This window comes from Arthrobacter sp. zg-Y844 (assembly GCF_024385465.1).
In the GTDB taxonomy this organism is placed as follows: Bacteria; Actinomycetota; Actinomycetes; order Actinomycetales; family Micrococcaceae; genus Arthrobacter_B.
In genome coordinates this window covers 223,108-338,450 of record NZ_JANFLS010000002.1, presented here as the reverse complement: position 1 = coordinate 338,450, position 115,343 = coordinate 223,108, and the positions used below count along the sequence as shown (strand labels likewise).

106 protein-coding genes (2 of these 106 only partly in view) are annotated in these 115,343 nt (G+C 66.1%); 31 read left to right on the top strand and 75 right to left on the bottom strand.

From position 1 onward, the window contains the following. Window positions 1–31 carry the final stretch of an Lrp/AsnC family transcriptional regulator gene (locus tag NNX35_RS08385; RefSeq protein WP_227921514.1) on the top strand. The gene continues 251 nt to the left of window position 1, outside the view, so only the last 31 of its 282 coding nucleotides appear in the window; its start codon lies beyond the left edge, outside the window; it ends in the stop codon at window positions 29–31. A 28-nt stretch (window positions 32–59) separates the two neighbouring features. Here NNX35_RS08385 and trpD read toward each other — a convergent pair whose 3' ends face one another. Then, on the bottom strand, window positions 60–1,106 hold the full coding sequence (gene trpD / locus NNX35_RS08380; RefSeq protein ID WP_255766265.1) for an anthranilate phosphoribosyltransferase: 1,047 nt from the start codon (window positions 1,104–1,106) through the stop codon (window positions 60–62). A gap of 160 nt (window positions 1,107–1,266) precedes the next feature. On the opposite strand from trpD, the gene NNX35_RS08375 reads away from it, so the two are divergent. The 4 genes from NNX35_RS08375 (at window position 1,267) to NNX35_RS08360 (ending at window position 5,592) form a co-directional block, all read left to right on the top strand. After that, window positions 1,267–1,905: a heme-copper oxidase subunit III gene (locus NNX35_RS08375; protein ID WP_255766266.1), complete on the top strand. Its 639-nt coding sequence runs from the start codon at window positions 1,267–1,269 to the stop codon at window positions 1,903–1,905. A gap of 81 nt (window positions 1,906–1,986) precedes the next feature. Beyond that, window positions 1,987–2,787, top strand: a complete 801-nt coding sequence (locus NNX35_RS08370; RefSeq protein ID WP_255766267.1) for a c-type cytochrome — start codon at window positions 1,987–1,989, stop codon at window positions 2,785–2,787. 85 nt (window positions 2,788–2,872) lie between these two features. After that, the gene (locus tag NNX35_RS08365; RefSeq protein WP_255766268.1) at window positions 2,873–3,904 is read left to right on the top strand and encodes a ubiquinol-cytochrome c reductase iron-sulfur subunit; all 1,032 of its coding nucleotides are present in this window, start codon (window positions 2,873–2,875) and stop codon (window positions 3,902–3,904) included. 2 nt (window positions 3,905–3,906) lie between these two features. Then, complete coding sequence (locus NNX35_RS08360; RefSeq protein WP_255766269.1) at window positions 3,907–5,592, top strand: ubiquinol-cytochrome c reductase cytochrome b subunit; 1,686 nt, start codon at window positions 3,907–3,909, stop codon at window positions 5,590–5,592. Between the two features lie 99 nt (window positions 5,593–5,691). Here the strand turns inward: NNX35_RS08360 and NNX35_RS08355 are convergent, their stop codons facing one another. The 7 genes from NNX35_RS08355 to NNX35_RS08325 form a co-directional block, all read right to left on the bottom strand. Continuing rightward, on the bottom strand, window positions 5,692–6,249 hold the full coding sequence (locus NNX35_RS08355; protein ID WP_255862976.1) for a hypothetical protein: 558 nt from the start codon (window positions 6,247–6,249) through the stop codon (window positions 5,692–5,694). 61 nt (window positions 6,250–6,310) lie between these two features. After that, on the bottom strand, window positions 6,311–7,093 hold the full coding sequence (locus tag NNX35_RS08350) for a GntR family transcriptional regulator (protein WP_255766592.1): 783 nt from the start codon (window positions 7,091–7,093) through the stop codon (window positions 6,311–6,313). A gap of 227 nt (window positions 7,094–7,320) precedes the next feature. Then, on the bottom strand, window positions 7,321–7,722 hold the full coding sequence (locus NNX35_RS08345; RefSeq protein ID WP_255766271.1) for a cytochrome c oxidase subunit 4: 402 nt from the start codon (window positions 7,720–7,722) through the stop codon (window positions 7,321–7,323). Beyond that, a complete protein-coding gene (gene ctaD, locus NNX35_RS08340; RefSeq protein WP_229951841.1) occupies window positions 7,722–9,446 on the bottom strand; it encodes a cytochrome c oxidase subunit I in 1,725 nt (574 codons plus the stop codon). The genes NNX35_RS08345 and ctaD overlap by 1 nt, the downstream gene beginning before the upstream one ends. Window positions 9,447–9,454: 8 nt before the next feature. Next, entirely contained in the window at window positions 9,455–10,312 is an 858-nt protein-coding gene (gene coxB / locus NNX35_RS08335) for a cytochrome c oxidase subunit II (RefSeq protein WP_255766272.1), read from the bottom strand. Between the two features lie 182 nt (window positions 10,313–10,494). Further along, on the bottom strand, window positions 10,495–10,875 hold the full coding sequence (locus tag NNX35_RS08330) for an iron-sulfur cluster assembly accessory protein (RefSeq protein ID WP_227921490.1): 381 nt from the start codon (window positions 10,873–10,875) through the stop codon (window positions 10,495–10,497). 160 nt (window positions 10,876–11,035) lie between these two features. Then, entirely contained in the window at window positions 11,036–12,451 is a 1,416-nt protein-coding gene (locus tag NNX35_RS08325) for a dipeptidase (protein WP_255867480.1), read from the bottom strand. Window positions 12,452–12,489: 38 nt separating this feature from the next. On the opposite strand from NNX35_RS08325, the gene NNX35_RS08320 reads away from it, so the two are divergent. Further along, on the top strand, window positions 12,490–13,083 hold the full coding sequence (locus tag NNX35_RS08320; RefSeq protein ID WP_255867479.1) for a DUF3043 domain-containing protein: 594 nt from the start codon (window positions 12,490–12,492) through the stop codon (window positions 13,081–13,083). 63 nt (window positions 13,084–13,146) lie between these two features. Here NNX35_RS08320 and NNX35_RS08315 read toward each other — a convergent pair whose 3' ends face one another. Continuing rightward, on the bottom strand, window positions 13,147–14,217 hold the full coding sequence (locus tag NNX35_RS08315; RefSeq protein ID WP_255867478.1) for a quinone-dependent dihydroorotate dehydrogenase: 1,071 nt from the start codon (window positions 14,215–14,217) through the stop codon (window positions 13,147–13,149). A gap of 78 nt (window positions 14,218–14,295) precedes the next feature. On the opposite strand from NNX35_RS08315, the gene NNX35_RS08310 reads away from it, so the two are divergent. After that, a complete protein-coding gene (locus tag NNX35_RS08310; RefSeq protein ID WP_255867477.1) occupies window positions 14,296–15,294 on the top strand; it encodes an alpha/beta hydrolase in 999 nt (332 codons plus the stop codon). Here NNX35_RS08310 and NNX35_RS08305 read toward each other — a convergent pair. The 8 genes from NNX35_RS08305 to NNX35_RS08270 form a co-directional block, all read right to left on the bottom strand. Next, entirely contained in the window at window positions 15,278–16,162 is an 885-nt protein-coding gene (locus tag NNX35_RS08305; RefSeq protein ID WP_370646999.1) for an isoprenyl transferase, read from the bottom strand. The genes NNX35_RS08310 and NNX35_RS08305 overlap by 17 nt on opposite strands. A gap of 2 nt (window positions 16,163–16,164) precedes the next feature. Next, window positions 16,165–16,914: a DNA repair protein RecO gene (gene recO / locus NNX35_RS08300; RefSeq protein ID WP_227921472.1), complete on the bottom strand. Its 750-nt coding sequence runs from the start codon at window positions 16,912–16,914 to the stop codon at window positions 16,165–16,167. A 67-nt stretch (window positions 16,915–16,981) separates the two neighbouring features. Further along, entirely contained in the window at window positions 16,982–18,724 is a 1,743-nt protein-coding gene (gene leuA / locus NNX35_RS08295; RefSeq protein ID WP_255862971.1) for a 2-isopropylmalate synthase, read from the bottom strand. Window positions 18,725–18,900: 176 nt separating this feature from the next. Beyond that, on the bottom strand, window positions 18,901–20,415 hold the full coding sequence (locus NNX35_RS08290) for an LCP family protein (protein ID WP_255867476.1): 1,515 nt from the start codon (window positions 20,413–20,415) through the stop codon (window positions 18,901–18,903). Window positions 20,416–20,505: 90 nt separating this feature from the next. Further along, window positions 20,506–21,435: a GTPase Era gene (era, locus tag NNX35_RS08285; protein ID WP_255766279.1), complete on the bottom strand. Its 930-nt coding sequence runs from the start codon at window positions 21,433–21,435 to the stop codon at window positions 20,506–20,508. Next, on the bottom strand, window positions 21,428–22,732 hold the full coding sequence (locus tag NNX35_RS08280) for a hemolysin family protein (protein WP_370647029.1): 1,305 nt from the start codon (window positions 22,730–22,732) through the stop codon (window positions 21,428–21,430). The genes era and NNX35_RS08280 overlap by 8 nt, the downstream gene beginning before the upstream one ends. A gap of 20 nt (window positions 22,733–22,752) precedes the next feature. Further along, on the bottom strand, window positions 22,753–23,229 hold the full coding sequence (gene ybeY, locus NNX35_RS08275; RefSeq protein WP_255766281.1) for an rRNA maturation RNase YbeY: 477 nt from the start codon (window positions 23,227–23,229) through the stop codon (window positions 22,753–22,755). Beyond that, window positions 23,226–24,302 carry a PhoH family protein gene (locus NNX35_RS08270; protein ID WP_255862969.1) on the bottom strand — a complete coding sequence of 359 codons (1,077 nt, stop codon included), beginning with the start codon at window positions 24,300–24,302 and terminating at the stop codon, window positions 23,226–23,228. The genes ybeY and NNX35_RS08270 overlap by 4 nt, the downstream gene beginning before the upstream one ends. Window positions 24,303–24,660: 358 nt before the next feature. Here NNX35_RS08270 and NNX35_RS08265 point away from each other — a divergent pair, with 358 nt between their 5' ends. Then, on the top strand, window positions 24,661–25,632 hold the full coding sequence (locus tag NNX35_RS08265; RefSeq protein ID WP_255766283.1) for a GerMN domain-containing protein: 972 nt from the start codon (window positions 24,661–24,663) through the stop codon (window positions 25,630–25,632). Between the two features lie 13 nt (window positions 25,633–25,645). Here NNX35_RS08265 and NNX35_RS08260 read toward each other — a convergent pair whose 3' ends face one another. The 3 genes from NNX35_RS08260 to hrcA form a co-directional block, all read right to left on the bottom strand. Beyond that, window positions 25,646–26,413 (bottom strand): 16S rRNA (uracil(1498)-N(3))-methyltransferase, encoded by a 768-nt coding sequence (locus NNX35_RS08260; protein WP_255766284.1) that lies wholly within the window; start codon window positions 26,411–26,413, stop codon window positions 25,646–25,648. 1 nt (window position 26,414) lies between these two features. Beyond that, the gene (gene dnaJ / locus NNX35_RS08255) at window positions 26,415–27,554 is read right to left on the bottom strand and encodes a molecular chaperone DnaJ (RefSeq protein WP_229951825.1); all 1,140 of its coding nucleotides are present in this window, start codon (window positions 27,552–27,554) and stop codon (window positions 26,415–26,417) included. Window positions 27,555–27,659: 105 nt separating this feature from the next. Next, window positions 27,660–28,673 carry a heat-inducible transcriptional repressor HrcA gene (gene hrcA / locus NNX35_RS08250; protein ID WP_255867475.1) on the bottom strand — a complete coding sequence of 338 codons (1,014 nt, stop codon included), beginning with the start codon at window positions 28,671–28,673 and terminating at the stop codon, window positions 27,660–27,662. A gap of 220 nt (window positions 28,674–28,893) precedes the next feature. Between hrcA and NNX35_RS08245 the strand changes: the two genes are divergently transcribed. Continuing rightward, a complete protein-coding gene (locus NNX35_RS08245; protein WP_255867474.1) occupies window positions 28,894–29,742 on the top strand; it encodes a DUF3097 family protein in 849 nt (282 codons plus the stop codon). 117 nt (window positions 29,743–29,859) lie between these two features. Beyond that, entirely contained in the window at window positions 29,860–30,288 is a 429-nt protein-coding gene (locus NNX35_RS08240; RefSeq protein ID WP_255766287.1) for a DUF4870 domain-containing protein, read from the top strand. Between the two features lie 30 nt (window positions 30,289–30,318). Here NNX35_RS08240 and hemW read toward each other — a convergent pair whose 3' ends face one another. Further along, window positions 30,319–31,551, bottom strand: coding sequence for a radical SAM family heme chaperone HemW (gene hemW / locus NNX35_RS08235; RefSeq protein ID WP_255867473.1), 1,233 nt, complete (start codon window positions 31,549–31,551; stop codon window positions 30,319–30,321). Beyond that, window positions 31,548–33,401 (bottom strand): translation elongation factor 4, encoded by a 1,854-nt coding sequence (gene lepA / locus NNX35_RS08230; RefSeq protein WP_255766289.1) that lies wholly within the window; start codon window positions 33,399–33,401, stop codon window positions 31,548–31,550. Before lepA ends, hemW begins: the two co-directional genes overlap by 4 nt. A gap of 174 nt (window positions 33,402–33,575) precedes the next feature. Here lepA and NNX35_RS08225 point away from each other — a divergent pair, with 174 nt between their 5' ends. Both NNX35_RS08225 and rpsT read left to right on the top strand, forming a co-directional pair. Then, window positions 33,576–34,256, top strand: a complete 681-nt coding sequence (locus tag NNX35_RS08225; protein WP_255867472.1) for a type II toxin-antitoxin system PemK/MazF family toxin — start codon at window positions 33,576–33,578, stop codon at window positions 34,254–34,256. Window positions 34,257–34,430: 174 nt separating this feature from the next. After that, window positions 34,431–34,691, top strand: a complete 261-nt coding sequence (gene rpsT, locus NNX35_RS08220) for a 30S ribosomal protein S20 (protein ID WP_146361896.1) — start codon at window positions 34,431–34,433, stop codon at window positions 34,689–34,691. 217 nt (window positions 34,692–34,908) lie between these two features. Here the strand turns inward: rpsT and holA are convergent, their stop codons facing one another. From holA to leuS, 6 genes are all read right to left on the bottom strand, one after another. Beyond that, on the bottom strand, window positions 34,909–35,946 hold the full coding sequence (gene holA, locus NNX35_RS08215; protein ID WP_255862965.1) for a DNA polymerase III subunit delta: 1,038 nt from the start codon (window positions 35,944–35,946) through the stop codon (window positions 34,909–34,911). Between the two features lie 214 nt (window positions 35,947–36,160). Continuing rightward, window positions 36,161–38,536: a ComEC/Rec2 family competence protein gene (locus NNX35_RS08210; protein WP_255867471.1), complete on the bottom strand. Its 2,376-nt coding sequence runs from the start codon at window positions 38,534–38,536 to the stop codon at window positions 36,161–36,163. Between the two features lie 472 nt (window positions 38,537–39,008). Next, on the bottom strand, window positions 39,009–39,467 hold the full coding sequence (locus tag NNX35_RS16180; protein ID WP_255867470.1) for a helix-hairpin-helix domain-containing protein: 459 nt from the start codon (window positions 39,465–39,467) through the stop codon (window positions 39,009–39,011). Between the two features lie 628 nt (window positions 39,468–40,095). After that, entirely contained in the window at window positions 40,096–40,764 is a 669-nt protein-coding gene (locus NNX35_RS08200; protein ID WP_255766294.1) for a hypothetical protein, read from the bottom strand. Between the two features lie 63 nt (window positions 40,765–40,827). After that, window positions 40,828–41,964 (bottom strand): DegV family protein, encoded by a 1,137-nt coding sequence (locus NNX35_RS08195; protein WP_255867469.1) that lies wholly within the window; start codon window positions 41,962–41,964, stop codon window positions 40,828–40,830. 12 nt (window positions 41,965–41,976) lie between these two features. Then, window positions 41,977–44,478, bottom strand: a complete 2,502-nt coding sequence (gene leuS / locus NNX35_RS08190) for a leucine--tRNA ligase (protein ID WP_370647028.1) — start codon at window positions 44,476–44,478, stop codon at window positions 41,977–41,979. A 344-nt stretch (window positions 44,479–44,822) separates the two neighbouring features. Between leuS and NNX35_RS08185 the strand changes: the two genes are divergently transcribed. Continuing rightward, window positions 44,823–45,881, top strand: coding sequence for a sigma-70 family RNA polymerase sigma factor (locus NNX35_RS08185; RefSeq protein WP_255867467.1), 1,059 nt, complete (start codon window positions 44,823–44,825; stop codon window positions 45,879–45,881). On the opposite strand, the gene NNX35_RS08180 is transcribed toward NNX35_RS08185, so the two are convergent. From NNX35_RS08180 to NNX35_RS08160, 5 genes are all read right to left on the bottom strand, one after another. Continuing rightward, entirely contained in the window at window positions 45,872–46,843 is a 972-nt protein-coding gene (locus NNX35_RS08180; RefSeq protein ID WP_255867466.1) for an SDR family oxidoreductase, read from the bottom strand. The genes NNX35_RS08185 and NNX35_RS08180 overlap by 10 nt on opposite strands. Then, window positions 46,840–47,778 (bottom strand): bile acid:sodium symporter family protein, encoded by a 939-nt coding sequence (locus NNX35_RS08175; protein ID WP_255766299.1) that lies wholly within the window; start codon window positions 47,776–47,778, stop codon window positions 46,840–46,842. The genes NNX35_RS08180 and NNX35_RS08175 overlap by 4 nt, the downstream gene beginning before the upstream one ends. After that, entirely contained in the window at window positions 47,778–49,121 is a 1,344-nt protein-coding gene (locus NNX35_RS08170) for an NAD(P)-binding domain-containing protein (protein WP_255867464.1), read from the bottom strand. The genes NNX35_RS08175 and NNX35_RS08170 overlap by 1 nt, the downstream gene beginning before the upstream one ends. Window positions 49,122–49,268: 147 nt before the next feature. Beyond that, window positions 49,269–50,792 carry a glycerol kinase GlpK gene (gene glpK / locus NNX35_RS08165; RefSeq protein WP_255766301.1) on the bottom strand — a complete coding sequence of 508 codons (1,524 nt, stop codon included), beginning with the start codon at window positions 50,790–50,792 and terminating at the stop codon, window positions 49,269–49,271. Window positions 50,793–50,855: 63 nt separating this feature from the next. After that, window positions 50,856–51,599, bottom strand: a complete 744-nt coding sequence (locus NNX35_RS08160) for an MIP/aquaporin family protein (RefSeq protein ID WP_255766302.1) — start codon at window positions 51,597–51,599, stop codon at window positions 50,856–50,858. A 197-nt stretch (window positions 51,600–51,796) separates the two neighbouring features. Between NNX35_RS08160 and NNX35_RS08155 the strand changes: the two genes are divergently transcribed. Genes NNX35_RS08155 through NNX35_RS08145 form a run of 3 tightly spaced genes read left to right on the top strand, consistent with a single transcriptional unit; the run spans window position 51,797 to window position 54,657 of the window. After that, a complete protein-coding gene (locus tag NNX35_RS08155) occupies window positions 51,797–52,633 on the top strand; it encodes an aldo/keto reductase (protein WP_255867463.1) in 837 nt (278 codons plus the stop codon). Then, window positions 52,634–53,563, top strand: a complete 930-nt coding sequence (locus NNX35_RS08150) for an alpha/beta fold hydrolase (RefSeq protein WP_255867462.1) — start codon at window positions 52,634–52,636, stop codon at window positions 53,561–53,563. A 2-nt stretch (window positions 53,564–53,565) separates the two neighbouring features. Further along, window positions 53,566–54,657 (top strand): glycosyltransferase family 1 protein, encoded by a 1,092-nt coding sequence (locus NNX35_RS08145; RefSeq protein ID WP_255867805.1) that lies wholly within the window; start codon window positions 53,566–53,568, stop codon window positions 54,655–54,657. Between the two features lie 3 nt (window positions 54,658–54,660). Here NNX35_RS08145 and NNX35_RS08140 read toward each other — a convergent pair whose 3' ends face one another. Together NNX35_RS08140 and NNX35_RS08135 are read right to left on the bottom strand one after the other, a co-directional pair. Continuing rightward, window positions 54,661–55,674 carry an NADP-dependent oxidoreductase gene (locus NNX35_RS08140; RefSeq protein WP_255867461.1) on the bottom strand — a complete coding sequence of 338 codons (1,014 nt, stop codon included), beginning with the start codon at window positions 55,672–55,674 and terminating at the stop codon, window positions 54,661–54,663. Between the two features lie 36 nt (window positions 55,675–55,710). After that, a complete protein-coding gene (locus tag NNX35_RS08135) occupies window positions 55,711–56,145 on the bottom strand; it encodes a MarR family winged helix-turn-helix transcriptional regulator (protein WP_227921403.1) in 435 nt (144 codons plus the stop codon). 226 nt (window positions 56,146–56,371) lie between these two features. On the opposite strand from NNX35_RS08135, the gene NNX35_RS08130 reads away from it, so the two are divergent. From NNX35_RS08130 to NNX35_RS08115, 4 genes are all read left to right on the top strand, one after another. Next, complete coding sequence (locus NNX35_RS08130; RefSeq protein WP_255867460.1) at window positions 56,372–58,006, top strand: HNH endonuclease signature motif containing protein; 1,635 nt, start codon at window positions 56,372–56,374, stop codon at window positions 58,004–58,006. Between the two features lie 140 nt (window positions 58,007–58,146). Beyond that, complete coding sequence (locus NNX35_RS08125; protein ID WP_255867459.1) at window positions 58,147–58,884, top strand: MBL fold metallo-hydrolase; 738 nt, start codon at window positions 58,147–58,149, stop codon at window positions 58,882–58,884. 151 nt (window positions 58,885–59,035) lie between these two features. Beyond that, entirely contained in the window at window positions 59,036–59,530 is a 495-nt protein-coding gene (locus NNX35_RS08120; RefSeq protein ID WP_255867458.1) for an Hsp20/alpha crystallin family protein, read from the top strand. Window positions 59,531–59,760: 230 nt separating this feature from the next. After that, window positions 59,761–59,910 (top strand): hypothetical protein, encoded by a 150-nt coding sequence (locus NNX35_RS08115; protein ID WP_255766309.1) that lies wholly within the window; start codon window positions 59,761–59,763, stop codon window positions 59,908–59,910. A gap of 75 nt (window positions 59,911–59,985) precedes the next feature. Here NNX35_RS08115 and NNX35_RS08110 read toward each other — a convergent pair whose 3' ends face one another. From NNX35_RS08110 to pyrR, 13 genes are all read right to left on the bottom strand, one after another. After that, window positions 59,986–62,178: a primosomal protein N' gene (locus NNX35_RS08110; RefSeq protein ID WP_255867457.1), complete on the bottom strand. Its 2,193-nt coding sequence runs from the start codon at window positions 62,176–62,178 to the stop codon at window positions 59,986–59,988. 6 nt (window positions 62,179–62,184) lie between these two features. Next, window positions 62,185–63,414 (bottom strand): methionine adenosyltransferase, encoded by a 1,230-nt coding sequence (gene metK, locus NNX35_RS08105; RefSeq protein WP_255766311.1) that lies wholly within the window; start codon window positions 63,412–63,414, stop codon window positions 62,185–62,187. A gap of 56 nt (window positions 63,415–63,470) precedes the next feature. Continuing rightward, window positions 63,471–64,748 (bottom strand): bifunctional phosphopantothenoylcysteine decarboxylase/phosphopantothenate--cysteine ligase CoaBC, encoded by a 1,278-nt coding sequence (gene coaBC / locus NNX35_RS08100; RefSeq protein ID WP_255867456.1) that lies wholly within the window; start codon window positions 64,746–64,748, stop codon window positions 63,471–63,473. Window positions 64,749–64,780: 32 nt separating this feature from the next. Continuing rightward, window positions 64,781–65,044 (bottom strand): DNA-directed RNA polymerase subunit omega, encoded by a 264-nt coding sequence (gene rpoZ / locus NNX35_RS08095; RefSeq protein ID WP_227921386.1) that lies wholly within the window; start codon window positions 65,042–65,044, stop codon window positions 64,781–64,783. A gap of 26 nt (window positions 65,045–65,070) precedes the next feature. Continuing rightward, window positions 65,071–65,640, bottom strand: coding sequence for a guanylate kinase (gene gmk, locus NNX35_RS08090; protein WP_255766313.1), 570 nt, complete (start codon window positions 65,638–65,640; stop codon window positions 65,071–65,073). A gap of 41 nt (window positions 65,641–65,681) precedes the next feature. Further along, window positions 65,682–65,999, bottom strand: coding sequence for an integration host factor, actinobacterial type (gene mihF, locus NNX35_RS08085; RefSeq protein WP_227921382.1), 318 nt, complete (start codon window positions 65,997–65,999; stop codon window positions 65,682–65,684). Window positions 66,000–66,111: 112 nt separating this feature from the next. Continuing rightward, window positions 66,112–66,981 (bottom strand): orotidine-5'-phosphate decarboxylase, encoded by an 870-nt coding sequence (pyrF, locus tag NNX35_RS08080; RefSeq protein WP_255867455.1) that lies wholly within the window; start codon window positions 66,979–66,981, stop codon window positions 66,112–66,114. After that, window positions 66,974–70,267, bottom strand: coding sequence for a carbamoyl-phosphate synthase large subunit (gene carB, locus NNX35_RS08075; RefSeq protein WP_255867453.1), 3,294 nt, complete (start codon window positions 70,265–70,267; stop codon window positions 66,974–66,976). The genes pyrF and carB overlap by 8 nt, the downstream gene beginning before the upstream one ends. Next, window positions 70,267–71,403 (bottom strand): glutamine-hydrolyzing carbamoyl-phosphate synthase small subunit, encoded by a 1,137-nt coding sequence (gene carA / locus NNX35_RS08070; protein ID WP_255867804.1) that lies wholly within the window; start codon window positions 71,401–71,403, stop codon window positions 70,267–70,269. Before carA ends, carB begins: the two co-directional genes overlap by 1 nt. Window positions 71,404–71,441: 38 nt before the next feature. Further along, on the bottom strand, window positions 71,442–71,957 hold the full coding sequence (locus NNX35_RS08065) for a hypothetical protein (RefSeq protein ID WP_255766317.1): 516 nt from the start codon (window positions 71,955–71,957) through the stop codon (window positions 71,442–71,444). Next, a complete protein-coding gene (locus tag NNX35_RS08060; protein WP_255766318.1) occupies window positions 71,957–73,285 on the bottom strand; it encodes a dihydroorotase in 1,329 nt (442 codons plus the stop codon). Before NNX35_RS08060 ends, NNX35_RS08065 begins: the two co-directional genes overlap by 1 nt. Beyond that, window positions 73,282–74,277 (bottom strand): aspartate carbamoyltransferase catalytic subunit, encoded by a 996-nt coding sequence (locus NNX35_RS08055; protein ID WP_255766319.1) that lies wholly within the window; start codon window positions 74,275–74,277, stop codon window positions 73,282–73,284. Before NNX35_RS08055 ends, NNX35_RS08060 begins: the two co-directional genes overlap by 4 nt. After that, window positions 74,274–74,858, bottom strand: coding sequence for a bifunctional pyr operon transcriptional regulator/uracil phosphoribosyltransferase PyrR (gene pyrR, locus NNX35_RS08050; protein WP_255766320.1), 585 nt, complete (start codon window positions 74,856–74,858; stop codon window positions 74,274–74,276). The genes NNX35_RS08055 and pyrR overlap by 4 nt, the downstream gene beginning before the upstream one ends. A 146-nt stretch (window positions 74,859–75,004) precedes the next feature. Between pyrR and NNX35_RS08045 the strand changes: the two genes are divergently transcribed. Continuing rightward, a complete protein-coding gene (locus NNX35_RS08045) occupies window positions 75,005–76,222 on the top strand; it encodes a PrsW family intramembrane metalloprotease (RefSeq protein ID WP_255862945.1) in 1,218 nt (405 codons plus the stop codon). Window positions 76,223–76,288: 66 nt separating this feature from the next. Here NNX35_RS08045 and nusB read toward each other — a convergent pair whose 3' ends face one another. The 13 genes from nusB to NNX35_RS07980 all read right to left on the bottom strand — a co-directional run bounded on the left by nusB (window position 76,289) and on the right by NNX35_RS07980 (window position 88,833). Beyond that, window positions 76,289–76,699: a transcription antitermination factor NusB gene (nusB, locus tag NNX35_RS08040; RefSeq protein WP_227921364.1), complete on the bottom strand. Its 411-nt coding sequence runs from the start codon at window positions 76,697–76,699 to the stop codon at window positions 76,289–76,291. Further along, window positions 76,696–77,259 carry an elongation factor P gene (gene efp / locus NNX35_RS08035; protein WP_227911484.1) on the bottom strand — a complete coding sequence of 188 codons (564 nt, stop codon included), beginning with the start codon at window positions 77,257–77,259 and terminating at the stop codon, window positions 76,696–76,698. The genes nusB and efp overlap by 4 nt, the downstream gene beginning before the upstream one ends. A gap of 99 nt (window positions 77,260–77,358) precedes the next feature. Then, window positions 77,359–78,480 (bottom strand): 3-dehydroquinate synthase, encoded by a 1,122-nt coding sequence (gene aroB / locus NNX35_RS08030; RefSeq protein ID WP_255867452.1) that lies wholly within the window; start codon window positions 78,478–78,480, stop codon window positions 77,359–77,361. Next, entirely contained in the window at window positions 78,481–79,023 is a 543-nt protein-coding gene (locus NNX35_RS08025; RefSeq protein ID WP_255766323.1) for a shikimate kinase, read from the bottom strand. Then, window positions 79,013–80,221, bottom strand: coding sequence for a chorismate synthase (gene aroC, locus NNX35_RS08020; protein ID WP_255862943.1), 1,209 nt, complete (start codon window positions 80,219–80,221; stop codon window positions 79,013–79,015). Before aroC ends, NNX35_RS08025 begins: the two co-directional genes overlap by 11 nt. A 32-nt stretch (window positions 80,222–80,253) precedes the next feature. After that, window positions 80,254–81,123, bottom strand: coding sequence for a shikimate dehydrogenase (locus NNX35_RS08015; protein WP_255766326.1), 870 nt, complete (start codon window positions 81,121–81,123; stop codon window positions 80,254–80,256). Window positions 81,124–81,125: 2 nt separating this feature from the next. After that, the gene (gene mltG / locus NNX35_RS08010) at window positions 81,126–82,337 is read right to left on the bottom strand and encodes an endolytic transglycosylase MltG (protein WP_255766327.1); all 1,212 of its coding nucleotides are present in this window, start codon (window positions 82,335–82,337) and stop codon (window positions 81,126–81,128) included. Continuing rightward, window positions 82,334–82,951, bottom strand: coding sequence for a Holliday junction resolvase RuvX (gene ruvX, locus NNX35_RS08005; RefSeq protein ID WP_370646996.1), 618 nt, complete (start codon window positions 82,949–82,951; stop codon window positions 82,334–82,336). The genes mltG and ruvX overlap by 4 nt, the downstream gene beginning before the upstream one ends. Further along, on the bottom strand, window positions 82,908–85,601 hold the full coding sequence (gene alaS / locus NNX35_RS08000; protein ID WP_255862941.1) for an alanine--tRNA ligase: 2,694 nt from the start codon (window positions 85,599–85,601) through the stop codon (window positions 82,908–82,910). The genes ruvX and alaS overlap by 44 nt, the downstream gene beginning before the upstream one ends. Window positions 85,602–85,694: 93 nt before the next feature. Beyond that, the gene (locus tag NNX35_RS07995; protein ID WP_227921347.1) at window positions 85,695–85,949 is read right to left on the bottom strand and encodes a hypothetical protein; all 255 of its coding nucleotides are present in this window, start codon (window positions 85,947–85,949) and stop codon (window positions 85,695–85,697) included. Window positions 85,950–85,976: 27 nt separating this feature from the next. After that, complete coding sequence (locus NNX35_RS07990; RefSeq protein WP_227921340.1) at window positions 85,977–86,351, bottom strand: DUF948 domain-containing protein; 375 nt, start codon at window positions 86,349–86,351, stop codon at window positions 85,977–85,979. Window positions 86,352–86,581: 230 nt separating this feature from the next. Continuing rightward, window positions 86,582–87,208, bottom strand: coding sequence for a 30S ribosomal protein S4 (rpsD, locus tag NNX35_RS07985; RefSeq protein ID WP_104054795.1), 627 nt, complete (start codon window positions 87,206–87,208; stop codon window positions 86,582–86,584). A 209-nt stretch (window positions 87,209–87,417) separates the two neighbouring features. Beyond that, window positions 87,418–88,833 carry a replication-associated recombination protein A gene (locus NNX35_RS07980; RefSeq protein ID WP_255766330.1) on the bottom strand — a complete coding sequence of 472 codons (1,416 nt, stop codon included), beginning with the start codon at window positions 88,831–88,833 and terminating at the stop codon, window positions 87,418–87,420. Window positions 88,834–88,900: 67 nt separating this feature from the next. Between NNX35_RS07980 and NNX35_RS07975 the strand changes: the two genes are divergently transcribed. Continuing rightward, complete coding sequence (locus NNX35_RS07975; RefSeq protein WP_255867451.1) at window positions 88,901–89,488, top strand: Vms1/Ankzf1 family peptidyl-tRNA hydrolase; 588 nt, start codon at window positions 88,901–88,903, stop codon at window positions 89,486–89,488. A gap of 6 nt (window positions 89,489–89,494) precedes the next feature. On the opposite strand, the gene NNX35_RS07970 is transcribed toward NNX35_RS07975, so the two are convergent. The 3 genes from NNX35_RS07970 to aspS form a co-directional block, all read right to left on the bottom strand. Further along, window positions 89,495–90,532 (bottom strand): nitronate monooxygenase, encoded by a 1,038-nt coding sequence (locus NNX35_RS07970; RefSeq protein WP_255867450.1) that lies wholly within the window; start codon window positions 90,530–90,532, stop codon window positions 89,495–89,497. 8 nt (window positions 90,533–90,540) lie between these two features. Continuing rightward, a complete protein-coding gene (locus tag NNX35_RS07965) occupies window positions 90,541–91,377 on the bottom strand; it encodes a PhzF family phenazine biosynthesis protein (RefSeq protein WP_255766333.1) in 837 nt (278 codons plus the stop codon). 120 nt (window positions 91,378–91,497) lie between these two features. After that, window positions 91,498–93,291: an aspartate--tRNA ligase gene (gene aspS / locus NNX35_RS07960; RefSeq protein ID WP_255867449.1), complete on the bottom strand. Its 1,794-nt coding sequence runs from the start codon at window positions 93,289–93,291 to the stop codon at window positions 91,498–91,500. 125 nt (window positions 93,292–93,416) lie between these two features. Between aspS and NNX35_RS07955 the strand changes: the two genes are divergently transcribed. Continuing rightward, on the top strand, window positions 93,417–94,715 hold the full coding sequence (locus tag NNX35_RS07955) for an APC family permease (RefSeq protein WP_255867448.1): 1,299 nt from the start codon (window positions 93,417–93,419) through the stop codon (window positions 94,713–94,715). Between the two features lie 24 nt (window positions 94,716–94,739). Here the strand turns inward: NNX35_RS07955 and NNX35_RS07950 are convergent, their stop codons facing one another. Together NNX35_RS07950 and NNX35_RS07945 are read right to left on the bottom strand one after the other, a co-directional pair. Next, window positions 94,740–95,750, bottom strand: a complete 1,011-nt coding sequence (locus NNX35_RS07950; protein ID WP_255867447.1) for an adenosine deaminase — start codon at window positions 95,748–95,750, stop codon at window positions 94,740–94,742. 45 nt (window positions 95,751–95,795) lie between these two features. After that, window positions 95,796–96,440: a hypothetical protein gene (locus tag NNX35_RS07945; RefSeq protein WP_255862934.1), complete on the bottom strand. Its 645-nt coding sequence runs from the start codon at window positions 96,438–96,440 to the stop codon at window positions 95,796–95,798. 49 nt (window positions 96,441–96,489) lie between these two features. Here NNX35_RS07945 and NNX35_RS07940 point away from each other — a divergent pair, with 49 nt between their 5' ends. Beyond that, the gene (locus NNX35_RS07940; RefSeq protein WP_255867446.1) at window positions 96,490–97,812 is read left to right on the top strand and encodes a sensor histidine kinase; all 1,323 of its coding nucleotides are present in this window, start codon (window positions 96,490–96,492) and stop codon (window positions 97,810–97,812) included. Window positions 97,813–97,868: 56 nt separating this feature from the next. Then, on the top strand, window positions 97,869–98,492 hold the full coding sequence (locus NNX35_RS07935) for a response regulator (protein WP_370647027.1): 624 nt from the start codon (window positions 97,869–97,871) through the stop codon (window positions 98,490–98,492). Here NNX35_RS07935 and hisS read toward each other — a convergent pair. Further along, window positions 98,489–99,844, bottom strand: a complete 1,356-nt coding sequence (hisS, locus tag NNX35_RS07930; RefSeq protein WP_255867444.1) for a histidine--tRNA ligase — start codon at window positions 99,842–99,844, stop codon at window positions 98,489–98,491. The two genes, NNX35_RS07935 and hisS, sit on opposite strands and share 4 nt — an antisense overlap. A 182-nt stretch (window positions 99,845–100,026) precedes the next feature. Here hisS and NNX35_RS07925 point away from each other — a divergent pair, with 182 nt between their 5' ends. From NNX35_RS07925 to NNX35_RS07915, 3 genes are all read left to right on the top strand, one after another. After that, complete coding sequence (locus NNX35_RS07925) at window positions 100,027–100,785, top strand: peptidylprolyl isomerase (RefSeq protein ID WP_255867443.1); 759 nt, start codon at window positions 100,027–100,029, stop codon at window positions 100,783–100,785. A 53-nt stretch (window positions 100,786–100,838) separates the two neighbouring features. Continuing rightward, window positions 100,839–102,269, top strand: a complete 1,431-nt coding sequence (locus tag NNX35_RS07920) for a DUF349 domain-containing protein (RefSeq protein ID WP_255867442.1) — start codon at window positions 100,839–100,841, stop codon at window positions 102,267–102,269. A gap of 101 nt (window positions 102,270–102,370) precedes the next feature. Beyond that, window positions 102,371–102,991 carry a type IV toxin-antitoxin system AbiEi family antitoxin gene (locus NNX35_RS07915; protein ID WP_255862930.1) on the top strand — a complete coding sequence of 207 codons (621 nt, stop codon included), beginning with the start codon at window positions 102,371–102,373 and terminating at the stop codon, window positions 102,989–102,991. Between the two features lie 13 nt (window positions 102,992–103,004). Here the strand turns inward: NNX35_RS07915 and NNX35_RS07910 are convergent, their stop codons facing one another. The 8 genes from NNX35_RS07910 to NNX35_RS07875 form a co-directional block, all read right to left on the bottom strand. Next, a complete protein-coding gene (locus NNX35_RS07910; protein ID WP_227922739.1) occupies window positions 103,005–105,170 on the bottom strand; it encodes a bifunctional (p)ppGpp synthetase/guanosine-3',5'-bis(diphosphate) 3'-pyrophosphohydrolase in 2,166 nt (721 codons plus the stop codon). Window positions 105,171–105,618: 448 nt separating this feature from the next. Beyond that, entirely contained in the window at window positions 105,619–106,635 is a 1,017-nt protein-coding gene (gene secF, locus NNX35_RS07905) for a protein translocase subunit SecF (protein ID WP_255766344.1), read from the bottom strand. Next, window positions 106,635–108,362, bottom strand: a complete 1,728-nt coding sequence (gene secD / locus NNX35_RS07900; RefSeq protein ID WP_255766345.1) for a protein translocase subunit SecD — start codon at window positions 108,360–108,362, stop codon at window positions 106,635–106,637. Before secD ends, secF begins: the two co-directional genes overlap by 1 nt. Window positions 108,363–108,455: 93 nt before the next feature. Beyond that, window positions 108,456–108,875, bottom strand: a complete 420-nt coding sequence (yajC, locus tag NNX35_RS07895) for a preprotein translocase subunit YajC (protein ID WP_255766346.1) — start codon at window positions 108,873–108,875, stop codon at window positions 108,456–108,458. Between the two features lie 101 nt (window positions 108,876–108,976). Beyond that, a complete protein-coding gene (gene ruvB, locus NNX35_RS07890) occupies window positions 108,977–110,071 on the bottom strand; it encodes a Holliday junction branch migration DNA helicase RuvB (RefSeq protein WP_227921289.1) in 1,095 nt (364 codons plus the stop codon). 1 nt (window position 110,072) lies between these two features. Next, entirely contained in the window at window positions 110,073–110,699 is a 627-nt protein-coding gene (gene ruvA, locus NNX35_RS07885) for a Holliday junction branch migration protein RuvA (RefSeq protein WP_255766348.1), read from the bottom strand. 73 nt (window positions 110,700–110,772) lie between these two features. Then, complete coding sequence (gene ruvC, locus NNX35_RS07880) at window positions 110,773–111,372, bottom strand: crossover junction endodeoxyribonuclease RuvC (RefSeq protein ID WP_255766349.1); 600 nt, start codon at window positions 111,370–111,372, stop codon at window positions 110,773–110,775. 9 nt (window positions 111,373–111,381) lie between these two features. Beyond that, the gene (locus NNX35_RS07875; protein ID WP_227921280.1) at window positions 111,382–112,140 is read right to left on the bottom strand and encodes a YebC/PmpR family DNA-binding transcriptional regulator; all 759 of its coding nucleotides are present in this window, start codon (window positions 112,138–112,140) and stop codon (window positions 111,382–111,384) included. Window positions 112,141–112,418: 278 nt separating this feature from the next. Here NNX35_RS07875 and NNX35_RS07870 point away from each other — a divergent pair, with 278 nt between their 5' ends. From NNX35_RS07870 to NNX35_RS07860, 3 genes are all read left to right on the top strand, one after another. After that, window positions 112,419–113,690, top strand: coding sequence for a Mur ligase family protein (locus NNX35_RS07870; protein WP_255867441.1), 1,272 nt, complete (start codon window positions 112,419–112,421; stop codon window positions 113,688–113,690). Beyond that, window positions 113,687–114,433: a type 1 glutamine amidotransferase gene (locus tag NNX35_RS07865; RefSeq protein WP_255867440.1), complete on the top strand. Its 747-nt coding sequence runs from the start codon at window positions 113,687–113,689 to the stop codon at window positions 114,431–114,433. The genes NNX35_RS07870 and NNX35_RS07865 overlap by 4 nt, the downstream gene beginning before the upstream one ends. 98 nt (window positions 114,434–114,531) lie before the next feature. Beyond that, window positions 114,532–115,343, top strand: the 5' portion of a protein-coding gene (locus NNX35_RS07860) for a hypothetical protein (RefSeq protein WP_255867439.1). The gene runs 208 nt beyond the window's last position; the window shows 812 of its 1,020 coding nt (coding positions 1–812); the start codon lies at window positions 114,532–114,534; the stop codon falls past the right edge of the window.

The window sequence follows — 115,343 nt, the reverse complement described above, 5'->3', positions numbered from 1 at the left end:
CGCGGCGTTCTCGCTGGGCTTCGACAGCTAGCAAACCCCGGCGGCCTGACCGCCGGAGCTTACTGCGTAACGGCCACCCAGCGGTCCAGCGCTGCCTGGGCCGCGCCGCTGTCAATCGACTCGCAGGCACGGACCAGGCCGCGGGACAGCCGGTCGATCAGCGGGCCGTCCGCCTCGCTGTCCAGGGCCACCAGTGCCGCTGCCGCGTTCAGTACGACGGCGTCCCGCACCGGTCCCTTGTCCCCCGCCAGTACGCTGCGCACCACTGCCGCATTCGCGGCGGCGTCACCGCCCCGCAGATCCTCCAGCGTGGCCCGGCTGATCCCGAGATCCAAGGGATCCACTACGGACTCCTCTACGGCCCCGTTACGGACTTCCCAGACGGTAGAGACGCCGGTGGTGGTCATCTCGTCGAGCCCGTCGTCGCCGCGGAACACCAGGGCGCGCACACCGCGCCTTGCGAGCACGCCGGCCATCAGCGGTGCCAGCCGGGCGTCTGCGACACCAATGGCCGAGGCGCTGGGGTTGGACGGATTCGTCAGCGGCCCCATGAAGTTGAAGGCCGTGGCCACCCCCATCTCGCGGCGGGGCACGGCGGCGAAGCGCATGGACGGGTGGAAGACCTGGGCAAAGCAAAACGTGATGCCGGCTTCAACAGCAGCCTGCGCCACCCGCTCCACGGACAGATCCAGCCGGACCCCCAACGCTTCAATGACATCCGCGGATCCGGAGGCCGACGACGCAGCACGGTTTCCGTGCTTGACCACCTTCGCGCCCGCACCGGCGCACACGAGTGCAGCCATGGAGGAGATGTTCACGGTGTTGTGGCGGTCCCCGCCGGTGCCCACGATGTCGAGGGTCTCCCCCGGGATGTTAATGGGCCGGGCGCTGGCAACCATGGCCTCGACCAGCCCGGTGAGCTCATCGACGGTTTCGCCCTTGGCCCGCAGCGCCACGAGGAACCCCGCAATCTGCGAGTCCGTGGCGTTGCCCGCCATGATGGTGGCCATCGCCCATCGGGTCTGCTCGGTGGAGAGGTTTTCGCCTCCAATGAGGGCATTAATCAGGCTCGGCCAGGTGTCACCGGAACTCGGAATCGTAGTCACACACCCTAGGTTATCTACGTTTCGTAGAAAAAGCTGATTTCTTTCTGCGAGGCCTATTTCCGCGCCAATACAGGGATCCGGGGCGCCGTGGCCGACTTTGGACGCGCCGTCGGCCCTGATCTGTTGGAGAACTGGGCAGTTTTACCGCCATAATGTCTATGTGACAACAGCGACCCATGCCCCCAGTACCCCGGCTCACCCCACGCTGAACCGCCCCAATATGGTTTCCGTAGGAACCGTGGTGTGGCTCTCCAGCGAACTAATGTTCTTTGCTGCCCTCTTCGCCATGTATTTCACTCTCCGCTCGGTCTCGAGCGAACTGTGGGCCATGGAGACCGAGAAGCTGAACGTTCCGTTCGCTTTCGTGAACACGGTGATCCTTGTTTCCAGCTCCTTCACCTGCCAGTTCGGCGTCTTCGCCGCAGAACGACTCCAGGCACGCCGCACCGGAGGGCTCCTGAAGTTCTCCCGTTGGGGCATGACTGAGTGGTTCCTGCTGACCTTCGTACTCGGAGCCATCTTCGTCTCCGTACAGGCCTACGAATACGCCATGCTCGTCTCTGAAGGCGTCTCCCTCTCGTCGAACTCCTACGGTTCCGCGTTCTACCTCACCACCGGTTTCCACGGCCTGCACGTGACCGGCGGCCTGATCGCGTTCCTCTTCATCATCGGCCGTGCCTACGCCGCCAAGCGCTTCGGACACTTCGAAGCAACTTCGGCGATCGTAACCTCGTACTACTGGCACTTCGTTGATGTGGTCTGGATTGCCCTGTTCGTCATCATTTACTTCCTCAAGTAACACTGCTTGAGGATCGCACCCCACGAAATACTTCAAAGTGGCACAAGTTTCCCAAAGACCACATAAGTTAGGAACTACGAAGTGAAGGCACTATCGCAAAGGCGGCGTCATCCCCTCGCAGCAGTCGCGCTGCTGCTGCTGGGACTCCTCGTTACGGGTGGTCTCTATGCCGTAGCCAACGGAGCCAACCAGGCCCAGGCGGCTACCACCACGTACACTGCCGAAGACGTCAGCGAGGGCGAGAAGCTCTTCGTCGCCAACTGTGCAACGTGCCACGGCATTGAAGCCACGGGCACCGAAAACGGTCCTTCGCTGGTAGGCGTCGGCGCAGCATCGGTCGACTTCCAGGTCGGCACCGGCCGCATGCCGATGGCCATGCAGGGCCCGCAGGCCCAGCAGAAGCCGGTCCAGTTTGACGAAGACCAGACCGCTGACCTGGCTGCCTACGTTTCCAGCCTCGGTGCCGGACCTTCGGTTCCGGACTCGGAATACCTTGAGCCGGACACCACCGACGAAGAGGCAGCCGCCAACGGCGGTGAGCTCTTCCGCGTGAACTGCGCCATGTGCCACAACGCAGCAGCTGCCGGCGGTGCACTGACCCGGGGCAAGTTCGCTCCGAGCCTGGACGGGGTCAGCGAAAAGCACATCTACGAGGCCATGGTCACCGGCCCGCAGAACATGCCTGTCTTCAGCGACACCAACATCACTCCCGAGGACAAGCAGGACATCATCACGTTCCTCAAGGACATCGAATCCAGCGGCTCCCCCGGTGGAGCCCAGCTGGGCTCGCTCGGTCCGGTCTCCGAGGGTCTGTTCATCTGGACCGCTGGTCTGGGAATCATCATCGCTTTCACCATCTGGTTGACCTCCCGGTCTTCCTAACCACAGCCGCGCTCACCTCCACGGGTGACATCACAGTTACATATAGGTCTATAAATGCAGTTTTCAGAGAAGGATGAGGGGGATCATGGGCGACCATAGTCACGGCAGTCCGAACACCTCGGGCACCGTCGCTACGGCTGGCCAGGGAGATGAGGAGAAGTTCCAGAATCCGGGACTTCCCCCACACCGCCCTCGTCTAGCCGACACAAATCCCCGCGCCGAAAAGCGGGCAGAGCGGCAGGTGGCGAGCCTGTTCATCGTGTCGATCATCGGCACCATCGTATTTTTCATCGGGTACTTCAGCATCCACCTGGATGATGCCAGCATCGCTGAACTGCGGCTGCAGAACATCCTCCTGGGACTCGGCACCGCGTTCGCGATGCTTGGAATCGGCGTCGGCATTGTCCACTGGGCAAAGACGCTTATGCCGGACCACGAGATCACCGAAGACCGTCACGAGATCCGTCCTGAAGAGGACCGCGTGGTCGCGGAGAAGATGGTTGGGGACATCATCGAGGAAACGGGCATCAAGCGCCGTCCCCTGATCCGCAACACTCTCCTCGGCGCCATGGTCCTGGCACCGCTGCCGGCCATCGCCGTCTTCCGGGACCTCGGCCCGCTTCCGGGCAACACCCTTCGCCACACCATGTGGAAAGAGGGAACCCGCCTGGTGCGCGACCCCAGCGGCACGCCCATCAAGGCTTCGGATGTCACCCTGGGCTCTGCGTTCCACGTCATCCCGGACGGTCTGAACGATCTGCCCGAGCACAAGCTTGAGGAAAAGGCCAAGGCAGTTGTCCTGCTGATGCGCCTGAACCCCGAGGACCTGAATCCCTCCCCCGGACGCGAAGACTGGGCAGTGGACGGCATTGTCGCCTACTCCAAGATCTGCACGCACGTTGGATGCCCCGTTGCCCTTTACGAGCAGCAGACGCACCACCTGCTGTGCCCGTGCCACCAGTCGACCTTCGATGTCACGCAGGAATGCAAAGTCATCTTCGGACCGGCCGGGCACGCACTGCCGCAGCTGCCGATCGAGGTCGACAGCGAGGGCTACCTGGTCGCCCAGCGTGACTTCGAAGAACCTGTCGGACCGAGCTACTGGGAGCGTGGCTGATCATGAGTGTTCCCTCTGCCACGCCTTACGAGGCCAAGACCCGTCTGGGACGGGTCACCAACTTCGTTGACTCCCGCGTCAACGGTTCCGGCATAGTCAAGGGGCTCGGCCGCAAGGTCTTCCCCGACCACTGGTCGTTCATGTTCGGCGAAGTTGCGCTGTACTGCTTCGTCATCCTGCTGCTGACCGGAACGTTCCTGACGTTCTTCTTCGATCCGTCCATGGCGGAAACGCATTACGAAGGCAGCTACGTACCGCTGCGCGGCGTCGAAATGTCGGTGGCCTACGAGTCCTCCCTGAACATCTCCTTCGATGTCCGCGGCGGCCTCTTCATGCGCCAGGTACACCACTGGTCGGCCCTGCTCTTCGTAGCAGCCGTCTCGGTGCACATGCTCCGCGTGTTCTTCACCGGAGCCTTCCGCAAGCCCCGCGAACTCAACTGGGTGGTGGGCGGCGTCCTGCTGATCCTGTCCCTGGCTGCGGGCTTCACCGGCTACTCCCTCCCCGATGACCTGCTCTCCGGCAACGGCCTGCGCATCATCGACGGCGTCATCAAGTCGGTCCCGGTGGTAGGCACCTACATCAGCTTCTTCCTCTTCGGAGGTGAGTTCCCCGGAACCGCGATTATCGGCCGCCTCTACATGCTGCACATCCTCCTGGTTCCGGCGCTGATCCTGCTGATGATTGCCATCCACCTGTTCATGGTGGTTATCCACAAGCACACGCAGTTCCGCGGCCCCGGCCGGACCAACAACAACGTTGTCGGCTACCCGGTCGGCCCGGTCTACGCAGCGAAGGCCGGCGGCTTCTTCTTCATCGTCTTCGGCGTGATTGCGATCATCGCGGGCTTCTTCACCATCAACCCGATCTGGAACTACGGTCCCTACGATCCCTCCCCCGTGTCCGCCGGTACCCAGCCCGACTGGTACATCGGTTGGGTCGACGGCGCCCTGCGCCTGATGCCCGGATTCATCGGGGCGTTCCCGCTGGAATGGGTCATCCCGTTCCCTTGGGGCGATAACACCCTGTCGCTGAACGTGCTGCTCCCGGCCCTGGGCCCGGCAGGCCTCGTCTTCACCCTGCTCTTCGCATGGCCGTGGATCGAAGCCTGGCTGACCAAGGACAAGCGGGTCCACAACCTGCTGGACCGCCCGCGCAACGCGCCGTACCGCACCGCCGTCGGCGTTGCAGGCATCACGTTCTACTGCGTCATGTGGGCTGCTGCCAGCTCCGACCTCATCGCCACGCACTTCCACGTGTCGCTGAACGATGTGACGTACTGGCTTCGCGTCCTGTTCTTCGTCGGTCCGATCCTGGGCTTCATCATTGCCCGCCGCATCGCCCTGGCGCTGCAGCGCAAGGACCGCGAGATTGTCCTTCACGGTGTTGAGAGCGGACGTATCGTCCGTCTCCCGCACGGTGAGTACATCGAGGTGCATGAGCCGCTCGACGAGTACAAGCGCTACCGCCTGGTGGACTTTGACTCCTACAAGGCACTCCCGGCCCAGCCGGACGCCAACGGCAAGGTCTCCCGGAAGGAGAAGCGGCGCGCGAAACTGTCCCGCTTCTTCTTCGAGGACCGCGTTGCTCCGGTGACGCCGTCCGAGCTGGAGAACGCGCATCACCACGAATCGCCGTCCGAGGTTGCAGCCAAGGCTGACGACCAGGCATCGATCGAACAGCACTAACCGCAAGGCAGTGCAGAAGAGGGCCCGACCGGATCATCCGGTCGGGCCCTCTTCTTTTGTTTGTCCCTCGGCAATGCGCCGGCGGGCGGATAACGCGGGTTAGGCCAGTGTGAAGGGCCGCTTGGCCGGAAGCGGGTACCGCTGCTTCAGTGCGGAGAGGTCCGCTACGGGCGCCGATCCGATGGTGAGCTTGGTGAAGTCGAGCAGCGGATCCCGCAGCACTACCTTCAGGCCTGCAACTGCCTTGTTCACGTCCGGGACCAGGCAATAGATATTCAGCTTCCGCGGTGCGAATTCCGTGTGGTCCACCTCCCCCAGTCCCCGCCACAGGAAGTACGAGGAAATGGCCTGGGTGGCCTTGTGCTCGAGGTAGCGGTCCCGCTCGGTGCCTTCGGCGGTCTTGAGCGCGTACTGGACGATGACCCAGTGCTGGTCCGCCGGATCAATCTCCGCGTACCCCTCTTCCTCCGAGGTGACGGCAAAGGCGTGCAGCAGGCCCTCCGCGGCTTCCGGTGCCACCTCCTGGACCTTCGCCGAGCCTTCGTAGCCTACGGGTCCGGAGGAAAGCATCAACTGCCCTTCGTCCTCGTCATAGAGCGCCTCACGGAAATGGAGCACCCCCGCCTCGTCGCGCTTGTACATCCGAATAGTGACCATCGTGGTGTTCCTCTTCCTGCTGTGGGGTCTTGGCGGGGGCTGCGAGCCCCCTGGGCGGCGCTCAGGCGTGCGGGCGCCGGCGTGGGTGGTAAGAGCGTGGGGTGCGGACTCCGGGCCGCTGCAACGGCACCCAGAGCTTGTAACGGTCCGCCCGGTAGTAGGACACCGAATAGTCGACCATCGCCCGCGAGACATAGGCGTGGCGCTGGATCTTCAGTACCGGTGCTCCGAGCTCAACGTTGAGCAGGCGGGCGATGGAGGCCGAGGCGGCCGTTGCCTCAATGGTGTCCTCGCCCCACTCCATCACCAGGCCGTACCGTTCGCTCAGCACGTTGTAGAGCGACGTCGGCGGCTCTTCCTCGAGAATCCCCGGCACGTAGTGTGCGGGGATAAAGTTCTCATCGACGCTCATCGGTTCGCCGTCCGCCAGCAGCTGCCGCCGGAACCGCACGACGGGCTGGCCCGGTTCGATCTGGAGTTCACGCGCCACCAGCTGCGAGGCGCCGATCTGCTCGAAACTCAGGACGTGTGCGTCAGGAACCATGCCGCGGCGGTGCATTTCCTCGGAGTACGAGGTCAGCTGAACCTGCAGGTCCATCTTCGTCCGTGCCACGAAGGTCCCCAGCCCGACGACGCGCTCAAGCACGCCGTCCGCCACCAGGGCATCCACGGCCTGGCGGATGGTCATGCGGGCTACGGAGAAGTGTTCGGAGAGCTCACGCTCCGACGGGATGATTTCCCCTGCCCCGGCATGGGTTTCCACGAAGCGGCGGAGGATGCCTTGGAGCTGTAAGTGCTTGGCGACGCCCGTGCCGGGATCGATGCCCTCGGTAATCAGGCGCAGCCGGTGATTGCTCACCCGCGGTATCCCGAGCGAATGAACGGACCCGTAACGTGCATGTTTCTATTCCGCCCCTCCGGCTGGGAAATACTGCTGCCGTCTAAGGATACCGGCATCCCGCACCGCCCCTCCCCTGCCGCGCTCCTTGTCCTGCCGCGGCTGGCCAAGGCAAAAAGGAAGGACCCGCAGTCTCCTGCGGGTCCTTCCTTTTTTATGCTGTTATGCGGTCCCTAGTGGGCGTGGTTTCCGCGGCTGTATTCGAATACCCAGCCAACCAGTGCGACAACGGCCAGGCCGGCGCCGATGTAAAGGATCCACCAGCCTACCGCCATGCCCAGGAAGCCGATAGCGGCAGAGGCACCCAGCAGCAGCGGCCACCAGCTCCACGGGCTGAAGAAGCCCTGCTCGCCGGATCCTTCGTGGATCTCGGCGTCCAGGCGGTCCTCGGGCCGGGGGCCGACGCGCTTGCCGGTGAAGCCGATGTAGTAGGCGATCATGCCGGACATGCCGCCGGTGAGGAAGAGCGCCAGGTAACCGACGGGCTCCATCCAATCCACCATGTAGCCGTAGACAACACCGACGACGATGAAGAACGGCGTCATGTAAGCGAAGAGCTTAGTCTCAACCTTCATTAGACTTTTTCCTTCCGGTCGCCGGGGCCGAATACCTTGGCAGCGGCGGAATCGTCAGTGACGTGCTGCTGCAGCTCGGGGTGGTGCAGGTCCAGTGCCGGACGCTCGGAACGGATCCGGGGCAGCGAGGTGAAGTTGTGGCGCGGCGGCGGGCAGGAAGTTGCCCACTCGAGCGAGCCACCGAAGCCCCAGGGGTCATCCACTTCAACCTTCTTGCCGTGGCGCCAGGTGATGTACACGTTCCAGAAGAACGGGATCATCGAGGCACCCAGGACGAAGGAGGCGATGGTGGAGAACTGGTTCATCGCGGTGAAGTTGTCTTCCACCAGGTAATCGGCGTAGCGGCGCGGCATGCCCAGGACACCCAGCCAGTGCTGGATGAGGAAGGTGCCGTGGAAGCCGATGAACAGGAGCCAGAAGTGGATCTTGCCCAGGCGTTCGTTGAGCATCTTGCCGGTCCACTTGGGCCACCAGAAGTAGAAGCCCGCGAACATTGCAAACACCACGGTGCCGAAGATGACGTAGTGGAAGTGCGCCACCACGAAGTACGTATCCGAGACGTGGAAGTCCAGCGGCGGGGAGGACAGGATGATGCCGGTCAGGCCGCCGAAGAGGAACGTAATGAGGAAGCCGATGCTCCAGAGCATGGGGGTCTCGAAGGTAATGGACCCCCGCCACATCGTGCCGATCCAGTTGAAGAACTTCACGCCCGTAGGCACCGCGATCAACATCGTCATGAAGGCGAAGAACGGCAGCATGACTGCGCCGGTCACGTACATGTGGTGCGCCCAGACCGTCACCGACAGTGCGGCGATGGCGATCGTTGCGTAGACCAGGCCCTTGTAGCCGAAGATCGGCTTGCGGCTGAAGACCGGGAAGATCTCGGACACGATGCCGAAGAACGGCAGCGCGATGATGTACACCTCGGGGTGGCCGAAGAACCAGAACAGGTGCTGCCACAGGATGGCGCCGCCGCGTTCCGGATCGAAGATGTGAGCTCCAAAGCGACGGTCGGCGCCGAGGGCGAACAGTGCAGCGGCCAGGGGCGGGAACGCCATCAGGACCAGGATGGCCGTCACGAGGGTGTTCCAGGTGAAGATCGGCATCCGCCACATGGTCATGCCCGGGGCACGCATGCAGATGATGGTGGTGATGAAGTTGACGGCACCGAGGATGGTGCCGAAGCCGGACAGTGCCAGGCCGAAGACCCAGAGGTCTCCGCCCACGCCCGGAGAGAACGTGGTGCTGGAGAGCGGGGTGTACGCAAACCAGCCGAAGGACGCAGCGCCCTGCGGCGTAATGAAGCCGGCAACGGCAATGGTGCTGCCGAAGAGGAAGAACCAGAACGCCAGGGCGTTCAGCCGCGGGAACGCGACATCCGGTGCGCCGATCTGCAGGGGCATGATGACGTTCGCGAAGCCGGAGAACAGCGGGGTGGCGAACATCAGGAGCATCACGGTGCCGTGCATCGTGAACAGCTGGTTGTACTGGTCCTTGGTCTGCAGGATCTGCATACCGGGCTCAAACAGCTCCGCGCGGATGACCAGGGCCATCACGCCGGCGAGGCAGAAGAAGATAAACGAGGCGATCAGGTACATGTACCCGATGGTCTTGTGGTCAGTGGACGTGATCCAGCTGACAACGATTCGTCCCTTGGAGACGGGTACTACGCGAGGCGCAACCCTGGTGCCGGAATCTTCCGAAGTGTATTCGAGAGTAGTCATGACGTCACCTACTTCCTAACTTCGCTAGATTCTGAGTTGTACTGGCGGTCGTAGTCCCCGTCGACCTGCCCGCTGGGCAGGGTCTCTACGTAGTCGTTGTAGGCCTCTTCGGTGACAACCTCGACGTTGAAGAGCATTTCGGAGTGGTACTCACCGCAAAGCTCGGCGCACTTACCGTCGAAGGTGCCGGTCTTGCCGGTTTCGAGGGTGATCACGTTGGTGCGGCCGGGGTAGACGTCCATCTTCTGCAGGAATGCAGGCACCCAGAAGGAGTGCTGGACGTCGCGGGTGTTCAGCTGCAGCTCGATGGTCTTGTCGACGGGGAGCACCAGCGTGGGGAACTCATCCTGGTCGACTTCCTGGCCGTCAAGGTTGACCTGAACGCCCTGGTAGTACTTGTCTTCGTTGACATAGTTGAAGTCCCAGGACCACTGCTTGGCGCGCACATCAATAATGACCCGGTCCGGGTCATCGCTGGTTGCATTGATCGCCTTGATGTCCTGGTTGGTGAAGTAGAACAACACCAGAACCATGAACAGCGGCACGGCCGTGTAGAAAATCTCCAGCGGCAGGTTGTAGCTGAGCTGGCGCGGGTACCCGGTCTCGTTCTTGCGACGGCGGTAGGCAACCATGCACCACAGGATCAAAGCCCAGGTGAGGATACCAACAGCCAAGGCAGCGATCCACGAGTTGACCCAAAGGTCAATGATCCGGCCGGTGTGGTTAGTGGTGTCGCGGTCCGTCGGCAACCAGCCCGTTTGAGCCTCCGATGAACACCCCGATAAAAACAACGCGCCGGCCGACGTTACGGCTGAGATCTTTAAGATCCTGGCGCGTCGGCTGCTGGTTCGGTCCTGCGAACTCACAGACGGCCCTTCCTCTTGTTGCGTGCAAGTGCTGTCCGCACGGGGACAAAAAAGTTCCCGGTTACGGACATTAGTTTTACTACTACGTGTAGAGCTTACCCGTACGCGCGGCGATCCAGTGACAGATCACCGCCGCGCCGGGCGTTTAATGCTCCTGTTACGGGCCGCCGCAGCCTTGGCTCCTAGTGGAAGGAATCTCCACAGGCGCATGAGCCGCCGGCATTGGGGTTGTCGATGGTGAACCCCTGCTTCGAGATGGTGTCCTCGAAGTCGATCGACGCGCCGGACAGGTAGGGAACGCTCATCTTGTCCACGATGACCTCGACGCCGTCGAAGTCACGGACGGCGTCTCCGTCGAGGACGCGTTCGTCGAAGTAGAGCTGGTAGATGAGTCCCGAGCAGCCTCCGGGCTGGACTGCCACACGGAGACGGAGGTCGGTGCGGCCTTCCTGCTCCAGCAGGCTGCGGACCTTCTGTGCGGCTACATCCGACAGCAGTACTTCGTGTACGGGCAGCTCGGCCTCTGCTGCGGCGGTCTTGTTTTCGCTGGTGGAAACGCTCATAGTTTCTCTCTTTCCTCAGCTGGTCTTTCCGCGTGCACGCCTTGAATCGCCTGCCGCGGGCCGGACCAGTGTCTCAATGGTACGTCTGCTGACCCCCAACGATCTAACAGGTGCCGGGCCTAAAAGAATTCCCGCCCGGCACCTGCTTTTGTCCTGTTTCCTAGCCGGCTACGGCACCAAGGCGGGCAAGGAGCAGCGCTTCGGCCAGGATCGCGTTCCGGAAGTCGCCCAGGTCCAGCGACTCGTTGGCGCTGTGGGCGCGTGAATCCGGATCTTCGACGCCGGTGATCAGGATCTGCGCCTCCGGGAACAGTTCCACGAGGTCCGAAATGAACGGGATGGATCCGCCCATGCCCGATTCCACCGGCTGCACCCCCCACGCCCGCTCCAGGGCCCACAGCGCGGTGCGTGCGGCGCTGGCGCTGGTGTCGGTAGCGAAGGCGTTGCCCTGCTCCCCCGGCGTGAAGGTGACCTTGGCACCGAAGGGAGCGTGGGCCTGGACGTGCGCCTCGACGGCTGCCATGGCTTCCTCCGGGCTCTGCCCGGGGGCCAGGCGCAGGCTGAACTTCGCGCGGGCCTTCGGCTGGATGGTGTTGGAGGACATCGCCACGGTCGGCACATCTATGCCGATGATCGACAGGGCGGGCTTGGTCCACAGCCGGGAGGCAATGGAGCCCGTTCCGGCGAGCCGGACGCCGTCGAGCAGCGAAGAATCGGCACGGAAGTCCGCCTCGGGGTAGTCCACCGCGGCGTCGTCGCCGGACACGAGTCCGGCGATGGCGACGTCGCCGGCGTCGTTATGGAAGGTCGCAATCAACCGGGCCAGCAGGGTGGGCGCGTCCAGCACCGGACCGCCGAACATCCCCGAGTGCACGGCGTGGTCCAGCACCTGGACCTCGACCGTGCCGTCCACCAGCCCGCGCAGGCTCGTGGTGAGCGCCGGTACGCCTACCTTCCAGTTACCCGAATCGGCCACCACAATGACGTCGGCGCGCAGCAGGTCCTGGTAGGTCTCCAGGAAGGTGCGGAAGGTCGGGGACCCGGCTTCTTCCTCACCTTCGATGAACAGGGTGACGCCGACGCCGGACTCCTCCCCCAGGACGTCTTCCAAGGCACGCAGCGCACCGATGTGCGCCACGATGCCGGCCTTGTCATCAGCGGCGCCGCGGCCGTAGAGCCGTCCGTTGCGCTCTTCGGCGGTGAACGGGTCGGATTCCCAGAGGTCCGGGTCCCCGGGCGGCTGGACATCGTGGTGGGCGTACAGCAGGACGGTGGGCGCGCCGGCCCGGGCGGGACGGCGGGCGACGACGGCGGGGCCGCCGGGCGTGCCGTCGTTGTCAACGCGCAGCACCTGGACGTCTTCGATGCCGGCTTCGCGGACCAACTCGGCGACGGCGGCGGCACTGCGGTTGAGGTGCTCGGGATCAAAGGAGTCCCACGCGATGCCCGGAATGCTCACCAGGGACTTGAGCTGCTCGACGGTCCGCGGGAAATCCGCGGCCACGCTGGCACGGAGGGCGTCTTCGTGGACGTCCGCGGAGGAGGGATTTGCGTCTGGAGTGGGGTTGGAAGTCATAGCCAAAACCCTACAATCTTTCACGGTATCCTTGGGATGTGTTCGGACGAAAGAAAGAAGCGCCCACCGCGCAGGAAACTGTGGACCAGGCAGCTGCCGCTGACCAGGCAGCCAACGTACGGGTGGGCAAGGGAGCCCCGACGCCCCGCCGCAAGGACCAGGTAGCCGCCCGCCGGCGGCCGCTGGTGCCTGATGACCGGAAGGCGGCCAAGGCTGCCAACCGCGAGGCACTCCGGGAGGAGCGGATGAAGACCCGCCGCGCGCTGGACACCGGCGAGGAGCGTTACCTTCCCCTTCGGGACAAGGGCCCCAACCGCCGGTTTGTCCGCGACATTGTTGATGCCCGCTGGAACCTCGGCGAATTCATCATGATCGCTGCGCTGGTGTTCGTCCTGTTCAGCTTCATCCGGAGCGTCGATGTCCAGCTGATTGTGATGGCTGCGTTCTGGGTACTCATCCTTTTGGTCATTGCGGACAGCTTTATGCTGCGCCGGCAGATCCGGAAGCGCTTGACGGCCAAGTTCGGCGGACCCAATCCCGGTGATGTCTGGTATGGGGTTTCCCGGTCCCTGCAGCTGCGGCGTTTCCGCCTGCCCAAGCCGCAGGTCACCCGCGGCCAGTACCCTTCCTAGGTCTTCCAGGACAACTTCCGTACGAAAATGAAAGGGCCGCCCTCGGGCGGCCCTTTCATTGCTTTAACGCCGGGACTTGGCCAGGCCCCGGTTGATCCGTGCCGCCCAGAAAGGACCCTCATACAGGAACGCGGTGTACCCCTGCACCAGGACCGCACCGGCGTCGAGTCGCTCCTGCACATCGGCAGCCGTTTCCACTCCACCGACGGAAATGATGGCCGGGCCGTCCTCCCCCAATGCGGTGCGGAGCCGCCGCAGGACCTCGAGGGACCGTTTCTTCAGCGGTGCACCGCTGAGCCCGCCGACGCCGCAGGCAATGACGCGCTCCGGGTCCGTCACCAGGTTTTCCCGGGTGACGGTGGTGTTGGTGGCGATCACGCCGTCCAGCTTCAGGGCCAGGGCGAGCTCGGCGACGTCGTCAATGTCCGCGTCGCTCAGGTCCGGGGCGATCTTGACCAGCAGCGGGACGTGCCGGCCGGCGGCCTGGTCCGCGGCGCTGCCCACCTGGGCCAGCAGCGGGCGCAGCGTGGAAATGTCCTGCAGCAGCCGCAGCCCGGGCGTGTTGGGTGAGCTGACGTTTACGGCGAGGTAGTCCGCGTGCGGGGCGAGGGCCCGGGCACTGGCGAGGTAGTCCTCAACGGCGTCCGTGAGCTCGACGGTCTTGGTCTTGCCGATATTGATGCCGATGACGGGGCGCGGCGTCCCGAAGGCTTTTGCCAGTCCCTTCCGGGCTTTGTCCAGGCGGGGGGCCACCGCGGCGGCGCCGTCGTTGTTGAAACCCATCCGGTTGATCACCGCCCGGTCCTCGACCAGGCGGAACAGCCGCGGCTTCGGATTGCCCGGCTGGGCGGAAGCGGTCACGGTACCCACCTCCACGTGTCCGAAGCCCAGGTTGCAGAGGGCAACAATGCCCGAGCCTTCCTTATCGAATCCCGCCGCCAGCCCGAACGGGGAGGGAAACGTCAGGCCCAGCGCCTCGGTCCGCAGTACCGGGGCAGGGCGCATCAGGCGGCGCAGTACCGGACCGGCCGGGGTGCGGGCGGCCGCGCGGATCAGGACAAAACCGATCCGGTGGGCCAGTTCGGGATCCATGCCGGAGAAAACGAGCCGGAAGAAGGTGGGATAGATGCGCATACGTCAAAGATTCCAGAACCGGCACCGCGTTCCAAACCCCAACCGCAAACCGGCGGCCTGTCGGCTAATGTCAGTTGCATGCGCCGTGAACACCCCGCCTGGAAACCTGACGTTCTCGGCGACGGGTTCCGCAGCCTGACCCTCGAGCTGGGGGAAGACGATGAGGGCCCGGTGGTTGCCACCCTGGTCTCGCACTGCCCGGCGGTTCCGCCCGTCCCGGTCGAGGGCAAAGTGGATGCCGTCCTGTACCTGCACGGATGGAGTGACTATTTCTTCCAGGTGGATCTGGCGCGGTTCTGGGCCGCCCAGGGTGTGGCCTTCTATGCCCTTGACCTGCGCAAGTACGGCCGAAGCCTGCGCCCGGGCCAGTCGGAGGGCTATGTGGGCGACCTGGCGGAGTACGACGCCGATATCGAGGCAGCGCTCGAGGCAATGGAAGCGGACCTCCAGGCCCGCTGCGGTGCCGGCATGCGCACCACGCTGATGGCGCACTCAACCGGCGGGCTGGTCGCCGCGCTCTGGGCGGACCGTTTCCCCGGGCGCCTGCAGGCACTGATCCTGAACAGTCCCTGGCTGGAGCTCAGCGGCAGTTCCATGCTGCGCTTCGCCACCAACGGCCTGCTGGAACCGGTCGCCCGCCGCCGGCCCCGGACACGGCTGAAAATCCCGGAGTTCGGTTTCTACTTCCGGAGCATCAGTTCGGCTATGGACGGAGAGTGGGACGTGGATCCGCTCTGGCGGCCGCCGTTCAGCTTCCCGGTCCGTGCCGGCTGGCTCAGGGCTGTGCTCGCGGGCCACGCGCAGGTTGCCCGGGGCCTGGACATCCGGGTGCCGGTGCTGCTGCTGGCCTCCGCGGCCTCCACCATCGCCCCTGCGTGGAATCCGCTGATGCTGCGGACCGACAGCGTGCTGGACGTGAACCTGATGGTTCAGCGCGGTGTCCTGCTTGGTCCGGAAATCACCGTGTACCGGTTCGACGGCGCCCTGCACGACACCCTGCTGTCCGCGCTGCCGGTCCGCACCCGGGTCTACGAGGGAATCCTGCGGTGGTCCAGGGCCTTTATGCTCCCACGCTAGCTCCGGCCTTGTCGGCGGCAGGAGCAGAAGCCTGGCCGTCCGCTTCGCCGGCGTCCGTGCCCCCGGCCGCCTTGTCGACCGCACCGCCGTACCTGCGGTCCCGGCGGGCGTAGATCTCCACGGCTTCCCACAGGGTCCGCCGGTCCACGTCCGGCCAGAGCGTATCCATAAAGACCATCTCGGCGTACGCGGACTGCCAGAGCATGAAGTTGGAGAACCGCTGCTCTCCCGAGGTGCGCAGGAACAGGTCGACGTCGGGCAGGTCGGGTTCGTCGAGGTACTTCTGGATGGTCTTCTCGGAAATGGATCCCGGCCGCAGCTTGCCTTTCTGGACGTCGGCGGCAATGGCGGCAACGGCGTCGGCGATCTCGGCCCGGCCCCCGTAGTTCACGCACATGTTCAAGGTGCACACGGTGTTGCTGCGGGTTTCCTCTTCGGCGATCTCCAGTTCCCGCACTACGCTTTGCCACAGCCGCGGGCGGCGCCCCGACCAGCGGATCCGTACTCCCCACTCGCTGAGCTGGTCCCGCTGCCGGCGCAGCACATCACGGCTGAAGCCCATCAGGAAGCGGACCTCCTCCGGGGACCGCTTCCAGTTCTCGGTGGAGAACGCATACACGGAAACGTGGCGGATGCCCATCTCGATGGCCCCTGCCATCACGTCCAGCAGCGCGGCCTCGCCGGCGCGGTGCCCCTCGGTCCGGGGCAGGCCGCGCTGGTTCGCCCAGCGGCCGTTGCCGTCCATCACGATCGCCACATGGGCGGGCACCAGTTCGGCCGGAACCTGCGGCGGAACCGCACCGGAGGGGTGGGGCGCAGGCCGGCTCGCGGGTCCTGCCGGTTTGGCGGCGGAAGATTTTGAACGCAAGGTCAGACACGCTCCACATGTTGAAGGGACCGCAGCACCCGTTCCAGGTGCCACTGAAGATATCCGGCCACCAGGCCGGCGGATTCATGGCGCGGCTGCGGGCCGGAGGCGTCGGCAGTGGGCCAGTCGCCGGTGAGCAGCGCCCCCAGCAGCACCATTGTTTCCGGGGACGGCGACGCCGAGCCCGGCGGGCGGCAGGCGGGACAAACAGCGCCGCCCAGCGGTGCGGAGAAGGCGGTGTGCGGGCCGGCGGCTCCGCAGCGGGCACAGTCGGTAAAACTCGGTGCCCACCCGGCGGTGGACAGGGCGCGCAGCAGATAGGAATCCAGGATCAGTTCCGGGGCGTGGGAGCCGCGGCTGAGGGCCGCAAAGGCGCCGATCACCAGCTGGTAGTGGGCCTTCGCGGATTCGCCGTCAATGTCGGTCAGCCGCTCCGCGGTTTCGGCAATGGCGGCCGCCGCCGTGTAGCGGGCGTAATCGGCTGCGATGCCGTGCCCGTAGGCGCCCTTGGTTTGGGCCTGGGTCACAATGTCCAGGTTCCGGCCGTGCGAGAGCAGCAGCTCGGCGACCATGAAGGGTTCCAGCCGGGCACCGAACTTGCTGGAGGTCCGCCGAACGCCTTTGGCCACGGCACGCACCTGCCCGTGCTCGCGGGTGAGGAGGACGAGGATGCGGTCCGCTTCGCCCAGCTTGTGGGTGCGCAGGACAACCGCGTCATCCCGATAGGTGCGGGATGCAAAGGATTTGGCCACGGAACCTATTTTCCCATGCCCGGGCACGCCCGGCGGACCGCTGCCGCCCGGCGTGCCTCCGGGCGATCTAGGACTGGTCCCGGATGGCCCGGTTCACGGCCGAGATGACTGCCTTCAACGCGGACATGGTCGTGTTGGGATCGATCCCGACACCCCACAGCACCCGCTCCCCCACGGCCAGCTCAACGTACGCCGCAGCGTGCGCGTTGCCGCTGGCGGACAAGGCGTGTTCGGTGTAGTCGAGCAGCCGGACGTCGATTCCGTCCTGGCCCAGGATTTCCAGCAGCGCCGCGATGGGACCGGTTCCGCTGGCCATCCGCCGCTTCACTATTCCGTCCGTGCTCAGGGCGGCGGTGAGGTTGAAGCGGCCGTCGGCAGCCGTGTCCGCGTTCACCGAAGTGAGCTCGTAGTGTCCCCAGGCGGCGCCGTCGGACTCCGGTGTGTTCGGCAGGTACTCGTCCTGGAACACCTTCCAGAGCTCGGCTCCGGTGATCTCGCCGCCGGCGGTGTCCGTGCGGCGCTGGATCACACCGGAGAATTCGATCTGCGCGCGGCGCGGCAGGTCCAGGTTGTGCTCGTTCTTGAGCAGGTAGGCCACGCCGCCCTTGCCGGACTGGGAATTCACCCGGATCACGGCTTCGTAGCTGCGGCCGATATCCTTCGGATCGATCGGCAGGTAGGGCACGCCCCACTGCAGCTCGTCCACCGTCCTGCCGGCGGCGGCGGCTTCCTTCTCCATGGCTTCGAAGCCCTTCTTAATAGCGTCCTGGTGGGAGCCGGAGAAGGCGGTGAAGACCAGGTCTCCGCCGTACGGAGACCGTTCGGGCACGGGGAGCTGGTTGCAGTATTCGACGGTGCGGCGGATCTCGTCCATGTCGGAGAAGTCGATCTGGGGGTCAATGCCGTGGCTGAACAGGTTCATGCCCAGCGTCACCAGGTCCACGTTGCCGGTGCGTTCGCCGTTGCCGAAGAGGCAGCCTTCGATCCGGTCCGCGCCGGCGAGGTAGCCCAGTTCCGCCGCTGCGACACCGGTGCCCCGGTCATTGTGCGGGTGCAGCGACAGGATCACCGATTCACGGTTGGCAATGTTCCGGTGCATCCACTCGATGGAGTCTGCGTAGACATTCGGCGTGGTCATTTCCACCGTCGCCGGCAGGTTCAGGATCATCTGCCGGTCGGGAGATGCCTCCAGCACTTCCCCGACGGCGTCGGAGATCCGCAGGGCGAAATCCAGCTCCGTGCCGGTGTAGGACTCGGGCGAGTACTCGTAGGTGACGTCGACGCCGCGCAGCTGCTCCTCGTACTTTTTGCACAGGCGCGCACCCGAGAGGGCAATATCGACAATGCCGTCGCGGTCCGTGTTGAACACAACGCGGCGCTGCAGCACCGAGGTCGAGTTGTAGAGGTGGACAATCGCCCGGTCTGCGCCCTCGAGGGATTCGTAGGTGCGCTCAATCAGGTGTTCCCGGGACTGGGTGAGCACCTGGATGGTGACGTCATCGGGGATCCGGTCCCCCTCGATGAGCTGGCGGACAAAGTCAAAGTCCAGCTGGGAGGCGGAGGGGAAACCGACTTCGATCTCCTTGAAGCCCATCTTCACCAGCAGGTCGAACATCTTGTGCTTGCGTTCGGGCGTCATGGGATCGATCAGCGCCTGGTTTCCGTCCCGCAGGTCCACGGCGCACCAGCGCGGTGCCTTGGTGAGGACCTTGTCCGGCCAGGTCCGGTCCGGCAGGTCCACGGCAATCTGTTCGTGGAAAGGGACGTACTTGGAGATCGGCATGCCCGAAGACTGCTGTGCGTTACGCATGGTGTTGTTTGGCCTTTTCTAGTCGATCATCAGAAAGAGTGGCCGGGCAACACAGACTCCGCAGCGAGGGGCGGCCTAAGCAGGTGCTTGTGTGGCCTCGCCGCGGCAGCTAAGGAGGAGGATCTCTGCGTGCACGTGACCAGACTAACATGCAGCCGATCCCGTTTGCCGAACGCCTAGTTCCCAAACGCCGTCTGGCACGTAACCTGGGCCGCGGTTTGCCCGTCCAGGTCACCCAGATCGCCCAGGTCCCCCATGGTGGAGCCGCTGGCGAAGTCCGCGCCGATCTCCACCGAAACTCCGGTGTAGGCGGTGCTGAGTACCACCTGCACGCCCGGGATATTCAGTGTCCGGGCCACTTCCAGGGCCATCTCTTCATATCCGTAGCCGTAGAAGATCTGGGTGGCCGGGCTCTCGGACTCGGCTGCGCCGCCGGCAAGTGCCTGGGTGAACCCCTTGGAAGTGAGGTACGCGAGGACCGCGGCGTCGCGGCCGGCGGTGCCCGAAGCGTTGACGAGCGTCACCGGCACCGCAGCGGGGTCCACGGCGGGCGCGGCAGGTTCCGTCGTCGCGGGTGTGCCCGCTTCAGCCGTATCAGTGGCCGCCGGGGACGGGGTTTCGCCCGCACTGATGCCCTGGTCGGAGACCAGTGCATCGAAGAGCGGCTGGGCCTTGGCTTCGTCGAGGACCAGCCGGTTGGTGTCGTATTCGTACGGCACTACGGGAGCCGTCACGAAGGCAACGTTCCCGAGGTCAACGTCTTTGAGGCGGGTTGCCAGGGAGACCAGGTCGGGGATGTTCGCAAGCTCTTCGTCCACGGTGAGGTTCTTCGTGACGGTTTCCGCAATCGAATAGAGCTTGGGCAGGTTGTTCAGCGTTCCCTCCTCCTTGACCTTCCGCACCATGGAGGCCAGGAAGCTTTGCTGGGCGCGGATGCGGCCTTCGTCGCCGCCGTTGCCGAACCCGTGCCGGGTCCGGAGGAAGGCGAGGGCCTGCTCGCCCTGGACGCTGCTCACTCCGGCCGGCAGGTTCAGGCCGGAGAGCGGGTCGTCAACGGGCTGGTTGACGCAGACTTCCACGCCGCCGAGGGTGTTCGACAGTTCCTTCACCGCATCGAAGTCGGCCATCATGAAGTGGTCGATCGACAGGCCGGTGACCTCGTTGATGGCAGCAACGGTGCAGCCGGGTCCGCCGTTCCCCAGGGCACCGTTCAGCTGGCCCAGGTCCATGGCGTCATACACCGCGCCGGACGCGGGATCCTCGCATTCCGGCAGCGGGACCAGGAGGTCCCGGGGGAAACTGACCACGGTGACGTTCGAGCGGTCCGCCGTGAGGTTCACCAGCATCATTACGTCGGAGTTGTTCGAGTCCTGCCCGTCCCGCTGGTCGGTACCGAGCACCAGGATCTGCATGGGATCGGTGTTGGCGTCCACCTGCTCCACCTGGGTGTCATTCGACCCCAGGTTCAGGGGCTGGGTATCGAAGTTGCCCCTCAGCCTCAGCAGCTGGACGGCACCGAAGACCACCCCGCCGACCAGGACCAGGGCCAGCGCCGCGGCGATGCCTTTCAGCAGCGGATGGCCTGCGGCGGCTCCGCTCGAGAGGTGCCTCCCGCCCGGTTCCGCTGAACCCTTACCTGCAGTCGGTTTTCCCAAGGGGCCGCCGCCCGTTGCGGCACGGCGAGATGACATAGCCGGTCCCCTTCATGAATCAATGTGCTCAAACGAATGCTTCAAAGTGTACGGCCAGCTCCTGTGGATACGGGAGCCGGCCGCTCCGGACTAGAAACCGAGCTTCACCAGCTGCTTGGGATCCCGCTGCCAGTCCTTGGCGATTTTAACGTGCAGGTCAAGGTACACCTTAGTGCCCAGCAACGCCTCGATGCCGCGTCGCGCAGTGGTTCCGACGTCGCGCAGCCGGGACCCGCCGCGGCCGATAATAATGGCCTTCTGCGAAGAACGCTCCACGTAGAGGTTGACCCGGACATCCAGCAGCTGGTTGTCTTCGCTGCGTCCCTCGCGCGGCACAATCTCGTCCACTACCACGGCAAGGGAGTGCGGCAGCTCGTCGCGGACGCCTTCAAGGGCTGCTTCGCGGACCAGTTCGGCCACCATCACGGCTTCGGGCTCGTCGGTCAGTTCGCCGTCCGGGTACAGGGGCGGGGACGCGGGCATGTGCCCCGCCAGGACCTTCGCCACGGTATCGACCTGGAAGCCGTCAGCTGCCGAAACGGGCACGACGTCGGCCCATCCTGCCTCGCCCAGCACTTCATTGCCCAGTGCGGTGACGGACATCAGCTGCTTGGCCAGCGCGGCGCGGTCCACCAGATCCGTCTTGGTAACCAGGGCAATCACGGGTGTCCGCTTCAGGGCCGCCAGCTGCGCAGCGATGTAGCGGTCGCCGGGGCCCACTGCCTCGTTGGCGGGCAGGCAGAAACCAACGGCGTCAACCTCGGCCAAAGTATCCGCCACCAGCTCGTTCAGCCGCTTGCCCAGCAGGGTCCGCGGCCGGTGCAGGCCCGGGGTGTCCACGAGGATCACCTGGGAGTCCTCGCGGTGGACGATGCCGCGGATGGTGTGCCGGGTGGTCTGCGGCTTGGCGGAAGTGATGGCCACCTTGGAACCGACCAGCGCATTGGTCAGGGTGGACTTTCCGGCGTTGGGCCGGCCCACCAGGGAAACGAATCCTGCGCGGAACTGCGGTTCAGTCATTACGGGGTACCAATTCTGTAGAGCGGGTGCGCGGAGCAGGGTTTCTGCCCTCATCGCTGATTTCTTCGTTTTCGGTGTTCCAGGCCAGCACATGCGAAACGCGGTTGCGCCGGCCCTCCAGCCGTTCGGCGTGCAGGGCGATGCCTTCGACCACTACCTCGCTGCCGACAATCGGGACGCGGCCCAGGGCCTTGGCCAGGAGGCCGCCCACCGTGTCCACTTCATCATCCTCCAGTTCGACGCCGAACAACTCACCAAGGTCGTCGATCCCGGTCTTGGAGCTGACCCGGTAGCGGCCGTTGCCGAGGCCTTCGATGTCGGGGCGCTCCGAGTCGTACTCGTCCACGATTTCCCCGACGATTTCTTCGATCAGGTCCTCCAGCGTAACCAATCCCGCCGTTCCGCCGTATTCGTCGATCACGATCGCCACGTGCGTTGATTCACGCTGCAGTTCCTGCAGCAGTTCGCTTACGGCCTTGGACTCGGGAACGTAGCGGACGCTTCGGGCGTAATCTTCGACCTTCTGCACCGAGGCGCGCTCCGGGTCACTGTGCATCTGCGCGGCGACGTCCTTCAGATAGAGGATGCCCACCAGGTGGTCGGCGCTGTCCTCGATCACCGGGACGCGGGAATAGCCCGAGCGCAGGAACAGGGACATGGCCTGGCGCAGGGTGCTGCCGGCTTCGATGCACACCATGTCCGTGCGCGGGACCATGACGGACCGGACTTTGGTGTCGCCGAGTTCGAAGACCGAGTGGATCAGTTCCGCCTCGGTATCCTCGATCATGTCCGCATCGGACGCGCGGTCCAGCAGCTCGCGGAATTCCTCTTCCGTGAAGAACGCGGCATCGGGCCCCTGGGTGCCGGGGGCGACGGCGGTGCCGAGGCGGACGAGCCATCCGGGGATCGGACCCAGGACGGTCCGCAGCACGCGGACCAGTCCGGCCGTGAGCACAACGACGGCGGTGACGTGCTTACGCCCGATCTGCCGCGGAGAGACGCCCACGAGGACAAAACCGACGGCAGCCATGGTCACCGTGGCAAGCAGTCCCGCCAGCCAGATATTGTCCAGCAGCAGCTGGAAGAGCGTCGCCACGGACACCGCCATGGCCATTTCGAACCACACGCGCCAGAACCGCAGCGCGTGCATGTGTGCTACCGGGTGCGCCAGGATGCGGCGCAGCGGGGCTCCTGCCTTGCCGTGGAGCAGCGCTTCGGCGTCCTGCCGGGGCAGGTAGCCGTAGGCCGACTCCGCGGCGGTGAGCAGGCCCGCCAGGACCATGAAAGCCATGGCCATGACGACGAGGACACCAATACTCAACTTCGGGTCTCCTTGGGTGCCTGTTTACCCAGGTAAGCGGAAAGGAGGCGGCGCTGGAGACCGAACATCTCCTTCTCCTCTTCCGGCTCGGCGTGGTCGTAGCCCAGCAGGTGAAGGACGCCGTGGGTGGTCAGGAGCAGCAGCTCCTCACCGGTGCTGTGGCCGGCGTCGGCGGCCTGCAGGGCCGCCACCTGCGGGCACAGCACAATGTCGCCAAGGACCCCGGCGGGGGTGATCCGGCCGGCGGTTCCGGGGCGCAGTTCATCCATCGGGAAGGACAGCACATCTGTGGGACCCGGCAGATCCATCCATTCGATGTGCAGCTTTTCTATGGCGTCCTCATCCACGAGGATGATGGACAGGTCTGCCTCCGGATGGACATACAGGCTGTCCAGGAGGTACCTGCCCAGCCGGGCGAGTTCCTCTTCATCGACAGCCGGTGCACTGGATTCGTTGTTCACTTCGATGCTCATGCGCGGGCCTCCCGGTTGCGTCCGGCGTTGGCATGGCCGCTGCCGTTGGACCGGCCGCCGTCGGCGCGGGCTGCGCCGGAGCGCCGGACCTCGTCCCATTCGCTGTAGGCCGTGACAATGTCACTGACCAGGCGGTGCCGGACAACGTCCACTGCCTGCAGTTCCGAGAATGCGACGTCGTCGATGCCGCCCAGGATGTCGTGGACAATCCGCAGGCCGGAGGCGGTGCCGCCGGGCAGGTCCACTTGGGTAACGTCGCCGGTGACGACCATCTTCGAGCCGAAGCCGAGACGGGTAAGGAACATCTTCATCTGCTCGGGCGTGGTGTTCTGGGCTTCATCGAGGATGATGAACGCGTCATTGAGCGTCCGGCCGCGCATGTAGGCCAGGGGCGCCACCTCGATGGTGCCGGCCGCCATCAGGCGGGGAATCGATTCGGGGTCCATCATGTCGTGCAGGGCGTCGTAGAGCGGCCGCAGGTACGGGTCGATCTTGTCGCTCAGCGTCCCCGGAAGGAAGCCGAGCCGCTCCCCCGCTTCCACTGCCGGACGGGTGAGGATGATCCGGTTGACCTCTTTTTGCTGCAGGGCCTGCACTGCCTTGGCCATCGCCAGGTACGTCTTGCCGGTGCCCGCAGGACCGATGCCGAAAACCACCGTGTTGCGGTCAATCGCATCCACGTAGTTCTTTTGGTTCAGGGTCTTGGGCCGAATGGTCTTTCCCCGGGTGGAGAGGATGTTCTGCGTCAGGACATCGGCCGGGCGGTGGGTGCTCTGGTCCTTGAGCATGCTGATCAGCTGTTCGAGAACCTGCGGCGTGACGCGGGTCTGGTGGCGGGCCAGTACACGGACTTCGTTGACCAGGCGTACGGTCTGTTCCACCTCTGCAGCGGGGCCGGACACGGACAGTTCGTTGCCGCGCACCATCAGGCTTACCTCGGGATTTGCCGTCTCAATGATCCTGAGCGCCTCATCATTGGCACCCAGTGACTGGACCATGTGTTCCGTCGAGTCAAAGACTATTGTCTGGTTGTCCAGCCGAATGGTGCCGATTTCCGTTGAAGATTCGGTCATATAGACGGCCCTTTCAGGCCTTTCATCGCCCCTTATAGAGTCTGGTTTTAAAGTTCTTCGAACTTTTTACGGTGGTGACGGCCGGTCCGGCCATCCGTCCCGGGAAAGTAAACGCCCTGGTACAGACGATTATTTCCGCGGGTCCCGGACGACGCGCCGCGCACCGCACGCTACCTAAATCTTACTTGATGTGCTCCCCGGCGAACCGACCGGCATCGGGTTTTTGTCTCGGCCCCGCAACGGTGATGTCTCAATCGTGTTTCAGTCCGGGCGCTGGCCCGTCCACGGCACGGGAAGGCCCCAAAGCATGTGCAAAGGTTGAAGACGTACGTTTTCGAGTTACCCCAGAGGAGGATAGATGGACGCCGGATCCAACGACGCAACGTCCTGTCTCCGAGGGCTTCGCCAGCGGTATTTCCTGGCCGGTTCCCTGTTGGCCGCGGCTGCGCTGGGGCTGGGTGGATGCGGCGTCTTAGCCGAGAATCCCACCATCACGATGCCGTCATCCTTCGACGGCTCAGGGGCCTCCGCTGCTGCTCCGATGACGGTCTCCCCGCCGGCGGAGGCCAGTTCCGCCGGAACGCTCATGCCGGTGTACTGGCTGGGACGGAACGACTCGACGGTCAGTCTTTACCGTGAGTTCCTCTCCTCGGACAACACCGGTGATCCCATCGGCGAGGCAGTCCAGGCCATGACGGCGGCCCAACCGCTGGACCAGGACTACTTCACTCCCTGGCACGCGGCGGACAGCGTCACCGCATCCATTTCCAGCAAGAACGTCATTACCGTGGACATCTCCTCGGACGCGTTCAAGGGCTCCCTCGACTCGGGCATGGCCCACCGTGCAGTGCAGCAGCTGGTCTACACCGCCACGGCAGCAGCAGCCAACGCGGGGTTGACCACCGTAGGGCAGGAAAGCAGTGTGGCGATCCTGGTGGACGGCAAGGAGGGGTACCGCGCGTTCGGCCATGTGACCCTGGAGGAGCCGCTGCACAGGGATCCCGCGCTGGTGGCACCGATCTGGGTGATTGATCCGCAGGAATCCCAGATCCGGGGCACCGAGGTCGAGGTCAGCGGGACTGCGGTGGCGCAGACGGTTGAACTGCTCTGGCGGGCCGAACCCATAGTGGACGGCAGGCCGTCGGCCGGGGCTGCGGCTTCCGGCAGCGTGCAACTGGACAAGGCGCCCGGCAAGACGGGCGAATTCAGCTTCACAGCTTCCCTCGCCCCGGGCGAATACAGCCTCCGGGTCTTCTACAGCGGGCAGGAAACCGCCGGGGATTCCAAGCGCATTACGGTCTCTGCTTCCCGGGAGGATCCGGAGGGCTAGCCCGGCGGGCTTCCTACCAGCGGCCGAGCAGCGAATTCAGCACAGCCAGCGCTGCCGGACCTGCAGTGGAGGAACGCAGCACATGCGGTCCGAGCCGGACGGCGACCGCTCCGGCCCCGCGCAGCGCTTCCAGCTCGGCGGGGCTGATGCCGCCTTCCGGACCCACGACTACCGCAATGGAGGCGGAGGCCTCGTCCGGACCGCGCCTGCCAAGGTCACGCACCGCATCCGCCAGCGGCACGTCGGCCTCCTCATGGAGGACAAGGACGAGGTCAAGTTCCGCCAGCCTGGCCGGCAGGGCACGGCTGTCCAGCGCGGGCTCCACCGCAGGGATGCGGGAACGGCGGGACTGCTTGGCAGCGGCAAAGGTCAGGGCCTGCCATTTGGCCTGTCCCTTAACCGCCTTCTCGGCGCGCCACCGGACAATGCTGCGGTCGGATTGCCACGGGATCACCGTGTCCACACCCAGCTCGGTCGCAGCTTCCACTGCCTGCTCGTCCCGGTCCCCCTTGGCCAGCGCCTGGACCAGGAAGAACCGTTCGGGCTCGACCGGTTCGTCGATGACACCTGACACCCGCAGTTCCAGAAGCGACGCACCGGTTTCCGTTACCGTGCCGGTGAGCCGGCGGCCGGCGCCGTCGACCACGTCCACGCTTTCACCGGCTCCGAGGCGCTTCACAGATACAGCGTGCCGAGCTTCCGGGCCTTCGAGACGGAAGATGTCTCCGGGCCCGGCCGCCGCCACCTGCGCCGGGTCACCGAAGAAAATCGGGTTGGTCATCTCAGAGGTTGCCCAGACGGTCCCGCAGCTTGGCGAAAACGCCGTTGCCTGAACTGTTGAGCTTTCCCTCGCTGTATTCCTCGCCGCGCAGCTTGGCGAGGCGGCGGAGCAGTTCCTCCTGCTCTGAGTCCAGCTTCTGCGGGGTCTCCACGTGCAGGTGCACCCGAAGATCGCCGCGGCCGTGGCCGCGAAGGTGCGTGACGCCCAGGTCGTTGAGGACGGACACCTCGCCGGACTGCGTGCCGGGCTTGACGGTGATTTCGCGTTCGCCGTCGAAGGTCTCCAGTGCAACGGTGGTTCCCAGCGCTGCGGCAGTCATGGGGATGGTGAGTGTGGCGTGCAGGTCGTCGCCGTCACGGAGGAACGTCGGGTCATTGTTGACGCGGATCTCCACGTAGAGATCGCCGGCGGGACCGCCGGCCATCCCGGCTTCACCCTGCCCGCCGAGCTGGATCCGGGTACCGGTGGCGACGCCGGCCGGGATCTTGATGGTCAGGGTACGCCGGTTGCGGACGCGGCCCTCGCCGGAGCACTCGTGGCAGGGGTCGGGGATGACGGTGCCGAAGCCGTTGCAGGTGCCGCAGGGTGCCGAGGTCATGACCTGGCCCAGGATCGAGCGGACCGCCCGCTGGACCTGACCGGTGCCGTGGCAGATGTCGCAGGTGCGCGGAGAGGTGCCGGGCTGGCAGCAGGAACCGTCGCAGGTGGGGCAGACGACTGCAGTGTCGACGTCGATCTTCTTGTTGGTGCCGAAGACGGCATCCTTGAGGTCGATCCGGACGTTGATCAGGGCGTCCTGTCCGCGGCGGCTGCGTGAGGCCGGTCCGCGTCCTCCGCCCGGGGCGCCGCCGCCGAAGAAGGTGTCGAAGATGTCCTGGAAACCGAACCCCTGGGCGCCGAAACCGCCGCCTCCGAAGCCGTTGTCGTTGCCGTTCTCGTTGCCCGTGGTGTCGTAGATCCGCCGTTTTTCCGGATCGGAAAGAACCTCGTAGGCGTGCGATACGGCTTTGAACTCGTCCGAGGCGCCCGGAGCATTGTTGACGTCCGGGTGCAGCTTGCGGGCTAGCTTCCGGTACGCCTTCTTGATTTCTTCACCGGTGGCGTCTCGTCCGACACCCAGAACCTGGTAGTGATCGCTCACTCGTGCACATCGCTTTCCTGTATTGCGTGCCTTCAAACTTTGAAGACGGAGGTTGGGTTCCCGCCGGTTCCCCGGCAGGCGGGTCCGTAACTGCTGGGGACCGCGTTAGTTGTTCAGTATTCGGGACAGGTACCTGGCCACGGCTCGCACCGCTGCCATGGTGGTGGGATAGTCCATCCGCGTGGGACCGAGAATGCCGACCTTCGCGGTGGCGTCGGGACCGTATCCCGTAGCCACCACCGAGGCTTCCGACAATCCGCCGTACGGATTCTCCCGGCCGATCCGGACGGCAACGCCGCGGGCATCCTGTTCCATCTCCGACAGCAGCCGCAGCATCACCACTTGCTCCTCGAGCGCTTCGAGCACGGGACCGATAGTCAGCGGGAAGTCTACAGTGGAGCGGGCCAGGTTGGCTGTCCCTGCCATCACCATGCGGTCCTCGCGGTTGATGCCGGCCAGCTGCTCCAGGCAGTGCCCCAGGGAGTTGCCCACGCGCCTGCGTTCGGCCGGCACCGTGGCAAGGGCATTGGCCAGCTGGCTCGTGATGCTGCTCAGCGGCGTGCCTGCCAACGCGGACAGGAAGTGCTGGCGCAGGTCACTCAGGTCCGGCTCCGTCACCGGCTGCGGAACGGTAATTACGCGCTGCTCCACCCGCCCCGTGGTCGAGATGAGCACTACCAGCACCTGCGCCGGAGCCAGCAGGACAAATTCAATGTGCCGGACCTTGGCATTGCCCAGATGCGGGTACTGCACCACGGCCACCTGGTTGGTCAGCTGCGACAGCAGCCTGACGGTACGGTCCATCACATCGTCGAGGTCGTCGGCTTCTTCCAGCAGCGACTGGATGGCGCGGCGTTCGGGAGCGGAGAGCGGCTTGACGTCGGAAATCCGGTCGACGAACAGGCGGTAGCCCTTGTCGGTGGGGATGCGCCCGGCGGACGTGTGCGGGGCGGTGATCAGCCCCTCTTCCTCAAGGGCGGCCATGTCATTGCGGATGGTGGCCGAGGAAACACCCAGGTGATGCCGTTCCACAAGTGCCTTGGATCCCACGGGCTCCCGCGAATGGACGTAGTCCTCAACAATGGCGCGGAGGACCTCGAGTCGGCGTGGCTCACTCATGGATTTCCCTCCCTGTTGATCGGCGGTGTGCTCGGCGGTTGCTCGGCATTCTTACTTGCGTGTTGACCTGCGCGGTGACCTGTGGGCAGAGCACCGGACGTTTAGCACTCACAGTGTTCAAGTGCCAAGTCTAGTACGGATCGGCAGCGTTGCTAGCATTGAGGAACCCGCGGCCTGCTGCGGTTTCCGCCCGATCAGAACCGTAAGTGAGGCAACTTCCGTGTCCAGCTTTTCCTGGGGTCCGCAGGACATCACCGCGCCGGCCCGGACCGTCCTGCGCAAAGTCGGCGCCGAACCCGGCCTGGTCCTTGAGGACGTTGCCTCGGGCTGGGTTGGTGCGGTGGTGCGCGTGGAGAAATCCGGCGGACTGCACCTGATGGTGCTGGAAGACCGGCGCGGGAAAAAGAAATCCTTCGAACTGGGCTTCGGCTTCCTGCTCGAGGGCGAGCCGGTGGAAGTTGTGCCCGCGGCTGCGGCGGCGGCCAAGGCAGGTCCGGCCCGGACGGCGTCCGGCTCGGTCCGCGTCGCCAACCAGCGCGCCCGCACCGCCCGGGCCAGCCGCATCTGGGTGGAGGGCAAGCACGACGCCGAACTGGTGGAGAAGGTCTGGGGCGATGACCTGCGGGTGGAGGGAATCGTCGTCGAGCCCCTCCACGGCGTCGACGACCTGTACTCCGCGGTCCGGGAGTTTTCCCCGGGCCCCGGACGCAGGCTGGGCATCCTGGTGGATCACCTGGTTCCGGGCTCCAAGGAATCGCGCATTGCCGCCGAGGCGATGACCTCCCCCGGCGCGCCGGGCAATGTCTTGATTGTCGGGCATCCGTACGTGGACGTCTGGCAGGCCATCAAGCCGTCCGTGATCGGGCGTACCGCCTGGCCCGTGGTCCCCCGTCACCTGGACTGGAAAACCGGCATCCTGCAGGGACTGGGCTGGCCGCACCGCGACCATATCGACGTCGCAATGGGCTGGAAGAAGCTGCTGGGGCAGGTGAACAGCTATGCGGATCTGGAACCGTCACTGCTCGGACGAGTGGAGGAAGTCATCGATTTCCTGACCGTTCCCGGGTGAGACGCGCATCGCACTGCCTCATTCCTTTCCGTGAGGAAGCGTGCGAGCCAGTACTCTTGAGGAATACGTAGTAGTGGACCGACCCTGTGTCACCGTGAGCCAAAAGGAAAATACGCCGTGTCCAACACACGCCAGAACCACCGCCCCCGACCGGAAGAACACGGCGGAGCGCAGCGTCCTGTTTACCAGGGGGCTCCGGCCAACGCACTGCCGCTGACCGCGTCCGAAGACCGGCAGTGGGCAACTCTGGCGCACTTCGGCGGCATCCTCGCTTTTGTTCCGTCACTGATCATCTACCTGGTGTTCCGCGACCGCGGTCCGTTCACTGCCCAGGAATCCAAGGAAGCCCTGAACTTCACGCTTCCGCCCAGCATTGCTGCCCTGACCGTCTGGGCGTTGTCCTTCATTCCCGAGATCGGCGGCTTCTTCGCCGTGCTCAATGCCATGATCTGGGTCTACGTGGCTGTGTCCTCGGTGATCGCGGGCATCGAGTGCAACCGCGGCCGGCCGTACCGCTACCCGCTCAACCTGCGCCGCATCAAGTAGCGCCGCAGGGCGGGACCGCCGCCGGGGAACTCAGTCCGGCAGCAGCCGCCGGACCACTGCGTCGGCCAGCAGCCGGCCCCGCGGTGTGAGGATCACCTTGCCGGTCAGCGCAGCGCGCGGATCCACAAGGCCGTCGGCCATGAGTCCCGCCACAGCCAGCCTGCCGGGCTCACGCAGCCGGTCCAGTGCCAGGCCTTCAGCGAGCCGGGTCCGCAGCATAACGTCTTCCACGTACCGGGTATCGGCGTCCAGGGTCTCGCGTCCGACGGCGGGCGACTCCCCCGCGCCGATCCGCTGGGCATAGGCGGTGGGATGCTTGGCATTCCACCAGCGCACGCCGCCGGCGTGTGAATGGGCACCCGGGCCGACGCCCCACCAGTCATCACTGCGCCAGTAGGCCAGGTTGTGCCGGCACTGGTCCTCGGGGGTCCGCGCCCAGTTGCTGACCTCGTACCAGTTCAGTCCGGCGGCGGTCATCATTTCATCCGCCAGCACGTATTTGTCGGCGTGGTCGTCGTCGTCGATGGGCGGGACCTCGCCGCGGCGCATCCGGGCGGCGAGCTTGGTACCTTCCTCGATGATGAGCGCATAGGCGGAGATATGGTCAGGCTCGTAGCTCAGGGCCTCTTCGAGCGAGTGCTTCCAGTCGGCCATGGACTCCCCGGGAGTTCCATAGATGAGGTCCACGCTCACGTGCAGGCCGGCGTCGCGCGCCCACTGCACGGCCTGCGGAACCCTCGACGGCGTGTGCGTGCGGTCCAGCACTGCCAGCACGTGCGGCACGGCGGACTGCATGCCGAAGGAAACCCGGGTGAAGCCGGCGTCGGCAAGCAGCTGCAGGGACTGCGGCGTGACGGAGTCCGGGTTCGCTTCGGTGGTGACTTCGGCGCCGGGCACCAGGCCCCACTGGTCGACGGCGGTGCGGAGGATCAGCGCGAGGTCCTCCGCCGGGAGCAGCGTGGGAGTGCCGCCGCCGAAGAAGACGGTGCCCATCCGGCGCTCCGGCAGGCCCGAACGCCGCAGGGCGTCGGCGGCAAAGACCACCTCGCGGGCCGCCGTGCCGCCGTAGGCAGCCTGCGACGCGCCGCCGCCCAGCTCGGTGGCCGTATACGTGTTGAAATCGCAGTAGCCGCAGCGGACGGAGCAGAACGGAATGTGGACGTACAGTCCGAAGTTCCGCTCCGCTGCTCCGTCCGCGGCCTGTGCGGGGAGGAGACCGTCGGCAGGTGCCGGGTCTCCGAGGGGCAGTGCGCTGGGTGTCACTTCTTGGATTTGTCCTTGGACTCGTCGGAGGAAAGCGCAGCCACGAAGGCTTCCTGGGGAACTTCCACGCGGCCCACCATCTTCATGCGCTTCTTGCCTTCCTTCTGCTTTTCCAGCAGCTTGCGCTTACGGCTGATGTCGCCGCCGTAGCACTTGGCAAGCACGTCCTTGCGGATGGCGCGGATGGATTCGCGGGCGATGATGCGGGAGCCGATGGCTGCCTGGATGGGCACCTCGAACTGCTGCCGCGGGATCAGCTCACGCAGCTTGCCGGTCATCATAACGCCGTAGGCGTAGGCCTTGTCCTTGTGCGTGATGGAGCTGAAGGCGTCAACCTGTTCGCCCTGGAGCAGGATGTCCACCTTGACCAGGTCGGCGACCTGTTCGCCGTCGGCCTTCCAGTCCAGGGAGGCGTAGCCGCGGGTCTTGGACTTGAGGATGTCAAAGAAGTCGAAGACGATTTCGGCCAGCGGCAGGCGGTACCGGATTTCCACCCGGTCCTCGGAGAGATAGTCCATGCCGCCCAGGACGCCGCGGCGGGACTGGCACAGCTCCATGATGGCGCCGACAAATTCATTCGGCGCCAGGATCGTGGCCGAGACCATCGGCTCGCGGACCTCTTTGATCTTGCCTTCGGGGTACTCGCTGGGGTTGGTCACGGTGACCACCTTTTTGTCCTCGAGCGTCACCTCGTACTCCACGTTGGGGGCAGTGGAGATCAGGTCCAGGTTGTACTCGCGCTCGAGGCGTTCACGGGTGATTTCCAGGTGCAGCAGGCCCAGGAAGCCCACCCGGAAGCCGAAGCCCAGCGCCGCGGACGTCTCGGGTTCGTACACCAGCGCTGCATCGTTGAGCATCAGCTTTTCCAGCGCTTCGCGGAGCACCGGGTAGTCTGCGCCGTCGATGGGGTACAGCCCGGAGAACACCATGGGTTTGGGATCGGCGTAGCCCTCGAGTGACTTCTCGGCCGGCTTGGCCAGGTTGGTGACGGTGTCGCCCACCTTGGACAGGCGTACGTCCTTCACGCCGGTGATGAGGTACCCCACCTCACCCACGCCCAGGCCCTTGGACGGGGTGGGTTCCGGCGAGCTCACACCGATTTCGAGGAGCTCATGGCTGGCCCGGGTGGACATCATCTGGATGCGTTCACGCGGTGACAGCGACCCGTCGATCACGCGGACATAGGTGACGACGCCGCGGTAGGTGTCATACACGGAGTCGAAGATCATGGCTCGGGCGGGAGCGTCGGGGTCGCCCACCGGTGCCGGAATCTCGCGGACAATCTGGTCCAGCAGGGCTTCAACGCCAACACCGGTCTTGCCGGAGACCCTCAGCACGTCCTCCGGATCGCCGCCGATCAACTTCGCCAGTTCCTCGGCGTACTTCTCCGGCTGCGCCGCCGGGAGGTCGATCTTGTTCAGGACCGGAATGATGGTCAGGTCGTTTTCCATCGCCAGGTAAAGGTTCGCCAGCGTCTGCGCCTCGATACCCTGGGCGGCGTCCACCAGCAGCACTGCTCCTTCGCAGGCAGCCAGGGAACGGGAGACTTCGTAGGTGAAGTCCACGTGGCCCGGAGTGTCGATCATGTTCAGGGCGTAAGACTGCCCGTCCAGTTCCCACGGCATGCGTACGGCCTGGGACTTGATGGTGATGCCGCGCTCACGCTCGATATCCATCCGGTCCAGGTACTGGGCCTTCATGTTCCGGTGCTCAACCACTCCGGTGGACTGGAGCATGCGGTCGGCCAAGGTGGACTTGCCGTGGTCGATGTGGGCGATGATGCAGAAGTTTCTGATGATCGCCGGATCCGTCGCGGCAGGCACCGGCGAGAAGCGGGCCATGGGTGACACTGTGGCGGTTCCTTTACTGTTCCGGGACAAGCCGGACGCGGCGCGGTGCGCGGGTGTCCTTGGTCCTGGCGGTCTGGTGGGTGTTCTATCGAGTTAACAGTCTCCCACGTTTGCCTGCCGCAGCAGGAACCGGACGCACCTGAGGTTTCGTGGCCGGGAGCATAACGTAGTGCCATGCCCTTTAACGCCCGCGCCTTTGCCTCCTTTGCCCGCTCGGCCCTGCGCCTGCTGCGCTCCGCTTCCTCCTCTGCCGGCCCTGCCGAAAGCAGCCGCGGAACCGGCCGTTCGGCTCGTCCCCGAACGCCGGACAGCCGCCGAACGCCGGAGACCCGGCGGACGCCGTCGCCCTCCCCCGGGACCAAGGCCACTCCCCCGCGCACCCCGGCTGCCCGGCAGTCGTCGCCGTCGCCGTCGCCGTCGTCATCCGCGCGGACCGCTCCGGCAGCAGCCCCTTCGGGTTACGCCGGCGACTACGCCGGTCCTGTCACCCCGGTCTATGCCCCGCAGCCGGACGGCGATCCCGATCCCGGCGAAGTGGTGTGGGCCTGGGTCCCGTACGAAGATGACCCCAGCCAGGGCAAGGACCGTCCGGTCCTGCTGATCGGGCGAAGCGGCGGACTGTTGCTGGGCCTGATGATGACCAGCCGGGACCGGAACAACAGCAGCGGGTCCGACCCTCGCTACCTCGACGTCGGCACCGGCCCGTGGGACAGCAAGGGGCGTCCCAGTGAGGTGAAGCTGGACCGCGTCCTCCAGCTCGAACCGGGCAGCGTGCGCCGGGAAGGTGCAATCATGGATAGGAACGTGTTCCAGACAGTTGCCCGTCGGCTGGCCGTGATGCGCCCGGCACGCTGAACCGGCACTTTAGTTACCGGAGCCCAAACTCTGCTAACATTTATTGCTGTGTGTCCGCGCAGGTCGACGGGCACTTTGGTTCAGACGCCATTACGGTATCCCCACGCCGCTCAGTCAATGTCTGGGCTGAAATACCCTCACCGACCAAGTCCGCAATACAAAGAGAGTTTATAAGTGGCCAATATTAAGTCCCAGAAGAAGCGCATCCTCACCAACGAGAAGGCGCGTCAGCGTAACAACTCGGTGAAGTCCGAGCTGAAGACCGTCATCAGCAAGGTTGATGCCGCAGTCAAGGCCAGCGACAAGGACGCAGCAGCCGAAGCGCTGAAGACCGCCAGCCGCAAGCTGGACAAGGCCGTCAGCAAGGGCGTAATCCACAAGAACAACGCTGCCAACCGCAAGTCGGCCATCTCCAAGAAGGTCAGCGCGCTCTAACCAGCAGCCAGCATTACAGACTTACTCAGCGTGGCCGGTCCTTCGGGACCGGCCACGCTTTGTTTTAAGCCGGCTTCCGGACTGTTCTCGACTGTTTCGGACAGCCGTGCGGGTGCATGCCGGCGGGCCGGTGGGCAGCCGAGGATGCGGGTGCGGCAGGCTGCGTGCCCGCCTGCGGACATAACCGGGCCGGCGCGTGTCGGCGGGCTAACTGCTCCTAGCGCCCGGAGGCTGCCAGGGCTATGACGGTGACGGCCCGTTCCACGGCGTACACCGGATCACGTCCGGCGCCCTTGACCTGTGCATCCGCTTCGGCGAGGGCCTGGACAGCTTCGATCAGGGACTCCGAGGTAAACCGCTGGGCATCCCGTCGAGCCTGGTCCACCTGCCACGGCGCCATGGACAGTTCCTTGGCCATCGAGGCAGAGGAGCCACGCAGATTGGCCACCCGGGCTACGGCCCGGACTTTCATGGCCAGGGCGCCGACCAGCGGCACCGGATCCACGCCGGTATCCAGCGCGTGCCGGAGCATGGACAGCGCCTGGGCAGCGCGCCCGGCCAGGGCGGCGTCGGCGACTTTAAAGGCCGTGGCCTCGACCCGGCCACCGTAATAGCGCTCCACCAGTTCCTCGGTGACCTCGCCGGTGGAATCACTGATCAGCTGCTGGCAGGATGCTGCAAGCTCGGAGAGGCTTGACCCGACGGCGTTTACCAGCGCCCGGGCCGCGCCCGGGTCGATCCTGCGACGGGCAGTGCGGAACTCCGAAGTGACGAAGTCCAGCTTCTCAGCATCCTTCTTGAAGGGCTGGCACTCCACGACGGGGGCTCCGGCAGCCTTAACCGCATCCAGCAGCTTCTTGCCGCGGTTGCCGCCCGCGTGGTGCAGCACCAGAACGGCATCCGGGGACGGATCCTTCAAATAGGCCAGCGTTTCGGTGAGGAAATCCTCGTTCATCGACGCGAGATTCACGGCCTCGATAAGTTTGGCCTCGCCGAACAGCGAGGGGCTCGACTGCAGTGTGAGTTCCCCGGAGGCGTAGGTGGAGGCGTCGAAGTGCACCAGCTCCGTGTCGGGCTGCTTCTCCCGGAGCAGCCCGCGCAGCCGGTCCCGGGCCCGGGAGGCCAGATAGTCCTCCGGGCCCGCCAGCAGGACCACCGGGGCGGGTTCGACCTCGCGCCAGGAGACCGTCGCTGAGGACTTGCTTGCGGAGGACTTACTGCCGGAGCTGCGTTTGGAAGGGACTGCCGGATTCACAGCTGGTGCTCCTGGGATTGTGTGGCGGCCTTTCCGGCCTGCCGGGGCGAAGGATCGAAAGGTATCCGCACCGCGGATATCCTCCCTCCAAGATTGCCACGGTACCGGTCGGCGGCCAATTTTCCGTCCGGCGGCGGCCGTGTATTCCGTCCGGCGGCGGCCCTCGGCTGCCGATCCTCAGCGGAACCTACCGGACCTACGGGATCTATCGGATCTACGGCGGCAGGCTCTGGACCTCAAGACCGTTGCCTTCGCGGACCACCACTACCGTGCCGTGCTGGTCCGTCCGCGCCACCCCGGTGCCGGCAGACCGGAGCTGCGCCAGGATTTCCGGTGCCGGGTGCCCGTACTCGTTATCGGCACCAACGGAAATCAATGCCAGGGACGGTCGGACTGCGCGGAACCAGCCGTCACCGCCGTTGCGTGCCCCATGGTGGGCCACCTTCAGCACGTCGACGCCGGCACGAAGATTGGCCTGTGTTGCGAGAATCGTTGCGGCGGCCTCCTCCTCGGCATCGCCGGTGAACAGTATCCGCAGCGGCCGCTCCCCCTGCCCCGGACCCCCGACAGTCACCAGCAGGACGGCACTGGCATTGTTCTCCTCCCCGTCTCCGGCCACGGGCACCGCACTGCCCGATGCCGGCGGCCAGAGGACTTCCCAGTGCACGAGGCCGGCCGTTCCCGCCATCCCCTGGGCCAGGCGTGTCCGGGGTGCTGCCGTTCCGGCCAACACCCCGGTCAGATTCTCCGGCAGTTCCCGATCCGCCGACGAGTAGCCCACCTGCAGCACGGACCGTCCGGAAAGCACTCCGGCAGCACCGCCGTAATGGTCCAGGTGGGCATGAGTGAACACGAGGAACTCAACGGTCCGCACCCCCAGCCGATCAAGGCAGGCATCCATGGGGTCGGGCTCTCCGCCGGCATCGATCACCACCGCACTGTCCGGACCCGCACGGATCGCGAACCCGTCCCCCTGCCCGACGTCGCAGGCGGCCACCATCCACTCATCCTCCTCGCCCCGTTCTCCCTGCAGCGCACGGACAGCAAGGACCGCACCGGCCGGCAGGACCAGCGAAGCGGCTGCACCTGCCGCTACCCAGCGCCGGCGGGGGCTGGGCCACTCTGCGGAGCCTGCCTGCCGGTTGGTTCCTGAACCCCGACGCCGGGACCCGGCATCCCTGTCCCCCTGGTCCGCTTCGTCCTCCCCGTCCTTTGCGTTCGCCCGTTCCGCCCGTTCCGACCGTTCCAGGAATATCCCGCCGCCTGCGCTCCGCGAGAGATACAGGATGCCAACTACGGCCGTACCCGCACACAGGCCCATGAGCACCACGCCCAGGCTGCCCTCCGGCCAGGCCGCCAACGCACCGGGAACGGACTCAAAGAACCGGGCAGTTTTAGCCACCCACCAGGCTCCGGCGGCCGCAAGCAGGAGCGGCGGCGTCGCCAGCGCCGGAGCTGCACCCACCAGCGCGACGGCAAGCATCCCGGCAATCGTCACGGCAGGAACAACGGGCGCAGCCACCAGATTCGCAGGAACCGAATACACCGGCAGCTGAGGTTGCAGGAGCACCAGGACCGGGGAGCAAAACAGCTGCGCTGCGACGGGTATGGCCAGGGCCGCTGCCAACCAGCGGGGCAGGCGCAGCGACAGCACCCGCACCAGATGCGGTCCCAAGACAATAAGACCCAGCGTCGCGCAGACTGACAGGATGAACGCGTAGCTTCCGCACAACCAGGGATCAATGCACAGCAGTACGGAGATCGACAGGAAGAGCAATGCTGCCGAAAGACGTCCCCGTCCGGAGAGCACGGCGAGGGTACCCAGTCCGCCCATAACCGCTGCGCGCAGCACACTGGGATCCGGCCTTACCAGGAGCACGAACGCCGTCAGCCCGGTCAAGGCCAGCAGCACCGCCGGGGCCCGCGGCATCCGCAGCGCCCGGGCGCTCAGGAAGATGAATGCCAGCAGATAGCTGCAGTTGGCGCCCGAGACAGCTGTCAGATGGGTCAGGCCGGTATTCTTCATCGCCTGCTCCAGGCCCGGATCGAGGGCGCCCCGGTCACCGAGCACCATGCCCGGAAGCAGTCCCTCCACGTCCGCACCGCGGTCTTCGGCCACCCGGACAAAGGCTCCGCGGAGTCCTGCCGTCGCTGCGTACCAGCCGCCGGCAGGCGTGACCTCGGGCGGAACGGCAGCCCGCAGGAGGGCAAGGTTCCGGTCTCCTGCCGGAAGAGGCTGCAGGGAGCCGGCACTGCTGAACCGGTCCCCCAACCTGATGGGGGCATAATCCTCCCCGCCGACAACCAGGAGCGTCGCCGAAGTGCCGAACCGCTGGCCGTCCGCAGTGCCCGATTCCGCCACGGCGTCAATGAGGTAACGCGGCTTTCCCGAAAACCGGTCCGCCGCCGCAGGCCGTGCATCCGATACGGCCCGCAGTTCTGCAGTGATGGCGGATTCTTCGGCGATGAGCCCGGAGATAGGTCCGCCGGCGCGTACCGCCAAGCCGGCCGTTGCGCCGGCACAGACCAGTGCTGCCGCCGCGGCCGGGACAGCGGCCCCTCGCAGGAACGCCGCGGCGCCGGTGTGCACGGGTCTGCTTCTGCGGCCGCGGTGCGGCGTCCTCCGGGATGTTGCCGGGCGGGTGCTTCCTCCCCGTAGATCCCGGACCTGCCCGCGTGATGCTGCCAGGACCAGAAGGACCGCCAAAACAGCGGCGGAGCCTGCCACAGCCCATCCCGCCGGCGGCGGTAACCGGACCGCGGCAAAGGCTGCGGCCCATACCGTTGCTGCCGCAGGCAGGAGCCGCAGTTCGCGGAGCGGCGGAGGCACGTCAGCGGACGCAGCTTCCCGGTTGTCCCAGGCTTCCCGTGCCCTGCCGATTCCGGCCCGGATCCTCTCCCACGGCCCGCCAACGGCCGCGCCGCGCCCCGCGTCCGGCTCCCCGTCACCTGCTGCCTGGCTGCCGGTGTCCTGCGGACCCGAGGGCTGCGCATCCGGATCCAACGCCGACGCGACGTACCGCGACCACCTGCTCGTTTCCCGGCTGGACATTGGTCAACTGCTAGACGGTGACCAGTGGGAGCAACGCAGCCATCATCGCTTCCCCGATCCCGGGAACGGCGTCAAGATCTTCGGGCCGGCTGAACCTGCCGTGCTCGGTCCGCCACGCGATGATCCGCTCGGCCAGCACCGGCCCGACCCTCGGCAGGGTTTGAAGCCGGGTCGAGTCTGCCGTGTTCAGGTTGACGCTGCCCGAAGCGCCGTCTTCAGCCCGTGCTCCGGAACCAGCCGCACCGGATGCGCTGCCATCCGCCGCAGGTCCTCCTGTGCCGGCAGTGCGCGGCGGGTTCTCCCCGATCCTCGGAACAAGCACCATCGCGCCGTCCTCCACCAGGGCCGCGAGATTCACTCCGGCGAGGTCCGCATCGGCTGCCGTTCCACCGGCGGCTTCAACGGCGTCAACAATCCGGCTGCCCGGCGCCAATCGGACGACCCCCGGGCGCTGTACGGCTCCAGCCACGTGAACCACCGTGGTTGCCGGACCCCCGCCGGGCTCCCCCGGATTTGACGGCACAGCCGAAGGCGCCGGGGTCGCGGATGCAGGAGACGAAGTGCCCCGCGGGCTGCCGCTGCCTTCAGCGGGCGCTGACGCAACCAAGGCAGATGACGGGTCGGCGGCAGGTGGGGACAGATCGATGCTGGCCACCGGAACCGGACCTCGGTCCCGGAACAGTACGATCGCCGCACCGCTGCCCAGCAACAAACACACCGCCAGCACCGCTGCCGGCAGGGAGAATGCCCACCGGCGCCTACTTCCGGGGTGAGAATCGCCCGACGGCTCCACCCCCTGCAGATCAGGGACATGGACGTCCGAGGTATCCCAACGATGCTGTGCCATGGGACAAAACTAGCTATCGCCACCCGCCGGGGTTCCACGGTGTTGAGGCCGGTGGACGGACCAAGGCCAGCCGCCGCTCAGAGACGGCATTGTTGAGGACGAGACAAGCGGCCGTCCATTTCCCGCGGCCACTCCTGAACCTTTGCGGTTCCCCACCGTTCCCCGCTCACGATCCAGGACTTCAAGGCCTCCCGGATCCGGTCCGGATGAAACAGAACCTCTCGGCGCCTGCATCAATCCGGTTTCGGATTTACTTGAAGATGTTCTTGGAGCCTGCGTCCATAACAACCTGGCCGTTCTGCCAGGCCGGACGGAATTCACTCAGTGACTTTGAATAAGTCTCCAGCGACTCAACGACAACCCCTTCGGCCGTATTGCGAATAACTCCGATGGCAACAGTGAACACACTCATGCGCTTGGAAGCGTTCGCCGAATCGATAGTTACGCTGGTTCCCGAACCGTTGTCGATCCCCAGGGAAACCCCGTACTTACGGAAAGAGCCCATACCGTTGGACTGGGCTGAGTAAGCAATCGGAACGACGGCTTCAATCTCGTCGGTCAGCTTGATTTCAATGGTTTCCTGCGCCTTGCCGTTCTGCCCGCGACCAACATCGCCAAGATGACGGACGGCACCCCCGAGCAGTTCCGGCGTGGGAACCGGCTGGGCCTCGGAGCCGAATGTGGAACAAACCAGCTCTGTTCCATCCTTGAGGATGACCAGTGCGTAAAGGTCATAGTCGGTGTTGGACGACCATTCGCAGCGGGCCGTGACTACCGGTGTTTTTTCAATGGTGACCCGGTTCCCCTTTTCAAGGGAAATAGCACCGGCTTTCTTTCCAAGGTCTACAGCCGGAGCGGCCGGAGCAGTTTCATTGTTCTTGCCGAATCCAAACGGTGCCATAGCGGTAATCGCTTTCAATAGGGGCAAATTTTTCGCTCACTATAGCACCCGGTTTTCACGTACCGGCCGCAATTGCGGGGGCTAATTCTTGGCGCCGCCGGAAGTCTTATTGCCCCTGGCTTTGAGTCCGGCGGACCTGGTCCGGGATGCCGGACCTTTGGCCGCCGGTTTCCCGGCTGTGTTGTCGTTGTCCATGCGGCAGCCCTCATCTTCCGCGGCGGTCCCGTCCGTCGGCGCACGGGTACCGGCAGGTTCCGCGCCCGGACCGGAAGGATCACTCCGGCCTCCATCACTCCCGTCTCCGGCAACCGCCACGGCCAGCACCCCCAGCCCCGCATGCGCGGCCAGGACGGCGGGCAGCGGGCAGAGGAGGAACTCCACCTCGGGCGCGGCGGCGCCGATGATCCCGGCCAGCCGTTCGGCTTCAGCGGCGTTACCGAAGTGGTGCACCGCGGCGCGGACTTTCCCGTCGCGCCCGGCAATGTCCTGCTGCACGAGTTCGGCCAGCCGTGCCAGGGCTTTGGGCGCGGTCCTCACCCGTTCCAGCGGAAGGACCATGCCGTCGCGGACCACCAGGATCGGCTTCACGGCAAGCAGGGTGCCCAGCCAGCCGGCAGCTGCACCAATCCGTCCGCCCCGGCGCAGCTGGTCCAGGCTGGGGACGTAAAAGAGGATGGTTGCATCGACCGCTACCGAACGGGCGCATGCCGCGACCTCCGCCGCGGAGGAACCGGACCGGGCGCTCTCCGTCGCGGCCGCCACGGCAAAACCGAGGCCCATGGCCGCCGTCGCACTGTCGATGACCTCCACCGGAATTCCGGCGGTCCGGGCGGCCAGCCGGGCGGAGTCCACCGTGCCTGAGAGCTGACCGGAGAGATGGATGGAAATTATGGAGGTGCACCCGGCGGCAGCCAGCTCGCGGTAGGCCGCTTCGAACTGCCCCGGCGCCGGCCGGGAGGTCCGCACTTCATGGCCCTGTGCCATCGCCAGTGCAAGGGCCGGAATCAGGTCCGCAGATCCTTCGCCGTAGATCTGGTCCCCGATCATCACGGGCATGGGAACCACCCGGACAAAATCAGCGGCGTTGGCCGCGTCCGCCCAGCCAGCCGGCAGTGCCGACGCCGAATCGGTCACCACTCCCACGGACGGCCCGGGGACGGCCGCGGTTTCCCGCTGCCGTCCCCTGGCCCGCGATGCGAGCCGTTCGAGCCAGTCCATGGTTGTCCGGGCCTAGGCCGGGACGATGTTGACGAGCTTCGGCGCCCGGACGATCACCGTACGGATGCTGCGTCCGTCCAGGAACCGCTGCACTGCGTCGGACGCCAAGGCGGCCTCCCGCAGGTCCTCCTCGCTGATGTCCGCGGCGACCTCGAGCCGGTCGCGGACCTTTCCCTGCACCTGGACAACGGCGGTGACCGTGTCCTGCACCAGCAGGGTTTCATCGACCACGGGCCAGCCGGCGTTTACGACGGAGGCTTCGCGGCCCAGCAGGTTCCAGAGATCCTCGGCCGTGTACGGCGCGAAGAGGCTCAGGATGACGGCGACGGCTTCCGCCGCCTCGCGTACTGCCGGGTCAGCGGCGCCGGCGCCGGAGTCGATGGCCTTGCGGGTCGCGTTGACCAGTTCCATCAGCTTGGCGACCACTACGTTGAACTTGTTGTTCTCCAGCAGCTCGGTGGCATCGGCAACGGTCCGGTGCGTGAGCGCACGCAGCTTCCGGTCCCCGGCCGAGTAGTCCACGCCGGGTTCGCTGGTGATGTCCTGTCCCAGGCGCCACGCGCGGGCCAGGAACTTGGCAGAGCCCGACGGCGACACATCCGCCCAGTCGACGTCGTCTTCCGGCGGGGAAGCGAAGATCATGGTCAGGCGCACCGCGTCCACACCGTACTTGTCCAGCTGCTGGCCCAGGTCCACGCCGTTGCCCAGCGACTTGGACATGGCCTTGCCGCCGTTGAGCACCTGCCCCTGGTTCAGCAGCGAGCTGAACGGCTCGCTGGCTTCCAGCAGGCCCATGTCGTGGACCACCTTGGTGAAGAAACGCGCATAGAGCAGGTGCAGGATCGCGTGCTCGACGCCGCCCACGTACTGCCCGACCGGCATCCAGTTCTTCGCTGCTTCGGGATCGAACGGTCCGTCCGTGAAGTGCGGGGACACGAAGCGCATGAAGTACCAGGACGAATCCACGAACGTGTCCATGGTGTCGGTATCGCGCCGGGCGGGACCGTCGCACTTCGGGCAGGCCACGTTGACCCATTCCTCTGCGGAGGCCAGCGGAGAGGTGCCCTTCGGAGCCAGTGCCTCGCCGCGCAGCCCGGTGGGCAGCGTGACCGGCAGCTGGTCATCGGGGACCGGAACCTCGCCGCAGTTGCCGCAGTGGATGATCGGGATGGGGGTACCCCAGAAGCGCTGGCGGGACAGCAGCCAGTCGCGCAGGCGGAAGTTCACGAACTTCTCGCCGGTGCCCTGTTCCTCGAGCATCCGGACGGCGGCCGGAATGGCTTCGGCCTTGGGCAGGCCGTCCAGGGCGCCGGAGTTGATCAAGGTGCCTTCGCCGGTGGTGGCCACACCGCTGACGGCGGGATCCTCTTCACCGGTGTCCAGCACAGCCTTGACGGGCAGGTCGAAGGTCTTGGCGAAGTCCAGGTCACGCTGGTCGTGCGCCGGGACGGCCATGATGGCGCCGGTGCCGTAGTCCGCCAGCACGTAGTCGGCGGCCCAGACGGGCAGCTTCTCGCCGTTCAGCGGGTTCACGGCGTACCGGCCGGTGAAGACGCCGGTCTTGACGCGTTCGGTGGACTGGCGCTCGATGTCCGAGAGTGCCTTCACCGATTCGCGGTAGTCCAGCAGGGCGTTCCGGTTTTCGTCCGTCACCAGGTCCAGCGCCAGCGGGGCGTCCGCGGCGACAACGAAGAAGGTGGCGCCGGCCAGGGTGTCCGGGCGGGTGGTGAACACGGTGACCTGCTCGGCGGGCTTGCCGCCGTCGGCCTCGATGTTGAACCGGACGTGCGCGCCCTCGGAGCGGCCGATCCAGTTTTTCTGCATGGCCAGGACACGCTCGGGCCAGTGGCCCTTGAGCTGTTCCATGTCATCGAGCAGGCGGTCGGCGTAGTCGGTGATCTTGAAGTACCACTGGTTCAGCGACTTCTTGGTCACCTGGGTTCCGCAGCGTTCGCAGGCACCGTTGACCACCTGTTCGTTGGCCAGCACGGTCTGGTCCTTGGGGCACCAGTTGACCGGGGAGTTCTTCCGGTAGGCCAGGCCGCGCTCGTAGAACCGGGTGAACAGCCACTGGGTCCAGCGGTAGTACTCGGGGTCCGAGGTGTGGATCCGGCGGGACCAGTCAACGCTGATGGCGTAGCGCTTGAAGGACTCCGCCTGCGTCTCGATGTTGCGGTAGGTCCAGTCGCTGGGGTGCGCGTTGTTCTTGATGGCCGCGTTTTCCGCGGGCAGGCCGAAGGAGTCCCAGCCGATCGGGTGCAGCACGTCATACCCGCGCTGGCGCCAGTAACGGGCGACGACGTCGCCCATCGCGAACGCTTCGGCGTGGCCCATGTGCAGGTCGCCGGAGGGGTACGGGAACATGTCCAGTACATAGCGTCGTTCGCGCGAGCCGTCGTCGGCAGGGGTGAAAACACCGAGGTCATCCCAGACCTTCGGCCATTTCTGCTCGATGGCCGCGAAACTGTAGACGGCCTCTTCCTGCTGATCAGTCTGTGACTGCGTGCTCACTATGCTTCGCCTCTGTCCTCAAAGAAAATCGATCCGCGCTGCGGGCCGTCGGTAAATCCGGCCCGATAAATTTTTAGGTCCTCCCCAGACACACAAAAGCCCCTCGACAAGCAAGGGGCGGCCGCGCACGGACGGTGCGCGGCTAGCTAAGGAGGAGTACTGCGATCATTTCTCCACTTTACAACAGCACACGGCCCCCGGAGCCAGTGCATTGGGGTGAGCCGCAGGGAGGATGAACCCCTGCGTATCTTTTGCCCCATCCCGTGCGTCTACCCGGTAGGACAAAAGCAAAAATGCCATTGTTGTCGCAGGAGCCGCCGGGGCGGCCGAACGGGATGGAGCCAGGAATGTCAGCAGCAGCAGCAACAAAGCCGGAACCGATATACGTCCAGGCCGGAGAACTCCGGCAGGCCCGAAGGAACTTCCTGGTAGCACTCGAGCCTGTGCGCCCGGCCGTTTACGGTTATTGCCGCAGATTGACCGGCACTGTCTGGGATGCCGAGGACCTGTTGCAGGAAACCCTGGTGAAGGCCCTTTCCGATGCCTCCCAACGGCATGAACCCATCAGCAACGTGCAGGCCTGGCTGATCCGGATCGCCACGAACACCTGGCTGGATACCCTGCGCCGCAGCGGCCGGGTAACGGTGCAGGACTTCAGCGAACCGGGCGCGGACCTGCCCGACGACGGCGCGGATCCCCTGACGTCCCTGGAGGTGGAGTCGGCGCTGGGGCATTTGCTGCTGGTCCTGCCTCCCCGGGAACGAGCCTGCGTGGTCCTCAAGGACGTGTTTCACTACTCCCTGGCCGAGATCGCGCAAATGCTGGACACCACCGCCGGGGCGGTAAAGTCCGCGCTTCACCGCGGCCGGGGCACGCTGGCAACAGCCCGGGCTGGAGGACCTGTTCCCGCCGACGACGGCGCTGCCGCCGGCGACGGGACCGGTTCAACACAGGCCCGCCCAACACAGGCCGGCCCACCCCGGCCGGAGGGGCACCCCGAGTTGCTGCGCCGCCTCGCCGATGCTTTCAACTCCTACGACATTGATGCCATGGTCAGCCTGTTCCTGGCCGGCGGACGCACGGAGGTGATCGGCAACGTCAGCGAAACCGGACACGAGGAGATCCGCACCGGCTCCATGACCCACACTTTCGGGCCGGACGCCGCAGAGCTCTACCGGGCCAGCGTGCACCGCTATGACGGCGAGGACCTGATCCTCCTGTGGGAACGCCTTAAGGATGCGCCGGAAACTCCCGAGGTTGTGGCCGATGTCCTTCGCCTCAGCTGTGCCCACGGGGAACCGCTGATAGCCGAACTCCGGTGGTACTTCTTCTGCCCGGAAGTCCTGTCCGAGGTGGCCGGCGGGCTGGGGCTGCCGTTCAAGACGAACGGGGTTTCCTACTTCTGACGCAGGTCCCGGGCGGCGTCCCGGGCGGCCCGGAACGCGAGGAATGCTTCCCTGCTCGTCCGCGTGGGAGTAAACCCGAACTCCTGCTTCAGGGCGGTGTTGTCCAGCACCGGCCGGTAGCGCAGGAACCTCACCTGCTCCGGCCCGTGCACGGTCAGCCGCAGCAGGTGCCCCAGCCAGAGCGCGGCGGCCAGGACCGGCGCCGGAACGGTGACGGTGCCGCGTCCCAGCAGCCCGGCGATGTCGCGGACGGTCAGGGCACCGTCTCCGGCCACGTTGAAAATGCCGCTGCGTCCCGTGACGACGGCCTGCACCATGATGCCGGCCACGTCTTCATCCCAGATGAACACGAACGGGGATTCGCTGCCGGCTACCCGAAGCAGCTTCGGTGCGTCGAAAAGGGCGGTGATCTGGTTGCGGACCCGCTCGCCGAGGATGGTGCCGATCCGGAAGATGGTCTGCTGCAGTTCGGGATGTTCTTCGCGGACCCGGGCCAGTTCCTCCTCGACCAGCCGTTTATGCCGGGAATAGGCAAACTCGTCATTGCCGCGCAGCGGATCGGATTCCGTCAGCCACGGGGCGTTGTCCGGGTGGTATCCGTAGGCGGCGCCGGACGAGGAAATGACCACGTGCTTCACGCCGGCGGAAATGCAGGCCGCCAGTACGTTTCGTGAACCCACCACGTCCACTTGGAATTCCTGTTCCCGGGTGGTGTGTTTGCCCGGATTCACGATGGCGGCCAGATGGACCACGGTGTCGATCCGGTGGGACTGCAGCAGCCGCGCCACGTCCGGGGAACATACATCCGCAAGGGCGTACTCGACCCCGGCGAGCCGGCGCTCCTCCGCCGGTTCCCGGATGTCGAGGCTGAGGACATAGGAGATTTCGGGATGGCCCGCCAGGCCGGCGGTCACCGCGCTGCCCAGGAAGCCGTTGCCGCCGGTGACGCAGACGCGGGTCATCGTGCTGTCTCCCGCGGCTCCGGCTTGGCTGCGGTACTGCGGCGCGCATCCCGCCGCCGCCACCAGGCGGCCAGCAGCAGCCCGGCCAGGATGTCCCAGATGCCCCACCAGGCGGCCACCATCGCCATCCCGCCCAGTCCGGCAAAGAAGGTCAGCGTCAGGCCAAGTCCGAGTCCGGTATTGCGGGCACCCACTTCGAAGGTGAAGGCCCGCCGGCTGGGTTCGTCCAGCCGCACCGCCGCCGCCGTCCAGTAACCGACAGCCAGCGCCACGGCATCATGCAGCAGCACGACCAGGAAGATGGTGCCTAAATGCTCGCGGAGCGGCCCAAGGTTGCTGGCCGTCCCGGCAACAATGAAAACGAGCAGGGCCAGCAGGCCGATCCGCTGCACCCAGGGCCGCAGGATGTCGGTCACCGCGGGGAAGCGCCGGGCGAGGGGCATGCCCACCGCAAAGGGCACTCCGATGATAAGCAGGACCTGGACCAGCATTTCCCAACGGTCCAGGGAGAAGTCCCGCATCAGCCCGGCGGTGGCCGGATTCAGCCGCGCCCACAGTGCCACGTTCAGCGGCATCACGGCGATAGCCACCAGGTTCGAGACGGCCGTCATGGAAGCGGACAGGGCAACATTGCCGTGCGCCCGGTGGGTGAGCACATTCGAAATGCCGCCAGGCGGACAGCAGGCAACGAGGATCATGCCCAGGGCGATGGATGCCGGGACCTGCAGCAGGAGCGCCAGCCCTACCGTCACCGCGGGAAGCACCAGGTACTGGGCGCAGATTCCCAGCAGCACGGCCTTCGGGCTGCGCGCCACGGTCCGGAAGTCCGCCGGACGCACCTCGAGGGCGATGCCGAGAATGATGATCGCCAGCACCACGTTCAGGATCAGCAGGGAGGCCGGCGTGAAGTTCAGGACGACGTCGTCGATGGGCATCAGTGGTTCACCTTTTCACTAGCGGCAGCGGCAAGCAGGTCCAGGTGTGCATCGAGTTCGGCGCGGTAGGCGTCCTTGTTCACGTAGTAGCTCATCCGGTCCAGGCCCAGATACCGGTAGCCGCCGGTGACATCCGGGGACTCCCCCGCCAGCAGCTGCCGGAACTCCTCTGCGGCCTCCGGGGTGTGTTTTTGGGCTGCAAGGTAGGCGGCTGCCAGTTGGGCCTGCCGGAACCTTCCCTCCCAGCCGAGTCCGGAAGCTTCCACCATGCCGATGACCAGCAGGTTCTCCGCCTGGCGGCTGAAGATGTTCAGGTACAACGACGGCGACGGGCCGTCCCAGCCGAGCAGCGCCGGGTCCAGGAACGGATAGTCCAGGGCATACCCGGTGGCGAGCAGGAGCAGGTCATACTCCCCCGTGCTGCCGTCCCGGAAGTACACGGTCTTCCCGTCCAGCCGGTCAATGTCGCCTTTGACCTGCAGGTCCCCGTGCCCCAGATGGTGCAGGATCAGGGAGTTCACCACGGGATGGGATTCGTAGATGCGGTAGTCGGGTTTCGGGAAGCCGAAGCGGTGCGGGTCTCCGGTGAACATGCGCAGGAGCCGCTTGTCGAAGAACTGCTTCAGCGGCCGGGGCAGCGGCTTGCCCTGGTTCAGGGTGTCGGTTGGCCGGCCGAAGACGTACTTGGGAATGAAGTAGTAGCCGCGCCGGACGCTGATGTCGACGGCGGCGGCGTGGTGGACGGCGTCCACCGCAATGTCGCAGCCGCTGTTGCCCGCGCCGACAATCAGTACCCGTTTCCCGGCGAACTCCCGGGCATCTTTGTAGGAGGCGGAATGGCGGACCTCACCGGCAAACCGGCCGGGCAGGGCGGGCATTGCCGGCGTGTGCAGGGTGCCGGACGCGACGATGACAGCACTGAAACGGCCGCTTCCGTGCCCGTCGGTGCTTTCCCACGAAACCGTCCAGGCGCCGTCGTCGGTCGGCTCCGCTGCGGTGACCGATACACCAAACCGGATGAAACGGCGCAAGCCGAAGTGGTCCGCATAGGAGCGGAAATAGGCGTGCAGGTGGCGGTGCCCGGGATAGTCGGGAGTGTCCCGGGGCATGGGGAACTCGGAAAACTGGGTGGTGGATTTCGAGGAGATCAGGTGCGCCGATTCGTAAACCGTGCTGGCCGGATTCTCGATGTTCCAGAGCCCGCCCACGTCCGTGTGCTGTTCAAAGCCGACAAAGTCCAGCCCCTGTCGAGACAAGGCACGCATGGCGGCAAGGCCGCTGGGTCCGGAGCCTATGACGGCGACTGGCAGTTCCGATCGTACGGCGTTTGCTGCGGGAGACACTTCCACCTGCTTCTGTGACCTGCATCACTGTAGATGCTGCCCGAACGCTACCCAAGGGTGGATGTGCCGGTCAAACCGGCTCCGTGTGAAGAGATGCGAAAGGCCCCGGCAGCCTGGCTGCCGGGGCCTTTTCACTCTGCGTACGGATTACTCAACGTCGTCGTCGACCCAATCGAAGGTCTTGGTGACTGCTTTCTTCCAAAGCCGCATCTGGCGCTGACGTTCGGCGTCATCCATCTGCGGGGTCCAGCGCTTGCCTTCAGCCCAGTTCTGCTCGAGCTCGTCGGTGTCGTTCCAGAACCCGACGGCCAGGCCTGCAGCGTAGGCGGCGCCCAGTGCCGTGGTCTCGATGACCTTGGGCCGGACCACGTCCACGCCGAGGATATCGGCCTGGAACTGCATGAGCGCGTCATTGGCGACCATGCCGCCGTCGACCCGCAGCTCCGTCAGCGGAACACCGGAGTCGGCGTTCACGGCGTCGAGTACTTCCCGGGTCTGGAACGCGGTCGCTTCCAGTGCTGCCCGGGCAATGTGGTTCTTGTTCACATAGCGGGTCAGGCCCACCATCGCACCGCGGGCATCCGCACGCCAGTACGGTGCGAACAGTCCGGAGAACGCCGGCACGATGTACACGCCGCCGTTGTCCTCCACCTTGCGGGCAAGCTCTTCGATTTCCGGGGCACTGTTGATGATGCCCAGGTTGTCGCGGAGCCACTGCACCAGGGAGCCGGTGACGGCGATGGAACCCTCGAGGGCGTAGACCGGCTTGGCGTCGCCGAGCTGGTAGGCAACGGTGGTGATGAGGCCGTTCTCGGAACGGACAATCTCCTCACCGGTGTTGAAGATCAGGAAGCAGCCGGTTCCGTAGGTGTTCTTGGCGTCGCCCTTCTCGAACGCGGCCTGCCCGAACGTTGCGGCCTGCTGGTCGCCGAGGATGCCGGCCACCGGGGTTTCGCGGAGCAGCTGCGAGCCCGCGACCATGCCGTAGACCTCGGAGGAGGACTTGATTTCCGGCAGCATCGACCGCGGAATGCCGAACTCCTTGAGGATCTCCTCATCCCAGGTGAGTGTCTCAAGGTTCATGAACAGGGTGCGGGAAGCGTTGGTCACATCAGTGATGTGTACGCCGCCGTCCGTCCCGCCGGTGAGGTTCCAGACAATCCAGGAGTCCGTGTTGCCGAACATGAGGTCCCCCGCCTCTGCCCGTTCGCGTGCCCCCTCAACGTTGTCCAGGATCCACTTGATCTTCGTACCCGAGAAGTACGTTGCCAGCGGCAGGCCGACAGTGTCCTTGAAACGGTCCAGGCCGCCGTTTTCCGCCAGTTCGTTGACGATGGGCTGTGTACGGGTGTCCTGCCAGACAATGGCGTTGTAGACGGGTTCGCCCGTGTTGCGGTCCCAGACCACTGCCGTTTCACGCTGGTTGGTGATACCGACGGCGGCAATGTCGTGCCGGGTCAGGTTGGCTTTGGACAGGGCACTGCCGACAACTTCGCGGACGTTCGTCCAGATCTCCATCGGATCGTGCTCCACCCAGCCGGCGTGCGGGAAGATCTGCTCGTGTTCCTTCTGCCCGGTGGAAATGATGTTTCCATCGTGGCCGAAGACGATTGCCCGGCTGCTGGTGGTGCCTTGGTCGATGGCGATGATGTACCTGGGATTGTCAGGCATTGTTTCTGCTCCTTGCGGTGGGGGTCTTTGGGGGTGGCCGGACCATACGGCCGGCCGGTCCGCTTATACCGGAAGCGGGAGGGGAATCTGGGCGCCCAGAAGGCCGCCCAGGGCGCCGCCGATCAGCGGGCCGACGACGGGCACCCAGGCGTAGCCCCAGTCGCTGCTGCCCTTGCCCGGGATGGGCAGCAGGGCGTGCACGATGCGCGGGCCAAGGTCACGGGCCGGGTTGATGGCGTAGCCGGTGGGGCCGCCGAGGGAGGCACCGATGCCGAGCACCACGAGGGCCACAGCCAGCGGGCCGAGTTCCGTGGGCGTTCCCGCGAAGGCAACGATCGTGAAGACGAGGACGAAGGTACCTACAACCTCAGTCACAACGTTCCATCCGTAGGACCGGATAGCCGGACCTGTGGAGAAGACACCCAGGATGTTGGCGGCGTCGGGCTCGTCGTCGAACTGCTTCTTGTAGGCGAGCCACGCCACGAAGGCACCAATGATGGCACCGGCCATCTGCCCTGCGAAGTAGACCATGGCCGCACCGAAGGAAACCTCGACGCCCGGCGCAAACTCCTCGTTGCCGGCTGCCCAGAGACCTACCGTGACGGCGGGGTTGATGTGCGCGCCGGAAATAGCGGCCGCGTACACGCCGGCAAACACACCGATGGCCCACCCCCAGTTGACCATCAGGAACCCGCCGCCGGCACCCTTCGTTTTCGCCAGCGCGACGTTGGCCACAACGCCGCAGCCCAGAATAATGAGGATGGCGGTGCCCGCCAGCTCACTGATGAAAACTTCTCCGAGAGTCACCATCGACTCCTCCGATCATTCGTATCTGTCCACGACCCAAGTGGGAGGGCGGACTGTTGGTTTCTATGCAATCAATCTTTTGCAAGAAGCGCCATTACCTTAGCCGACCTCTTTGGCGCCACGCCAATCTTCCCGCGGCAAAACAGGTAGTCAGCGCGCGATTCGGTACGGTGCCCGCACCTCGGTAAAGTCGTCATATGCAGCCTGCAGCTCGAATTTCGCTCAATAACGGCGTCCTGATGGATCAGGTCGGCTTCGGTACCTACAAGATCCCGGCCGACGACGCCGCCCGGCTCTGCCTGGAGGCACTCGGGGCGGGCTACCGGCACCTCGACACGGCCGCCCTCTACGGCAATGAAGCCGGGGTGGGCGAGGCCGTGAACACCTTCACCCGCGCGAACGGCGTCGACCGCAGCGACATCTTCGTCACCTCGAAGGTCTGGAACACAGACCAGGGCTACGACTCCACTCTGCGTGCCTTTGACGCGTCCCTCTCCCGGCTGGGCCTGGACTACTTGGATCTGTACCTCATCCACTGGCCGTGCCCGCAGCGGGGACAGTTCGTCGACACGTACCGGGCGTTGGAGGAGCTCTACGCCGCGGGCCGGGTCCGTGCCATCGGCGTCTCAAATTTCCAGCCCGGCCATCTGCAGCAGCTGCTGGACGCGACCGGAATTGTCCCGGCGGTAAACCAGATTGAACTGCACCCCTGGCTGGCGCAGGAGGAACTGCGGCAGCTGCACCAGCGGCTCGGAATCCGCACGGCCGCGTGGAGCCCGCTGGGCCGCGGTGCAGTCCTCGCGGACCCGGTAGTTGTGCGGATTGCGGCCGAGCTCGGCCGCACCCCCGCGCAGGTGATCCTCCGCTGGCACCTGGACCTCGGCAACATCGTTATTCCCAAGGCCAGCAGTCCGGAGCGGATTGCCGGAAACCTGGACCTGTACTCCTTCGAGCTGACCGGCGATCACCGGACGGCGTTGAACGGACTGGACCGGGGCCAGCGGTCCGGATCGCATCCCGACGAGGTGAACTGAATGTCCGGCACTGCAGCGCGGAGTGCGTCGACGCCGTCGGGCGCCCCTGCGCCTTTCCTGCGCAAGGCCGCCGTGCGGTCCTTTTCGGTGGACGGCACCGAGCAGGTCTGCCGGGACTTCGCGCCGGTCACGGAGGACGACGCCGGCCTGCCGCCGATCTTCATGGTCCACGGCTTCCGCGGCGACCACCATGGACTGCTGCGGATTGTCGAAGCGCTCCCCCGCCACCGCGTCCTGGTGCCCGACCTTCCCGGCTTCGGCGCCGGTGCCGCCCTTCCCTCTACGCACAATGTCCCCGCCTACACCGCATTTGTCCGCGAGGCACTGGCGGACCTGGGCTTGGGCCCGGACACGGTCCTGCTCGGCCATTCCTTCGGCTCCATTATTGCCGCGCACCTTGCGGCTCAGTCACCGGAACTGATCAGTGAGCTGGTGCTCGTGAACCCCATCTGCGAGCCTGCGCTGGAGGGTCCCAAGGGGATCACCAGCAAGGCGGCTGAACTTTACTACCGGCTGGCGGCCGCACTGCCGGAAAAACCCGGCATGGCGCTGCTCCGCAGCCCGCTGATTGTCCGGGGCATGAGCATGCTGATGGCAAAGACAAAGGATCCGGGCCTGCGCCGCTGGATCCATGCCCAGCACGATGCGTACTTCAGTGCCTTCGCCAACCGCCGGGTGGTCCTCGATGCCTTCCGGGCCTCCATTTCGGCCACGGTGCGCGACGTCGCCGGGCAGCTTTCCATGCCCGTGCTGCTTATCGCCGCGGAACAGGACGACCTCGGATCGGTGCGGGGGCAGCGCCTGCTTGCCGAGCTGATTCCCGACGCCGAACTGCAGATACTGCCCGGCGTGGGCCATCTGGTGCATTACGAAAAGCCGGCTGAGGCAGCCGATACGATCGAGGACTTCCTGTCCCGGAGGCATATATGAGGATGCGCCTGGCCGTAGACGCCCGGTTTACCCGCACCGACCACCATGACGGCATCAGCCGCTACGGCGCGAGCCTGATCGAGGCGGTGGCCAGGCAGGCCGACGTCGTGATGCTGATTTCGGACGAACGCCAGCTGGGACTGCTCCCGGACCTGCCGTGGGTGAAGATCAACAGCCCGCTTTCCCCCGCCGAGCTGTTTGTGGCTTTCCGGATCAACCGGCTCGGCGCAGATGCGGTTTTCTGCCCGATGCAGACCATGGGCAGCTGGGGCCGGAAGTATCCGCTGATCCTGACCCTGCATGACCTGATCTATTACTCGAACCCGACGCCGCCGTCGTTCCTTCCGGCGGCGGTGCGCTGGCTGTGGCGGCTGTACCACCTGGCCTACTGGCCGCAGCGGCTGCTGCTGGACCGGGCCGACGTCGTTGCCACCATCAGCGGGACGACGCGGGAGCTGATGTCCCGCCACCGGTTGACCAAACGGCCCGTCCGGATAGTGGCCAACGCACCCCAGGAGGGTGCCGTGCCGCGGGACCCGGACGCGGGAGCCGAGGCGTCGCTGCTGTATATGGGGTCCTTCATGCCGTACAAGAACGTGGAGACCATCATCCGCGGCATGGAATACCTGCCGGATTACACGCTGCACCTGCTGAGCCGGATTTCCGATGCACGGCGAAGCGAGCTTGAAGCGCTGATTCCCGCCGGTGCGCGCGTAACGTTCCACAACGGCGTGACCGATGAGGAGTATGACGGCCTGCTGCGCCGCACCACGGCCTTGGTGACCCTGTCACAAGCCGAGGGCTACGGGCTGCCGGTGATTGAGGCAATGGCCGTGGGCACCCCGGTGGTCGCCAGCGACATTCCGATTTTCCGCGAGGTCTCCGGCGGTGCGGCGCTGCTGGTGGATCCGGAGGATCCGTCGGCCTTCGCGGACGCCGTCCGGCAGCTGGGCGAACCGGGGCGCTGGCAGAAGGCGTCCGACGCCGGCGTGCAGCGGGCAGCCGACTACAGCTGGGCGGCCTCTGCCGACCAGCTCATGGAAGCGGCCGGGGAGGCTGTCCGCCTGTTCCCCGGCCGCCGCCGTCGTCGTTGATCCTTACTTGCCCAGGTTCACGATCATTTTGCCCTTATTGGCGCCCTTCATCAGGTCAATGAAGGCCTGCGGGGAGTTTTCGAGCCCGTCCACGAACGTCTCGTCGTAACGGACCAGGCCTTCCTGCAGCCAGCTGGTCATCAGGGAGGCAAACTCGTCGGCGTGCTGGTTGTAGCTGCCCACGAGGAAGCCCCGGAGGGTGATTTCCTTGCCGATGGCAATGGCCAGGTTCCGCGGGCCGACGGGTGCATCGTTGTACTGCGAGATGGCACCGCACATGGCGATCCGGCCGAACTTGTTCATTACCGAAAGGGCCGCTTCGAGGTGCTCGCCGCCCACGTTGTCGAAGTAGACGTCAATGCCGTCGGCACCGGCGGCCTTCTTCAGCGAATCCTTCACCGGACCGTCGTGGTAGTTGAACGCCTCGTCGAAGCCCAGGTCCAGCAGCCGCTGGACCTTTTCGGCGGAACCGGCACTGCCGATGACCTTCTTGGCACCCATGGCCTTGGCGATCTGCCCGACCAGCGAACCCACGGCGCCCGCGGCACCCGAAACGAAGACGACGTCGCCTTCCTTGAACTCCGCCACCTTGGTCAGGCCGGCATAGGCTGTCTGGCCGGTCATGCCCAGCACCCCGAGGTACGCGCTGGCCGGAGCAGCCTCCGTATCGATGATGCGGGCACGGCGCCCGTCAAGGACGGCGTAGTCGCGCCAGCCGAGGCCGTGCAGTACCTTGTCCCCCGGCTTGTGGTCCGGTGAGCGTGACTCCACGACTTCACCGACGGCGCCGCCCTCCAGCGGAGCGTCAAGCTGGAACGGCGGAACATAGGACTTGGCGTCATTCATCCGGCCGCGCATGTACGGGTCAACGGACATGTGCAGGTTGCGGACCAGGACCTGGCCCTCCTGCAGCTCGGGTACCGGCACCTCCGCCAGGCGGAAGTTCTGCTCCGTCGGCCACCCTTCGGGGCGGGAAGCAAGCTGGATTTCGCGGCCGGTTTCGGGGTAACTGCTCATGGAATGAACCTTACTGTCGGGGTTGATGGTCGGTATTTACTTCGCCACGGCCTGCCGCAGTGCGGCAGTGACCTTGGCGAGGGTGTCCTGCAGGCTTTCCAGGTCCTGCGGCGCCAGTCCGGCGGATGCTGCGAGCCGGTCCGGCAGGTTCCTCGCGTCATGTTCGAGCGCGCGGCCGGCATCCGTGAGGTGGATACGGACGCGCCTTTCGTCCTCGACGGCACGACGGCGCTGCACCAGGTCCGCTGCCTCCAGCCGCTTGAGCAGCGGTGAAAGCGTGCCGGAATCCAGGTCCAGTGCCTCCCCCAGGTCCCGGACGCTTTGGGCGTCCTTCTCCCAGAGCAGCGACATCACCAGGTACTGCGGGTAGGTCAGCCCCATCTCTTCAAGCATCGGACGATAGAGCGCCGTGGCCGCCCGGGAGGCGGAGTACAGCGAGAAGCACACCTGCCGCTGTAGGGATTCGTTCATGGACCCACCGTAGGGCACAATTCAATTGTGCACAACCTGTTTTGCCGGCACGGGCAACGATTACCCCCGGGCGCCTACTGGCACAGCGCGCCCCGAAGCGCCATCTGCCCCAGCAATCGGCGCGGTTCCCGCGCAGGCCAAACGCACAGTGTCCGATTAAAAACAGGTATTGGGACGCGTAGGTTTGCCCTTTTAGCCAGTCCGAACGAACGCTAGACTCGAACACATGTTCGAATACTCGCCGTCGGTTGATCATCATCGGAGGGGGCCTCTGGAGGTCCAATCCGCAGTGTTCGACGCCTGGGTGGAGTACTTGGCCGCAGATTCCGGGCCCACATCCGGCCACACGCCGGAGGGTTCAGTTTCGGAAATCGTCTCGGATGCGGAACTGATCGACCAACTCCGCGCGCTGGAGGAACTGAAGGGTGCAGCTGCCGCCGCGCAGGCACGGATCTCAGCGGCATTCGAGGCCTCGCAGCGGCGCAAGCAGGAACATGCCGGACTTCGGAAGGAAGATCTTGGGCGAGGGGTAGCTTCACAGATCGCTCTGGCCCGGCGGGAATCCGCCAACAAGGGCGGACGGCTGCTCGGTCTTGCAAAAGTCCTTACCTCGGAGATGCCGTACACGATGCGGGCCTTGTCCCTGGGGAAGATCAGCGAATGGCGGGCCACCCTCCTGGTGCGTGAGACAGCTTGCCTCTCCCTTCAGGACCGCAGGCTAGTGGATGAAGAAGTGGCAGGTGATACCGGTCTCCTGGAGTCCCTGGGTGACCGGCAGATCATCGCCCGCGCCAAGGCTGCCGCATACCGGTTGGACCCACGGGCGGCAGTGAACCGTGCCGCGAAAGCAACATCCGAACGGTTCGTTTCCTGCCGTCCGGCGCCGGACACCATGACATACCTGACCGGATTACTGCCCGTCGCGCAGGGAGTGGGCGTCTACGCAGCCCTTTCACGCGAGGCTGACCGGCTACGCGCCGCCGGCGACGCAAGGGGGCGGGGCCACATCATGGCCGACACCCTGGTGGAACGGGTCACCGGGCAGGGAGGTGCCGGCTCGTTGAAGGTGGAGATCCAGCTGGTAATGACCGACCGGACTTTGCTGGCAGGCGATTCCGAACCGGTGCTAGTGCCCGGGTATGGCCCGGTTCCGGCGCAATGGGCTCGGGATCTGGTTCGACGCCGGAGCAGCCTGGCCCGGAGCAGGCGGGGCCGGAGCAGGCGGGGCCGGAGCAACCGGGGCCGGGCCAAGGACCAGGCGGTGGGCGGGCCCGACAAGCACGAGGAACGCTGGATCCGGAGGCTCTACGCGGCTCCCGATACGGGAGAACTGGTGGCAATGGACTCCCGGGCACGGCTGTTTCCCAAATCGCTGGCACGATTCATCGCAGCCCGGGACACCACCTGCCGAATGCCCTGGTGCGGAGCACCAATCCGCCATCTGGACCATATTCGTCCTCACAACCGCGGCGGACCCACAAATGCTGCCAACGGGCAGGGGCTATGCGAGGCGTGCAACCATGCCAAGGAAGCGCCGGGGTGGACCGCAGAACCAGTCCGAATAAGCAGTCCGGAGCCCGCAGCAGATTCCGGCATCACCACCGGAACCAGAGACACGGCGGACACGGCAGGCACGGCACCCGCCGGACACACGGTGGACACGACGACGCCGACCGGCCACACGTATCGTTCCACCGCTCCGCCCCTGCCCGGGACGGCACCGCGCGGAACAATGCCGCAGCCGGCGCACCGGCCATGCCACCCGGAACATCCCCCGGAACATCCCCCGGCGCGTTCCCCAGAACGTTCCCTACACTCCCCCGTTGAAGCATGCATAGCGGATTTTGTTTGGGCAGCCTGAAGGCGGCCTCTGGAGGACTGCCACTGCGGGAAGCACATGGCTATAGTGGCGGCCAATCAGCTTATGGCAGCACAACAGCTGGTGCCGCCGAATCAGCACGCACGGATCGGCCAACTGCCTGCCCATGAGAAGGAGTACCAGTGAAGCTTGGACCGCACCTGCACCGCATCGGCAACGACATTGTGGCCGCTTATCTGGTGGACACGGAGGACGGGATTACCGTGATCGATACCGGACTCCCCGGGCACTGGAAGGATCTGCTCGCTGAACTGAAGTCCATGGGCCGAACTCTGGACGACATACGCGGGGTGGTCCTGACGCACGGGGACAGTGACCACATCGGCTTTGCCGAAAGACTGCGCCGGACCCGGAACGTGCCTGTCTTCGTCCACTCCGAGGATGCAGATCGTGCTCGCGGCGGCAAGAAGCCAAAGCCTGCGATGGGCCCCATGCGGCCGGGTCCCGTGGTCCGGTTCTTCGCCTACGCGGTGCGCAAGCGGGGTTGGCGAACCACGTACCTCACCGAGGTCTCCGAGGTGGCGGACGGTGACGTTCTCCCGCTGCCGGGTGAACCGCAGGTCATAGCCCTGCCTGGACACTCCCCGGGCAGCATTGCCGTGTATGTGCCGGCCGCGGATGCGGTCTTTGTCGGGGATGCACTCACCACCCGCGACGTGCTGACAGGGCGGACCGGCATTCGACCCGCACCGTTCACTGATGACCCTGCGTTAGCCCTGCATTCCCTGAACCGGCTGGCCGGCATCGAGGCCAACTGGGTGCTCCCCGGACACGGGGCTCCATGGCGCGGCACCCCGGGCGACGTCCAGGAGCTGGCACGCCTGGCAGCAGTGCGGACGGGTCGCGGAGGCAACCGCTAAGAGAACAAATTCAACACCGGAAAAAGTAGTTGGCACTCGCCCCTTGAGAGTGCTAATCTCATTTTCGCAAGTTGAGCGTCACTGACTCAACTTTGGAACTGAATCTCGGCACCGCTGAAAAAGCGATTATGTTGAAGGAGTTGGTACCACCATGGCTATGAAGTTTGATCCGTTCCAGGAACTGGACCGCATGGCTCAGGCACTGCGTGGCGAAGGAACCCTGCGCGGCATGCCCATGGACCTCTACCGGCAAGGCGACCAGTACATCCTCGCAGCAGATCTCCCCGGGATCGATCCCGGATCCATCGACATTGACGTCGACGGCCAACTGCTGACCATCCGGGCCCAGCGCACGCTGCAGAACACGGACGGGGTCAAGTGGCTCACCCGCGAACGGGAAAGCGGTTCCTTCCTGCGCCAGCTCAACCTCGGCCAGGGGATCGACACTGAACAGATTTCGGCCCAGTACGAGAACGGTGTCCTCAGTGTCATCATCCCGGTGGTTGAGCGGGCCAAGCCCCGCAAGATCGCCGTCCAAACCTCAACGGAAGCTTCCGCTATCAACGGCGAAACCGTCGAAGGAAACGGTGCAGACGAAGGAAACAGCGCAGTCGAAGGTACCAGCCGGGAAACCGTTGGGGCCTAATCCCTGACTCCATTTTCTGCAACGAAGGGCTCCGGAAATCCGGAGCCCTTCGTTGTACCCGCCACATGGGCACACCCAGTGGCAAACTTCACCCCGATTCCGGTCAATTCTGCTTTCCGCGGGGCGGGATACTGGGAAATGTACGCCTTGAAACGGATCGGCCCGGGCAAGTGGGTGGGCAGTCACAGCTGCAGCCGCCAGGCCCGGGGGCTGGGAAAGGGGACGCAGCAGTGAAGCTGCCCACTGTCAATCATCGGTACTGGATGATCCACGGAGTACCCCGTGGACTGTTGGGGCGGTTGTCCCGGTTGGGCGGTGCCGCCCAACTGGCTTTGCTTTCCCTGCTTGGCGCCTGCGCCGTGCTGTTCGAGCTGCTGTAAGCAAGAACCAGCTGCAGGAACACGAGCTGCTGTAAGCAAGGACTGCAGCTGGAACCAGTCGCAGGACGCCAGGCCCTAGAGAACGTCGGTTCCGTCCACTCGAATGTAGACGGGATCGCCCGTCCGGCGGGCAGAGGCAGCAGCCTTGGTTGAACGAAGCGCCGCCGTAATCGCGGGGGCCGCAGCGTAGGGGAAAAACAGGAGTGTCCGGTAGCGTCCGCCGGCGCCGCCCAACTGGCCGTCCGGGGACTTGCTCTCCCGTTGCTGGGCGTTCCCCGGCGGCGGGGCAACTGCGGGTGCAAGCGGCGCCGGCCCCACGGTCCGGACACCCTCAGGCAGCTCGAGCCGCGTAATGAACGCGTCAAGTCCCTCCCGCGACCCGGTCAGTTCGGCATACCGCACGGCCGGCGGCAAACCCAGTTCGCGCCGCAGCTCCAGTTCGCGTTCCGCCGCCGACGCCGGGTCCCAACGGAGCAGATGGCCAACCGTTGCCGAATCGTCAGCCGTGACAACCACGAGGCCTTTTTCCGTTGCCGGCCGGACCAGCGATGCCGCCGTAAACCAGCGGCGCAGGGTGTCCTCCCCCGCGCGCAGTGATTCGCGGGACAGCATCGCATTGCCGTCCAGCAGAATGGCTGCGGCGTAGCCACCCGGAGCTACGGGCTCGGCGCCGGGGGTGGCGACGACCAGTGCCGGAGTGTCCGGAATCTCGGTCCGGATGTGGTCGCCGGCGGAAGAAATCACGGTAGTGGAGGGGAACGCACGGCCCAGCTCCTCGGCGGTGCGCCCGGCACCGGCGGTGGAGCCCCGCAGCTGGGTTCCTCCGCAGTTGCCGCAATGCCACATGGGCTCCGGCCGCCCGCACCAGCGGCATGCCGGAATACCGTTCCTGCTGGCAAGGCCCAAGGGGCCGGAGCAGTTGCGGCACCGGGCGGGTTCCCGGCACTCCTGGCAGGACAACGCAGGCGAGAAACCGGTCCGGGCCACCTGGACCAGCACCGGTCCGCGCGTCAGTCCGTCCTGCGCCGCCTTCCACGCGGCGTGCGGTATCCGGGCACGGGCAGCCAAGGGGTCGCGTTCCATCGTGAAGGAATCGGTAGTGCTGACCACCCGCGGGGCATGCGCCCGGACGGTTGAACGGTCGGCCGCTATACCGGCTGCCCAGCCGCTGGCGACCAGCCGCTGCGCCTCAGTGCTCCGCGAATGCGACGCCAGGAGCAGGGCTGCGTCTTCCAGTTCGGCACGCAGCAGAAGGACGTCGCGGGCGTGCTGGTAGGGGGCCCGCTGTTCGGCGTGCAGATCATCGGCGTCGTCCCAGATCACGGCCAGCCCAAGATCCCGCACCGGCGCATAAGCGGCCGAACGGGTCCCGATGGCCACACGGACATCGCCGTGCAGCAACTGGAGGAAACTGCGGTAGCGCGGAGTGGGTCCGTCTTCGGCCGTCAACCGCACAAAGGAGTCTGCACCGATCCGGGCAGTAAGCGCCGACTGCACCCGCGAGAGGTCCTTATTGTCGGGAACGACGACGACGGCGCCCCGCCCGGAGAGCAGCGTGGAGCGCACAGCTTCGGCAATTTCGGCAGGCCAGTCCTTCGCGCCGTAACCGCCGAGCGAGGAGAGCACGGCGCGGGGGCGGTGGCCCGCGGCCAGATGGGTCAGGAACCGCGGTCCGTGCGGATAGCGTGCCAGCGGGTTGGCTCCGGCCCCTTCCGGTCCGGGTACGGTGTCTGCCGCTGCTGCTCCCGAATCAGTGCCGGCACCGGCACCGGAGCCGGCGTCAATCCCGGCGCCCGTCCCAGCGGATGCCGCCCGCGCTTCCGGAGTGAATTCCTTCTCCACCCTCGCCGCACGCGGCGGAATCGCCACCCGCAGCACGTCATGGACGGTTCCGGCGTAGCGTGCTGCAACGGCCTCGGCCAGGCGCAGGATCTGCGGCGAAAGCACTGGCTGCGGGGAGATTACCTTGCCCAACGGCATCAACCGGGCGGCGGTGTCCGCTTCGGCCGCCCGTTCAGTGATAAATCCAGGGAGTTCCTGGCCGCCGAACCGCACCTTGACCCGGGCGCCGGGCACAGCGTCGGCGTCGAGGTCTGCGGGGACCAGATAGTCAAAGGGCCGGTCCAGGTGCGGCAGCGGGGAATCCAGCAGGACACGGGCAATCGGCAGGGCGGAAGCCGGCTGGGACTTGCCTACCGGTTTTGCCGACGGCGTGAAGCCGTGCAGCAGGGAAAGCTGCACGGCCTCGGTAGTGTCGTCGGCGGCCATGGCCGGCTACACGTTGAAGTAGCTGCGGAGGTCCTCGACCTTGTCCTTGCGCTCCCAGGTGAAACCTTCGTCCTCACGGCCGAAGTGGCCGTGGGCGGCAGTCCGCTGGTAGATGGGACGCTTGAGGTCCAGGCCGTTGATGATGCCCAGCGGACGCAGGTCGAAGACTTCCTGCACGGCGTCGGCAATCCGGGCCGGGTCCACCGTCTCGGTACCGAAGGTTTCCACGTAGATGCCTACGGGGCGGGCCATCCCGATGGCGTAGGCAATCTGGATTTCCGCACGCCGGGCCAGGCCGGCGGCGACCACGTTCTTGGCAACCCAGCGCATGGCGTAGGCCGCGGAACGGTCCACCTTGCTCGGGTCCTTGCCGCTGAACGCACCGCCGCCGTGGCGGGCAAATCCACCGTAGGTGTCAACGATGATCTTGCGGCCGGTGAGGCCGGCATCGCCGACGGGACCGCCAATGACGAAGGGTCCGCCGGGGTTGATGATGTGCTTGACATCGGAAATGTCCAGGTCGGTGCCGGCCAGGACGGGGTTCACCACGTACTCGACCATGTCGGCACGCAGCTGTTCCAGGTCCAGCTCCGCGGCGTGCTGGGTGGAGACAACCACGGAGTCCACGGAAACCGGCCGGTCGCCGTCGTACCCCACGGTGACCTGGGTCTTGCCGTCCGGACGAAGGTACGGGAGGGTGCCGTCCTTGCGGACGGTGGTGAGGCGTTCGGAGAGGCGGTGGGCCAGCCAGATGGGCGTGGGCATCAGCACCGAGGTCTCGTCACTGGCGTAGCCGAACATGATGCCCTGGTCCCCCGCGCCCTGGGCGTCATAGGGGTCAACAACCTTGCCGGTCCGGTTCTCCAGGGAGTTGAACACACCTGAAGCGATTTCCGGGGACTGCTGGCCGATGGATACGGACACGCCGCAGCGGGCGCCGTCGAAGCCGTTGGCCGAGGAATCGTAGCCGATGTCCAGGATGGTGTCGCGGACCAGCTGCGGGATCTCAACGTAACCCTCGGTGGTCACTTCTCCTGCGACGTGCACCAGGCCTGTGGTCACCAGGGTTTCAACGGCTACCCGGGACTCGGGATCGACCTTGAGCAGGCCGTCGAGGATTGCGTCACTGATCTGGTCACAGATTTTGTCCGGGTGGCCCTCAGTGACGGATTCCGAGGTGAAAAGGCGCAGGTTGGACTGCGGCTTGGAGGGGGATGATGTATCGGAAAAAGTCACGGGATTTACTCTACCGGGCCGCACCGACCATCGAAGCACGTGCAGGGTGCGCGGCCTCAGGCGGTGCGTGCGGCGAGCTCGGCGGAAATCCGCGCGATGATGCGTGCCGAAACGTCGGCTTTGGTGCCGGCTGCGCTTTCGCCTGCATCCTCTGCGGCGTCTGCCGGTGAGAGAATCCTCACCTCGGTGTCGTCCTGGCCGAAGACCAGGGATTTGCCGACCCGGTTGAGGACCAGCAGGTCGCAGCCCTTGCGGGCAAGCTTCTTGCGCCCGTATTCGAGCACATCGGAGCTGGCATCTCCGGTTTCGGCGGCGAAGCCGACAATGAGTTTCGGGGTGCCCGCTCCGGCTGCTTCGCGCGCCTGGACCAGTTCCTGCAGGATGTCGGGATTGCGGACGAGGGTGATCACGGGATCCGCTTCGTCGTCGCGCTTCTTGATTTTGGTGTCCACCACCTGTGACGGGCGGAAATCCGCGACCGCGGCGGCCATGATCACGACGTCGGAATCCGCGGCGGCCGCGTGCACGGCGGTACGGAGTTCGAGGGCTGTTTCGACGCGGATAAGCTCGACGCCGCTCGGCGCCGGAACATCCATGTGCGCCGCGATGAGCCGCACCCGGGCGCCGGCCGCCAGCGCCGCTTCGGCCAGCGCGGTCCCCTGCTTTCCTGAGGAGCGGTTGCCGAGGAACCGTACCGGGTCCAGCGGTTCGCGGGTGCCTCCGGCGGTGATGGTGACGGTGGTGCCGGCCAGATCGCCGGGAGCGGCTGCGGTGTTTGCGGCCTCGCTGCTGTCAGCTTCGACGCTGTCAGCTTCCACGGCGGCCAGTGCGGCGGTGAAGATGGCTTCCGGTTCCGGCAGGCGGCCGGGGCCGGTGTCCTTGCCCGTCAGCCGCCCGATGCCCGGTTCCAGCACCACGGCACCCCGGCTGCGCAGGGTGGCGACGTTGGCGGTGGTCGCGGGATGCATCCACATTTCGGTATGCATGGCCGGGGCGAAAACCACCGGCCCGCGCGCCATTAGCAGGGTATTGGTGAGCAGGTCGTTTGCCTGGCCGGCGGCAGCCCGGGCCAGCAGGTCCGCAGTGGCCGGGGCCACCACGATCAGATCCGCTTCGTGTCCGAGCCGCACATGGTTGACCTTCTCCACTTCGTCGAAGACGGAGGAGGAGACGGGGTTGCCGGAGAGCGCCTCCCACGTTGCAACACCGACGAACTGCTTGGAGGATTCGGTGGGGACAACGGTGACGTTGTGCCCGGCCTCGGTGAAAAGCCGCAGCAGCGACGCGGCCTTGTACGCGGCGATTCCGCCGCCGACGCCCAGGACTATGCGCACGCTGCTGCCTTCCCCCTTGTGGTCGCTGAGCTTTACTCGGCGTTCTCGTTCGGGCGCACCACGAGCATGCCGTCGTTGATCTCGCGCAGGGCGATGGACAGCGGCTTTTCGTTCAGCTTGGTTTCCACCAGCGGGCCGACGTACTCGAACAGGCCCTCGTGCAGCTGGGAGTAGTAGGCGTTGATCTGGCGGGCGCGCTTGGCACCGTAGATGACCAGCGCGTACTTGGAATCGGCGGCTTCGAGCAGGTCGTCGATCGGCGGGTTGATGATGCCTTCAGACACAGGGTTCTCCAAAATTCTTGAACGGGATTCGCGGTTTGTCAGCGCGTGCGCGGACTGATTCCCATGAGTGATACAAGCTCAGCTGCAGCCCGCTGGACGTCATCATTAATGACGGTGTGATCGAACTCGGACTCGGCAGCAAGTTCCAGTTTAGCGGTTTCCAGCCGTTGCTGCTGCTCTTCGGGCGTTTCGGTTCCGCGCCCGACCAGTCGCCGCACCATTTCGTCCCAGGTAGGCGGGGCCAGGAACACGAAATTCGCCTCCGGCATGGACTTCTTGACCTGCCGCGCACCCTGGAGATCGATCTCCAGCAATACGCTGCGGCCCTCGGCCATGGCTGCTTCCACGGTGCGGCGCAGGGTTCCATAGCGGTTGCGTCCGTGGACCACTGCCCACTCGAGCATCTGGTCCTGCTCAATCATGGCGTCGAACTCTTCGGCGCTGACGAAGAAGTAATGTACGCCGTCTTCTTCACCCGGACGGGGGGCACGGGTGGTGGCCGAGACGGAAAGCCAGACCTCGGGATAGTTGTCCCGGATATAGGTGGATACAGTGCCCTTGCCAACTGCGGTTGGACCTGCCAGAACTGTCAGCCGCGGTTGCGACACGTAAACCTCATTCACTCGTTGTTATTGCGGGCCTCCTGAGCCTAATGGCTCGCCAGCAGGTCTATCAGCGCCTTGCGCTGATGCACGCCCAACCCCCGGACCCGGCGGGTGGGCGCAATACCTACCGTAGCCATTATTCCAGCTGCGCGGCGCTCCCCGACACCAGGCAAGGCGCGCAGCAGGTCCATGACCTTCAGCCGGCCAACCGCTTCCTCGCCGGAACGGGACAGGATGACTTCCTCGATGCTGAGATCACCGGACTTGATACGTGACTTGACCTCCGCACGGACCGCCCGGGCCGCGGTGGCCTTTTCGCGGGCGAGCGTACGCTCGGCTTCTGTCAGTGGCTTGAGGTTCAAGAGACGCTCCCGGACGAAGACACACCGCTGTCAGCGGCTCTGCTGGTAGCTCCGAACCTATCCGCAATCGAAGCCCAATTGCAATGGAACCCGATTCGCAGACGCCGCTCCCCTAGCGTACGGATGCCAGCTCCGATCCGGTCCGCAGTGCTGCGTCGAGGAGGCCCCGGGGGTCGGGGCCGGCCCGCAGGATGCCGCGGCTGGAGGTGGCCAGGACGTTGGGGTACGCCGCAGCGAAGGTTCCGCGCAGGTCGGCGGCGGTTGCCCCCTGGGCGCCCAGGCCCGGAGCGAGCAGCGGTGCCCGCGAGGCGGCAAGGTCGATCTCCAGATCTGCCAGTGCCGTGCCGACGGTCGCGCCGACCACAAGTCCCACGGAGCCCAGTTCCGTCCCGGAACCACCTCCCGGGCCGGCATTTTCCGCCGCTGCCGCGTCCACGATCCGGGCAGCCACGGACCGTTCCGCTCCCCCGGCGCCGACGTGCTGAACGGACGCCCCTTCCGGGTTTGACGTCAGTGCCAGGACAAATACACCGCGTCCGGTGGCAGCCGCAAGGTCCAGGGCGGGCCGCAGGGACCCGAACCCGAGATACGGACTGAGCGTCACGGCGTCGGCCGCCAGCGGCGAACCGTCCCGCAGCCACGCGTCCGCATAGGCTGCCATCGTGGAGCCGATGTCCCCGCGCTTGGCGTCGGCGATACTGAGCACGCCGGCGTCCGAACACTCCTGCAGCAGGCGTTCCAGGACCGCCAGCCCGGCGGATCCGTGGCGTTCGTACAGCGCCACCTGTGGCTTCACGGCCGCAACCTGCTCCCCCACCGCCGCGAGGACGGTGAGGGAAAAACGTTCGAGCCCGGCGGCGTCGTCGTTCAGGCCCCACTGGGCCAGCAGTTCGGGGTGCGGATCGATGCCGACGCACAGCTGCCCGCGGCGGTCCATGGCCGCGCGCAGCCGCGCACCGAAAGCGGGACGTTCCTCAGGCACCGGCTGCCTTCAACCGGGCGGCGTGTTCCTGCAGGGAAGTCACGTCCCATTCGTAGGAGCGCATCGCGTCGATCGCCTGCACGGCGGCACCGAACTCGGAGACGGTGGTGACCACCGGGCAGCCGATGGACGTTGCCGCGGCCCGGATTTCGTATCCGTCGCCGCGGGCCTGGCCGCCGGAAGGCGTGTTGACCACCAGGTTGATCTCGCCGGCGGTGATCAGGTCCACGACGGTCCCTTCGCCGTCCGGTCCGGCACCCTCGGCGACCTTGCGCACCACCGTGGCGGCAATGCCGTTGCGGCGCAGCACCTCGGCCGTGCCGCCGGTGGAGAGGATCTCGAAGCCGAGGTCGCTCATCCGCTTCACCGGCATGATGATCGAGCGCTTGTCCCGGTTCGCCACCGATACGAAGACCTTGCCGGCGGTGGGCAGGGCACTGTTCGCGGCGGCCTGTGACTTGGCGAAGGCGGTGTCGAAGTACTTGTCGATGCCCATGACCTCACCAGTGGACCGCATTTCCGGGCCCAGGAGAGAGTCCACCACGGTGCCCTCGGGGGTCCTGAACCGGCTGAACGGCAGCACCGCTTCCTTCACGGCCACCGGGGCGTCCAGCGGCAGGGTGGAGCCGTCGCCGACGGCGGTCAGCTTCCCGGCGGCCCGCAGCTCGGCGATGCTGGCGCCGGTGCCGATGAGAGCCGCGGCCTTGGCCAGCTGGACGCCGGTGGCCTTGGACACGAACGGCACGGTGCGGGAGGCACGCGGGTTGGCTTCGATGACGTAGAGGATGTCCGAGGCCAGGGCGAACTGGATGTTGATCAGCCCGCGGACGCCGACGCCGGCGGCGATCACCCGGGTGGCCTCGCGGACCCGGTCGATCACGTCGGTGCCGAAGGTGATGGGCGGCAGCACGCAGGCGGAGTCGCCCGAATGGATGCCGGCCTCCTCGATGTGCTCCATGATTCCGCCCACGTAGAGGTCGGTGCCGTCGAAGAGCGCGTCGACGTCGATCTCGATGGCGTCTTCAAGGAACCGGTCCACCAGGACGGGGTGGTCCGGGGTGATCTCGGTGGCGTTGGTGATGTAGCGGGAGAGGTTCGCTTCGTCATAGACGATCTCCATGCCGCGGCCGCCCAGGACATAGGACGGGCGGACCAGGACGGGGTAGCCGATCTCGTCCGCCACCCGCTTGGCGTCCTCGAAGGACACGGCCGTGCCGTTCTTGGGGGCGGTGAGCCCGCCCTCGTCCAGCACCTGCTGGAACGCACCGCGGTGTTCGGCCAGGTCGATTGCGGCGGGTGAGGTGCCCAGGATGGGCACTCCGGCGTCGGCCAGGGCCTGTGCCAGCTTCAGCGGCGTCTGCCCGCCGAGCTGGACGAAAACACCCAGGACGCCGCCGGTGCGCTGCTCCGCGGCGATGACCTCCAGGACATCCTCCAGGGTCAGCGGCTCGAAGTAGAGCCGGTCGGAGATGTCGTAGTCGGTGGACACGGTTTCCGGGTTGCAGTTGATCATCACGGTCTCGTGGCCGGCTTCGCGCAGTGCCATGGTCGCGTGGACGCAGGAGTAGTCGAACTCGATGCCCTGCCCGATCCGGTTCGGCCCGGAGCCGAGGATGATGATGGACGGCTTGGCATGCTCGGCCACCTCGTCCTCCTCGTCATAGGAGGAGTAGTGGTACGGCGTGTACGCGGCGAATTCCGCGGCGCAGGTGTCCACGGTCTTGAAGACCGGGCGTACGTTCAGGGCGTGCCGGACGCCGCGCACCACTGCTTCGGGGGTGTTGGTCAGCGCGCCGATCTGCTCGTCGGAGAAGCCGTGCCGCTTGGCCAGGCGCAGGATGTCCTCGTTGACCGACGGCGTGGCACGGATCTGCTCGGCGGTTTCGTTGATCAGCACCAGCTGGTCCAGGTACCAGGGGTCGATGCCGGTGGCTTCGAAGAGCTCCTCGATGGAGGCACCGCCCAGCAGCGCCTGCTGCACCTGCTGCAGCCGGGCGGTGGTGGGCCGCCGCGACGCCTCAATGAGTCCGGGCACGTCGGCTGCGTCCACCGGGTCGAAGGACAGCGAGGCGCCCTTCTGCTCCAGGGAACGCAGTGCCTTCTGCAGGGCTTCGGTGAAGTTGCGGCCGATCGCCATGGCCTCGCCTACGGACTTCATGGTGGTGGTCAGCGTGGGATCCGCGGCCGGGAACTTCTCGAAAGCGAACCGCGGGACCTTCACCACGACGTAGTCGAGGGTGGGCTCGAACGACGCCGGCGTCTTCTTGGTGATGTCGTTCGGAATCTCGTCCAGGGTGTAGCCGAGGGAAAGCTTCGTGGCGATCTTGGCGATGGCGAAGCCGGTGGCCTTGGACGCCAGCGCCGAGGAGCGGGAGACGCGCGGGTTCATTTCAATGACCACCACGCGGCCGGTGTCCGGCTCGATGGCGAACTGGATGTTGCAGCCCCCGGTGTCCACGCCTACCTCGCGGATGACGGCGATCGCGATGTTGCGCAGCTTCTGGTACTCGCGGTCGGTCAGGGTCATGGCGGGAGCCACGGTGATGGAGTCTCCGGTGTGCACGCCCACCGGATCGAAGTTCTCGATGGAACAGACGACAACCACGTTGTCGTTCTTATCCCGCATCATCTCCAGTTCGTATTCCTTCCAACCCAGGATGCTCTCTTCAAGCAGAACCTCGGAGGTGGGGCTGTACTGGATGCCGGCCCCGGCAATGCGGCGCAGGTCCTCGGCGTTGTAAGCCAGGCCGGAGCCGAGCCCGCCCATGGTGAAGGAAGGCCGGACCACCATCGGGTAGCCCAGTTTGTCGGCCGCGGCGAAGGCCTCATCCATGCTGTGCACGATGATCGACTTCGCAGATTCGGCACCGCAGCGCTCGACGACGCCCTTGAACTTCTCGCGGTCCTCGCCGAGTTCGATCGCGGCGATGTTCGCGCCGATCAGTTCCACGTTGTACTTCTCCAGCGCGCCGCTCTTGTCCAGGGCGATGGCGGTGTTCAGGGCCGTCTGCCCGCCGAGGGTGGGCAGGATCGCGTCGGGCCGTTCCTTGGCGATGATCTTCTCGACCATCTCCGGGGTGATCGGTTCCACGTACGTGGCGTCGGCGAACTCCGGGTCGGTCATGATGGTGGCCGGGTTGGAGTTCACGAGGATGACCCGCAGGCCCTCCTCCTTGAGCACCCGCAGGGCCTGCGTGCCGGAGTAGTCGAATTCCGCGGCCTGGCCGATGACGATCGGGCCGGAGCCGATGACCAGGACGGACTTGAGGTCGGTTCTGCGGGGCATTAGATGCTTTCCTTGCTCTTGCTGGCTGCCATAAGCTCGACGAAGCGGTCAAAGAGGTACGCGGAGTCGTGCGGTCCGGCGGCAGCCTCGGGGTGGTACTGGACCGAGAAGGCGGGGAGGTCGAGGCAGGCGAGGCCCTCGACGACGTCGTCGTTCAGGCTGACGTGGCTGACCTCCACCCGGCCGTAGCGGGCTTCCGGTGCAGTGACGGGGCCGTCCAGCGGGGCGTCGACGGCGAATCCGTGGTTCTGGCTGGTGATTTCCACCTTGCCGGTCCGCCGGTCCAGGACGGGCTGGTTGATCCCGCGGTGCCCGTAGCGCAGCTTGTAGGTGCCGAAGCCCAGGGCACGCCCGAGGATCTGGTTGCCGAAGCAGATCCCGAAGAACGGAATGCGGGCATCCAGCACTTCGCGCAGCAGGTCCACCTGGACATCGGCGGTGGCCGGGTCGCCGGGGCCGTTGGACATAAACACGCCGTCGGCGCCCAGGGCTTTGATGTCCTCGAAGGTGGAGGCGGCGGGCAGCACGTAGGTGCGGATGCCGCGCTCGGCCAGGCGCACCGGGGTCATGGATTTGATGCCTAGGTCGATGGCGGCAACGGTGAACAGCGGGTCGCCGGCCCAGCCGTGGTCTGCCGGGTCAATGAGGTAGGTTTCGTCCACGCTGACCTCTTCGGCCAGCCGTGCGCCCTCCATACCCTGCTGGGCACGGACCTCGGCGAGCAGTTCGCTGTCGGGGCGTTCGGCGTCGGACCCGGAGAAAATCCCGGCCTTCATGGCCCCGCGTTCGCGCAGGTGCCGGGTCACGGCGCGGGTGTCGACGCCGGAGATGCCGACGACGCCCTGTTCCGCCAGCTGCTCGTCCAGGGTGGATTCGGAACGCCAGCTCGAGGGGCGGCGGGCGGCGTCGCGCACAATGTACCCGGCCACCCAGATCCGCCGGGACTCGGCGTCGTCGCCGTTGACTCCGGTGTTGCCGATATGCGGAGCCGTCTGGACCACGAGCTGCCGGGCATAGGAGGGGTCGGTGATGGTCTCCTGGTAGCCGGTCATGCCGGTGGCAAAGACCGCTTCGCCCAGGGCCGTTCCCTGCGCACCGTAGGCCCGCCCGCGGAAGGTGCGGCCGTCTTCCAGCATGAGGACGGCGGGCGTGGGGTTGATGGTTTCGTGAACTGTCACAGTTGTTCCTCGCTAGGGGTGGCCGATTCCGGCAGAAGTTCGGTAATGGCGCGGACAAGGGGAGTCTTCTCATCCGAGGAGCGGGTACGGAAGCCGGTATCCACGCGCTTGGGGCCCAGCTGCCAGGTCACAATGACCAATCCGTCCTTTTCAACGAATTTTCCGGCTATGCCGCGCTCCAGGCGGACGCCGTGCAGGTCCTGCCGCGGAATCCAGAGGTCGTCGGCACCGGAACGGGCAAACAGCACGCCTTCGGGGAAAACCGCCGCGGTGGCGTTGGACTTTACGCCCAGGCCGTAGAGTGCCACGCGGTCCAGCCAGTCACCGGCGGTGGTGGTGGCGACGTATTGGCCCAGTGCCTGGAAGCCCGGATCGGAGAGTTCGTCCGGCAGGGGCAGGGGGCGGGGCGTGTCCTGCTGGCGGCGTCGTCGGCCGCGCCAGCCCAGGGCGAACAGGCCCAGGACCACGACGATAAGGGCGGCCAGGCCCAGGAAGAAAAAGACCAGTTCCATCAGGATTCCTTTGCGGCAGCGGGGTGGGGCGTGTTCAGTCTGCCGTTCAGGACGGTGGGGTGGCCGGCGTAGAAAACCGCTTCGACTCCACCGGGCAGTTCCAGTCCGGCAAACGGACTGTTGCGTCCCTTGCTAGCCATCTTAGAAGGGTCGACCCTCCTTCGCGCAGACGGGTCCACCAATATGACGTTGGCCGGTTCGCCGGCGGCAAGGGGCCTGCCTTGGCCCGCCACCCGGCCGATCAGCGCAGGGGTGGAAGAGGTGACCCGGGCGAAACCTGCCCAGTCCATCAGCCCCGTGTCGATCATGGCGTGCTGCACCACGGACAGCGCGGTCTCCAGGCCGGTCATGCCCATGGCCGCCGTCGCCCACTCGCCTTCTTTGTGTTCGCTGGGATGCGGGGCGTGATCGGTGCCGACGATATCGATGGTGCCGTCGGCGAGGCCGCGGCGGACCGCCTGCACATCCGCTTCGGTGCGCAGGGGCGGGTTCACCTTGTAGACCGGATCGTAGGTGCGGACCAGTTCGTCGGTGAGCAGCAGATGGTGGGGGGTAACCTCGGCGGTAACCCGGATGCCGCGTTCCTTGGCCCACCGGATGATTTCCACCGACCCGGCGGTGGACAGGTGGCAGACATGCAGGCGGGAGCCCGTGTGCCGTGCCAGCAGGACGTCGCGGGCGATGATGGATTCCTCGGCGACGGCGGGCCAGCCGGCCAGTCCGAGGACGGCGCTGACTTCGCCTTCGTTCATCTGTGCCCCCTCGGTGAGGCGGGGCTCCTGCGCGTGCTGGGCAACGACGCCGTCGAACGCCTTCACATATTCCAGCGCACGGCGCATCAGCACCGGGTCCGAAACGCACTTGCCATCGTCGGAAAACACCCGCACCCGGGCCCGGGAGTCGGCCATCGCGCCGAGTTCCGCCAGCTGCCGGCCTTCCAGGCCTACCGTGACCGCCCCCACGGGACGCACGTCCACCCAGCCGGCCCGCTCCCCCAGGCTGAGGACCTGTTCCACCACGCCGGCGGTGTCTGCAACCGGCATGCTGTTGGCCATGGCGTGTACGGCGGTGAAGCCGCCGAGTGCTGCGGCACGGGTGCCGGTCTCTACGGTTTCGGCGTCTTCCCGGCCGGGTTCGCGCAGGTGCGTGTGCAGGTCCACCATGCCGGGCAGGGCGATCAGGCCCTCCGCCTCGACCACGGCGGCGCCGGGAGGCACCGGCAGTTCAGGGGCGACGGCGGTGATGGTGCCGTCTTCGATACGGATATCCGCACGTTCGGTGCCGAGCAGTGACGCTCCGCGGATCAGATAGGTGCCGGTAGTGCTCATCGGGGCTGCTCCTGCTGGGTACGGGGGGTGCTGTTCTCTCCGGAGAGCAGCAGGTAAAGGGCGGCCATCCGCACCGAAACGCCGTTGCGGACCTGGTCCAGGACGGTCGAGCGGGGCGAATCAGCGGCACGGGCGGAAATTTCCAGCCCGCGGTTCATCGGACCGGGGTGCATGATGATGGTGTCCGTCAGGCCCAGGGTGTCCAGCCGGTCGAGGCGGACGTCGTCCAGGCCCCAGCGGCGGGAATACTCGCGGACGGAGGGGAAGAAGGCAGAGTGCATCCGTTCCCCCTGCACCCGCAGCATCATGACGGCATCCGGCCGGGTCGCCAGTGCCTCGTCCAGGTCGTAACTGACGGTGCAGGGCCAGGATTCGACGCCGAACGGCAGCAGCGTGGGCGGTGCAACCAGGGTGACCTCCGCGCCCAGTGTCCGAAGCAGCCACAGATCCGAGCGGGCGACCCGCGAATGCAGCACGTCCCCGGCAATCACCACCTTCATTCCGGCCAGGTCGGTGCCGGTGGATTCCGTACCGTGCAGCCGCGCCCAGTGCCGTCGCATGGTGAAGGCATCCAGCAGCGCCTGGGTGGGGTGTTCGTGCGTGCCGTCCCCGGCGTTGAGAACTGCGGCATCTATCCAGCCCGAGGACGCCAGCCGCGCCGGCGCGCCGGAGGAACCGTGCCGGATCACTACGGCGTCGGCGCCCATGGCAGCCAGCGTCTGTGCAGTGTCCTTCAGTGATTCGCCCTTGGAGACCGACGATCCCTTGGCGGAGAAATTGATGACGTCGGCGGACAGCCGTTTCGCGGCCGCCTCAAAGGAGATGCGTGTGCGGGTGGAGTCCTCGAAGAAGAGGTTCACCACGGTGCGCCCGCGCAGGGCCGGAAGCTTCTTTACTTCCCGTTCCCCTACTGCGGCCATCTGCTCGGCCGTATCCAGGATGGCCAGGGCGTCGGACCGGCTGAGGTCCAGCGTGGACAGGAGGTGCCTCATGCAGTGCCCTCGATGACCACTTCGTCTGTGGCCGCTTCACCCGTGGCCGCGCTGTCGCTTTCGGCCAGCCGGACCCGGACCTGTTCGATGGATGCGGTGGGCAGGTTCTTGCCCACATGGTCTGCCCGGATGGGTAGTTCGCGGTGGCCGCGGTCCACGAGCACTGCCAGCCGGACGATGCGCGGCCGGCCGAGGTCCACGAGGGCATCGAGCGCGGAACGGATGGTGCGGCCGGAATACAGGACGTCGTCCACCAGCACCACCACTTTGTCGTCAATCCCGGTGACCGGGACGCGGGTGGCGTAGGGCGGCCGGGTGGGCCTGCGGGCGAGGTCGTCACGGAACATGGTGACGTCGAGCTGGCCGGTGATGGCAGCGGGATCGACGCCGGGAGCCGCCGCCGCGATCTTGGCGGCCAGGCGCTGGGCCAGCGGATAACCGCGGCGCGGGATCCCCATCAGGACCAGGTCTTCGGGACCTTTGTTGGCCTCGAGGATCTCGTAGGCAATACGCGTCAGGGCGCGGTCGATGTCAGCTGAAGACAAAACAGTACGGCTGGAAAGAGCATCTTTGGCCGTCATATTCGCTTCCTCCTTCCCCGCCTCACAGGACGGAATTTAAAGGTTGAATGCGGCACCAAGCTATCACAGGCCACGCCGCCGCCCGTTGTGTGTGACGGGATATGCCGCGGTGGAACTATCCTGTCTGCTATGAGCAGGCCCAGCGCATGAGCGCACCCGGTATCTACCCTGACCAGCAGCATCCCGCCCCTCCGGGCTACGGCGCTGCCGACGGCGCCGCACCTGTCCAGCCGTTCTGGTCCCCTCCTGCACCACGCCGGGACAAGGGCCTGGCAGCCACCGTGGTGCTGATTGCGCTCTCCTCCGTGGCCCTGGCCTGGGTGGGCATGTACCTTCTCGACGGCCTCGGCCCGCCGGCCTTCATTTTCTGCGGGCTCCTGGCGCTGGTTCCCCTGGGCATCTGCGTGCTGGGTATCTGGTGGGTGGACCGGTGGGAGCCGGAACCGCGAAGCAGCCTGGTTTTCTCGTTCCTGTGGGGTGCCGGGGTTTCGGTGGCCATCGCCCTGGTGGTTGGCCCGTACTTCACGTTTGCCCTGCTGGAGCTGGTCCCCTACGGCTCGGCGGACCTGCTGGGCGCCGTGGTCCAGGCTCCCGTAGTGGAGGAAATCGCCAAGGGCCTGGGCATCCTCCTGCTGCTGCTGGTCCGCCGGCGGATCTTTGACGGGCCGGTGGACGGCATCGTGTTTGCGGCTGCCGTGGCAGCGGGGTTCGCCTTCACGGAAAACATCCTCTATTTCGGGGCAGCGCTGCGGACAGCCGGGCCCGAGACGGTGTACGAGCTCGGGTTTATTTTCATCCTCCGCGGGCTGCTCTCCCCCTTTGCGCATGTCCTGTTCACCGCCTGCACCGGGCTCGCCCTGGGCCTGGCGGCGCGGCGTGCGGGCAACGCCTGGATCCTGCCGGCCTTCGCCATCGGATTGATTCCGGCCATTCTGGGGCACATGCTGTGGAACGGCGGTCCCGCGTTGTTTTTCGGGGACTTCTTCCTCTTCTACTTCCTGCTCCAGGTTCCGTTCTTCGGCGCGGCGGTCACCGGGGTATGGCTGCTGCGCCGCGCGGAGCAGCGCCTGACCCTGCAACGGCTTTCCGAATACGCAGCGGCGGGCTGGTTCACCCCCGCAGAAGTGCGGATGCTGGCCACCGGCGCCGGCCGCCGCCAGGCAATGGGCTGGGCACGGGCCACCGGGGCGGCACCGCACATGAAGGAGTTCATCCGGCGTGCCACCCGCCTGGCCTTGACCCGGCAGCAGATAGCCTCCGGCCGGGATGTCAGCGCCAATATGGAGTACGAGCGGACCCTGCTGGGGGAACTCACCGGCATCCGGACCACTATGCTGGCCGGGCAGGCGCTGCAGGCCAGGTGAAACGGCTGGAAACGCAGAAAAGACCGGCCCCGCGGGGCCGGTCTTTTCTGGATGCTTGGATCCTGCCTAGGCCAGCAGGGAGGGCTTCAGTTCCTGCAGCCGTCCGAGCAGGCCGTTGATGAAGGCCGGGGATTCGTCCGTGGAGAGCGCTTTCGCCAATTCCACGGCTTCGCTGATGGCCACCTTGTCGGGAACGTCGTCGTTGTAGAGAAGTTCCCAAGTGCCCAGGCGGAGGATGATGCGGTCCACCGAAGGCATGCGATCAAGCGTCCAGCCCTGCGAATACGTGCTCAGGAACTCATCGATCTGCTCCTGCATCGCAACCACGCCTTCCACCAGGTCCATGGTGTAGGGGTTGATGGTCTGGTCGGTCTTTTCGCGGCGGGCCCGAATGGCATCGAAGGCAGAAACCGAACGCTGTTCGGCTTCGAAAAGGACCTCCAGTGCCCGGGTCCGTGCTTTACTGCGTGCACTCACTCGTTAACGCGTCCCAGGTAGTCGCCGGTGCGGGTGTCGACCTTGACCTTTGTGCCCTGCTCCAGGAACAGGGGCACCTGGATCTCGTAGCCGGTCTCGATGGTGGCGGGCTTGGTGCCGCCGGTGGAGCGGTCGCCCTGCAGGCCCGGCTCGGTGTACGTGATCTCCATGGTGACCGACGGCGGCAGCTCGATGTACAGCGGCGAACCCTCGTGGATCGCGATGGTGACCATCATGGACTCCATCATGAAGTTCGCGTTGTCACCGACAATCTTGCCGGGGACCGTGAGCTGGTCGAAGTCGGAGGTGTCCATGAAGACGTAGTCTTCGCCGTCCTGGTACAGGTACTGGTAGTCGCGGCGGTCCACCGTGGCGGTCTCGACCTTGATGCCGGCGTTGAACGTCTTGTCCACTACCTTGCCCGAAGTCACGTTGCGCATCTTGGTACGGACGAACGCACCACCCTTGCCCGGCTTCACGTGCTGGAACTCGATGATGCTCCAGAGGTTGCCTTCAAGCTTCAGCACGGTGCCGTTCTTGATGTCGTTGGTCGTCGCCACAGTTTCTCTTCCGTTGTCCGTCTAGATATTGTTCGTCAGTCGTTAGTCAAAGTGCGTTTTATTCAAGTCCGTCGACTATTCTACCCGCTCGCGCGGAACCTACAGGCTGAGGCGGATTCCGCCCTGCGGCTCGGAGGCAATCTCCTGGTAGGCCGCGAACAGCAGCGAGGTATCCGGCACCTCCAGCATGGACGGTTTGGCCAGTCCGTCCAGCACCACGAAGCGCAGCAGGTCCCCGCGGGACTTCTTGTCCCGGCGCATGCCGTCCAGCAGGGCGGACCAGCGGTCCTTGCGGTAGGTCACGGGCAGCCCCAGCGAGGAGAGGATCTCCTTGTGCCGGTCCGCGGTGGCGTCATCCAGCCGGCCCACCGTCCGTCCCAGTTCCGCAGCGAAGACCAGGCCGACGGACACTGCCGCGCCGTGCCGCCACTGGTAGCGTTCCGCCAGCTCGATGGAGTGGCCCAGGGTGTGCCCGTAGTTCAGGAATTCCCGCCGGCCGGATTCGCGCAGGTCCGAGGAGACAATCTCGGCCTTGACCCCGATGGAGCGTTCCACCAGTTCGCGGACGACGTCGGAAGCGCCGTCGGCCACTGCCTCCGGGTTCGCTTCGATCAGGTCCAGGATGGCGGGGTCGGCGATGAACCCGCATTTGATGACCTCGGCCATGCCGCTGAGCAGCTCGTTCTTGGGCAGGGTGGACAGGGCGTCCAGGTCGGCCAGGACCCCGGCGGGCGGATGGAAGGCGCCCACGAGGTTCTTGCCTTCAGCCGTGTTGATGGCGGTCTTGCCGCCCACGGCCGCGTCCACCATGCCCAGCAGGGACGTGGGGATGTGCACCACTTTGATGCCGCGCAGCCAAGTGGCGGCCACGAAGCCGGCCACGTCGGTGACCGCCCCGCCGCCGACGGCGACGATGGCATCGGACCGGGTGAAATCGTTCTGGCCCAGGACCTGCCAGCAGAAGGACGCCACCTGGATGTGCTTGCCCTCTTCGGCGTCCGGGATTTCCGCGGTGACGGCGGTCAGGCCCGTGGCGGCGAGTTCATCGCGTACGGTATCGCCGGTGGTGCGCAGGGCGCGCGGGTGGATCACCAGGACGCGGCGCACGCGCTCACCGAGCATGTCCGGCAGCCGGCCAAGCAGGCCGTTGCCTACGACGACGTCGTAGTTCTCGGCGGGGTTGGTGCCGGTCACCGGGATGATCGTGGGGTCGGAGGGCATCTAGTCTTCTCCTTTGATGAGGACGGAAGTCAGCCGGTCAATAATGGCCGGAACAGTAAGTCCCCTGGTGTCAATGGTGATGTCGGCCAGGGATTCGTATATGGGGCGGCGGATGTCCGCCAGCTCCTGCCAGCGCCGGACGGGGTCCGGTGCGAGCAGTGGACGGTGGCCTGCACGGGTGATCCGTGGAAGCACGGTGGCAAGGTCCGTATCCAGAAACACTACAGTGGCGCGGCCGAGCAGTTGCTGGGTCCCCGAGTCCAGCACCGCGCCCCCGCCCAGTGAAATCACCGTGGGCACCCGGGCCTCAAGGGCCGCGGCAACGGCCCGCGCTTCAACCTCGCGGAAATAGTGCTCGCCGTAGGCACTGAAAATGCCGGCAATGGGCCCGTACCGTGCCACGACGGCCTCGTCCGTGTCCAGGAAGGGCATCCCGTGGCGGGCGGCGAACCCGCGTCCGACGACGGACTTCCCGGCGGCCATAAAGCCCATCAGGACCAGGTGCCGATCGAGCCCGCTGGACCTGCCGCTCCTAGGAGACATCGGTACCGGCGGATTCCAGCGGCTGCGGGATGGCGGCCAGGTAGGCGTGCAGGTTCCGTGCGGTTTCGGGCACGGAATCGCCGCCGAACTTCTCAATCACGGCTTCGGCCAGGACCAGCGCCACCATGGCTTCGGCAACCACACCGGCAGCGGGGACCGCGCAGACATCCGAACGCTGGTGGTGGGCCCGGGCCGGTGCGGAGGTACTCACGTCAACGGTGCGCAGTGCCCGCGGCACGGTGGCAATGGGTTTCATTGCGGCGCGTACCCGCAGCAGTTCGCCGATGCTCATGCCGCCTTCAATGCCTCCGGCGCGGTTGCCGGAGCGGACCACCCGGCCCTCGGCATCCTGCAGGATTTCGTCGTGGGCGGCGGAGCCGCGGCGGGTGGCAGTCAGGAAACCGTCCCCTACTTCCACGCCCTTGATGGCCTGGATGCCCATCAGGGCACCGGCGATCCGGGCGTCCAGCCGTCGGTCCCAATGAACGTAGCTGCCCAGTCCCGGCGGCAGTCCGTAGGCCAGCACCTCCACCACTCCCCCGAGCGTCTCGCCCTCCTTATGGGCGGCATCGACCTCAGCCACCATGGCGGCCGAGACGCCTGCATCGAAGCAGCGCATCGGATCGGCGTCGAGCGCGTCGACGTCGGCCGGGAGCGGCAACGCCGAGTCGCCGGGCGCCATCACGCCGGCAATACCCACGGTGTGGCTGACCAGCTCAATGCCCAGCTGCTTCAGGAACGCGGAGGCCACGGCACCAAGCGCCACGCGGGTGGCGGTTTCCCTTGCGCTGGCGCGTTCCAGGACAGGACGGGCTTCGTCAAAACCGTACTTCTGCATGCCGGTGAAATCAGCATGCCCCGGACGGGGACGGGTGAGGGGCGCGTTGCGTGCAGAGTCGGCCAGGACTGCCGGGTCCACCGGATCGGCAGCCATCACCTGTTCCCACTTGGGCCACTCGGTGTTGCCGATCTCGATGGCGACGGGGCCGCCCTGGGTCTTGCCGTGGCGGACGCCGCCCAGGATGCGCACGGCATCCTGTTCAAATTTCATCCGCGCACCGCGGCCGTAACCGAGGCGGCGGCGGGCCAGAGCCGCGGAGATGAGGGTGCTGTCCACCTCCACTCCGGCAGGGACACCTTCAACAATTCCAACCAATGCAGGGCCATGGGACTCACCGGCGGTCAACCAACGCAACATGCTTTCAATACTGCCATGCCCGGCGGGGGCGTTCAGCGCCGCGGTATTCGCACGGCGTCACACATGGCGTTTATGACGCCGGGTTCATCGAAGAACGCGTCCGCAGTAAACAGCTTTACCTGCTCCACGGCCTGGTAGAGCAGCATCTCGATGCCCGGCACCACCGTTCCGCCGAACCCGGACCAGACGGACGCGATCCGGCTTGGCCAGGGGTCGTACGCGGCATCCAGGAGGATGGCGTCCTGCCGGACTTCGGAGATTGCGTCCGCGAGGCCGTCGGCGCCGTGCGGCGGGAGGGTGCAGATGACGACGTCGGCTGCCGCGCAGGCGGCGGCTGCCTCCTCCCACGGGCGCGGGTGTACGGCAACGCCGGTTGCGCGGCCTGCCTCCAGCACCCCTGCCTGTCCGGGGGCGGGTACCGGGAAGCGGCGGGCGCAGACTACCGTTTCGGCCGGGTCCAGCCGGGCCAGTGCCGCAACAGCGGCGCACGCGGTTCCGCCTGCGCCAAGCACCACGGCGCGCGCTCCGGAACCGATTCCGGCGTACCGCAGCGCGCCGACAATGCCGGCCACATCGGTGTTGTGGCCGGTCAGGACCGTGCGGGAGCCTGTCCGGGAGAAGGTCACGGTGTTCAGCACCCCGAGGGCCTTCACCAGCGGCTCGACCTCGTCCATCTGCGCCGCCATGACGGCCTTCAGCGGCATAGTGACGGACAGACCGGTCCAGCCCGCCTGCCCCCGGAGGGAGGCCGCGAATCCCGCGGCCTCCTCAACACGGAGGTCTATTGCCTCGTAGCTGCAGTCGAACCCCAGATGGTTGTACGCAGCCCGGTGCAGCCGGGGTGACCGGGAATGGCTGATCGGATGCCCCAGCACGGCTGCGCGCCGCGGGGCGCTATCCACCGCTAACCACACCGCCCGGCTTTTTGGGTACTGCACCAGTTCTGGTATTCCTCGACGTACTTGGCGTGCTCGGCGAGGGTGGAGGAGAACTTGGTTTCGCCGCTGTCCAGGTTGACGGTGACCCAGTAGTAGTACGGGACGTCATCCGGGTTGGCCGCTGCCTCAATGGCCTCCCGGCTCGGGGAACCGATGGGACCGACGGGCAGGCCGGGGTTGGCGTAGGTGTTGTACGGGTTGGATTTGTCCGCCTTTTCCTCCGCGGTGAGTTCATAGCTCTTGCGGTTCAGGCCGTAGGTCACCGTGGCATCGGACTGGATCAGCCCGTTGGTTTCCTTGTTGTCCGGGCCCAGCCGGTTCTCGATGGAACCGGCGACGGCGCCGTAGTCAGCCTCCCCGGCCTCGGCCTGGATGATGCTGGCCTTGGTCAGGATCCGGTACTGCTCGGCGGGATCGGTAATACCGGCCGCTTCGAGTTCAGCGAACGTGTTATCCACCATCTCGGTGATGATCTCGGTGGCGTCCTTTTCGACGTCGAACCGGTATTCGCCCGGATGCAGGTAGCCCTCAAGGCTTACGGCTTCCTCCGGCAGGCCGAACTGCTGCGGGTCCGCGGCCAAGGCCTGGAACTCCGAAAGCGGGATCCGGGTCGAGGTGTTCAGGACTTCGAAGACCTCGCCCTGGCGCAGGTCGCGTGCCACTGCCGCGTAATGCACCTGGCTGCCGCCGTCCCCGAGCAGGGCATCCACGGCGGCGGAGGAGGACATCTGGTATTTCATTTCGTACGTGCCGGGCTGGATTTCCCGTCCGTCAGACTGGGCGGTAAAGGCGTTGACGAATTCCTTGGACGTGGCGACGATGTCTTCGGCTTCGAGCTTTCCGCCGATCAGCAGCGGGCCGTCACCTTCTGCCACGGTGAACGCCACGGTGCCGTTGCCTGCACCCTCGTAGTCCTGGATCTCGTTCATGCCCAGCAGGTCCCGGAGGAACATGATGAGGCCGAAAATCACGCCTGCAAACACGGCCAGCACGGTGATCATGATGATGGTGCGGCGACGGCGGCGGCGCTGCTTTTCACGGCTCGGCCGTTGGCTCCTGCGGCTGGGAAGCTCCGAGGGCTCCTCGAAGAACACGCCCACGGGGAGAGGACTGCCGCCCTCCCGGGGCCTGCGGTCAGGCTCCGCCATGGCCGGGTACTCGGGATATCTGTGGCTCACGGCGTATTACCGCTTTCGCGCTCGATGTCCTGCGAAATTTCGAACTCCTCGGTCGGGGCCGGCATCCCGCCGCTTTCGCGGCGCGGCCGGCGCAGTGTAACCAGCTCCCCTACGTCCCGGTTCTGGGATCGTTGTGTGTCAATAGCCTGCTGCAGAATAGCCACTGCAGCCGCTTGATCAACCACTGTACGGTGATTCCGGCTGTTCATTCCAGCTTCGCGCAGGTTACGGTGCGCGGAGACCGTGGTCAGGCGTTCGTCCACCAGCCGCACCTGCTGTTCCTGGCCGGCGTCGGCCAGGGCCCGGACCAGCGCCTGCGCGTAGTCCCGGGCCATCTGGGTGGAGGCGGTTTCGCCGCCGCCCAGGCTGCGGGGCAGGCCGACAAACACTTCGACGGCACCCCGCTCCGCAGCTTCCCGGACCACCACGCGGATGTCGCTGTTTTTCTTCGCGTCCCGCTTCAGCGTCCTGACCGGCATGGCCAGGACGCCGTCGGGGTCGCTGGCTGCGAGGCCGACCCGAACCAGGCCGACGTCGACACCCAGCTTCACCCCGCGCAGACCACTCAAGTCAGCTCCGCCCGGCCACGGCTTCGCGGATCGCCGTGAGGGCATCTCCGATCCTGCCTGCATCGGAGCCGCCGCCCTGGGCGACGTCGTCCTTGCCGCCGCCGCCGCCGCCGAGCACGCCGGCAGCAACCTTGACGAGGGCACCGGCCTTGACGCCGGCACCGCGGGCACCTTCGTTGGTGGCAACAATCACCACGGGACGGTTGTTGGAGACACCGGCGACAGCCACCGCTGCGGGTTCGCTGCCCAGGCGGGAACGCAGGTCGAGGGCCAAGGTGCGCAGGTCATCCGCTCCCCCGACCTCGCCGGCGTTGTGGGCCAGGAGCCGGACGCCGTCTACGTCCACTGCGGTGCCTACGAGGGCAGCGGCGGAAGCGGCCAGCTGCTCGCGGCGCAGCTTTTCGAGTTCCTTCTCGGTGGACTTCAGCTTGGCCAGGGTGGCAGCGAGGCGGTCCGGCAGCTGCACCGAAGGGACCTTGAGCATCTCGGAGAGCTCATTCACCAGTGCCCGCTCGGCGGCGAGGTGGCGGAAGGCGTCCATACCCACGAAGGCTTCGACCCGGCGGTTGCCGGATCCGACGGACTGTTCGCCCAGCAGGGTCAGGCTGCCGATGCGGGAAGTCGAGGCCACGTGGGTGCCGCCGCAGAGTTCGCGGGACCAGTCGCCGTTCATTTCCACGACCCGCACGGTGTCACCGTAGGCTTCGCCGAACAGTGCGGTGGCGCCCAGTGCCTTGGCGTCCGCCAGGGACATGATCTTGGTCTCTACCTGGTAGTTGCTGCGGATCGCGAGGTTGGAGACCTCTTCGATTTCGGATTTCGCGGCGTCGGAGAGGCCTTCGCCCCAGGAGAAGTCGAAGCGCAGGTAGCCGGCCTTGTTGAAGGAGCCGCGCTGCAGCGCTTCCGGGCCGAGGATCTGGTGCAGGGCCGCGTGCACGATGTGCGTGCCGGAGTGCGCCTGCTCAGCCTCGTGTCGGCGCTGGGCGTCGACGGCGGCCAGCACATTGGCGCCGGCGGCGATCTCGCCTTCGCGGACAATCGCCTTGTGCACGCTCAACCCCTTGACCGGACGCTGGACGTCCTGCACCTCGAGGACGAAGCCGTCACCGGTGATGAGGCCGGTATCGGCGGCCTGCCCGCCCGCTTCGGCGTAGAACGGCGTGGAGTCCAGCACCAGGGAGATTTCGGAACCCTGTCCGGCGTATTCCACGCGGGAGTTCCCGGAAATGATGCCGCGGACCTTCGATTCGGTCTTCAGCTCGTCGTAGCCCGTGAATACCGTGGAACCGGCGGCCAGCAGTTCGTTGAACACCGACATATCGGCGTGCCCGTGCTTCTTCCCGCGGGCATCTGCCTGGGCGCGCTTGCGCTGCTCTGACATGAGCGAGCGGAATCCGGCCTCGTCGACCTTCAGGCCCGCTTCCTCGGCCATTTCCAGCGTGAGGTCGATGGGGAAACCGTAGGTGTCGTGCAGGGCAAACGCTTCTTCGCCGCTCAACGGAGCGCCGGCGGCCTTGGAGACCTTGACGGCCTCTTCCAGGCGCTCGGTGCCGGAGGCGATGGTGCGCAGGAACGCCTTCTCCTCGGCATAGGCGATCCGGCTGATCCGGGCGAAGTCGGCTTCAACCTCGGGGTACGTGCCCTTCATGGCATCGCGGGAGACGGGCAGCAGTTCGGGCAGCACGGCGGTGTCCACGCCCAGCAGGCGCATGGCGCGCACGGCCCGGCGGATGAGGCGGCGCAGCACGTAGCCGCGGCCTTCGTTGGACGGGCTCACGCCGTCGGAAATCAACATCAGGGCGGAGCGGATATGGTCGGCAACCACGCGCATCCGGACGTCGTCCGTGTGGTGCGGGTCCGAGGGGTTTTCGGAGCTGGTGTAGGTCTTGCCGGAGAGCTCGGCGGCCTTATCCAGCACGGGACGGACCTGGTCCGTCTCGTACATGTTCTCCACGCCCTGCAGGATCATCGCCAGACGCTCGAGGCCGAGGCCCGTGTCGATGTTCTTCTGCGGCAGTTCGCCGGCCACGTCGAAGTCCGTCTTGGAGCGCACGGCGGAGAGCTGGTACTGCATAAAGACCAGGTTCCAGATCTCGATGTAGCGCGTCTCGTCTACTGCCGGGCCGCCCTCCTGGCCGTAGGCCGGGCCGCGGTCGTAGTAGATCTCGGAGCAGGGGCCGCCCGGGCCTGCCTGTCCGGTGTTCCAGTAGTTGTCCGCCTTGCCGGTCCCGATGATGCGGTCATTCGGGATGCCGATCTTGTCCCGCCAGATGGCGCGGGCTTCGTCGTCGCGCTCGTCGCCGTCCTCGTAAACGGTGACCCAGAGCCGCTGCGGGTCCAGCCCGTAACCGCCCTTCTCGACGTCGGAGGTCAGCAGTTCCCAGGCGTAGGTGATTGCTTCTTCCTTGAAGTAGTCACCGAAGGAGAAGTTGCCTGCCATCTGGAAGAAGGTGCCGTGGCGGGCGGTCTTGCCCACTTCTTCGATGTCCGCGGTGCGGATGCACTTCTGCACGCTGGTTGCCCGGCTGTATGGAGCCTTTTCGCGGGCGGTGAGGTAAGGGATGAACGGCACCATGCCGGCCACGGTGAACAGCAGCGAGGGATCGTTGGAGACGAGCGACGCCGAGGGCACCACCGTATGTCCCTTATTGCTGAAGTAATCCAGCCAGCGGCGTGCAATCTCGTGGGACTTCATGGTGCTTCTATACCCTTCCGGTAATGGTGTTTCAGCAGGCAGGTGGGACTGCGTGCGTAATGCTGTGCTGCCAGTGACGAAGAAGTGCGGCGCTTAGCGGCGCGTGGACCTCAGGGTCTCGGCAACGTTGTCGGAGTTGTCCAGGCCCAGGGCAGCGCGCAGCTCGCCCTCACGCTGGCCCATGCCTTCACGCAGGGCTTCGGCGAAGCTCTGCACGGCACCGGCTGCGGAATCCACCGCACGGTTGATCCCCGCCTGGCTCAGGCTGGTCTTGGCCTCGGAAACCCGGCGGACGGCGATTACGCCGATGGCAACGCCAATGGACATCCAAAATACGCGCTTGATCATGGCTGGCTCCTGTAATTGTTGGTGTGCTTAGCGGCTGCGCCGGCCACGGCCGGCGGTCCTGCGGGAGGCGAGGGCGGAACGTACGCCGTAGCTGAACGCCGAGACCTTGATCAGCGGGGAACCCACGGTGGCGGCCACCAGGGAGGACAGAGCGGACAAGTTGGCCGATGCGTCCGAAACGTTCGAGGAGATGCCGTCCACCTTCTGCAGCTGCAGGTTGGTGGTGGACACCGTGGTGGTGACCTCGTCGATCAGCGGAGTGGTCTCCTCGCTGAGCGTACGGATGGCGCCGCGCATCTCGTCGAAGACCTTCCCCAGTTTCCAGACGGGAACGGCCAGCAACGCGACCAATACGGCAAACACACCGGCCGCGATCAGACCGGCTATATCTCCACCCGACATGGGACTCCTTCTTGCGCAGAAAATTCGTGGTTCGCATCGCCGTTAACGGCTCTGCCCGGAAGTCCCCGCCTGGATACGGCGAAAGACTCCGGTATGTACCTTACCTACTGCAACGCCGCGGCACTTACTTTTGCCGTGTACGCCACGAAAGGAGGAATACGGCCCCGGATAACGGAACAGCCCGCGGCACAAGGCCGCGGGCTGAACAGTAAACGGAAAAGTTTCCGTTATTAGCGTGCGTAGTATTCCACCACGAGCTGCTCTTCGCAGGTCACGGGGACTTCCGAGCGCTTCGGGCGACGCACGAGGCGTGCCTGCAGCTTGTCCAGGGAAACATCGAGGTAACCCGGAACGGCGGGCAGGACGTCGCGGTGGGCGCCGGCTGCGGCAACCTGGAACGGCGTCATGGTCTCGCTGCGCTGGTGCACGTGGATGAGCTGGCCTTCGGAAACGCGGAAGGACGGGCGGTCCACGCGGGCGCCGTCAACCATGATGTGACGGTGCACAACCAGCTGGCGGGCCTGGGCGATCGTGCGGGCAAAGCCGGCACGCAGCACGAGTGCGTCGAGACGCATTTCGAGCAGTTCGATCAGGTTTTCACCGGTCAGGCCGGCGGTACGGCGGGCTTCTTCGAAGACACGGGTCATCTGTGCTTCGCGGATGCCGTACTGGGCACGCAGACGCTGCTTTTCGCGCAGACGTACGGCGTAGTCGCTGTCCTGCTTGCGACGTGCGCGGCCGTGCTCACCCGGGGGGTAAGGCCGACGCTCGAAGTACTTTGCTGCCTTGGGGGTCAAAGCAATGCCGAGGGCGCGCGATGCGCGTGCCTGCCGGCGTGCACGTGTGTTGTTAGCCACGTTCACCTTTCACTGTTTGGCGGTTTGGCCACGGCGGTAGTACGTGCCGTGACTGCTGCGAAATATGCTGGCCTCCATTAGGGAGAGCTCCGGCCAACCGCTGCCGTCTGCTACAGCCGAGGGTGTCGAAATCGACAACCGGCTTGCCAGTCAACCATCAATGCTAACACGCACCGCAGGACCCGCCGGTCAGGAACAGGCGCTCCCGGTCAGGACTTCTCGCCCCGGATGATTCCCCGCAGCCGGTCCAGCCTGGCGGAGATGTCACGCTCCACTCCGTTGCCGGTGGGTTCGTAGTAGTTCGTTCCGACCAGGTCATCCGGCGCGTACTGCTGGCGTGCGACGCCGTGCGGTGAGTCATGCGAATAGATATACCCCTTGCCGTGCCCCAGCTGCTTCGCACCCGGGTAGTGGGCATCGCGCAGATGGGATGGAACGCCCTGCCCGCGCCCGGCCCGCACATCGGCGATGGCGGCGTTGATGCCGTTGTAGGCGGCGTTGGACTTGGGTGCGGTGGCAATATGCACCACTGCCTCGGCCAGGATGATCCGTCCTTCGGGCATGCCGATCAGCTGGACGGCCTGGGCGGCCGCGACGGCGGTCTGCAGCGCCGTCGGGTCCGCCATTCCCACGTCCTCCGATGCCGAGATGATCAGCCGCCGGGAGATGAACCGGGGGTCCTCCCCCGATTCCAGCATGCGGGCCAGGTAGTGCAGGGCGGCGTCGACGTCGGATCCCCGGAGGGACTTGATGAACGCGCTGGTGATGTCGTAGTGCTGGTCACCCGCGCGGTCGTAGCGCAGCGCCGCAACGTCCAGTGCCTCTTCCGCGTGTTTCAGGGTGACTTCAGGGATGTCGTCGCCGTCCGCTTTTTCGGAGTAGGCGACGCCGGCGGCGGCCTCGAGCGCGGTCAGGCCGCGGCGGGCGTCCCCTGCCGCCAGCCGGACCAGGTGCTCCAGCGCCTCCGCGCTAAGCGTCACCCGTCCGGCCAGTCCCCGTTCATCCTCGACGGCGCGTTGCAGCAGGGCGGCGATGTCCTCCTCGGTCAGCGGTTTCAGTGTCAGCAGCAGCGACCGGGACAGCAGCGGGGAGACCACGGAGAAGGACGGGTTCTCCGTGGTGGCGGCCATCAGGACCACCCACCGGTTTTCCACCCCGGGCAGCAGGGCATCCTGCTGGGCCTTGTTGAAGCGGTGGATCTCGTCCAGGAAGAGGATGGTGGTGACGCCGTGCAGGTCCCGGTCTGTCAGGGCCTGCTCCATGACCCGGCGGACATCCTTGACGCCGGCGGTGATGGCGGAGAGCTCCACGAACTTGCGCCCGGCGCCCCGGGCGACGACGTGTGCCAGCGTGGTCTTGCCCGTGCCGGGCGGCCCCCACAGCATGACCGAGGAGGGTCCGGCGGGGTTGCGTTCATCGGCGGAGGAAGCCAGCGTGCGCAGCGGCGAACCGGGGCCGAGCAGGTGCTGCTGTCCCACCACCTCGTCCACTGTGCGCGGGCGCATCCGGACAGCCAAGGGGCTGCGCGGCCGCACCCTCGTGCCCGGGACTGCCCCGGCGTCGTCGAACTCCGCGTCGTCGTCTCCGTCTACGCTGAACAAATCATTCCCCGGCAAACCATTCACGTTTCAAGGCTACTCGTGCCGTAACCTGAGCAGGTCCACCCCTCTTTCGTTGAAAGCAGACCCGGCCATGCCTTCCTCGCGCACCACCTATGTTTCGGCAGAACGGCTGGCCGGCTGGCTGGAACGGTTCGAAGCGGGCCAGGGCGCACTGGAGTTTGTCCCCGGGAATGAGGGCGTGCGGGTCCGTGCCGCGTCCGGCGCCGAGGCCGAACTGTTCGAACCGTGGCCTGCCGACGGCCGCCCCGGACGGGGCGCCAACGACGTCGAACGCCTGGCTTCGCTGGCCGGGCAGGCCCGGACCCTGGGCCTGGTGCTGGTCCGGCGCGGCGGCTATGCCGTGGGCGTTGCCCGGGAAGGCCGCCTGCTGGGCTCGAAGACGGGTTCGCCGAACAGCCGCCGGGCCAATGCAGCCGATGCCCTCGTGGCGACCGTCGCGGAGCAGGCAGCGGCCGTATTCAGCAGCGCCGCTCCGGAGTACCTGGTCTTCGGCGGCGACCGGATGCTGGCCGAGCAGGTGGCCGACCGGCGGGAGTTCGCCCGCTGGGCCGCGCTGCCCCGGCTGCGCCCGCTGGACGTCGCAGACCCGAAAGCAGCCGTGCTGGCGCAGGCGGCCCGGAATGCGGCGTCGGTGTTTGTCCGGATCAGCCTGCCCTAGGAACGGTTACCGCGTCCCCAGCCGTGCGACCACGGCGGCGGCAGGTTCGGGCACTGCCGAGCGGTAGCCGGTTCCGGCCCAGAGGCTGGTGCCGTGCGGATCTCCGGCGGCTGCCGCCCGTGCCCGGAGCCCCTTGGTGACCTGGTTGACCAGCGGATAGGCGGCCGGGGCATCCGGGTGTTTGGCCATGAACCGGTTGGCCAGTCCCCGGGCGGTACGGCCGGAAAAGGCCCGGGTCAGTGCGGTCTGCGTAAACTGCGGGTCCTGCAGGGCCGCCCGGTGCACGGCTGCGGTCCCGGCCTCCAGGCTCAACAGCAGCGCGGTGCCGACCTGCACGGCATCCGCCCCGGCGGCCCGCAGGGACCGGACCTGTGCAGCGGTGCTGATTCCTCCGGCGCCAATGAGCTCGACATCGTCGCTGACGGCGTCCCGGGCCGCACGCACCAGCTCATCCAACGGCTGCGCGGACGGTTCCGCCGCGGCGTCGAAGGTTCCGCGGTGACCGCCGGCCGCCGGTCCCTGCAGGCACAGCATCCGTGCACCTGCCGCAACGGCCAGCTCGGCTTCCCGTGCAGTGGTCACGGTGACGGCGACGGCGGTGCCTGCGTCCCGGAGCGCAGTAATAACGTCTGCGCCGGGCAGGCCGAAGGTAAAGGACGCCACGGGTACCTGCAGGCGGAGGACCAGTTCGAGCTTGGCATCCCACCCGTCGTCGTCCTCCGGGTCCGGCAGCGGCAGCAGCTCCGGCGGATAGATCCGGGCCAGCTGCTCCCGGTAGGCCAGGGCGGCAGCGACCTGCCGGGATGTTCCGGAACCGCCCGTGTTCGCGGAGTCCGGCACGAAGAGGTTCACCCCGAACGGCCGGCCGGTCAGCCCTCGGGTCGCCATGATTTCCCCGGCCAGCGCTTCGGCGCTTTTATAGCCCGCAGCGAGGAAGCCCAGACCCCCGGCGTTGCTGACGGCCGCCGCCAGCGCCGGAGTGGACGGCCCGCCGGCCATGGGAGCGCCGACGACGGCGTGCGGAAGGGACGCCAGCGTAAACATGTCCGCAGCTACAGCTTTACGGTGCCGTCAATGCAGGTGGCGGTTTCCCCGCCCACCCAGATCTTCCGGTCCCGGGTAAAGATCCGCACCAGTCCGGAACGCTCCAGCACAGTGCCCTGCGTGACGGTGTAACGCTCCGGCGCGAGGCCGGCTCCGATCAGCCACTGTGCCAGCCCCGCGTTGAGGCTGCCGGTGACGGGATCCTCCCGCACCCCGTGCCCGGGTGCAAAGGCGCGGACTTCGAAGTCCGTTTCGCCGCCGTCGGGCTGCGGGCCGATGACGCCCACGGCCAGGGAGCCCATAGCCGCCGGATCGGGTGTCAGGGACAGCACGGTTTCGGCATCCTTCAGGAGCAGGCCCAGCCAGCCGGGACCGTTGTCGATCCAGTTCGAGGCGGCAACCTGGTCCCGGGTAATCCCGAGGGCGTCCACCGCCTGCTTCAGCACGGCTTCCTCCAGCTCGCCCGAGCGGATCAGCGGCGGTGCGCCGAACGCGGCCATCCCGGCCGAGGCGTGCAGGGTCACCAGTCCCACTTCGCATTCGGAGATCACGACGCCGGGATAATGCGGGATGTTGCCGGCTTCGAGCCAGGCGTGGCAGGTGCCCAGCGTGGGGTGCCCGGCGAAGGGGATCTCTCCCCCGGGCGTGAAGATCCGGACCCGGTAGTCGGCGCCTTCCTGCGTGGGCGGCAGCACGAACGTCGTCTCGGACAGGTTCGTCCACCGGGCAAAGGAGGCCATGGCGGCGTCGGAAACACCGTCGGCATCCAACACCACGGCCACCGGGTTGCCCAGATAGGGCTTCGTGCCGAATACGTCCACCTGCTTGAACCAGCGATCTCTCATGCCCAAACACTATCGGGTGCCGGTGCCGGACTGTCCAGCGCAGGCGGGCATGTCAAAACACGGTTAAAACACGGTACCCGGCCGCATGCTGCGACCGGGTACCGTACCTGCGGCGGGAAGCTACGCTTCCTTCACGGCTGCTTCCTTGTCCTTCTTGGCTTCCGGCTTGAAGTCCACGCCGGCTTCCTTGCGCTGCTGCGGCGTGATCGGTGCCGGAGCCTGCGTCAGCGGGTCATAGCCGCCGCCGGACTTCGGGAAGGCGATGACGTCGCGGATGGACTCGGTGCCGGCCAGCAGGGCCACTACGCGGTCCCAGCCGAAGGCGATGCCGCCGTGGGGCGGTGCGCCGTACTTGAAGCCTTCGAGCAGGAATCCGAACTTTTCCTGTGCATCTTCCTGCGAAAGGCCCATGACCTTGAAGACGCGTTCCTGCACGTCGCGCTGGTGGATACGGATGGAACCGCCGCCGATTTCGTTGCCGTTGCAGACAATGTCGTAGGCGTAGGCCACTGCCGACTCGGGATCCGTGTCGAAGGTATCCATGAATTCGGGCTTGGGCGAGGTGAAGGCATGGTGCACGGCCGTCCAGGCCCCGCCGCCCACAGCCACGTCGCCGGCGGCAACTGCGGCCGACGCCGGCTCGAACATGGGTGCGTCAACCACCCAGACGAACGCCCAGTCCTTGGGATCGATCAGGCCGGTGCGGTGGCCGATTTCCACGCGCGCGGCGCCGAGCAGGGCACGTGCCTCGCTCTTTTCGCCGGCACCGAAGAAGATGCAGTCACCGGGCTTGGCGCCCACCTTTTCGGCGAGGTTCTCCCGCTCGAAGTCGGTCAGGTTCTTGGCGACCGGTCCGGTCAGCGTGCCGTCTTCCTGGATCAGCACGTAGGCCAGGCCCTTCGCGCCGCGCTGCTTGGCCCATTCCTGCCAGGCATCAAGGGTGCGGCGTGCCTGGGAAGCACCGCCCGGCATCACCACGGCACCCACGTAGGGAGCCTGGAAGACGCGGAAGGTGGTGTCCTTGAAGAATTCAGTCAGCTCGGTGAGTTCCAGGCCGAACCGCAGGTCCGGCTTGTCCGAACCGTAGCGGGCCATGGCATCGGCGTAGGTCATGCGCGGGATGGGGGTGCTGATCTCGACGCCGATCAGCTTCCACAGCGACTTCACGATCTGCTCGCCCAGGGCGATGATGTCGTCTTCCTCGACGAAGCTGGCTTCAATGTCCAGCTGCGTGAACTCCGGCTGGCGGTCCGCACGGAAGTCCTCATCGCGGTAGCAGCGGGCAATCTGGTAGTACTTTTCGAAGCCGCCAACCTGCAGCAGCTGCTTGAACAGCTGCGGGGACTGCGGCAGGGCGTACCAGGAACCCGGGGCCAGGCGTGCGGGAACCACGAAGTCGCGGGCACCTTCGGGGGTGGACCGGGTCAGCGTGGGGGTTTCGATCTCCACGAAGCCTTCATCGTGCAGCAGTTCACGGGCCACGCGGTTGGCTTCCGAGCGCAGGCGCATGGCAGCGGCCGGTGCCGGGCGGCGGAGGTCCAGGTAACGGTGGCGCAGGCGGGCTTCCTCGCCGACCTCCACATGCTCGTCGATCTGGAACGGCAGCGGGTCAGAGGTGTTCAGGATGACGACGTCGTCCGCGATCACCTCGACTTCGCCCGTGGCCAGGGCCGGGTTCTCGTTACCCTCGGGCCGCTTCTGCACGGTGCCGGTGATCTGCAGGACGTACTCGTTGCGCAGCCCGTGGAAGACATCCTCTTCACGCACCACAACCTGCGCCACACCCGAGGCATCGCGGAGGTCGAGGAAGGCAACGCCGCCGTGGTCGCGCCGTCGGGCGACCCATCCTGCGAGAGTAACGGTCTGTCCAATATGCTCGGCCCTCAGGGAACCAAGGGCATGAGTGCGCAGCACAGCTGTCCTTTCGAAAAACTTGCGGAAACCACTGTTTCCGCCCATTGTAAATACACGGTCTCCTTCAGAGTTTACCGGTGAACCGACCCCCGCTCCGCCATGTACCTACCGATTGGATAAGCCTGTTGTCCGGCACTACCCAGCCGCGTGTTCCCCTGGGCGGCTTTGATGCCACCACTGCCGGCCTAGGCTCCATCGTCGGTGCGGGTGCGTTCGTCGCCTTCGCTCCGGCTGCGGCCGCTGCAGGACCGGCGCTGGGCGCGGGCCTCGGCATCGCGGCGGTTGTGGCCTTCCTCTGCGGGCTCTCCACCTTCCAGCTCAGCAGGGCCGTCTCGCGCCGGCTCCCCGAGGACCGGGGCGGAGACGCCACGGCGCGGACAGCCGCGCGGATCCTGCTGGGGCCGTACAGCGGTTTCCTTTCCGGCTGGACCCTGATCTGGGCATTACTGCTTTCCTCGGCTGTCCTGGCCCTCGCGTTCGGGGCGTATGTCTTCCCTGAGCATCCTCGGGCCGGCGCAGCGGGAGCCGTGATTGTCATGGCCGCCGTGAACCTGCTGGGGGTGAACCGGGGTTCCTGGGTCACCCGCTTCATAGTGGCCTTTGTCTTCAGCGTCCTGGCCTTCACGGTGGTGGTGCTCTTCAACGAGGCGCCTCACCAGCCGGTGCGGGTGGGTGCGGAGATTGAGGCTTCCACCTCGGGCGTGCTGCAGGCCGCCGGGCTGCTGTTCTTCATTTTCTCCGGGTACACGCGGCTGGCCACGATGGGGTCCGGTGTGCGCAATCCCTCACGCAACCTGCCCATCGCGATCCCCGCTGCCATTGCCGTGGCCTTCGGACTGTACTGGTTCATGGGTTCTTCGATGCTGGCCTACTACGGAGCGGCTGCCTTGTCCGCCGAGACCGCTCCCCTGCTTGAACCCCTGGAGAGCGTGGGCGCGGGCGTCGGTACGGGTGCCGTTATCCTTGCTGTTGCCGCCGCCGCCCTGGGCGGCCTGTGGTCGCTGACGGAATCGGCAGGCCGGGCAGCCTCCGACATGGCCGCGGACCGCGACCTTCCGTCCTTCTTCGGCGCGTCGCGGGAATCCCGCTTCGGCCGCGGACAGACCCCGTGGGCCGCCGAAGCCACGGCGGCCGCCGTCGTCCTGCTGCTTGTGCTGTTCGGGGACCTGGACGCACTGCTGGGGATGGCGTCCTTCGCCCTGCTGTTCTACGCGGCCATCACCACCGTGTGTGCTTTCACCCTGAAGGACCGCACGCGCTACGCACCCCGGGTCTTGAACCTGGCCGGTGCGGTGGGCGCACTGCTGCTGGCCCTCGCCCTGCCGCCCGTGTCCATCAGCCTGGCCCTGATCATCCTGGTGGCGGGGCTCGTGGTCCGGTTGAGTTTCCGTCGCCCGCGGACCCCCAGGACGCCGCCGTTCTAGCCTCGTCCGGGGGCCGGCGCTCACCTAGGCGCCGGCAGCCTCCCACGCACGGACTTCGCCCAGCAGTTCGGCGCGGCGCCCGGCAGGCGCGAACGAGGCTTCGATCGAGTTGGCGGCGAGCCGGGCAAGCTGCGCCCTGCTGAGCCCGAAGGTTTCCTGCACCGCCCGGAAATTGTCATCCACGTAGCCGTCAAAGTAGGCCGGGTCATCCGAGTTCACGGAAATGTTCAGGCCGTGCTCGAGCATCCGCGGCAAGGGATGCTCAGCCAGGGCCGACACCGCCTGCAGCCGCACGTTGGAAAGCGGGCAGACGGTCAGCGGCACCTGATCGCGGACCAGCCGGTCCACCAGGTCCGGGTCATCCAGGCAGCGGATCCCGTGGTCGATGCGGTCCGCGTGAAGCAGGTCCAGCGCCTCCTCGATGTACGAGGACGGACCCTCCTCACCTGCGTGGGCTACGGACCGCAGCCCTGCCTCCCGGGCACGACGGTACAGCTCGATGAACGACGACGGCGGGTTCCCCACTTCCGCGGAGTCCAGGCCGATCCCGATGATCGGCGCATCCATGGCCAGCAGTTCCTCCAGCACCTCCAGCGCTTCGGCCACCGGATGGTCGCGCAGGAACGCGGCAATCAGCTCCGTGGAGATCCCGAATTCTTCCTCGCTGCGGGCCAAAGCCGCCCAGACTCCGCCCACCGAGACGCTCAACGGGACGCCGCGGACTAGGTGCGCCTGCGGATCCATCATCATTTCCACATGCCGCACCCCGGCCGCCGCAGCCCGGCGCAGGTAGGCACGGGTCATGTCGGTGAAATCCGCCTCGGTCCGCAGCACATCCATATTGGAGTAGTAGAGGTCCAGGAAGGACTGCAGATCCGTGAACCGGTAACGCGCACGGAGGTCCTCGAGACTGTCGTAGGGCAGGTCCAGGCCGTTGCGGGCGGCCAGTTCGAAGATCAGCTCCGGTTCCAGCGTTCCCTCAATGTGGAGGTGGAGTTCGGCGCAGGGCGGGGTGGAAAGCGGGTCAACAGCCATGGTTAAAGCCTAGGGGCCCTGTGCCTTGGACCGCCATCCACGAGGTCAGCGGAGGCCGGCGCGTTCGCGGGGAGCGGTTTCAAACATTCCGTACACCGGACCGGCCAGCAGCCAGATCCCTGCGACCAGGCCGGCCCGCTTCACCCAGTCCCACAGCACCTCCGCTTCCCCGGGTGCGGCCACGATTCCGATCATGCCCAGCAGGACGGCGACGGCAATTCCAGTGGCCAGCAGGACGCGGCCGTATTCCACCCACAGTGACCGCCGGTACTCCGGCGTCCCCTTCACCGGCTTCACCGGTGCCGGTCCCCCGGCGAACCGGTGGGCAACCCGCACATCCGCCCACCGGATCAGGCTGTGGCCGAAGGCGACACTGAAGCCCAGGTAGAACGCCGCAAGTCCGTGGATGGACCCGGGCCGTCCGCCCTGTGCCAAATCGGCGGCGGATGCCGCCAAAAGCACGACGTCGAGCAGCGGAACACAGGCGAGCAGCACCATGCCCAGCCGTCTGCGGTGAAGCAGGTAGCGGGCTCCCAGGCCGGCCGCCAGCAGGACCCAGAAACCAATCTCTGAGCCGATGATCAAATACACGAGGATGTCCATGACCCCAGCCTTCCGCGCGGGAAACCCGGTGTCGTCGGCGAAAGGTGCCACCGCGAGGGTGCCTTCCGTCATCCCTTCGGAGGACATAGCCCGCCGCCCGGACCCCCGGGGAGCGCCGCTCATTTAGGCTGAACCCATGCAAAGAACCCCAGACCAGGGCACCGGGAACGGAATCTGGCCTTCCGGCGCCGCCGCGGCCGCCGGCTATCTGGTGGGCGGTACCGTGCTGAAACTCCTCGGGGTGAACGCCGCAGGTCTGTTCCCGCCGATTCCGGGTGCACCGGACTGGGCCTGGGTACCGGTCCTGGTGCTGGGATGTACGGGCCTGCTGTTCCGCCGCCGGAATGTTCCGCTGATGCTGGCCGTCACCGGAACGGCAACCGGTGCCGGCGCACTGCTCGGCGGCGGGATCATCACCTACCTGCTCCTGTTCGAGGTGCTGTACTCCGGAATCCTCTTTGGCTCCCCGCGCGTAAGCCGCGGCGTGCAGCGGGCGGCGGTGACCGGCATGGTTGTCCTTCCCGTTTCCGTAGGACTGGTCTACCGGGGATGGCCGTACCTGCTCTTCGGTTTGTTCCAGGCGGTTTTTGTCTGCCTGGTTCCGCTCTGGTGGGCCGGCTCCCTGCGCCGCCAGACCGAGAGGGCCGAACGCGAACGGCAGCGGGCGGAAACGGAACGCCTCAAGGCCGAACGCACCGCCCAGCTGGCCGAGCTCAACCTGCAGGTTGCCGTTGCGTCGGAGCGCGGAGCGATGGCGCGCGAACTGCACGACGCGATTGCCGGGCATCTGTCCGCCATAGCGCTGCAGTCCGGTGCTGCACTGGCGGCAGCCGATGCTGCCCTGGACCGCCGGGTGCTGGCCCAGGTCCGGACGGAAAGCGTCGCCGCCCTGCGGGAAATGCGGTCCATGATCGACCTGCTCCAGTCCGACGGCCCGTTGGACAGCCGGGAGCAGGCGGAAGCCGCTGCGGCCGCAGGGGGCCTGGGCCATCTGGAGTCCCTGGCCGCTTCCGCCCGGCTGGCCGGAAGCCCGGTGGAACTGCATCTGTCCGGTGACGTTGAGGTGCCGGTGCTGGTGGGCAGCAGCGCGTATCGGATCGTGCAGGAATCGCTGGCCAACGCGGTCCGGCACGCGCCGGGCTGCCCCGTGAGTATCTCGGTCCGGCGGCAGGACAAACAGCTGGAGCTGCGGATCCGCAACGCTCTCCCCGCCTCCGACGGCGGCAGTTCCGCGGCCGCCGGAAACGGTTCGGGCCTGCGGAATATGAAACTGCGGGCGGCGCAGCTCGGCGGCAGTTTCTCTGCCGGACGGGTCGCCGGCCCTGCCGCGGGGCAGGACCTGCGGCCAGCCTGGCTCGTCGAAGCCGTCCTGCCTGCAGAAGACGCCGACGGAGCAGCATCTGCGCTCCCCCGCGCGCTCCCCGGCGTGCTCCCCCGCCAGCACCAGGAGACGCTTTGACCGCCGCCACCGTGCTGCTGGCGGATGACCACTCGGCCATCCGCGGCGGCCTGCGCATGATCCTGGAGTCCATCGGCGGCTTCACCGTCGTCGGCGAGGCTGCGGACGGTGCAGGAGCCGTGCGCATGGCACGCGCCCTGCGGCCCGACGTCGTCCTGATGGACGTTCGCATGCCCGGAATGGACGGAATTGCCGCCACCGCGGAGATCACCGGAGAGGGACTGTCCGCGGTGCTGGTGCTGACCACCTTCGACATTGACGAGTACGTTTTCGCCGCGCTGCGGGCCGGCGCTGCCGGATTCCTGCTGAAATCGGTGGAACCTGCCGAATTGGTGCGCGCGGTGCAAAGCGTGGCCGACGGCGACAGTGTCCTCTCCCCGGAGGTCACCGGCAGGCTGATCTCCGCGTTCGTGCAGTCACCGGCTGCGGCTGCGGCACCGGCAGCGGCAGCGGCAGCCGCTACCGGGACTCTGCCGGCGGAGTCCCTGACCGCACGGGAGGAAGCGGTCCTGGCCTGCATCGGCGAGGGATTGTCCAACCAGCAGATTTCCCGCCGGCTGGGGATCGCCGAGACCACCGTCAAAACCCATGTGTCCCGTGTCCTGGCCAAGCTGGGAGTCTCCTCCCGGGTGCAGGCCGCCATCGCGTTCCGGGAACGCGGCGGCGGCCCGGGCCGCTAGGCGGACGGCACCTGCACGGGGGTTACCTGCACGGTGAGGTCCTCGGCCGGCGGAGTCCACAGCGCGGGATCGGCCGGCATCTGCTCACCGGTGCGGATGTCCTTGACCTCGTGGCTGCCGTCTTCGGCGGTGAACCAGACAAACGGGATGCCCCGGCGGTCGGCGAACTTGATCTGCTTGCCGAACTTTTCCGCCTTCGGGGCCACTTCCACCGAAATGCCGCGGCTGCGCAGCTGGGCGGCGGTGTCCTGGGCTTCGGACCAGGACTCGTCGGTGGCCAGGGTCAGCAGCACTGTAGTGGGAACGCTGCGCGAAGCCTGCGCGAATTCCTGGCTGAGGATGCGCATGACCAGCCGCGTGACGCCGATGGAGAGGCCGACGCCGGGGAAGGTGCGGTTCCCCTTGCTGGCCAGGGAATCGTAGCGGCCGCCGGAGCAGATCGAGCCGAGCGCTTCATGTCCCACCAGGACCGTTTCGTAAACGGTGCCGGTGTAGTAGTCCAGGCCGCGGGCGATGCTGAGGTCCGCGAGGACCCGGCCCGGAGCGCGGCGGGAGGCTTCGCTGATGACCTGGAACAGTTCATCGAGGCCTTCGTCCAGCAGTTCATTGGACACACCCAGTGCCCGGACCTGCTCCACGAACGAGGTGTCCTCCGTGCGGATGGAGGCCAGCTTCAGGGCTGCCTCGGCCTGTTCGGGGGTGGCACCGAGTTCCTCCTGCAGGAGCTCGGCTACGCGCTGCGCCCCGATCTTCTCCAGCTTGTCGATGCTGCGCAGCACGCCGGCGGTGTCTTCGAGGCCGATGCCGCGGTAGAAGCCTTCGGCCAGCTTGCGGTTGTTGACCCTGATCTTGAACTCGGGGATGGGCAGCGCGCCGAGGGCTTCGGCGATGACCAGCGCCAGCTCAACGTCGTACCGGAACGGCAGCTCTCCGTCACCCACCACATCAATGTCCGCCTGCGTGAACTCGCGGGCCCGCCCCTCCTGCGGACGCTCGCCGCGCCAGACCTTCTGGATCTGGTAGCGGCGGAACGGGAAGGAGAGGTGGCCGGCGTTCTCCACCACGTAGCGGGCAAACGGCACGGTCAGGTCGAAGTGCAGGGCCAGCTGGTTGGGATCTTCCTTGCCGGCGGCCTCGCCCTCTTCGGCCTGCAGCCGGCTCAGCGCGTAGACTTCCTTGTCAATGTCGCCCTTGCGCAGCAGCTGGCCCACCGTTTCCACGGCCCGGGTTTCGATGTTGGAGAAGCCGTGCAGCTCGAAGGTGCGGCGGAGTACGTCCAGGACATGGAGTTCAACAAGGCGCTCCTGCGGTAGCCATTCGGGGAAACCGGACAGTGAGGCCTTGCGTGCCATGGTGGCAACTCCTTAGGTGGGCGAAACGGCGCAGGCGGAACCCCGCCCGGCCACGGTGCACGCATGAGCGTGCATAAACTATGTGCGGCACTCATTTTAGCCGCTTGGGACGCAGCCCCCGTTTCAGACCGGCGCGCCGCTCCCAGACCCGATCCCGATCCGATCCAGTACAGGAGGCAACGGTGGCAGCAAACCGCACCAGCCGTGAAGACAGGCGCCGGCTGGCCCGGATGGAAGCGCGGAGGGCCTTCGCCGCCGCCCGTGCCAAGCGGCGCAAGCGTGACAACCTCTTCGCCGCAGCGGCCGCCGCCGTTGTCCTGGCCCTCGCCGTTGCGCTGCAGATGGCGTGGTTCAGTTCCGATCCCACGGCGGCGGACCTGGAGCTGCTGCGGGAACAGGCCGACGTCGTCGAACTGCCCGACGTTCCGGATCCGTCTGTCGCCGAGGGCAGGACCTTCACCGGGTCCCTGGCGCTGGGACAGGGCGAGATCGGCGTGGAACTGGACGGCACGGCGGCACCCCAGGCGGTTGCCTCCTTCAAGACGCTTGCCGATGCGGGCTACTTCAGCGGCAAGGACTGCCACCGGCTGACCGCCACCGAATCCACGTCCGTGCTCCAGTGCGGTTCCCCGAACGGGGACGGGAAGGCCGACCAGGACTTCCTGTGGGGGCCGGTGGAGAACTCGCCGGCAGACGGCTTTTACCCCGCCGGCACCATCGCCGTCGCCCGCGGTGAAGACCAAATGAGCCACGGCACACAGTTCTTCATTGTTTACAAGGATTCGACGCTAACGCAGGAAACCGGCGGCTACACGATAATGGGTAAGGTAACGTCAGGTCTTGACGTACTGGAGGCCATCGCTTCCTCGGGCACAGCCTCCGGGGAGACCGATGGTTTCCCGAAAGACCCGGTGACGATTAACTCGTTCACCCTGAACTAAGTGGCGGCGCGGGCTTCGCAAACTGCCATCCATCGAGTGAAAGACTTTTAGCGGTGACAGACAGTCAGAAATCCGACGAAACAGCAGGCCCTTCCACTACGGAGACGTCCCGGCCTGCCACTCCGAGCCCCGCAGCACTTGCGGCGCGACGGCCCTCCCCCGCAGCAGTAGGCCCCCGGTCCGGCGCGGCAGCCCAGCCGGTGGTGGCAGCTCCGGCCGCCCACTCCACCCCGCTGGAGGAAGCCGCCCGCTTCGCGCGGGTCGAGGAGGACGGCCACGTCTTCCTGATCGTGGACGGCGAGGAATCGGCCGTCGGCCAGTTCCCCGACGCCTCCAAGGAAGAAGCACTGGCCTACTTCGTGCGCAAGTACGACGACGTCGCCAGCCAGCTGCTGCTCCTGGAGCAGCGGGTGCAGGTCAAGGCTCCGGCCGCGGACATCCACAAGACCCTGAAGCACCTGGCCCAGCAGGTGGCCGAGCGCAAGATGGTGGGCGATATCAAGGCTCTCGATGCCCGCATCGAAGCACTCGAAGCCTCGCTCAAGGAAGCCGAGGCCGCCGAGCGCGCCGAGGCTGAGGCCGCCAAGGCGCGTGAGCTTGCCGCCCGTGAGGCCATTGTTGCCGAGGCGGAGGAAATCGCCGCCAAGGACCCGGCCACGATTCAGTGGAAGACCAGCAGCAACCGGATGAACGAGCTGTTCGATGCGTGGAAGACCGCGCAGAAGAACGGCCCGCGCCTGGGCCGCAGCACCGAGGACACCCTGTGGAAGCGGTTCCGTTCCGCCCGCACGGTCTTCGACCGCCACCGCCGTGCCTACTTCTCCCAGCTGGACAGTGAAAACTCGTCCGCCAAGGCTGCGAAGGAGGCACTCATTGCCCGCGCCGAGGAACTGGCGACGTCCACGGACTGGGGCAACACCGCCGCCGAATACCGGCAGCTCATGGACGAGTGGAAGGCCTCCAAGCGCGCCAGCCGCAAGGATGACGATGCCCTGTGGGCCCGCTTCCGTGCCGCGCAGGATCAGTTCTTCGCCGCCCGCCAGGCGGCCAACGAGGTTATCGACGAGGAATTCGCCGCCAACCTCGTGGTCAAGGAAGAGCTGCTGAAGGAAGCACAGGCCCTCCTGCCGATCACGGACCTGAACTCGGCCCGCAAGGCCCTCCAGTCGATCCGGGAACGCTGGGAAGACGCCGGCAAGGTGCCCCGGGCCGATATGGGCCGCATGGAGGCCGGCATCCGCAAGGTTGAGGAAGCCGTGAAGGCTGCCGAAGACGAGCACTGGCAGCGGAGCAACCCCGAGACCAAGGCACGCACCAACTCGGCCCTGTCCCAGCTGGAGGCGACCATCGCGTCCCTCGAACAGGACCTGGCCGACGCCGAGAAGGCGGGCAACGCGAAAAAGATCGCGGACGCCCGCGAGGCCCTGGAAGCCCGCCAGCAGTGGCTGGCAATGCTGCAGAAGTCCGCGCAGGACTTCGCCTAGGCTGCGTACCGGTTCCACGGGGAAAGCCCCGTCCCTCCCGTTATCCACAACGGGCGGGGCGGGGCTTTCGCTTTGCCCGCCGGCTGCACATGCTGGTGTGCATGCCTGCGCAGCTCTTTCCCTACCCCGGTGCCCTCCCGGAGATCACCTCCACGGGCGGAGCGCTGTTCACCGCAGGTGAGGTGTTCCGGCACGAGGAACTCCAGGCCATGGCAATGGACGGGCTGCTCCGGCACGTGTACGCGGGAACCTTTGTCCGCTGGGATGTCCGGCCGGACCCGGTGGTCCGTGCCCTTGCGGCGTCTGCCGAGCTGCCCGTGCAGCTGCGCCGCAGGCTGACCATGGGGAGATTGACCGCTGCCTGGATCTACGGCTGCGCTCGGCGTCCGCCGCGGCTCGATGTGCTGGCGGACCGCCGCAGCCGCACCGGTGCCCTGCAGCCCTTCAGCACCGCCGTCCTCCACGAGGTCCTGCTGGGCCCCGCAGACCGCGTGGACGTAGGAACAGTGTCGGTCACCTCTCCGCTGCGGACCGCCGTCGACGTCGCCCTCTATGCGGGCACCGCGGAAGCGGTTTCCACCCTGCGGCGCCTGGCGGCGCTCCCGGCCCTGGGCTGCCGGCTGGACCTCGTGCAGCGGGCCCTGGAAGCCGGACACCGGGTACCGGGCAAGGCGGCGGCGCTGGAACGCGTTGCAGCTGCCGCCGCCGAGCCGACCGGTTAGTGGAACCCGGAACCTAGACCCGCCGCTGCGACCCCGTGGTGCGGTAGACGTCGAACACGCCGTCGATCTTGCGGACCGCACTGAGGATGTGGTTCAGATATTTCGGATCCCCCATCTCGAACACGAACTTCGACATCGCCACGCGGTCGCTGGAGGTGTTGACGCTGGCGGAGAGGATGTTCACATGGTTTTCCGACAGGACCCGTGTCACGTCCGACAGCAGGCTCTTGCGGTCCAGTGCCTCCACCTGGATCTCGACCAGGAAGACGCTGGACTGGGTGGGCGCCCACTCCACGGGGACAATGCGGTCCGGCGTGGCGCGCAGTTCCTGTACGTTGCGGCAGTCGCTGCGGTGTACCGAGACACCCGAACCGCGGGTAACGAACCCGATGATCGGATCCGGCGGGACCGGGGTGCAGCAGCGGGCCAGCTTGACCCACACATCGCCGGTACCGCGTACGGTGACGCCGGAATCGGAGAACTTGGGGCGGCGGGCTGCGGTGGCCACCGGCGTTTCGGCCAGGTCCTCCTCGGCGCCCTGGTGCCCGCCCATGAGGTTGACCAGGTGCTCAATGACGTTCTGCGCAGAGGTATGGCCGTCGCCCACCGCGGCGTACAGCGCGGAAATGTCCTGGTGGTGCAGTTCCTCGGCCACCGCCACCAGCGCATCATGCGTCATCAGGCGCTGCAGCGGCAGGTTCTGCTTGCGCATGCCGCGGGTGAGCAGGTCCTTGCCCTTTTCGATTGCCTCTTCGCGGCGTTCCTTGGTGAACCACTGCCGGATCTTGTTCCGGGCGCGCGGGCTCTTGACGAAGCCCTGCCAGTCCTGGCTTGGGCCGGCGCCCTCGGCCTTGGAGGTGAAGATCTCCACCCAGTCGCCGTGCTGCAGTTCGCTGTTGAGCGGCACCAGTTTCCCGTTGACGCGTGCCCCGATGGTCCGGTGGCCCACCTCGGTGTGCACTGCGTAGGCGAAGTCCACCGGCGTCGATCCGGCCGGAAGCGCCATGACCTCGCCCTTGGGCGTAAAGACGAAGACTTCGCGCGCATTAATCTCGAAGCGCAGCGAATCCAGGAACTCGTCGGGATCCGAGGTTTCCTGCTGCCAGTCCACCAGGCTGCGCAGCCAGCCCATGTCGTCAGGGGCTTCGGGGCCCTTGTTGCCGTCCTTGTACTTCCAGTGCGCGGCGACGCCGTATTCGGCGCGGCGGTGCATGTCATGCGTGCGGATCTGGATTTCCACGGGCTTGCCGCCGGGGCCGATCACCGTGGTGTGCAGCGACTGGTACATGTTGAACTTCGGCATCGCGATGTAGTCCTTGAACCGCCCGGGAAGGGGGTTCCACCGCGAATGCAGGGCACCGAGGGTGGCGTAGCAGTCGCGGACGGAGTCCACCAGGACGCGCACGCCCATCAGGTCATGGATGTCGTCGAAGTCCTTGCCCCGCACGATCATCTTTTGGTAGATCGAGTAATAGTGCTTGGGCCGGCCGGTGATGGTGGCCTTGATCTTGACCGCGTGCAGGTCATCGGCGATCTGCGACCGCACGGTGCCCAGGTACTTTTCCCGTTCCGGAGTCCGGTCGCCCACCATCCGGACGATCTCGTCATACACCTTGGGGTGCAGTGCGGCGAAGGAAAGATCCTCCAACTCCCACTTGATGGTGTTCATGCCCAGCCGGTGCGCCAGCGGGGCGAAGATTTCCAGGGTTTCGCGTGCCTTCTTGGCGGACGATTCCGGCGACACGAAACGCCACGTGCGGGCGTTGTGCAGCCGGTCCGCGAGCTTGATGACCAGAACGCGGATGTCCTTGGCCATGGCGACGACCATCTTGCGTACGGTTTCGGACTGCGCGGCGTCCCCGAAGGTGACCTTATCCAGCTTGGTGACACCGTCCACGAGCATCGCCACCTCCGGGCCGAACTCGCGCCGCAGCTCGTCCAGGGTGTAGCTGGTGTCCTCCACCGTGTCATGCAGCAGGGCCGCGGCCAGGGTGGTGCCGGTCATGCCCAGCTCCGCCAGGATGGTCGCCACCGCCACCGGGTGCGTGATGTACGGATCCCCGCTCTTGCGCTTCTGTCCCTCGTGGCTCCGCTCGGCAACCACATAGGCCCGCTGGATCAGGTCCAGGTCTTCCTTGGGGTTGTTGACCCGGACCGTGCGGAGCAGCGGTTCCAGCATCGGCGAGTAGCCGGGGTTGCCCCGGCCGGCCAGGCGGGCGAGCCGGGCACGGGTCGAGGCACGGCGGCCGGTCGAGGGCGTACGGCCTGCGCCGCTGCCGGGTTTCACCGGTACGGGGGCCTTCGCCGGGCCAGGGACGGGAAGCAGGGCGTCAGTGTTGCCGGCGGCAGCATCCAATGCCGCAGCTTCGCGCGCTGCGGTGTCCTCATGCCCCGGGTCGATCCCCGCGGTGCCGCTGTTTCCTGCCTCATCGGCAGGTGTTGCACTGTTGGCCACTGACGACCTTTCTTCGTACGTTCAAAAGCAGGCGGTCAAAACGTTTTCGGCGGCCGCGCTTACGCGGCACCTGTCAACCAGTCTAAGCCTGCCCGCACCGCACTTAAACCGCCGGTTCCGTACTCCTTTGGCGTGGAGTACGGAACCGGATGGTCGGAGCGGGATTTACCCCTTAGGCGCTGACAGCCGCGGAGCCCTTTGCTTCGTTGGCCCGGCGTTCAGCCACCCGCTTGGCCTGCTTGCGGATGTCCGGTTCGTTCCGGCGCAGCCAGGCGTACAGGGGCGCTGCAATGTAGATGGTCGCGATGGTGCCCAGGATGATGCCCACGAACAATGCCAGGGACAGGTCCTTCAGGGTGCCGGCGCCCAGCAGCAGCGCACCGATGAACAGGATGGAGGCCACCGGAAGGACTGCGACCACGGACGTGTTGATGGACCGCACCAGGGTCTGGTTCACGGCCAGGTTCACTTCTTCCGCGAAGGTCCGCTTGGTGCGCTTGTCCAGGTCCTTCGTGTTTTCGCGGACCTTGTCGAACACCACCACGGTGTCATACAGCGAGTAGCTGAGCACGGTAAGGAAACCGATGATGGCCGACGGCGTCACTTCGAAACCGCTCAGCGCATAGACGCCGGCCGTGACGACCATAACCACCAGAAGCCCGACGACGGCAGCTACCGACATCTTCCAGGTCCGGAAGTACAAGGCCATCAGCACTGCTGCCAGTGCGACGAAGACGACGAGGCCCACCAGTGCCTGCCGGCTGACGTCGCTTCCCCAGGTGGGACCGATGAAGGTGGAGGTGACCTCGTCCTGGCTTACGCCGTAGGTGTCCGCCAGCGATTCCTTGACCTCGATGGTCTGGTCATCGCTCAGCTTCTCCGTCTGGATCCGCATGGTGCCCGGGGCGATGTTGGTGACCTTCGGGTCGGCGGTGCCGGCAACCTCGGCCACGGCCTTCTCACCGCCGCTGACGTCGGTATTGCTGACGTTGGAGACGGTGAACTCGGAGCCGCCGCGGAATTCGATGCCGAGGTTGAATCCGCCCTTGGCCACCGGGATGAGGATCGAAAGCAGCACGGCTGCCGCTGCGATGAAGAACCACAGCTTTGCCTTGCCAACGAAGTTGTAGGACCGCTTTCCGGTGTAAAGGTCGTTGCCGAATGCGGCGAAACTGGGGAGCTTACTCATTACTCGCCGTCCTTCTCGGAGCTGCGGCCGGTACCGGCCATTGAATCCTGCTTTTCGGCAAGCCGCCGTTCGGCGATGGTCATCCTTCGTTCGGCTTCCTTGGCCGCTCCCTTGTTCTTGGTGCGCGCAGCCGGCGCTTCGGAGGGATCACGCAGCCGTCCGGCGCCGCGGTACAGCGGTACCGCGCCCAGCTTGCTCGCATCGAGGCCGGAGAACCGGTGGCCGTCGCCGAAGAACTTGGTGCGGGCCAGAAGCACCATGGTGGGGTGGGTGAACATAAAGACCACGATGAGGTCCGCAATGGCGGTAAGGCCCAGGGTGAAGGCAAAGCCCCGCACGTTGCCCACTGCCACGAAGTACAGGACGACGGCGGCGAGGATGTTCACGGCCTTGGAGGCCAGGACGGTGCGCTTGGCGCGCTTCCAGCCGTTGTCCACCGCGGAAACCAGCCCGCGGCCGTCGCGAAGCTCGTCACGGATGCGTTCGAAGTACACGATGAACGAGTCCGCGGTCTGCCCGATGGCGACGATCAGGCCGGCCACACCGGCGAGTGAGAGCCGGTAGTTGTGGCTCCAGCCCAGGATGGCGATGGCCAGGTAGGTCAGCAGGCCGGCGACGACGAGCGAGATGATGGTGACGAAGCCCAGCGCGCGGTACTGGAAGAGCGAGTAGACGGCAACAAGGGCCAGGCCGATCAGGCCGGCGATGATGCCCATCCGCAGCTGGTCCGCGCCGAGGGTCGCCGAGACCTGCTGTTCGCTCTGGATCTCGAAGCTGATCGGCAGGGCACCGTATTTCAGCTGCTCGGAGAGCGCTTCGGAGCTTTCCTGGGTGAAGTTGCCCGTGATCTGGGGCTTGCCGTCGGTGATGACGGCGTTGACGGTCGGCGCCGAGATGATCTGCCCGTCGAGGACGATGGCGAACTGGTTCCGCGGGTCGCCCTGCGGGAAGGCGAAGAGACGCTCGGTCACGTCGCGGAACTTGTCGGTGCCCTCGCGGTTGAACTCGATGTTCACGGCCCACTGGTTGGTGGAAACACCGTTGTTGCCCTGTGCCATGCCGAAGCTGGCGGTGGAAATGTCCACGCCGGGAACTTCGACCGGACCCAGGATGTATTTGCCGGCGGTGCCGGGCTCGCAGGCGACCATCGGCTCGTCGGCCGGCGCCTGCTCCGCGTTGGCGATGGTGTCCGGGTTCAGGCAGTCAGTGGTTTCGAACTGTGTCTGGAGCTCGGGTGAAATCCAGTTGGTGTCCGAAGCATCCGTGGGTTCCGCCGACGGTGTGGGCAGCTGTTCCGCGGGAGTGGGATCCGTGACTGCTGCACCCTGTCCCCCGCCGCCGGTGAGGACCGGACGGAACTCCATGTTCGCGGAAGCCTGGATCAGTTCGCGGGTCTCGGGATCGGGGACACCGGGCAGCGACACCACGACGTTGCGGTTGGACTGCGTGCTGATCTCCGCTTCGGAGACGCCGCTGCCGTCCACGCGCTGGCGGATGATCTCCACGGCCTGGTCGAGCTGTTCGGTCGTGATTTCGGAGTCACCGCCCTGCACCTCGGGAGCAAGGATCATCTGGGTTCCGCCCTCAAGGTCGAGGGCGAGTTTGGGGGTCCAGCTGGCGTTGCTCCACATGGAACCACCGCCAAGCAAAAGGGCCAGGGCAGCAAAAATGACGCCCAACCAGAGGAGCGTCTTTTTCGCGGCCGAGCCGGGGCCGGTACGGGGCATAGGGAATTTTCCTTAAGGGCGAAGATCACCGGGACCGTCATGGTCTCCGGGCGGCAAGCGGGGCACCGATGCCCCGCTTGGCTCGTGGAGAGTCTAGTTCTCTTTTTTGTCGTCGCGGTTCAGGCGCTTGAGTGTTTCTTCAGGTGTCTCGTCCTGCACGGCGTCCCGGCGCTCGGAGGAGTCCTTGCCGAGCGTGAGGGAAGAGGCGTCATCGGGGACCGCAGCGGCGTCATCGGCCGGTGCTTCTTCGGCGGGAACAGTGACGACCTTGGTCAGTGCCTGGAGGTGCACCGTGGCGGTGTTGCCGGGGGAAAGCTCCAGCACGGCCTTGTTTTCTTCCTGGTCCACGGAAACAATCCGGCCGAAAAGCCCGAACTGGGTCATGACCTCGGTGCCGGGAAGCATTTGGGCCCGCTGCTGGGTAACCGTCTGCTGCGACTTCTTCTGCTTGCGGAACATCATGATGACGAAGACCGCCAGCAGCAGAGGGAGAAAGAGATCAGCAATATTCACGTGGAGAGTTCCGTTTCTGTTGGGGAAGTGCCGGGCGTCCTGGCATACTGCCGGGACCGTGCCCAAGGGCCAGTCTAAACGGAAAACGTGGGAGCGGACTGTTAAGTTTCCGGCCCGGTCTCCTCGGCGGGAGCGGATGAGGTGTTTGTGCCGGGGCCGGAAAACATGTTCTGCGGCATGGCTGCGGCAACGTTCTCGGGCATCTGGAGGCCCAGATGCTCCCACGCGGCCCGGGTCGCAATGCGGCCCCGCGGGGTCCTGCCGAGCAGGCCTTCACGGACGAGGTACGGTTCGGCCACCGTCTCCACGGTCTCCGGTTCCTCGCCGACGGCGATTGCCAGTGTGGACAGTCCCACCGGTCCCCCGTTGAACTTGGTGATCAGCGCGGTCAGCACGGCGCGGTCCAACCGGTCGAGGCCGAGGACGTCCACTTCGTACATATCCAGCGCGGCTCCCGCCGAGCGGGCGTCGATCTGCTCGATGCCGTGCACCAGCGCCCAGTCCCGGACGCGGCGCAGCAGCCGGTTCGCAATTCGCGGGGTGCCGCGCGAGCGTCCGGCAACCTCGGCAAAGCCCGCGGAGTTGACCTTCATGTCCATCAGCATGGCCGAACGGCGCAGCACCAGTTCCAGCTCGTCCGTCGAGTAGAACTCCAGGTGGCCGGTGAACCCGAAACGGTCCCGCAGCGGGCCGGGCAGCAGGCCGGCGCGGGTGGTGGCTCCCACCAGGGTGAACGGCGGCAGGTCCAGCGGAATGGCGGTGGCACCGGCGCCCTTGCCGACGATGATGTCGACGCGGAAATCCTCCATGGCCATGTAGAGCATTTCCTCGGCCGGCCGGGACATGCGGTGGATTTCGTCCAGGAACAGCACCTCGCCCTCGGTCAGGGAAGACAGGATGGCTGCGAGGTCACCGGCGTGCTGGATGGCCGGCCCGGAACTGATCCGCAGCGGTGCGTTCATTTCCGCTGCAATGATCATGGACAGGGTGGTCTTGCCCAGTCCGGGCGGGCCGGACAGCAGTACGTGGTCGGCGCTGCGGCCGCGCAGCCGGGACGCTTCGAGTACCAGCGACAGCTGTTCGCGGACGCGCTTCTGACCTACGAAGTCGTCCAGGTTCTTGGGCCGCAGGGCGGCTTCGATGGCTTTGTCGTCCGGATCGGGACCGGGTGCGACGAGGGAGTCTGCGGTGGACACCTCAGCCGGCCTTTCGGCGCGAGGACACCCGGGCGCCGTCGGTCCCGAGGCGGCGCAGCGTCAGTTTCAGGATTTCCCCGACGTTGCCGGCGGCAGCGACGTCGGGATGCTCGGCGGCGGTGTCGTCCATGGCGGCGGTGGCGTCCTTTTCGGACCAGCCGAGGCCGGTCATTGCGGCCAGGACCTGTTCCTGCCAGCGCGGTGCCGCCGGGTTTTCCACGGTGCCGTGCGGCACCAGCTTGTCGGCCAACTCGAGGACAATGCGGCGGGCACCCTTGGGGCCAATGCCGGAGACCTTGCTGAAGGCCTTGTCGTCCCCGGTGGAGGCGGCCACCCGGATGGCTTCAGGAGTGTGGACCGCCAGGACAGCGAGGGCGATCCGCGGACCCACGCCGCTGACGCCGAGGAGGATTTCAAAGACCTCGCGCTGGTCCGCGTCGCTGAACCCGTACAGGGTCATGGAGTCCTCGCGCACGATCATGGCGGTATGGACGCTGGCTTCACTTCCCGTGCGCAGCGAAGCCAGGGTCTGCGGGGTGGCCTGGACGAGCATCCCGAATCCGTGGACATCAATGACGGCAGAGGTAAGGCCCACGTGCGAAACGACCCCGCGGAGGGAACTGATCATGAAGGAACTCCAGAGGCTGTATAGAACATATCTACGAATACCCTACTTGCTGGCGCCCGCATTCCCCTGCTGTTCAGTAGCTTCCGCGTTTTGCCCGCGCTTCCGCTTCGGCCCACAGCCGCTGGGCCGGAGTTAACCCGGTCGCGGGTGCCGTGCCCCGCGAGGCGGAGCCGGCGGTGGGTCCGGGACCGGCGACGCCGCGGCGCCAGGCGTGGGTGATCGCCAGGGCAAGGGCGTCGGCGGCGTCGGCGGGCTTGGGCATCTCGTCCAGCCGCAGGATCTTGGTCACCATCTTGCCCACGGCGTCCTTGTTGGCCGAGCCGGAGCCGGTGACCGCCGCCTTGACCTCAGTAGGCGTGTGCAGGGCGACCGGGATGCCGCGCCGGGCAGCGGCGGCAATAACGACGCCGGACGCCTGGGCGGTACCCATCACCGTGCTGACATTGAGCTGGCTGAAGACCCGTTCCACGGCCAGGACATCGGGCCGGTGGGTGTCCAGCCACAGATCGATGGCTTCGGAAATGACCAGCAGCCGGGCGTCAAGCGCCGTTCCGGCCACTGTGCCGACAACTCCGACGGCCACGAGGGTGGCCCGGCGGTTTCCCTCGACCTCAACTACTCCAAGGCCGCAGCGGGTCAGGCCGGGGTCCACCCCCAGGACGCGTAAAGACACAGGTACGTCTTAGTCGTCTTCTTCAAGCTCGGCCATTACGGCGGCCGGGATATCAGCGTTGGAGTAAACGTTCTGGACGTCGTCGAGGTCTTCCAGCGCATCCACGAGCTTGAGGAACTTGCGGGCAGCATCCGCATCCAGTTCCACATGCATGGACGGAACGAATTCGGCTTCATCGGTTTCGTACTCGATGCTCGCCTCTTCCAGCGCACCGACGACGGCGCGGAGGTCCTGCGGCTCGGAGATGATCTCGAAGTTCTCGCCCGATTCCTTTACTTCATCCGCACCGGCGTCAAGGACGGCCATCAGCAGATCGTCTTCGGTGAGGCCGTTCTTGGGCAGGTTCACTACGCCCTTGCGGGTGAACATGTAGGCGACGGAACCGGGATCACCCATGTTGCCGCCGTTACGGGTCACGGCAAGGCGGACCTCGGAGGCTGCACGGTTCTTGTTGTCCGTGAGGCACTCGATCAGGAGGGCGGAGCCCTGCGGTCCGTAGCCCTCGTACATGATCGTCTGGTAATCGACGGCCTCGCCGAGCAGGCCGGCGCCGCGCTTGACCGCACGGTTGATGTTGTCGATCGGCACCGACGTCTTCTTGGCCTTGGAAACGGCCAGTTCAAGGGCCGGGTTGCCTGCCATGTCGGCTCCGCCGGCGCGTGCTGCAACTTCGATGTTCTTGATCAGCTTGGCGAAGGACTTGGCGCGCTTGGCATCAATTACGGCCTTCTTGTGCTTGGTGGTTGCCCATTTAGAGTGGCCCGACATGCTCTACGCTTCTCCTCTGATCGATAAAAAAGTCCGGCTGCTTGCCACCCGTCCAGGACTCCGGGGAACCCGGCCCGAACAGGGAGACCAGCTAAGCTTCCCGAACGCACTGCCACAATTCTAGCGACCGAATCCGTTTCCGGGGCCGGAAACGCTTCCGCGCTCCCGGCCGGCGTCGGATAAGGACGGATAAAACACCTCTGACCTGTCACGATGCGTGCAGCCTCACGCCTTGCGGAACGGTGCCGTATCAAGGGTGTGCGCTATATTCAGTAACCATGAGTTCTTTCTCCATCCTGGTCGGAAAACTGGTCCGCAGTGCCTCCAAACTGCGTGGCGGCGGTTCCGCCCTGCCCGGCCTGGTAGTGGAGAAAATCGATCCCGATTTCATTCGCCGCACCCTCGCAGACCTGCCGCTCGGCGTCGCCGTCGTCTCCGGAACCAACGGTAAGACCACCACTACCAAGATGGTGGTGGAGCTGCTCGAGAGCCAGGGGCTGAAGGTTTTCACGAACCGCACGGGCAGCAACTTCACCCGCGGCGTTGCGGCAGCCCTGCTGGGCGAAGTGAACCTGCGCGGACACCTGGATGCGGACATCGCCGTCCTGGAGCTGGACGAGGCGCACGCCGTGCACTTCGTGAAACTGATCCAGCCGCGCTACAGCCTGCTGCTGAATGTCCTGCGTGACCAGCTGGACCGGTTCGGCGAGATCGACAAGACCACCCGCCTGCTGGAATCCATTGCCCGCGCGACCACCGAGACGGTGGTCCTGAACCGCGAGGATCCACGCGTGGCGGGCATCGCCGATTCCCTGAACGGCCAGCGTGCCGTGTACTTCGGGCTCGATGCCTCGCTGCGCAGCACCTTCCCCAACGACGACGAGATGCGCGGCAGCCGTGCCGAAGCGCTGGCCGCAACGCAGGAGGCCGACGTCGTCCTTGAACGCGTGAGCGAGACGGACGCGGATTTCCTGGTCGACGGACAGGTCCGCACCTCCGGGTTGAAGCTGCGCGGCGTTTACAACATCTTCAATGCCGCCGCTGCCCTCGCCTTTGCGCGCACGATCAAGGGCAAGGACCTCGACTCCGACGCGCTGTTCGAGGCGCTTGCCAATGTGGAGCCTGCCTTCGGGCGCGGCGAGTCCCTGACCGTCAACGGCCAGCCGCTGGAGCTGGTGCTGGTGAAGAATCCCAGCGGCTTCCGCCTGGGCCTGAAGTCCTTTGCCGCCCACGGCTATTCGACGATGATCGCCATCAATGACAATTACGCCGACGGCCGCGACATGTCCTGGCTGTGGGACGTCGACTTCGAGTCCCTGGCCGAGGGCGGCGTCGACGTCGTCAGCGGCGTGCGCGCCTACGACATGGCGTTGCGGCTGAAGTACGACGACGTGCCGGTGCGCACCATCGAACCGGACATCACGGACGGACTGAAGCGTTTCATCAAGGACTCCCCCGGGGTTCCCATGCGGATCTTCTGCACGTACACGGCCATGCTGGCCGTACGCCGGGAACTCTCCAAGATCACGAAGGTAGAGGTGGTCTCATGACCGAGGACCGCACAATCAAGATCCTGCAGCTGTACCCGCGGGAAATGAACATTTACGGCGACTGGGGCAACGTGCTGGTGCTCAAGCAGCGCCTGAAGTGGTACGGCTACCAGCCTGTCGTCGAGGAGTACAACGCAGGGGACGAGTTCCCTGCCGACGTCGACATCATTGTCGGCGGCGGCGGGCAGGACAGCGGACAGGTGGTGATCCAGCAGGATCTCCAGCAGTTGGCTCCCACCCTGCAGTCACTGGCCGACGACGGCCTGCCGATGCTGGTGATCTGCGGCCTGTACCAGTTGTTCGGACGGTTCTTCAAGACGCATGAGGGTGCGCTTATTCCGGGAATCGGCATCCTGGACATGGAGACCCACGGAGGTGACGTGCGGTTGATCGGCAACGTGCTTTCCGTCAGCGAAGAGTTCGGCGAGATCCACGGCTACGAGAACCACAGCGGCCAGACGTTCCTCGGTCCGGGTGTGAAGCCGCTGGCGGAGATCCGCAAGGGTGAGGGCAACAACACCAAGGACAGCACCGAGGGCGCACGGTACAAGAACGTCGTGGCCAGCTACCTGCACGGTTCCCTCCTTCCCAAGAACCCGGCAATTGCGGACTTCCTGATCGAAAAGGCAGCCACGCGGAAGTTCGGCAGCTTCTCCCCTGCTCCCCGTTCGGAACAGGACCTGGCTGATCTGTCGAGGCTCTCGGAAATGGCACGCCAGCACGCCGGGCAGCGGCCGCGCTAGCGTCTCTTGCCGGGCATTGGGCGGCTTCCCCCGCTGATGGTCCGGCAAGAGCATTTGATCCGCCGCGCGGAGCCGGCACCGGGCCTTAGGGTGTACTGATGACGGTCCGTATAGATGAAGCCCAAGCGATCTCTTCTATACTCGACGGGCTGGACGATGCCAGCGTGCGGATGCTTATCCATGATGCTGATCAAGTAGGCATCGGTATCGGGGGAACAACCAAGACAGTGCGCATCGGTGAATCCACTGTCTTCGTGAAACAGCTCCCGCTGACAAGCATCGAAGAAGCGGATCCCACCGCCACTGCAAGTCTGCTCCGGCTTCCCTTCGTTTCCCACTACGGCATAGGAAGCCCTACCCACGCGGTCGGGCGGGAGCTGGCAGCACATCAGGCGACGACCGAGTGGGTTCAAACGGGAGTGGCGGACTTCTTCCCGCTCCTGCTCGGCTGGCGAGTCATTGATCTGAAATGCGAGGCAGACCTTAGCGAGTTCGACGGCGATGCGTCTCCCCGCCAGTGGGGGCCACATTGGCCTTCGGTCCAGAGCAAGCTCACCGCGATGAAGAACGCGTCCAAAAGCATGGTGTTCTTCCTTGAGTACGTGCCCGAGACTCTGGGCGCCTGGGTGCGCAGAAGCCTGGTCGAGGGCACTGGGGCGACCGTCTTTCCTGAAGTTGTCGACCAGCTCCTGAAAACCACAGCGTGGATGAACAGCCAGGGATTCCAGCACTTTGACGTGCACCCCGGGAACATCCTCATCCGGGACGGCAGACTGCTCTTCACCGACTTCGGCCTGGCGCTCCACCGCGACTTCGACCTCACTGCGGAGGAAGAAGCATCCATGCTCACGCATGACGGCTTTGACCGCGATACCGCCCTGATGCACCTGTTCCACTGGACGTTATTTGA

Bases quoted from the DNA above. Each gene is read 5' to 3' on its own strand.
- NNX35_RS08360 (WP_255766269.1), top strand. From the start codon at position 3,907: ATGAGTGTTCCCTCTGCCACGCCTTACGAGGCCAAGACCCGTCTGGGA.
- NNX35_RS07975 (WP_255867451.1), top strand. From the start codon at position 88,901: ATGCCTTCCTCGCGCACCACCTATGTTTCGGCAGAACGGCTGGCCGGC.
- secF (WP_255766344.1), bottom strand. From the start codon at position 106,635: ATGAGTAAGCTCCCCAGTTTCGCCGCATTCGGCAACGACCTTTACACC.
- NNX35_RS08140 (WP_255867461.1), bottom strand. From the start codon at position 55,674: ATGAGCAGTTACCCCGAAACCGGCCGCGAAATCCAGCTTGCTTCCCGC.
- aroB (WP_255867452.1), bottom strand. From the start codon at position 78,480: ATGCCCTCCGACCCCACGATCATCCCGGTGACCGGCACCAACCCCGCC.
- NNX35_RS08175 (WP_255766299.1), bottom strand. From the start codon at position 47,778: ATGCCCATCGACGACGTCGTCCTGAACTTCACGCCGGCCTCCCTGCTG.
- NNX35_RS08330 (WP_227921490.1), bottom strand. From the start codon at position 10,875: ATGAGCGTTTCCACCAGCGAAAACAAGACCGCCGCAGCAGAGGCCGAG.
- NNX35_RS08265 (WP_255766283.1), top strand. From the start codon at position 24,661: ATGGACGCCGGATCCAACGACGCAACGTCCTGTCTCCGAGGGCTTCGC.
- NNX35_RS08180 (WP_255867466.1), bottom strand. From the start codon at position 46,843: ATGACCCGCGTCTGCGTCACCGGCGGCAACGGCTTCCTGGGCAGCGCG.
- NNX35_RS08315 (WP_255867478.1), bottom strand. From the start codon at position 14,217: ATGCGCATCTATCCCACCTTCTTCCGGCTCGTTTTCTCCGGCATGGAT.
- leuA (WP_255862971.1), bottom strand. From the start codon at position 18,724: ATGCGTAACGCACAGCAGTCTTCGGGCATGCCGATCTCCAAGTACGTC.
- pyrR (WP_255766320.1), bottom strand. From the start codon at position 74,858: ATGACGGCCAAAGATGCTCTTTCCAGCCGTACTGTTTTGTCTTCAGCT.
- NNX35_RS08135 (WP_227921403.1), bottom strand. From the start codon at position 56,145: ATGAACGAATCCCTACAGCGGCAGGTGTGCTTCTCGCTGTACTCCGCC.
- NNX35_RS08270 (WP_255862969.1), bottom strand. From the start codon at position 24,302: ATGACCGAATCTTCAACGGAAATCGGCACCATTCGGCTGGACAACCAG.
- NNX35_RS08065 (WP_255766317.1), bottom strand. From the start codon at position 71,957: ATGGAACTGGTCTTTTTCTTCCTGGGCCTGGCCGCCCTTATCGTCGTG.
- ctaD (WP_229951841.1), bottom strand. From the start codon at position 9,446: ATGACTACTCTCGAATACACTTCGGAAGATTCCGGCACCAGGGTTGCG.
- NNX35_RS07950 (WP_255867447.1), bottom strand. From the start codon at position 95,750: ATGGCTGTTGACCCGCTTTCCACCCCGCCCTGCGCCGAACTCCACCTC.
- NNX35_RS08325 (WP_255867480.1), bottom strand. From the start codon at position 12,451: ATGACTTCCAACCCCACTCCAGACGCAAATCCCTCCTCCGCGGACGTC.
- NNX35_RS08145 (WP_255867805.1), top strand. From the start codon at position 53,566: ATGCGCCTGGCCGTAGACGCCCGGTTTACCCGCACCGACCACCATGAC.
- secD (WP_255766345.1), bottom strand. From the start codon at position 108,362: ATGCCCCGTACCGGCCCCGGCTCGGCCGCGAAAAAGACGCTCCTCTGG.
- NNX35_RS08185 (WP_255867467.1), top strand. From the start codon at position 44,823: ATGTCAGCAGCAGCAGCAACAAAGCCGGAACCGATATACGTCCAGGCC.
- NNX35_RS08055 (WP_255766319.1), bottom strand. From the start codon at position 74,277: ATGAGGCACCTCCTGTCCACGCTGGACCTCAGCCGGTCCGACGCCCTG.
- NNX35_RS08155 (WP_255867463.1), top strand. From the start codon at position 51,797: ATGCAGCCTGCAGCTCGAATTTCGCTCAATAACGGCGTCCTGATGGAT.
- carA (WP_255867804.1), bottom strand. From the start codon at position 71,403: ATGCTGGAAGACGGCCGCACCTTCCGCGGGCGGGCCTACGGTGCGCAG.
- hrcA (WP_255867475.1), bottom strand. From the start codon at position 28,673: ATGAGTGAGCCACGCCGACTCGAGGTCCTCCGCGCCATTGTTGAGGAC.
- NNX35_RS07990 (WP_227921340.1), bottom strand. From the start codon at position 86,351: ATGTCGGGTGGAGATATAGCCGGTCTGATCGCGGCCGGTGTGTTTGCC.
- ybeY (WP_255766281.1), bottom strand. From the start codon at position 23,229: ATGAGCATCGAAGTGAACAACGAATCCAGTGCACCGGCTGTCGATGAA.
- NNX35_RS07910 (WP_227922739.1), bottom strand. From the start codon at position 105,170: ATGCTGGAACCGCTGCTCCGCACGGTCCGGGTCAACAACCCCAAGGAA.
- NNX35_RS07965 (WP_255766333.1), bottom strand. From the start codon at position 91,377: ATGAGAGATCGCTGGTTCAAGCAGGTGGACGTATTCGGCACGAAGCCC.
- NNX35_RS08045 (WP_255862945.1), top strand. From the start codon at position 75,005: ATGAGCGCACCCGGTATCTACCCTGACCAGCAGCATCCCGCCCCTCCG.
- NNX35_RS08225 (WP_255867472.1), top strand. From the start codon at position 33,576: ATGCCCTTTAACGCCCGCGCCTTTGCCTCCTTTGCCCGCTCGGCCCTG.
- NNX35_RS08280 (WP_370647029.1), bottom strand. From the start codon at position 22,732: ATGGCCATGGCTTTCATGGTCCTGGCGGGCCTGCTCACCGCCGCGGAG.
- alaS (WP_255862941.1), bottom strand. From the start codon at position 85,601: ATGAAGTCCCACGAGATTGCACGCCGCTGGCTGGATTACTTCAGCAAT.
- hisS (WP_255867444.1), bottom strand. From the start codon at position 99,844: ATGGCACGCAAGGCCTCACTGTCCGGTTTCCCCGAATGGCTACCGCAG.
- NNX35_RS08150 (WP_255867462.1), top strand. From the start codon at position 52,634: ATGTCCGGCACTGCAGCGCGGAGTGCGTCGACGCCGTCGGGCGCCCCT.
- glpK (WP_255766301.1), bottom strand. From the start codon at position 50,792: ATGCCTGACAATCCCAGGTACATCATCGCCATCGACCAAGGCACCACC.
- NNX35_RS07940 (WP_255867446.1), top strand. From the start codon at position 96,490: ATGCAAAGAACCCCAGACCAGGGCACCGGGAACGGAATCTGGCCTTCC.
- NNX35_RS08195 (WP_255867469.1), bottom strand. From the start codon at position 41,964: ATGGACTGGCTCGAACGGCTCGCATCGCGGGCCAGGGGACGGCAGCGG.
- NNX35_RS08060 (WP_255766318.1), bottom strand. From the start codon at position 73,285: ATGAGCACTACCGGCACCTATCTGATCCGCGGAGCGTCACTGCTCGGC.
- NNX35_RS07915 (WP_255862930.1), top strand. From the start codon at position 102,371: ATGCCTGCGCAGCTCTTTCCCTACCCCGGTGCCCTCCCGGAGATCACC.
- NNX35_RS08130 (WP_255867460.1), top strand. From the start codon at position 56,372: ATGTTCGAATACTCGCCGTCGGTTGATCATCATCGGAGGGGGCCTCTG.
- NNX35_RS07995 (WP_227921347.1), bottom strand. From the start codon at position 85,949: ATGATCAAGCGCGTATTTTGGATGTCCATTGGCGTTGCCATCGGCGTA.
- carB (WP_255867453.1), bottom strand. From the start codon at position 70,267: ATGCCCCGCAGAACCGACCTCAAGTCCGTCCTGGTCATCGGCTCCGGC.
- NNX35_RS07865 (WP_255867440.1), top strand. From the start codon at position 113,687: ATGACCGAGGACCGCACAATCAAGATCCTGCAGCTGTACCCGCGGGAA.
- NNX35_RS07935 (WP_370647027.1), top strand. From the start codon at position 97,869: ATGATCCTGGAGTCCATCGGCGGCTTCACCGTCGTCGGCGAGGCTGCG.
- NNX35_RS08310 (WP_255867477.1), top strand. From the start codon at position 14,296: ATGCGCCGTGAACACCCCGCCTGGAAACCTGACGTTCTCGGCGACGGG.
- NNX35_RS08025 (WP_255766323.1), bottom strand. From the start codon at position 79,023: ATGTCTCCTAGGAGCGGCAGGTCCAGCGGGCTCGATCGGCACCTGGTC.
- NNX35_RS07945 (WP_255862934.1), bottom strand. From the start codon at position 96,440: ATGTCCTCCGAAGGGATGACGGAAGGCACCCTCGCGGTGGCACCTTTC.
- NNX35_RS08120 (WP_255867458.1), top strand. From the start codon at position 59,036: ATGGCTATGAAGTTTGATCCGTTCCAGGAACTGGACCGCATGGCTCAG.
- NNX35_RS08345 (WP_255766271.1), bottom strand. From the start codon at position 7,722: ATGAAGGTTGAGACTAAGCTCTTCGCTTACATGACGCCGTTCTTCATC.
- NNX35_RS08355 (WP_255862976.1), bottom strand. From the start codon at position 6,249: ATGGTCACTATTCGGATGTACAAGCGCGACGAGGCGGGGGTGCTCCAT.
- NNX35_RS07875 (WP_227921280.1), bottom strand. From the start codon at position 112,140: ATGTCGGGCCACTCTAAATGGGCAACCACCAAGCACAAGAAGGCCGTA.
- ruvX (WP_370646996.1), bottom strand. From the start codon at position 82,951: ATGCCCTCACGGCGATCCGCGAAGCCGTGGCCGGGCGGAGCTGACTTG.
- NNX35_RS07870 (WP_255867441.1), top strand. From the start codon at position 112,419: ATGAGTTCTTTCTCCATCCTGGTCGGAAAACTGGTCCGCAGTGCCTCC.
- aroC (WP_255862943.1), bottom strand. From the start codon at position 80,221: ATGTTGCGTTGGTTGACCGCCGGTGAGTCCCATGGCCCTGCATTGGTT.
- NNX35_RS08290 (WP_255867476.1), bottom strand. From the start codon at position 20,415: ATGTCATCTCGCCGTGCCGCAACGGGCGGCGGCCCCTTGGGAAAACCG.
- NNX35_RS07970 (WP_255867450.1), bottom strand. From the start codon at position 90,532: ATGTTTACGCTGGCGTCCCTTCCGCACGCCGTCGTCGGCGCTCCCATG.
- era (WP_255766279.1), bottom strand. From the start codon at position 21,435: ATGACTGAACCGCAGTTCCGCGCAGGATTCGTTTCCCTGGTGGGCCGG.
- NNX35_RS08365 (WP_255766268.1), top strand. From the start codon at position 2,873: ATGGGCGACCATAGTCACGGCAGTCCGAACACCTCGGGCACCGTCGCT.
- NNX35_RS08260 (WP_255766284.1), bottom strand. From the start codon at position 26,413: ATGACCAACCCGATTTTCTTCGGTGACCCGGCGCAGGTGGCGGCGGCC.
- ruvA (WP_255766348.1), bottom strand. From the start codon at position 110,699: ATGATCAGTTCCCTCCGCGGGGTCGTTTCGCACGTGGGCCTTACCTCT.
- NNX35_RS08110 (WP_255867457.1), bottom strand. From the start codon at position 62,178: ATGGCCGCCGACGACACTACCGAGGCCGTGCAGCTTTCCCTGCTGCAC.